General features: G+C 45.5%; 103 protein-coding genes, 6 tRNA genes and 6 pseudogenes (2 of these 115 only partly in view). 72 read left to right on the forward strand and 43 right to left on the reverse strand.

From position 1 onward, the window contains the following. Positions 1 to 2,678, reverse strand: the 5' portion of a protein-coding gene (locus WDV75_RS06180; protein ID WP_273570505.1) for an AMP-binding protein. It extends 424 nt beyond the left edge of the window; 2,678 of the gene's 3,102 nt are visible here — the first part of the coding sequence; it begins with the start codon at positions 2,676 to 2,678; its stop codon lies off the left edge, out of view. 164 nt (positions 2,679 to 2,842) lie between these two features. Here WDV75_RS06180 and WDV75_RS06185 point away from each other — a divergent pair. The 9 genes and pseudogenes from WDV75_RS06185 to WDV75_RS06225 form a co-directional block, all read left to right on the forward strand. Continuing rightward, positions 2,843 to 2,980 (forward strand): annotated as a pseudogene (locus WDV75_RS06185) (IS5/IS1182 family transposase); the annotation flags it as partial. A 19-nt stretch (positions 2,981 to 2,999) separates the two neighbouring features. Further along, positions 3,000 to 4,841 carry a non-ribosomal peptide synthetase gene (locus tag WDV75_RS06190; protein ID WP_273570506.1) on the forward strand — a complete coding sequence of 614 codons (1,842 nt, stop codon included), beginning with the start codon at positions 3,000 to 3,002 and terminating at the stop codon, positions 4,839 to 4,841. Next, complete coding sequence (locus WDV75_RS06195; RefSeq protein ID WP_273570507.1) at positions 4,834 to 10,269, forward strand: type I polyketide synthase; 5,436 nt, start codon at positions 4,834 to 4,836, stop codon at positions 10,267 to 10,269. Before WDV75_RS06190 ends, WDV75_RS06195 begins: the two co-directional genes overlap by 8 nt. Before the next feature lie 72 nt (positions 10,270 to 10,341). Further along, positions 10,342 to 14,409, forward strand: coding sequence for a non-ribosomal peptide synthetase (locus WDV75_RS06200; RefSeq protein WP_273570508.1), 4,068 nt, complete (start codon positions 10,342 to 10,344; stop codon positions 14,407 to 14,409). After that, entirely contained in the window at positions 14,406 to 16,013 is a 1,608-nt protein-coding gene (locus WDV75_RS06205; RefSeq protein WP_273570509.1) for a DHA2 family efflux MFS transporter permease subunit, read from the forward strand. The genes WDV75_RS06200 and WDV75_RS06205 overlap by 4 nt, the downstream gene beginning before the upstream one ends. 4 nt (positions 16,014 to 16,017) lie before the next feature. Beyond that, positions 16,018 to 16,641, forward strand: a complete 624-nt coding sequence (locus WDV75_RS06210) for a hypothetical protein (RefSeq protein WP_273570510.1) — start codon at positions 16,018 to 16,020, stop codon at positions 16,639 to 16,641. A 59-nt stretch (positions 16,642 to 16,700) separates the two neighbouring features. Next, positions 16,701 to 17,720: an NADP-dependent oxidoreductase gene (locus WDV75_RS06215; protein ID WP_273570511.1), complete on the forward strand. Its 1,020-nt coding sequence runs from the start codon at positions 16,701 to 16,703 to the stop codon at positions 17,718 to 17,720. 67 nt (positions 17,721 to 17,787) lie between these two features. After that, the gene (locus tag WDV75_RS06220) at positions 17,788 to 18,810 is read left to right on the forward strand and encodes an HlyD family secretion protein (protein ID WP_338803448.1); all 1,023 of its coding nucleotides are present in this window, start codon (positions 17,788 to 17,790) and stop codon (positions 18,808 to 18,810) included. A 105-nt stretch (positions 18,811 to 18,915) separates the two neighbouring features. Beyond that, a pseudogene (locus WDV75_RS06225) lies at positions 18,916 to 19,377 on the forward strand (transposase); the annotation flags it as partial. 109 nt (positions 19,378 to 19,486) lie between these two features. Here the strand turns inward: WDV75_RS06225 and WDV75_RS06230 are convergent. The 6 genes and pseudogenes from WDV75_RS06230 to WDV75_RS06255 form a co-directional block, all read right to left on the reverse strand. Next, positions 19,487 to 20,404 (reverse strand): integrase domain-containing protein, encoded by a 918-nt coding sequence (locus WDV75_RS06230; RefSeq protein ID WP_273570514.1) that lies wholly within the window; start codon positions 20,402 to 20,404, stop codon positions 19,487 to 19,489. Positions 20,405 to 21,276: 872 nt separating this feature from the next. Continuing rightward, on the reverse strand, positions 21,277 to 21,699 hold the full coding sequence (locus tag WDV75_RS06235; RefSeq protein WP_074021858.1) for a hypothetical protein: 423 nt from the start codon (positions 21,697 to 21,699) through the stop codon (positions 21,277 to 21,279). Positions 21,700 to 22,220: 521 nt separating this feature from the next. Then, positions 22,221 to 22,541: pseudogene (locus WDV75_RS06240) on the reverse strand (hemagglutinin repeat-containing protein); the annotation flags it as partial. A gap of 52 nt (positions 22,542 to 22,593) precedes the next feature. Beyond that, a complete protein-coding gene (locus WDV75_RS06245; protein ID WP_273572372.1) occupies positions 22,594 to 22,854 on the reverse strand; it encodes a hypothetical protein in 261 nt (86 codons plus the stop codon). Continuing rightward, entirely contained in the window at positions 22,851 to 23,003 is a 153-nt protein-coding gene (locus WDV75_RS06250) for a hypothetical protein (protein WP_273572373.1), read from the reverse strand. Before WDV75_RS06250 ends, WDV75_RS06245 begins: the two co-directional genes overlap by 4 nt. Positions 23,004 to 23,019: 16 nt before the next feature. Next, a complete protein-coding gene (locus WDV75_RS06255) occupies positions 23,020 to 23,205 on the reverse strand; it encodes a hypothetical protein (protein ID WP_338860903.1) in 186 nt (61 codons plus the stop codon). A 103-nt stretch (positions 23,206 to 23,308) separates the two neighbouring features. On the opposite strand from WDV75_RS06255, the gene WDV75_RS06260 reads away from it, so the two are divergent. From WDV75_RS06260 to WDV75_RS06290, 7 genes and pseudogenes are all read left to right on the forward strand, one after another. Continuing rightward, the gene (locus WDV75_RS06260; RefSeq protein WP_338802971.1) at positions 23,309 to 24,070 is read left to right on the forward strand and encodes an IS5 family transposase; all 762 of its coding nucleotides are present in this window, start codon (positions 23,309 to 23,311) and stop codon (positions 24,068 to 24,070) included. 77 nt (positions 24,071 to 24,147) lie between these two features. After that, a complete protein-coding gene (locus tag WDV75_RS06265; protein ID WP_422399057.1) occupies positions 24,148 to 24,567 on the forward strand; it encodes a TIGR03757 family integrating conjugative element protein in 420 nt (139 codons plus the stop codon). Then, positions 24,564 to 25,532, forward strand: coding sequence for a TIGR03756 family integrating conjugative element protein (locus tag WDV75_RS06270; protein ID WP_273572297.1), 969 nt, complete (start codon positions 24,564 to 24,566; stop codon positions 25,530 to 25,532). Before WDV75_RS06265 ends, WDV75_RS06270 begins: the two co-directional genes overlap by 4 nt. 15 nt (positions 25,533 to 25,547) lie before the next feature. Beyond that, positions 25,548 to 26,984 carry an integrating conjugative element protein gene (locus tag WDV75_RS06275; protein WP_273572299.1) on the forward strand — a complete coding sequence of 479 codons (1,437 nt, stop codon included), beginning with the start codon at positions 25,548 to 25,550 and terminating at the stop codon, positions 26,982 to 26,984. 8 nt (positions 26,985 to 26,992) lie between these two features. Continuing rightward, the gene (locus WDV75_RS06280) at positions 26,993 to 27,343 is read left to right on the forward strand and encodes a hypothetical protein (protein ID WP_273572301.1); all 351 of its coding nucleotides are present in this window, start codon (positions 26,993 to 26,995) and stop codon (positions 27,341 to 27,343) included. Then, positions 27,340 to 28,857, forward strand: a complete 1,518-nt coding sequence (locus tag WDV75_RS06285) for a conjugal transfer protein TraG N-terminal domain-containing protein (protein ID WP_338860906.1) — start codon at positions 27,340 to 27,342, stop codon at positions 28,855 to 28,857. Before WDV75_RS06280 ends, WDV75_RS06285 begins: the two co-directional genes overlap by 4 nt. Before the next feature lie 366 nt (positions 28,858 to 29,223). Beyond that, a pseudogene (locus WDV75_RS06290) lies at positions 29,224 to 30,084 on the forward strand (ShlB/FhaC/HecB family hemolysin secretion/activation protein); the annotation flags it as partial. Between the two features lie 116 nt (positions 30,085 to 30,200). Here the strand turns inward: WDV75_RS06290 and WDV75_RS06295 are convergent. The 13 genes and pseudogenes from WDV75_RS06295 to WDV75_RS06355 form a co-directional block, all read right to left on the reverse strand. Then, complete coding sequence (locus WDV75_RS06295; protein WP_273572015.1) at positions 30,201 to 30,332, reverse strand: hypothetical protein; 132 nt, start codon at positions 30,330 to 30,332, stop codon at positions 30,201 to 30,203. Between the two features lie 131 nt (positions 30,333 to 30,463). Next, positions 30,464 to 31,027 carry a TIGR00730 family Rossman fold protein gene (locus tag WDV75_RS06300; protein ID WP_273572013.1) on the reverse strand — a complete coding sequence of 188 codons (564 nt, stop codon included), beginning with the start codon at positions 31,025 to 31,027 and terminating at the stop codon, positions 30,464 to 30,466. 99 nt (positions 31,028 to 31,126) lie between these two features. Further along, positions 31,127 to 31,579 carry a DMT family transporter gene (locus WDV75_RS06305; protein ID WP_273572011.1) on the reverse strand — a complete coding sequence of 151 codons (453 nt, stop codon included), beginning with the start codon at positions 31,577 to 31,579 and terminating at the stop codon, positions 31,127 to 31,129. A 471-nt stretch (positions 31,580 to 32,050) separates the two neighbouring features. Beyond that, entirely contained in the window at positions 32,051 to 32,701 is a 651-nt protein-coding gene (gene pyrE, locus WDV75_RS06310) for an orotate phosphoribosyltransferase (protein ID WP_273572010.1), read from the reverse strand. Further along, entirely contained in the window at positions 32,682 to 33,713 is a 1,032-nt protein-coding gene (locus tag WDV75_RS06315; RefSeq protein ID WP_338860911.1) for a quinone-dependent dihydroorotate dehydrogenase, read from the reverse strand. Before WDV75_RS06315 ends, pyrE begins: the two co-directional genes overlap by 20 nt. 20 nt (positions 33,714 to 33,733) lie before the next feature. Beyond that, entirely contained in the window at positions 33,734 to 34,153 is a 420-nt protein-coding gene (locus tag WDV75_RS06320; RefSeq protein ID WP_273572005.1) for a hypothetical protein, read from the reverse strand. Continuing rightward, positions 34,092 to 34,763: a pyridoxal-phosphate dependent enzyme gene (locus WDV75_RS06325; protein WP_273572004.1), complete on the reverse strand. Its 672-nt coding sequence runs from the start codon at positions 34,761 to 34,763 to the stop codon at positions 34,092 to 34,094. Before WDV75_RS06325 ends, WDV75_RS06320 begins: the two co-directional genes overlap by 62 nt. A gap of 10 nt (positions 34,764 to 34,773) precedes the next feature. After that, a complete protein-coding gene (locus tag WDV75_RS06330) occupies positions 34,774 to 35,979 on the reverse strand; it encodes a M24 family metallopeptidase (RefSeq protein ID WP_273572003.1) in 1,206 nt (401 codons plus the stop codon). Continuing rightward, positions 35,963 to 36,346: an NUDIX hydrolase gene (locus WDV75_RS06335; RefSeq protein WP_273572002.1), complete on the reverse strand. Its 384-nt coding sequence runs from the start codon at positions 36,344 to 36,346 to the stop codon at positions 35,963 to 35,965. Before WDV75_RS06335 ends, WDV75_RS06330 begins: the two co-directional genes overlap by 17 nt. Further along, positions 36,315 to 37,766, reverse strand: coding sequence for a 4-hydroxyphenylacetate 3-hydroxylase family protein (locus WDV75_RS06340; protein ID WP_273572000.1), 1,452 nt, complete (start codon positions 37,764 to 37,766; stop codon positions 36,315 to 36,317). Before WDV75_RS06340 ends, WDV75_RS06335 begins: the two co-directional genes overlap by 32 nt. Before the next feature lie 19 nt (positions 37,767 to 37,785). Then, complete coding sequence (locus WDV75_RS06345; RefSeq protein ID WP_273571998.1) at positions 37,786 to 38,646, reverse strand: hypothetical protein; 861 nt, start codon at positions 38,644 to 38,646, stop codon at positions 37,786 to 37,788. Between the two features lie 51 nt (positions 38,647 to 38,697). Continuing rightward, complete coding sequence (locus tag WDV75_RS06350) at positions 38,698 to 38,871, reverse strand: IS1 family transposase (RefSeq protein WP_422399062.1); 174 nt, start codon at positions 38,869 to 38,871, stop codon at positions 38,698 to 38,700. A gap of 18 nt (positions 38,872 to 38,889) precedes the next feature. Then, positions 38,890 to 39,585 (reverse strand): annotated as a pseudogene (locus WDV75_RS06355) (IS1 family transposase). A gap of 184 nt (positions 39,586 to 39,769) precedes the next feature. Between WDV75_RS06355 and WDV75_RS06360 the strand changes: the two are divergent. The 11 genes from WDV75_RS06360 (at position 39,770) to WDV75_RS06410 (ending at position 48,060) form a co-directional block, all read left to right on the forward strand. After that, positions 39,770 to 40,000 (forward strand): hypothetical protein, encoded by a 231-nt coding sequence (locus WDV75_RS06360; RefSeq protein WP_273571994.1) that lies wholly within the window; start codon positions 39,770 to 39,772, stop codon positions 39,998 to 40,000. Further along, positions 39,994 to 40,140 (forward strand): hypothetical protein, encoded by a 147-nt coding sequence (locus tag WDV75_RS06365; RefSeq protein WP_273571435.1) that lies wholly within the window; start codon positions 39,994 to 39,996, stop codon positions 40,138 to 40,140. The genes WDV75_RS06360 and WDV75_RS06365 overlap by 7 nt, the downstream gene beginning before the upstream one ends. 310 nt (positions 40,141 to 40,450) lie before the next feature. After that, the gene (locus WDV75_RS06370) at positions 40,451 to 41,368 is read left to right on the forward strand and encodes an integrase domain-containing protein (RefSeq protein WP_273571992.1); all 918 of its coding nucleotides are present in this window, start codon (positions 40,451 to 40,453) and stop codon (positions 41,366 to 41,368) included. A 356-nt stretch (positions 41,369 to 41,724) separates the two neighbouring features. Then, positions 41,725 to 42,318, forward strand: coding sequence for an antirestriction protein (locus WDV75_RS06375; RefSeq protein WP_338860872.1), 594 nt, complete (start codon positions 41,725 to 41,727; stop codon positions 42,316 to 42,318). A gap of 96 nt (positions 42,319 to 42,414) precedes the next feature. Further along, positions 42,415 to 42,879 carry an antirestriction protein gene (locus WDV75_RS06380; protein ID WP_273572341.1) on the forward strand — a complete coding sequence of 155 codons (465 nt, stop codon included), beginning with the start codon at positions 42,415 to 42,417 and terminating at the stop codon, positions 42,877 to 42,879. Positions 42,880 to 43,003: 124 nt separating this feature from the next. Next, complete coding sequence (locus WDV75_RS06385) at positions 43,004 to 43,546, forward strand: hypothetical protein (protein ID WP_273572340.1); 543 nt, start codon at positions 43,004 to 43,006, stop codon at positions 43,544 to 43,546. A gap of 16 nt (positions 43,547 to 43,562) precedes the next feature. Then, positions 43,563 to 43,868, forward strand: coding sequence for a TA system toxin CbtA family protein (locus WDV75_RS06390; RefSeq protein ID WP_273572343.1), 306 nt, complete (start codon positions 43,563 to 43,565; stop codon positions 43,866 to 43,868). A 90-nt stretch (positions 43,869 to 43,958) separates the two neighbouring features. Beyond that, positions 43,959 to 44,882: a DUF1281 domain-containing protein gene (locus tag WDV75_RS06395; protein ID WP_338860919.1), complete on the forward strand. Its 924-nt coding sequence runs from the start codon at positions 43,959 to 43,961 to the stop codon at positions 44,880 to 44,882. A gap of 121 nt (positions 44,883 to 45,003) precedes the next feature. Further along, positions 45,004 to 45,693, forward strand: coding sequence for an N-6 DNA methylase (locus WDV75_RS06400; RefSeq protein WP_273572325.1), 690 nt, complete (start codon positions 45,004 to 45,006; stop codon positions 45,691 to 45,693). A 227-nt stretch (positions 45,694 to 45,920) separates the two neighbouring features. Then, complete coding sequence (locus WDV75_RS06405; protein ID WP_338860921.1) at positions 45,921 to 46,952, forward strand: TraI domain-containing protein; 1,032 nt, start codon at positions 45,921 to 45,923, stop codon at positions 46,950 to 46,952. A 79-nt stretch (positions 46,953 to 47,031) separates the two neighbouring features. Then, positions 47,032 to 48,060 carry a site-specific integrase gene (locus WDV75_RS06410; protein WP_338861199.1) on the forward strand — a complete coding sequence of 343 codons (1,029 nt, stop codon included), beginning with the start codon at positions 47,032 to 47,034 and terminating at the stop codon, positions 48,058 to 48,060. A 347-nt stretch (positions 48,061 to 48,407) separates the two neighbouring features. On the opposite strand, the gene WDV75_RS06415 is transcribed toward WDV75_RS06410, so the two are convergent. From WDV75_RS06415 to mutY, 4 genes are all read right to left on the reverse strand, one after another. Then, positions 48,408 to 48,483, reverse strand: a tRNA-Phe gene (locus WDV75_RS06415). A 165-nt stretch (positions 48,484 to 48,648) separates the two neighbouring features. Continuing rightward, on the reverse strand, positions 48,649 to 49,722 hold the full coding sequence (mltC, locus tag WDV75_RS06420; RefSeq protein ID WP_273558860.1) for a membrane-bound lytic murein transglycosylase MltC: 1,074 nt from the start codon (positions 49,720 to 49,722) through the stop codon (positions 48,649 to 48,651). 111 nt (positions 49,723 to 49,833) lie between these two features. Beyond that, positions 49,834 to 50,106 (reverse strand): oxidative damage protection protein, encoded by a 273-nt coding sequence (locus WDV75_RS06425; RefSeq protein WP_047770725.1) that lies wholly within the window; start codon positions 50,104 to 50,106, stop codon positions 49,834 to 49,836. A 26-nt stretch (positions 50,107 to 50,132) separates the two neighbouring features. Beyond that, complete coding sequence (gene mutY / locus WDV75_RS06430; protein WP_273558863.1) at positions 50,133 to 51,173, reverse strand: A/G-specific adenine glycosylase; 1,041 nt, start codon at positions 51,171 to 51,173, stop codon at positions 50,133 to 50,135. Positions 51,174 to 51,735: 562 nt separating this feature from the next. Between mutY and trmB the strand changes: the two genes are divergently transcribed. From trmB to WDV75_RS06465, 7 genes are all read left to right on the forward strand, one after another. Then, entirely contained in the window at positions 51,736 to 52,455 is a 720-nt protein-coding gene (trmB, locus tag WDV75_RS06435; RefSeq protein WP_193851004.1) for a tRNA (guanosine(46)-N7)-methyltransferase TrmB, read from the forward strand. Further along, positions 52,455 to 52,781 carry a YggL family protein gene (locus WDV75_RS06440; RefSeq protein WP_273558866.1) on the forward strand — a complete coding sequence of 109 codons (327 nt, stop codon included), beginning with the start codon at positions 52,455 to 52,457 and terminating at the stop codon, positions 52,779 to 52,781. The genes trmB and WDV75_RS06440 overlap by 1 nt, the downstream gene beginning before the upstream one ends. Positions 52,782 to 52,869: 88 nt before the next feature. Further along, positions 52,870 to 53,796 (forward strand): glutaminase B, encoded by a 927-nt coding sequence (gene glsB / locus WDV75_RS06445; protein ID WP_420497507.1) that lies wholly within the window; start codon positions 52,870 to 52,872, stop codon positions 53,794 to 53,796. 37 nt (positions 53,797 to 53,833) lie between these two features. Then, the gene (locus WDV75_RS06450) at positions 53,834 to 54,571 is read left to right on the forward strand and encodes a DUF2884 family protein (protein ID WP_273558870.1); all 738 of its coding nucleotides are present in this window, start codon (positions 53,834 to 53,836) and stop codon (positions 54,569 to 54,571) included. A gap of 127 nt (positions 54,572 to 54,698) precedes the next feature. Further along, positions 54,699 to 55,643: a siderophore ABC transporter substrate-binding protein gene (locus WDV75_RS06455; RefSeq protein ID WP_273558871.1), complete on the forward strand. Its 945-nt coding sequence runs from the start codon at positions 54,699 to 54,701 to the stop codon at positions 55,641 to 55,643. Positions 55,644 to 55,844: 201 nt separating this feature from the next. Beyond that, complete coding sequence (locus WDV75_RS06460; protein ID WP_273558873.1) at positions 55,845 to 56,333, forward strand: YbhB/YbcL family Raf kinase inhibitor-like protein; 489 nt, start codon at positions 55,845 to 55,847, stop codon at positions 56,331 to 56,333. Between the two features lie 40 nt (positions 56,334 to 56,373). Beyond that, positions 56,374 to 57,153 (forward strand): L-threonylcarbamoyladenylate synthase, encoded by a 780-nt coding sequence (locus WDV75_RS06465; RefSeq protein ID WP_189758021.1) that lies wholly within the window; start codon positions 56,374 to 56,376, stop codon positions 57,151 to 57,153. 62 nt (positions 57,154 to 57,215) lie between these two features. Here WDV75_RS06465 and WDV75_RS06470 read toward each other — a convergent pair whose 3' ends face one another. Further along, positions 57,216 to 58,133: a LysR family transcriptional regulator gene (locus WDV75_RS06470; RefSeq protein ID WP_273558875.1), complete on the reverse strand. Its 918-nt coding sequence runs from the start codon at positions 58,131 to 58,133 to the stop codon at positions 57,216 to 57,218. A 223-nt stretch (positions 58,134 to 58,356) separates the two neighbouring features. Between WDV75_RS06470 and WDV75_RS06475 the strand changes: the two genes are divergently transcribed. Both WDV75_RS06475 and WDV75_RS06480 read left to right on the forward strand, forming a co-directional pair. Further along, positions 58,357 to 59,655: a 3-isopropylmalate dehydratase large subunit gene (locus tag WDV75_RS06475; RefSeq protein WP_273558876.1), complete on the forward strand. Its 1,299-nt coding sequence runs from the start codon at positions 58,357 to 58,359 to the stop codon at positions 59,653 to 59,655. Continuing rightward, positions 59,652 to 60,203: a 3-isopropylmalate dehydratase gene (locus WDV75_RS06480; RefSeq protein ID WP_273558878.1), complete on the forward strand. Its 552-nt coding sequence runs from the start codon at positions 59,652 to 59,654 to the stop codon at positions 60,201 to 60,203. Before WDV75_RS06475 ends, WDV75_RS06480 begins: the two co-directional genes overlap by 4 nt. A 43-nt stretch (positions 60,204 to 60,246) precedes the next feature. On the opposite strand, the gene hemW is transcribed toward WDV75_RS06480, so the two are convergent. The 5 genes from hemW to WDV75_RS06505 all read right to left on the reverse strand — a co-directional run bounded on the left by hemW (position 60,247) and on the right by WDV75_RS06505 (position 64,181). Beyond that, positions 60,247 to 61,377, reverse strand: coding sequence for a radical SAM family heme chaperone HemW (gene hemW, locus WDV75_RS06485; protein ID WP_273558880.1), 1,131 nt, complete (start codon positions 61,375 to 61,377; stop codon positions 60,247 to 60,249). After that, positions 61,370 to 61,963: an XTP/dITP diphosphatase gene (locus WDV75_RS06490; RefSeq protein WP_273558982.1), complete on the reverse strand. Its 594-nt coding sequence runs from the start codon at positions 61,961 to 61,963 to the stop codon at positions 61,370 to 61,372. Before WDV75_RS06490 ends, hemW begins: the two co-directional genes overlap by 8 nt. A gap of 65 nt (positions 61,964 to 62,028) precedes the next feature. After that, a complete protein-coding gene (locus WDV75_RS06495) occupies positions 62,029 to 62,592 on the reverse strand; it encodes a YggT family protein (protein WP_273558882.1) in 564 nt (187 codons plus the stop codon). Between the two features lie 32 nt (positions 62,593 to 62,624). Then, complete coding sequence (gene proC, locus WDV75_RS06500) at positions 62,625 to 63,446, reverse strand: pyrroline-5-carboxylate reductase (RefSeq protein WP_273558884.1); 822 nt, start codon at positions 63,444 to 63,446, stop codon at positions 62,625 to 62,627. 39 nt (positions 63,447 to 63,485) lie between these two features. Beyond that, positions 63,486 to 64,181: a YggS family pyridoxal phosphate-dependent enzyme gene (locus WDV75_RS06505; RefSeq protein WP_273558886.1), complete on the reverse strand. Its 696-nt coding sequence runs from the start codon at positions 64,179 to 64,181 to the stop codon at positions 63,486 to 63,488. 22 nt (positions 64,182 to 64,203) lie between these two features. Here WDV75_RS06505 and WDV75_RS06510 point away from each other — a divergent pair, with 22 nt between their 5' ends. Next, positions 64,204 to 65,202, forward strand: coding sequence for a type IV pilus twitching motility protein PilT (locus WDV75_RS06510; protein WP_273558888.1), 999 nt, complete (start codon positions 64,204 to 64,206; stop codon positions 65,200 to 65,202). A 60-nt stretch (positions 65,203 to 65,262) separates the two neighbouring features. On the opposite strand, the gene ruvX is transcribed toward WDV75_RS06510, so the two are convergent. From ruvX to rsmE, 4 genes are all read right to left on the reverse strand, one after another. Then, positions 65,263 to 65,682, reverse strand: a complete 420-nt coding sequence (ruvX, locus tag WDV75_RS06515) for a Holliday junction resolvase RuvX (RefSeq protein WP_189758030.1) — start codon at positions 65,680 to 65,682, stop codon at positions 65,263 to 65,265. Continuing rightward, on the reverse strand, positions 65,682 to 66,245 hold the full coding sequence (locus tag WDV75_RS06520; protein WP_273558891.1) for a YqgE/AlgH family protein: 564 nt from the start codon (positions 66,243 to 66,245) through the stop codon (positions 65,682 to 65,684). The genes ruvX and WDV75_RS06520 overlap by 1 nt, the downstream gene beginning before the upstream one ends. A gap of 107 nt (positions 66,246 to 66,352) precedes the next feature. Continuing rightward, a complete protein-coding gene (gshB, locus tag WDV75_RS06525; RefSeq protein ID WP_273558893.1) occupies positions 66,353 to 67,312 on the reverse strand; it encodes a glutathione synthase in 960 nt (319 codons plus the stop codon). A gap of 9 nt (positions 67,313 to 67,321) precedes the next feature. Further along, positions 67,322 to 68,053, reverse strand: coding sequence for a 16S rRNA (uracil(1498)-N(3))-methyltransferase (rsmE, locus tag WDV75_RS06530; RefSeq protein ID WP_273558895.1), 732 nt, complete (start codon positions 68,051 to 68,053; stop codon positions 67,322 to 67,324). A gap of 450 nt (positions 68,054 to 68,503) precedes the next feature. Here rsmE and WDV75_RS06535 point away from each other — a divergent pair, with 450 nt between their 5' ends. Continuing rightward, positions 68,504 to 68,938, forward strand: coding sequence for a prepilin peptidase (locus WDV75_RS06535; RefSeq protein WP_273558897.1), 435 nt, complete (start codon positions 68,504 to 68,506; stop codon positions 68,936 to 68,938). 703 nt (positions 68,939 to 69,641) lie between these two features. On the opposite strand, the gene WDV75_RS06540 is transcribed toward WDV75_RS06535, so the two are convergent. Continuing rightward, positions 69,642 to 70,526: an MBL fold metallo-hydrolase gene (locus tag WDV75_RS06540; protein ID WP_273558899.1), complete on the reverse strand. Its 885-nt coding sequence runs from the start codon at positions 70,524 to 70,526 to the stop codon at positions 69,642 to 69,644. 140 nt (positions 70,527 to 70,666) lie between these two features. Between WDV75_RS06540 and WDV75_RS06545 the strand changes: the two genes are divergently transcribed. Beyond that, positions 70,667 to 71,581: a LysR family transcriptional regulator gene (locus WDV75_RS06545; RefSeq protein ID WP_273558901.1), complete on the forward strand. Its 915-nt coding sequence runs from the start codon at positions 70,667 to 70,669 to the stop codon at positions 71,579 to 71,581. On the opposite strand, the gene WDV75_RS06550 is transcribed toward WDV75_RS06545, so the two are convergent. Further along, entirely contained in the window at positions 71,564 to 72,493 is a 930-nt protein-coding gene (locus WDV75_RS06550; RefSeq protein ID WP_273558903.1) for a LysR family transcriptional regulator, read from the reverse strand. The genes WDV75_RS06545 and WDV75_RS06550 overlap by 18 nt on opposite strands. A gap of 135 nt (positions 72,494 to 72,628) precedes the next feature. Between WDV75_RS06550 and lysA the strand changes: the two genes are divergently transcribed. Beyond that, positions 72,629 to 73,891: a diaminopimelate decarboxylase gene (lysA, locus tag WDV75_RS06555; RefSeq protein WP_273558905.1), complete on the forward strand. Its 1,263-nt coding sequence runs from the start codon at positions 72,629 to 72,631 to the stop codon at positions 73,889 to 73,891. A 42-nt stretch (positions 73,892 to 73,933) separates the two neighbouring features. On the opposite strand, the gene fadE is transcribed toward lysA, so the two are convergent. Next, positions 73,934 to 76,381 (reverse strand): acyl-CoA dehydrogenase FadE, encoded by a 2,448-nt coding sequence (gene fadE, locus WDV75_RS06560; protein ID WP_273558907.1) that lies wholly within the window; start codon positions 76,379 to 76,381, stop codon positions 73,934 to 73,936. 253 nt (positions 76,382 to 76,634) lie between these two features. Between fadE and lpcA the strand changes: the two genes are divergently transcribed. The 10 genes from lpcA to nqrM all read left to right on the forward strand — a co-directional run bounded on the left by lpcA (position 76,635) and on the right by nqrM (position 85,806). Beyond that, positions 76,635 to 77,216: a D-sedoheptulose 7-phosphate isomerase gene (lpcA, locus tag WDV75_RS06565; RefSeq protein WP_074020173.1), complete on the forward strand. Its 582-nt coding sequence runs from the start codon at positions 76,635 to 76,637 to the stop codon at positions 77,214 to 77,216. Between the two features lie 36 nt (positions 77,217 to 77,252). Continuing rightward, positions 77,253 to 78,020, forward strand: coding sequence for a class II glutamine amidotransferase (locus tag WDV75_RS06570; RefSeq protein WP_273558909.1), 768 nt, complete (start codon positions 77,253 to 77,255; stop codon positions 78,018 to 78,020). Positions 78,021 to 78,581: 561 nt separating this feature from the next. After that, positions 78,582 to 79,925: a Na(+)-translocating NADH-quinone reductase subunit A gene (locus WDV75_RS06575; RefSeq protein ID WP_273558913.1), complete on the forward strand. Its 1,344-nt coding sequence runs from the start codon at positions 78,582 to 78,584 to the stop codon at positions 79,923 to 79,925. A 3-nt stretch (positions 79,926 to 79,928) separates the two neighbouring features. After that, complete coding sequence (locus WDV75_RS06580) at positions 79,929 to 81,167, forward strand: NADH:ubiquinone reductase (Na(+)-transporting) subunit B (protein ID WP_273558915.1); 1,239 nt, start codon at positions 79,929 to 79,931, stop codon at positions 81,165 to 81,167. After that, a complete protein-coding gene (locus tag WDV75_RS06585; RefSeq protein ID WP_273558917.1) occupies positions 81,160 to 81,954 on the forward strand; it encodes a Na(+)-translocating NADH-quinone reductase subunit C in 795 nt (264 codons plus the stop codon). The genes WDV75_RS06580 and WDV75_RS06585 overlap by 8 nt, the downstream gene beginning before the upstream one ends. Beyond that, complete coding sequence (locus WDV75_RS06590; RefSeq protein WP_047769693.1) at positions 81,947 to 82,576, forward strand: NADH:ubiquinone reductase (Na(+)-transporting) subunit D; 630 nt, start codon at positions 81,947 to 81,949, stop codon at positions 82,574 to 82,576. The genes WDV75_RS06585 and WDV75_RS06590 overlap by 8 nt, the downstream gene beginning before the upstream one ends. A gap of 8 nt (positions 82,577 to 82,584) precedes the next feature. Beyond that, complete coding sequence (nqrE, locus tag WDV75_RS06595) at positions 82,585 to 83,181, forward strand: NADH:ubiquinone reductase (Na(+)-transporting) subunit E (RefSeq protein WP_189758046.1); 597 nt, start codon at positions 82,585 to 82,587, stop codon at positions 83,179 to 83,181. 15 nt (positions 83,182 to 83,196) lie between these two features. Next, positions 83,197 to 84,423, forward strand: coding sequence for an NADH:ubiquinone reductase (Na(+)-transporting) subunit F (nqrF, locus tag WDV75_RS06600; protein ID WP_273558922.1), 1,227 nt, complete (start codon positions 83,197 to 83,199; stop codon positions 84,421 to 84,423). A gap of 157 nt (positions 84,424 to 84,580) precedes the next feature. Continuing rightward, positions 84,581 to 85,564 (forward strand): FAD:protein FMN transferase, encoded by a 984-nt coding sequence (locus tag WDV75_RS06605; protein ID WP_420497508.1) that lies wholly within the window; start codon positions 84,581 to 84,583, stop codon positions 85,562 to 85,564. A gap of 17 nt (positions 85,565 to 85,581) precedes the next feature. Next, positions 85,582 to 85,806 (forward strand): (Na+)-NQR maturation NqrM, encoded by a 225-nt coding sequence (gene nqrM / locus WDV75_RS06610; protein ID WP_273558925.1) that lies wholly within the window; start codon positions 85,582 to 85,584, stop codon positions 85,804 to 85,806. A 90-nt stretch (positions 85,807 to 85,896) separates the two neighbouring features. Here nqrM and WDV75_RS06615 read toward each other — a convergent pair whose 3' ends face one another. Further along, complete coding sequence (locus tag WDV75_RS06615) at positions 85,897 to 86,412, reverse strand: sigma-70 family RNA polymerase sigma factor (protein WP_273558926.1); 516 nt, start codon at positions 86,410 to 86,412, stop codon at positions 85,897 to 85,899. Between the two features lie 111 nt (positions 86,413 to 86,523). Beyond that, positions 86,524 to 88,830, reverse strand: a complete 2,307-nt coding sequence (locus WDV75_RS06620) for a TonB-dependent hemoglobin/transferrin/lactoferrin family receptor (protein WP_273558927.1) — start codon at positions 88,828 to 88,830, stop codon at positions 86,524 to 86,526. Between the two features lie 208 nt (positions 88,831 to 89,038). On the opposite strand from WDV75_RS06620, the gene WDV75_RS06625 reads away from it, so the two are divergent. Then, complete coding sequence (locus WDV75_RS06625) at positions 89,039 to 89,521, forward strand: YtxH domain-containing protein (protein ID WP_273558928.1); 483 nt, start codon at positions 89,039 to 89,041, stop codon at positions 89,519 to 89,521. Between the two features lie 327 nt (positions 89,522 to 89,848). Continuing rightward, entirely contained in the window at positions 89,849 to 90,289 is a 441-nt protein-coding gene (locus WDV75_RS06630; protein ID WP_273558929.1) for a GNAT family N-acetyltransferase, read from the forward strand. A gap of 109 nt (positions 90,290 to 90,398) precedes the next feature. Here WDV75_RS06630 and betA read toward each other — a convergent pair whose 3' ends face one another. From betA to betI, 3 genes are read right to left on the reverse strand one after another with little or no spacing between them, the layout of a single operon-like run. Further along, positions 90,399 to 92,078, reverse strand: a complete 1,680-nt coding sequence (betA, locus tag WDV75_RS06635; protein WP_189758053.1) for a choline dehydrogenase — start codon at positions 92,076 to 92,078, stop codon at positions 90,399 to 90,401. A 27-nt stretch (positions 92,079 to 92,105) separates the two neighbouring features. Then, positions 92,106 to 93,584 (reverse strand): betaine-aldehyde dehydrogenase, encoded by a 1,479-nt coding sequence (betB, locus tag WDV75_RS06640; RefSeq protein ID WP_273558930.1) that lies wholly within the window; start codon positions 93,582 to 93,584, stop codon positions 92,106 to 92,108. Positions 93,585 to 93,610: 26 nt separating this feature from the next. Further along, positions 93,611 to 94,207 (reverse strand): transcriptional regulator BetI, encoded by a 597-nt coding sequence (gene betI / locus WDV75_RS06645; RefSeq protein WP_273558931.1) that lies wholly within the window; start codon positions 94,205 to 94,207, stop codon positions 93,611 to 93,613. A 209-nt stretch (positions 94,208 to 94,416) separates the two neighbouring features. On the opposite strand from betI, the gene WDV75_RS06650 reads away from it, so the two are divergent. Both WDV75_RS06650 and dinB read left to right on the forward strand, forming a co-directional pair. Then, entirely contained in the window at positions 94,417 to 96,459 is a 2,043-nt protein-coding gene (locus WDV75_RS06650; protein ID WP_273558932.1) for a choline transporter, read from the forward strand. 232 nt (positions 96,460 to 96,691) lie between these two features. Continuing rightward, on the forward strand, positions 96,692 to 97,747 hold the full coding sequence (gene dinB / locus WDV75_RS06655; protein ID WP_273558933.1) for a DNA polymerase IV: 1,056 nt from the start codon (positions 96,692 to 96,694) through the stop codon (positions 97,745 to 97,747). Between the two features lie 63 nt (positions 97,748 to 97,810). Here the strand turns inward: dinB and pepD are convergent. Further along, positions 97,811 to 99,270, reverse strand: a pseudogene (gene pepD / locus WDV75_RS06660) (beta-Ala-His dipeptidase). A gap of 247 nt (positions 99,271 to 99,517) precedes the next feature. Between pepD and gpt the strand changes: the two are divergent. The 18 genes from gpt to gshA form a co-directional block, all read left to right on the forward strand. Next, positions 99,518 to 99,976 (forward strand): xanthine phosphoribosyltransferase, encoded by a 459-nt coding sequence (gene gpt, locus WDV75_RS06665; RefSeq protein ID WP_273558934.1) that lies wholly within the window; start codon positions 99,518 to 99,520, stop codon positions 99,974 to 99,976. A gap of 18 nt (positions 99,977 to 99,994) precedes the next feature. Further along, on the forward strand, positions 99,995 to 101,242 hold the full coding sequence (gene frsA, locus WDV75_RS06670; protein WP_273558935.1) for an esterase FrsA: 1,248 nt from the start codon (positions 99,995 to 99,997) through the stop codon (positions 101,240 to 101,242). A gap of 71 nt (positions 101,243 to 101,313) precedes the next feature. Beyond that, positions 101,314 to 101,715 carry a sigma factor-binding protein Crl gene (crl, locus tag WDV75_RS06675; protein WP_273558937.1) on the forward strand — a complete coding sequence of 134 codons (402 nt, stop codon included), beginning with the start codon at positions 101,314 to 101,316 and terminating at the stop codon, positions 101,713 to 101,715. 110 nt (positions 101,716 to 101,825) lie between these two features. Next, positions 101,826 to 102,932 (forward strand): glutamate 5-kinase, encoded by a 1,107-nt coding sequence (gene proB, locus WDV75_RS06680; protein ID WP_273558938.1) that lies wholly within the window; start codon positions 101,826 to 101,828, stop codon positions 102,930 to 102,932. Positions 102,933 to 102,961: 29 nt separating this feature from the next. After that, positions 102,962 to 104,215 carry a glutamate-5-semialdehyde dehydrogenase gene (gene proA, locus WDV75_RS06685; protein ID WP_273558940.1) on the forward strand — a complete coding sequence of 418 codons (1,254 nt, stop codon included), beginning with the start codon at positions 102,962 to 102,964 and terminating at the stop codon, positions 104,213 to 104,215. A gap of 165 nt (positions 104,216 to 104,380) precedes the next feature. Next, positions 104,381 to 104,911 carry a shikimate kinase AroL gene (aroL, locus tag WDV75_RS06690; RefSeq protein WP_273558942.1) on the forward strand — a complete coding sequence of 177 codons (531 nt, stop codon included), beginning with the start codon at positions 104,381 to 104,383 and terminating at the stop codon, positions 104,909 to 104,911. Positions 104,912 to 105,031: 120 nt separating this feature from the next. Beyond that, positions 105,032 to 107,182: a bifunctional acyl-ACP--phospholipid O-acyltransferase/long-chain-fatty-acid--ACP ligase gene (aas, locus tag WDV75_RS06695; RefSeq protein ID WP_273558944.1), complete on the forward strand. Its 2,151-nt coding sequence runs from the start codon at positions 105,032 to 105,034 to the stop codon at positions 107,180 to 107,182. 4 nt (positions 107,183 to 107,186) lie between these two features. Continuing rightward, positions 107,187 to 108,371 carry a lysophospholipid transporter LplT gene (gene lplT, locus WDV75_RS06700; RefSeq protein WP_273558946.1) on the forward strand — a complete coding sequence of 395 codons (1,185 nt, stop codon included), beginning with the start codon at positions 107,187 to 107,189 and terminating at the stop codon, positions 108,369 to 108,371. A 25-nt stretch (positions 108,372 to 108,396) separates the two neighbouring features. After that, on the forward strand, positions 108,397 to 108,900 hold the full coding sequence (pncC, locus tag WDV75_RS06705; RefSeq protein WP_273558948.1) for a nicotinamide-nucleotide amidase: 504 nt from the start codon (positions 108,397 to 108,399) through the stop codon (positions 108,898 to 108,900). A 103-nt stretch (positions 108,901 to 109,003) separates the two neighbouring features. Then, positions 109,004 to 110,080, forward strand: coding sequence for a recombinase RecA (recA, locus tag WDV75_RS06710; RefSeq protein ID WP_189758067.1), 1,077 nt, complete (start codon positions 109,004 to 109,006; stop codon positions 110,078 to 110,080). 341 nt (positions 110,081 to 110,421) lie between these two features. Then, a complete protein-coding gene (alaS, locus tag WDV75_RS06715; protein WP_273558951.1) occupies positions 110,422 to 113,049 on the forward strand; it encodes an alanine--tRNA ligase in 2,628 nt (875 codons plus the stop codon). Positions 113,050 to 113,296: 247 nt separating this feature from the next. Further along, the gene (csrA, locus tag WDV75_RS06720; RefSeq protein WP_010845367.1) at positions 113,297 to 113,482 is read left to right on the forward strand and encodes a carbon storage regulator CsrA; all 186 of its coding nucleotides are present in this window, start codon (positions 113,297 to 113,299) and stop codon (positions 113,480 to 113,482) included. Between the two features lie 452 nt (positions 113,483 to 113,934). After that, a tRNA-Ser gene (locus WDV75_RS06725) sits at positions 113,935 to 114,027 on the forward strand. Positions 114,028 to 114,034: 7 nt separating this feature from the next. Next, a tRNA-Arg gene (locus WDV75_RS06730) sits at positions 114,035 to 114,111 on the forward strand. A gap of 81 nt (positions 114,112 to 114,192) precedes the next feature. Beyond that, positions 114,193 to 114,269 (forward strand) — tRNA-Arg (locus WDV75_RS06735). Positions 114,270 to 114,355: 86 nt separating this feature from the next. Then, positions 114,356 to 114,432: transfer RNA gene (locus tag WDV75_RS06740), tRNA-Arg, on the forward strand. An 86-nt stretch (positions 114,433 to 114,518) separates the two neighbouring features. Next, positions 114,519 to 114,595, forward strand: a tRNA-Arg gene (locus WDV75_RS06745). A gap of 193 nt (positions 114,596 to 114,788) precedes the next feature. Further along, on the forward strand, positions 114,789 to 115,343 hold the 5' portion of the coding sequence (gshA, locus tag WDV75_RS06750) for a glutamate--cysteine ligase (protein ID WP_273558953.1). 1,005 nt of this gene lie beyond the right edge of the window; 555 of the gene's 1,560 nt are visible here — the first part of the coding sequence; the start codon lies at positions 114,789 to 114,791; its stop codon lies beyond the right edge, outside the window.

Genomic DNA, 115,343 nt, shown 5'->3' on the forward strand with positions numbered 1-115,343 from the left:
TTGACGAAACAGCCAATAGTATCCGCATCCTCTTGTGAGACGCGATCTGTAGTCGGAATACCAATCGGCTGATTACAGTAAGCTGTTTTTTGTAAAGCCAGACTGAATAATGTCAACAATGTAATAAATGGCGTAACATTATTTTGTTGAGAAAAATGTCGTAACTGAGCGCTCTGTTCAGCATTCAGCGTCACCAGATAGTTGTGGCCCTCCGATTGGGAAGATTGCAGGGCAGGTGATGATACCGCCCCCTGACGGCGATATCCCGCTAATGTTTGACGCCAAAATTCCGTTTCCTTAACGCATTGCTCAGAGGTATTAACTTTGCGTTGCTTGCGACAATAATCGGCATATTGCCAGTCCGCTTTAATGCGATACATGGTATCGCCAGCCAGGAATGCCTGATAATAGCTGACAAACTGCCGAAAGAAAGGTGTGATAGCATCATGATCGAAAAGGGTATGATGCACTCTGCACAAGAGAACATGGTGCTCCGGCGCGTTCTCAAGTAGCCAGAAATCTGCTAATGGCGATTGTTCAAAACCTGCTAACTCACGACACGCTATCTCAAGCAACACTCTGTCACGTAAAGGGCGTTCTTCAGGCAACACCACATTCAGAAGAGGAACATTCACTGCTGATACGGGTACGATTCGGCTACAAATCGGGTCGCTATTAAGATCAAATTGAGTGCGCAACACTGCGTTTTGCTCAAGGATGCGTGACACACTATGGTTAACAGCGCTTTTATTAATGCTGCCATGGATATCAATGGCACAATAGATTTGGTACAGCCCCAAATTTTCGTTCATCAACTCCAAGGTAAGGAAATAGCGTTGCTGGGAAGATAAGATCCCCTGCGATTCATCCTTATCGTCATGGCGGACAATATCGTTGTTGCTGTAATAAGGCACAACGCTCGCCAACATCCGTGGCGTCGGATTCGCAAAGAAACAGTCGAAATCAATATCAGCATACAATTGATGACGAATGCGATAGCGAACCTGCATTATTTTCAATGAATTACCACCCAGCTCAAAGAAATTGTCGTTTGCGCCCAGGTTAACGATGCCCAGCACATCCTGCCAGATATCAATGATTTCCTGTTCCAGTTCATTCGCCGCACTGACAAAGGGTATCGCAAGGGAAGGGCGCAACGGCGAAGGTTTCGGCAAACGGTGAGTGTCCAATTTACCATTCGGCAATTTAGGAATCGCATTCAAATAGATAAAGCAAGCTGGAACCATGACCGTAGGCAGTTTTGTCGACACGAAACGGCGTAATTCCGTTTCGGCGATACGCACATGCGTAGCAACAAGATAAGCAATGATTCTGGGCGTGGTCAAACTATCATCGCAGCGCACGATGGCTTTTGCGATCCCCGTATGGGAGATCAATGCATGTTCAATTTCTTCAGCTGCGATGCGCACCCCATTGATTTTAAATTGCTGATCACAACGGCCCAGATAAAGTACTTCGTTATTATTAAGCATTTTGCCTAAATCCCCCGTACGATGCACCCGCCAAGTGCGGCCCTGACGTTCAACCTTATAAAAACGTTGATGCGTCAGGTCTTCGCGATTTATATATCCCCGGGAGACTCCATCGCCCATAATACAAATTTCACCCACTTCGCCCGGCTCTACTTCCAGACATTGCTCGTCAACGATCAGTAATTCGCTGCCGCGTAACGCATTACCAATAGTGACAGAATTTTCTGGCCATAGCCGACTGAACGAACCGTTCGCTGTTGCTTCTGTTGGACCGTATAAATTAAATAAACAAATATCCGGCACCTCGCGGAAAGTGCGATTTTTGAGATTGTTTGATACCACCTCGCCTGATAAAAACACGGTTTTCGGCAGCAGTTGGGCATCGGTGTCACATTGCTGCCGAACATAATTTAGTAATTCTTCCCAAATGGTGGGAACGCAATAAAGTGCTCCGTCCGGATATTGTCGATACCAATTCAACAATACCGGATACTGTTGAAGAATGTTTTTGGGTAGAATATGCAGCGTATCGCCTCGTAACAGAGGAGCATAAAGTTGCGTGACTGCGGCCGCAAAGCTAAGCGATGCAGTTAATGGTAGCCTGGTGCGAGTCACTGGCCATAAATCTTCATTGAACCAATTCAGATAGTAATCCATGTTAGCATGTTCAATCAGCACGCCTTTCGGGGTGCCAGTTGAGCCAGAAGTATAGAGGATATAGGCGAGGTCATCAGCAGCAACGTCAGGCAATGCGCAAGGAGGCAAGCTTTCCGGCAATGCCATCAGATCTTCTATAAATTGAACGGTTTTGCTCAGGCTTGTCAGATTGTTACGCTGATTTATTTCTCGGGAAGTGATTACCAAGAAGGATGATGAGTCGTTAATAATAGTCGCTATTCTTTCCAACGGATGAAAGTCTGAAAGGGGAACATAGGTAAAACCAGCTTTCATGATTGCCAAAAAAATAGTGGGTAAATGAAGGCAGGGATCCAGATATACCGCTATTACGCCGCTTCGATTTTTTTGTCCAAATTCATTAAATAAATAATGTGCGATACGCGTCGAAGTTTGTTTAAGTTGCAAGTAAGTCTGAGACTGTTCCTCAAACATAACGGCGATTGAGTCAAATTTATCCTCTGCAATTCTATCTATCTTGTTAAAGATAGGGAGTAATGAATCATTCATTTCCCAAGTTCTCTCACACTGAAACAAATATATCAAACAAGCTACTGTTGATAGGATAAACACACAATCAACGATGTTGCTGTCTGAATCTACAGCCCGATTTTTTTCCTGTATTCTGATCGTCAACTCAAGCTCAAGAGCAATCTACTGAGTAGCAATCTGGAATGAGAAAAACTTACTTGAGTGACATCAGTTAAGAAGTATTTCATGAGATTTAACTTTTGTTGCTCATCAGCAAAAAAGAGCGTTCTCCCCTGACAGTAGATGTATACGAGGTATTCTGTGCATTATTGTATATCCTCTTAGAGAAGGAAGCCGGTTATGAAATCGGAAAAGACAATTCATGCGCAATTTATGGCGCAGAAAATGAAAACACCTCACGCCATAGCGTTGAGAATCGATAATTCATCAATAAATTATGAGGAGTTGGATAATCGCTCAACAGCTCTGGCTGGTTATTTAATTAAACAAGGTGTCAATCCGGGCGATAAAATTGGCGTATATCTCCATAAAGGTGTTTCACTAATTGTCAGTCTATTAGGAATATTAAAGGCGGGCGCTTGCTATGTCCCGCTTGATCCCTCCTATCCTCAAGAACGCCTGTTGTATATTGTGCGCCACGCGAACATTCTCTTTATTATGACTGACCCGGCATTGGCGGCCAGAATACTGGTCGATGATGATAAAAAAATAGATATTACCGCGCTGCATTTGAATGCATCCTGCCATTTCCCACTACCCGAGGTTGGTGACGATGCCCTGTGTTATGTTATGTATACCTCAGGATCTACAGGCCAGCCAAAAGGCGTCATGATCCGGCATCGCACTGTTGTGAATTATCTTTGGTGGATGCAGGATGCTTTCGAGATAGCACAGCGAGATGTAGTACTTAACCAAACCACTTTCAGCTTTGATATATCAGTGTGGGAGATTTTCTGGCCGCTAATTACCGGTGCGAGCTGCGCACTGATTTCTGATGATATTAAGTATGATCCCCATCAGGTAATCAATTTTATGCAGCAACACCGTGTCACCGTGGTTCAATTCGTTCCGACGGCGCTGCGCGCCATTGTTGCAGCACAAAAGCTGCAAGCCTGTAGTGAATTGCAACATATTTTTTCTGGCGGCGAAGCACTGGATCAGAAACTGGTAGACGATCTGGCCGCGCAATTTACCGGTCAGATTCACAACCTTTACGGCCCGACGGAGACCACTATCTATGCCTGCCATTGGTTGTGCCAACCCGGTGCGGATGCAACCATTGTGCCTATCGGTATTCCTATTCCTCATGCCAGAGCGTATGTTCTGGATGAACAACTCAATGTGCTTTCGTCTGGTAAAGCTGGTGAGCTGTATCTGGCAGGCGATATTCTGGCGCAAGGCTATATCAATGAGCCGGAAAAGACGCGTAACAGTTTCGTGACCGAACTATTTGTAACGGATGCGCCAGGCCTGATGTATAAGACCGGCGATATTGTTCGAGCACGGGAAGATGGCGTACTAGAATTTCTCGGGCGCGTAGACAATCAGGTTAAATTGCGTGGCTACCGGGTGGAATTAAATGAAATAGAAGTCACCCTTCGCAATTACAGCAAATTATCTGATGCTGTCGTGATTCTAGAAGAGAATGATGAACCCAAGCTATTGGAGATCGTTGCGTTTTATGTTGTGAAAGAAAACGAAACCGTGCAGGAACTGGAGCTAAAAGAATATCTCTACAATATCCTGCCGTTTTATATGATCCCTTCATATCTTATCGAACAGGCTCTTATACCCACGTTACCCAACGGCAAAGTGGATAAGATTTCTCTACATCATAATTTCAAAAAAAGCCTAAGACGCACGACAAAAAATATCGTACCTCCCGCATCAAATATTGAAACTGAAATCATCAAAATATGGGAACAGGTGCTCAACAATAAAAACTTATCTATCCATGAAAATTTTTTCGATGCGGGTGGCAACTCATTACTAATGTCAAAGGCACATAGAGAAATCAAAAAGAACCTTGATATTTCAGTATCTATTATGGATCTGTATCAGTATCCCACCGTTAAGGCATTGAGCGCTTATCTAGCTGAGAAAGGCCTTAAATCCGCTTCCAGTAATAAAAGTGATAAAGCAGACAATAAATCATCAAATGGAGTCACCGCTCATGAATAATTTCGCTAACGTACGCGATAAAGACATCGCCATTATCGGCATGGCGGGTCGTTTCCCTGGCGCGGAAGATATTACCACTTACTGGCGCAACCTGCTTGACGGTCTGGAAACGATTACCACCTTTACTGAAGCAGAATTACGCGCTTCCGGTGTGGATGAAGAACTTATCGCAGCGCCGAACTATATTCGCCGCCGCGGGATCCTAGGTGATGCACAGCATTTCGATGCCAGCTTCTTTGATATTACGCCCCGTGACGCGGAAATCATGGATCCACAACACCGAAACTTCCTAGAGTGCAGTTGGCTGGCTTTTGAAAATGCCGGCTACGTGCCCTCGACATATCCTGGGAAAGTCAGTGTGTTTGGCGGTACCGGCACAGCCTGGTACCTGCAACAGGCTAGCACCAACCAAGAAGTTCAGAAGTATACAAGCGGCGCTTCACTGGTCACCAACAACGACAAAGATTATGTGACGACGCGGGTTTCCTACAAGCTGAACCTTAAAGGCCCCAGTATTAACGTACAGACAGCCTGCTCCACGGCGCTGGTCGCGATTGTTATGGGCGTTAATAGCCTGCTGAACGGTGAAAGCGATATGGTAGTCGCAGGCGGGGTTTCAATTGATACGCCGGAACGCCGTGGATACCTGTATATGCAGGGGGGAATGGAATCGGCTGACGGTCATTGTTACGCCTTCGATGCCCGGGCGAACGGCACCGTATTTAGCCGTGGTGTCGGTGTCGTGCTTCTGAAACGACTGAGTGATGCTATACGCGATGGCGATCACATTTATGCGGTAATTAAAGGCGGTGCCATTAATAACGACGGTAATATCAAAGCGGGCTTTACTGCGCCAGGTATCGACGGTCAGGTTGCCGTTGCCAAAGAGGCATTGCACCGCGCCAACGTCGATCCAACTACCATTAACTTTGTGGAAGCGCACGGAACCGCTACGGCGCTGGGCGATCCCATCGAGTTTAGCTCTCTGTGCCAAACGTTTCAGGAATTCACTTCTGAAAATCAGTTTTGTCGCCTGGGATCGGTCAAAACTAATATCGGTCATACCGATACCGCATCCGGTGTTGCCAGTTTAATCAAAGCCTCGCTGTCGCTGAAAAACCGCGTTCTGCCTGCTTCGCTGCACTACAAAACACCAAACCCTAACATCGATTTTGAAAACAGCCCGTTCATCATGAACACAGAAACGCACCCGCTGAACGCTAACGGTAAACCGCTACGGGCATTGGTGAATTCTTTTGGTGTAGGAGGAACGAATGCCTGCGTTATTCTGGAAGAAGCACCTGAAGTACCTGCCAGCAGCTCAACGGAAGGTTATCTGCTATTCCCGTACTCGGCAAAAACCCTCTCTGCGCTTGAAAAGATACGTGAAAACCTCAGGCAGTATCTACAGCAAAATGTAGAGGTCAACCTGACGGATGTAGCTTATACCTTGCAGGTCGGACGTCAACGTATGGTGCACAGCAGAGTTGTTGTTGCGCGTGACCGTGAGGCGTTGCTCAATAAACTCGCGCAACCCACAGTGATCGCGCCGCAATCAGGAAAAAATCACAAATCTGTCGTGTTTATGTTTCCAGGCCAGGGCAACCAGTATGTCAACATGGCGCGCGAGTTATACGACAGTTATCCTACTTTCCGCGAACATATGGACAGATGTTGCGCTCACCTTGAAAGCATCCTCGAACATAATCTGCACGACATCATTTTTCAGGACACAGAAAGTACGAATAAAGATCTCATCAATGAAACTCAGTACACGCAACCTGCGCTCTTTGTCGTGGAATACGCGCTGGCACAGTTATGGCTGTCATGGAGTGTGAGACCAGACCTTATGATCGGCCACAGTGTGGGTGAATATGTCGTAGCCTGTCTCTCTGGCGTATTGTCTCTGGAGGATGCGCTGACGGCAGTTGCAATGCGAGGAAAACTGGTACAGCAGCTTCCGGCAGGCGCTATGCTTGCCGTGTTGATGGAAGAAGATGCTCTGCGCGAATATTTATCTAAAAGCCATCTTGAGATTGCAGCCGCAAACTATCCTGGATTGTGCGTGGTCTCAGGCGGGTTGGTTGAGATTGAAACCTTCCAGAACAAACTGGAAGACGACGGTATTTTTTACAAACTCCTCGACACCTCTCATGCATTCCATTCTTACATGATGGAGCCGATGCTTGATGATTTCCGTAAGGTGATCGAAAAAATCACCTTTAATCCCCCTACCATCCCCTTTGTGTCTACCGTGACTGGCAACTGGATCACTGATAGCCAAGCGCAGAGCCATGATTACTGGGTCAACCATGTTCGTCAGCCGGTTCTGTTCACGCATGCTTTCAAAACGTTAATTGCCCAGGGGCATAACCAATTTGTTTTCCTAGAAGTAGGCCCAGGCCGATCGCTGGAGTCTGCTGCAAAACAGCATATCAATACGGCAGAAAACCCGGCAATTTTCACATCCCTGCCTATGGCTAGAGATGTCGCGCTGACTGGCGAACAATTTCTAGCAGCATTAGGTAATTTATGGTGCAGCGGTGTAACTATTGATTGGTCTGGTTATTATAACGGTCAGCGCCGTCTGCGCCTGCCGCTGCCAAGCTATCCTTTTGAACGTAAAGAGTTCCGTCTTCCGATGGTGAATATGGAAGCGTTAAGCGGGCTGGATAATCGTTCCATTAATGCGCGTAAGAGAAAACAATCAAATATTAGTAACTGGTTTTATATGCCAGCCTGGCATCAGACGATCCCGGGGAAGTACATGAGTGGCAGGGTCGCTGCGGTAGCAACAGACTGTTGGGTGATTTTTACAGATAAACAGGGCGTCGCTGATGCGCTGCTCTCACAGCTTAGAGAGAACGGTTTTACTGTTATCACCGTTACGCAGGGTAAAACGTACCAGGAGAACGACAATGTTTTCGTGATCGATCCTGATAAAAGCGCGCATTACGTTAGCCTGTTCAGCAACATTAAGAAAAGAGAGTTAACGCCAACTCGTATCCTTCACTTATGGAGCCTCTCTAAGGAAAATGACAATGCCCGGTTGATTGATTCCTGTGAGATTTTACAGTGCGACGCATTTTACAGCCCAATGTACCTGCAACAGGCGCTGATTGCAGAAAACCTGTTAGACGGCTTGCGCTTGTTGCTTGTCACCAACAATATCTTCAGCGTTGCGGGTGAGCCTATCGGTTCGCCGCATAAAGCCCTGCTTACTGGACCTGCCAGGGTTTTTTACCATGAATATCATGAAGTGCGTTGCCACCTGGTAGATATTGATCTTGATGCCCCAGCTGCGGACATCGCCAACCTGCTGATCGATGAAAGCAATATCGATACCGATGGCAATTTGGTCGCCTACCGTCAGGGTTATCGCTGGGAAGAAGCCTATCGACAGGTGCCGCTCTCTTCTGAAGAAAGCAATAAAACCGTAGCTATTCGCGATGATGGTGTTTATCTAATCACCGGCGGTTTAGGAGGGATCGGTATGCTGGTTGCGAAGCAACTGGCGCAGAACAGCAATGCGACATTGATTCTGACGTACCGCTCACCATTGCCGGCACGTGAAGAGTGGCAATCCTGGCTTCAAGAACATGCAGTGGATGATGCCCTCAGCGAAAAACTCGCCTGTATCTTGCATCTGGAAGAACAAGGTAATCACGTGCATCTGTTGAATGTAGACGTTTGCGATTACGCCGGTATGAAAGCGGGTCTGGCTGAATTCTCTCATATTGATGGCGTATTCCACACGGCGGGTGTCGTCGGAGGTGGGATTATTCCCCTCAAAAACACATCTAACTGTACTGAAGTGCTAAATCCAAAAGTTCGCGGTACATTAATTTTGGATGAACTATTGGCTAACAGAGCGCCGGATTTCTTCCTCTTGTTCTCTTCCATTTCCGCCATTGTAGGCGATCCCGCTCGTATTGATTACTGCGCAGGTAACGCCTTTATGGACGTTTTCGCCCATTATCGTAATCAACATCGCCCGGGCTGTAGCATGTCCATTAACTGGGGCCAGTGGGGTGATATTGGTATGGCCGCGCGATGGAATAAGCAGCTCAATGAAAAAGGAAGAAACACGACATTTAAGAAAATTACCGGCGATCTTCTTACGAAAATTGAAAGTAAAGCCAGTGAAGAAGTGTTTCGCGTAAATCTTTCAGTCAATCAAGATTGGGTGATTGACGAGCACCGCTTATTAAAAACACCCACGTTAGTCGGGACCTCTATTTTGTCTCTGCTGAATGAATATCTGAATGTGTTTAAACTAGGCGAAGAGTTACAAGTTAAGAATCTGATGCTGAGCACACCAGTGCTTTACCATAACGCCTGGCCGCGAGAAATGAATCTGGTTGTTACCCAACAGGATAAAGGTTACAAATTCAGCCTGAAAAGTCGCGGAATTCTGAACTTTAACTGGCAAGAACACGCATTTGGTCAGATTGGCGAAGCTAAAGAAGTGGATGACGACTATGAGCAGCCGGATGTGATTCGCCGGCGTTGCTCTACTGTTATCAATGATTACGCGCTGAGCACCAATGAAGATTTCCTAGCGCTAAGTCATCGTTGGAATACTATCGCTGAACTGCGCAAAAATGAAACCGAATGGTTTATTAGTCAAGCTCTGGCAAAAGAGTTCGTGGGCGATCTGCAACGTTATGTCTTTCATCCGGCAATGATTGATTCGGTCGCTGTCGCGTGTTTGTCGAGTTTGACGAAAGATCATTTCCTGCCGATCAGTTATGGGCATATTGATTTCCATGCGCCATTAGAAAAAGAGTGTTTTGTTCATGCGAAATTAAATCAGCCCCATCGATCCCAGGATAATACCATTGTTATGAACATTGTATTTTTCTCGGCGCAGGGTAAGAGATTGATGACACTTGAGAATTATACGTTGATTAAAATCACGGATAATAATCAGGTGAGTGCCGGTGAAATAAATAAAATAACTGAGGTAAAAGTTAATTTACAGAATAAAGACATCCTCTATTTTGAAGGACAGGAGGCTGTAAAACATATTCTTAATCACCTGGAATTCCCACAGTTAGTGGTGGTTACATCCGATCTGGATCAATTAATTTTTGAAGCGATCCCAGAAAAAGAAAAGGAAGATAGTTTACAAATCGAAGCCAGTGTTTCGGATTCGCATGGCCGTCCGGCCTTGTCGGTGGAATATGTTGCGCCAGAAAATGATATTGAAAAAGAAATTGCAAATGTATGGCAATCCATACTTGGGATTTCTGGTATTGGCGTGCTGGACAATTTTACGGAGCTGGGGGGCAACTCTCTGCTGTCTGTACACGTTGTTTCTATTGTATCGAGTATTTTTGAAGTTGATATTCGCGTGGATCTTTTCTATCAGGATCAAACTATCAGAGGCATGGCTAATCTGCTGGTTGGCGCATTAATCGAGTAAATAAATATCGCGTTATAGCTGCCAGTGCACACTATCACTATGACCCGACATGCTACCTAGGAAGAAAAGAATATGACAAACAAAAGCGATGTTATTCGTTCATTAAGCTTGGATGAAATAAAAAAATTAGCCCGCCAGAAAAAAATACAAACCGCAGACAAGACACAAGACGAAATTCAGCGCTGCACCGATGTTAAGCGTAAACAATTTCCGCTGACCAGTTCGCAAAAAAGCATGTGGATGCTTGATCAATACCTTGAAGATAAAAGAGCCTATAACAATTCCTATGCTTTTGTTTGTCATATGGCGCTCGAATTCAATCAGGAGCAAGCACGTCACGCGTTAACGTTATTGACCCGTAAGCACACTATTTTACGCACAACATTTCAGATGGTTAATGGTGAAGTGATGCAATGTATCTCGGATGATATTATTTTTAATTTCGTCTATGAAGATATCGTAACCATGCCAGAAGAGGAGAAAAAGGATCGTATTGATAAGCAAGCGCTCAAAGAAGGACGCCGGATTTTTGATCTATCCCGTGGGCCACTTTCCTATTGGCGGGTGATTAAAACCCAACATAATGAGTATGTGATGATGCTAACGCTTCATCATATTATTTCTGACGGCTGGACAATGAATCTCTTTTTCAGGGAGTTAATGGGGATCTATTTCCAATTGGAAAATGGCATTATGCCAGCAGTTGATGATTTTTTGCAATTCTCTGACTATGCACTGGCAGAAAACCAGTGGCAAATTAACGGTCATTACAACCGAGGTCTGGCGTACTGGAAAAAACAACTGGATGGCGTACAGGGTATACTGAATATTCCCACCGACGCGCCACGTCCTGCACAAATGAATTCGCGGGGCAGCATCGTCAGCCAGACACTGGATCGTGATTTGCAAAAAACCTTAAGCGTGCTGTGTAGTCATCATAACAGCACTCTGTTTCATGCTATGTTAACCGCCTGGCAAGTCTTGCTGTACTTCTACAGTGGTCAGAACGAAATCATCGTCGGAATTCCTTTCGCAAACCGAAATCATGCAGCGAGTCGGGATTTGATGGGGCTTTTTATGAATCCCCTGCCGCTGCGTGGGGATATCCGTGCGGAATCTCGATTTGATGAAATATTGGCACAGGTGCGCGCGAACTGCGCTGAGGCGATGCTTTATCAGGACGTTCCTTTCAACATGATCCTAGACAACATCAGTTTTGTGCGCTCACCTCGGGTGAATCCCCTGTTCCAAGCCATGCTATGCTATCAGGTTTTTCCGCATTTCTATGAAGATAGCCAAACATCGATTAAACCTTTAAAAGTGGATTATGGCGTTTCAAAAACCGAACTTGACCTCTGGGTCGAAGAAGACAGCGATAAGCTGTTATTGACGCTCTATTACAACTCGACCCTTTACCGTGAAAGCACGGCTAGGCAGATGCTGGAACATTTCCAACTAATACTGCGCCAATTCGTGAACAATCCGCATATCACCCTCGCGCAGATCTCGTTGTTGAGTGACGAAAAGCGAAGTCAGTACCAGGCCTGGAGTCCTCAACCGCAAGCCGATTTTGTATCGGTACACCAACAATTGGTCCAAGTCGCTAATAATGCTCCGTACCAGATGGCGGTGCGTTGCGATGATCGGGTGCTGAATTATCAACAGGTAGAGGAGCAATCAGAAAATCTGGCTCAATGGCTGCTGGCAGAGGGCTTGCAACCTGGTAATGTGGTCGGTATTCATATGGAGAAGGGCATCGACTGCATGATAGCCATTATGGCTATTTTGCGAGCAGGCGGATGTTATCTCCCGTTGGATATCACCCTACCGCATGAACAGTTGGAGTATATGATATACGATGCAGCGGCACGCTGGATGCTCACCGAGAGCGATAATGTCACGTTTGACGGGGTGACTTCCCTGAATATTCATGTGACTCCCCTATCGATTGCCCGGCAGCCGCTGCCGAACGTTGTCCCGGACGCCCCTGCCTGTATTATTTATACCTCAGGCAGTACGGGTACACCGAAAGGAGTACAGGTCAATCACGCCCAACTTGCTTGCTGTTGCGATAACGCTCGCCAGATCTTACAACAACCTACAGGAGCGCATTATGGCATGTTCTCTAGTTTCACAACCGATCTGGCTCATACCATGATTTTTCCTGCCCTGACCAGCGGTGGCTGTTTAAACATTATCAGCAATAGCACATTACAAGATCCGCTCCGTCTGACAGCATTACTCACGCATCAGCCGCTCGATTGTATAAAAATAACGCCATCCCATTTTAGTGCATTATTAAATGGTGAAAACGTATCTGCTCTACTTCCATCCTCCGTGCTCGTGTTAGGGGGTGAGCGTGTGCCCTGGTCGCTGGTTGAACACTTGCGAGCGCTGAATGCCCGCTGCCGCATTTTGAACCACTATGGAACAACCGAGAGCACCGTAGAGATCACAACGTGGGAAGCTATGCCGGACACACAGTTGCCGGCAGGCAGCTATCTGCCCATTGGTAAACCTTTTCCCTGTGTGCAATTGCTGATTTTAGATAATCAGTTCCAGCCGCTGGCTGACGGTTTGCCTGGTGAAATCTGCATTGGTGGCGCACTCCTCAGTGCTGGCTACATTGGCAGTCATTCGCACAAAAACGCCAGTGCCTTTATTCCCCACCCACTGCTTAAAGATGAACGCCTTTACCGTACTGGCGACAAAGGACGCTACCTGCCGGATGGCAATATTGAGTACTTAGGGCGTTTCGATCGCCAGGTGAAAATCCGCGGTTTTCAGGTTGAACTTGCCGAAATCGAGAACGTTCTTCATCAGTGCTCCGGCGTAACTCAGGCCGCTGCGTTAGTAAAACCGATCAGTGACGATGAACAACAATTACTGGTCTTTTTTGCGACGGCACCCGGGTGGCAACAGGATGATATTAAAAATTATGCTCGTGCCCAGTTACCTCACTTTATGTTACCGGATAGATGGTTATGGCTTGAATCGATGCCACTCACCACCAGCGGTAAGATCAACTATACTTGGCTGAACACACTGACGTTGCCACACGATGATATCACGTGTCGACGCCCGCAAAGTGAAACGGAGCGCCTGCTGCATCGGCTTTATTGCAGTATGCTCAATCTTAGTGACGTCGGTATTGATGACAGTTTTTTCCAACTGGATGGCAATTCGATCAATGCACTAAAACTAGTGATGCAGGTTAACCAGCAATTCGGTATCTCTTTGTCTCTGGGACAGTTGATTGAACATAGCAGTATTTCGCAATTGGCACAGTTTGTGGAGAAGGTCATCACTTCACAGGCGTTAACTTCTCTGGTGACGCTGAACAAGGGTAATGAGAGCCAGCCTACCTTTCTGATGGTCCATCCAGCAGGCGGCAATGTACTCTGCTATTACCCCATGTTGAAACCTCTGGGGTCACGCTACCCGGTCTACGCTCTTCAGGTCGCTGATTTTAGCCAAATTAACGACTATGACCGCGAAATATCCTCCCTGGCTGCATTCTACCTGCGACAAACAGGGGATCTGATCTATCGCCAAAAACTGATTATTGGCGGCTGGTCGCTGGGTGCAACTATCGCTTTCGAAATGGGCCAACAGATCGCCAGCATCACAGGTTTGGCACCAACGCTTCTGGTGTTTGATCAGCCTGCGCCGCAAATGCGCGTCGATAACGCTGAAAATATGAGCGACAGCAAACGCCTAGTTTATTATGCCCACAAAGTTGCGATGTTTACAGGCACGCATTTCAATATTTCGGAAGAGAAATTGGCTGCGATGAGCCATGATGAACGCACCTATCTGTTTATGAGTGAATTTCAACGCGCAGGGTTAGTCCCTGCTTCACTGAGTTTTGAATATTTCCGTCATTTTCTGGTAATTTTCTGGGCGCACATCAATGCCAGCGATCGTTATATCGGTGCGCCTTATTCCGGAAACATTGTGGTGGCCGAAGCGCAGGAGGATTTGCCTGATAGGATACGGTTGCCTGTAGCTGGACTTGGCTGGCAGAGCTTGGCGGATAAAGCTGTCATCATTTTGCCAGCGCAAGGCAATCATGTCACCATGATGAAAGAACCTTTCATCACAGAACTTATTCAGCGTGTAAAACAGGTGCTGCCATGAGCGCAACCGGGCAGGCAAATACCTTGAGTATTGAGGGAAACCACAAAGAAAATTCAGAGATATCCTTCCGTAGTTGGTGCGCTGTTATTGGCGGCCTGCTCGGCGGCTTTATGGCCATTATGGATATCCAAATAACCAACTCGTCGATGAAGGTTATTCAGGGCGCTTTATCAGCCACGCTGGATGATAGTTCGTGGCTAATGACCTCTTACTTTACTGCTGAGATCATCGCCATCCCTCTGTGTGGTTGGTTAACGCAGGCGCTTGGCAGCAACCGCTATGCCCTGTGGTGTATCGTCAGTTTTCTTGCTGCGTCAATACTGTGTTCATTTTCATGGAACCTGAATTCCATGATTGTCTTTCGGGCATTACAGGGATTCAGCGGCGGCGCGCTAATCCCTCTCTCATTTCGCCTGATTATTGAGGTCTTACCGGGAGAAAAACGCCCCTTCGGGATGTCTTTATTCGGTATTGTGAGTACTTTTTCCCCAGCAATTGGCCCCTCGCTGGGCGGTTGGCTGACAGAGACGTTCTCTTGGCACGCTATTTTTTACATTAACGCCGTGCCTGCTGTTTTCGCTTGTAGCCTGATTAACTATGGGATGAAGCGCCCGCCCATTCGTTGGCAGGTTATTCTCGACGGTGATTTTATCGGCATCCTCACTGCGATGCTATGGTTAGGCTCATTGGAAGTCGTTCTGGAAGAAGGGCGCAGTTTGCACTGGCTGGATTCTAACCTTATCTGCTCGCTTATCGCGATATCTGTAGTGGCATTTTTAGGGTTCATTTATGATCAGCTTGTGCACCCTTCCCCATTAATTAACATCCGCATGTTCAGAAATGCGGCGTTCTCGCATGCCTGCATTATGTTCTTTATGCTGGGTATCGCTATTTATGGCACGCTGTTTATGGCGTCGTTTTATCTTACCACTGTGCATAACTATGACGCTCTACAGATTGGCAATGTTTTGATTTGGATGGGGTTACCGCAACTGGCAATCCTCCCATTTATCCCGAAGTTGCTTAAGATTTTCAATCTGAAGTATATGATTTTCATCGGCTTCACCTGTCTGGCCATTAGTTCATTCATGAATGGGCATATGGATAGCAATTTTGCCGGGCAGAAGATGAAATTCTCGTTACTGATTTGGGCGCTGGGGCAACCCTTTATCATGGTGCCGCTTTCCATGATTGCTACCCGTAATGTCCAGTCCAAAGATAGCGCCTCATCCGCTATTCTGATTAACATTACCCGCAGCGTTGGCGGCTCAATGGGTACGGCTATTCTTTCCACCCTCTACGTTAATCATGCGTGGATGCATGCCAAACAGATCCAATCGATGATAACTTCCGATAGCGATGCGTTTAATCGCTACGTGGATAGCGTCAAAGCGCTTTTGATCCATCACGGTGGCTCGCTAAATAACCTCAACGTTCAACAGACCGCCTATGCAATATTAATTAAAGACATTAAGTTGCAGGCTCAAATCATCGCGTTTAATGACATCTTTTATGTGATGGGCGGGATGATGCTGGCCACAGCGATCATGGCATTGCTCGCAACAAAGAATTTCCGGTTATTCCAGTCCTCACAGGAGAAATAATAAAATGAGCCAGAATACCCCTTTTACTTTTCTGCATTACCTGCGCTCGCGTACAGCGTTACTGAACATCATCATTCCGTTAGCACTTTATTATAGTGCGCTGTACTTATTTGGCATTGGTACGGCGTTGCTGGTCAGCGCGGTTTGGGCCGCATTTCTCGCGCTACAAAGCAAAAATCGTCAGGCGACGCTGGCCGTTGTGCTGATGATCCTGCTTTCCGGTCTATGCCACTATTTATTCCTGCGTCATCCCGCGTGGCTGCCCGTTCAACGGGAGGATGTTTTTCTGTCGCTAAGTGGCGCATTAACGGTTGCGGTGGTTTTCCTTTTTTATTCGCTGCGCGGTGAGTCCGTTATCCAGACCTTAGCCGAACAAGCAAGGCCACAACTTAGGACTCTGAACATATACGGCTCACCCGCCTATTTTCGCGTCTGGCGAGAAATATCGCTGACGTGGATAGTCGTTTATCTGTGCAAAGCAATCCTAGTATACCTGCTGTATCACTTACACAGCCCATTATTGAATACATTCCTGCTAGTGGTTGGCTGGCCGCTAACGTTGGCGATGATATTTTTTAGTGTTCGCTGGCCACGTTATCGCTGGCAGGCAAAAACGAAGCAGTCTTGAGCTTTTGCCTGACACCGAGAGAATCACCCATAACCTACTAGTTTAAAGGTAAGCAGATCATGACACATTACGAAAACAAAGCCATCGTACTGGCTAGGCACCCTGAAGGCCCCTTACAACTCAGTGAGTTCCGCATGGAGATAACGCCTGTCAGAGATCTGGAGCCGGGCGAATTCCTTATCGCCAATCAGTGGTTATCGCTGGATCCCTACATCCGTCTGCGCCTGAACCTCAGTACAGATTATGTCAACTCCATCCATTGCGGCGACGTTATCGCCGGAGAAACCGTCGGCGTTGTGGTAGCATCTCGCAACCCGAACTTTAACGAGGGCAGCAAAGTCTTCGTATATTCAGGCTGGCAGCAGTACTACATCAGCAACGAGCGTGATTTTATTGTTCACACCTTGCCGCAGGTCGAGCTGTCCGACACCATTTTTCTGAATACCGTGGGTACACCGGGACGTGCTGCCTATTTCGGCATGATACGTATCGCTAAACCGCGTGCAGGGGAAACGTTGGTGGTATCAGCGGCCTCTGGCGCGGTGGGATCAACCGTAGGGCAGATTGGCAAAATGGCGGGGTGTCGGGTAGTAGGTATCGCTGGTAGCGAAGAGAAATGCCGGTATGTCGTTCATGAGCTTGGGTTTGACTTCTGCGTTAACTATCGAGACAGCGATTTCAAACACCAACTGCGCCAGGCTTGCCCGAACGGCATCGATATTTACTTCGAAAATGTCGGTGGCCGAATTTCGGTGCTGGTCGCACAATTATTAAATGACGGCGCCCGCGTACCGGTTTGTGGCAATGCGGCTAATTACGATCAATCATCCAGTATTGCGGCTTCCAGCCCTGCTGATTTTTTCTCCTCTCTGCCAAATCCCCCTGTCAACCGTTTTTTTCTGGTAACGGAATGGTTTAAGGATTACCCGGAATCGGATGAGTGGCTATTGAATGCGCTTCATGAAGGAAAACTTAAATATCGGGAAACGTTAATTGATGGGTTGGAAAAAGCTCCGCAAGCTTTTATCGATCTCTTAAACGCCAGACATTTTGGAAAACAAATTGTCAAGATAAGCTGATCTGTATCGCCAGAAAATGTTATCTCCAGCTTTTCCGGCAGTTACACATCTTATGCGATAATTGCCAATGAAATACGTTAAAAAAATCTTTATTCCACTCATTGTGGTTTCGCTTATGGGTAGTTTCCTATACTGGTTATTATACTGGCGCTATATCCAGACTACCGATAATGCCTATACCCAAAGCGATATCACCAATGTTAGCGCCCGCATTAGCTCCCAGGTGATGACGTCTTATGTCACTGATAACCATGAAGTAAAACAAGGTCAGCTTTTAGCTGTTCTCGACGATCGTGCTTATAAAGTCGCGATCCTGAAAGCAGAAGCTGATGTCGCAAAAACGACGGCTGCGCTGAGTAATGCGCAAGCTAATGCAAAGATGCAAGAAAGCATCATCAACCAGTACAGCAGCCGTCTTACTTCAGCCAAAGCTAGAGAAAAATATGCCACTCAGGAATTGATTCGCATCAACCAGCTTAATACACGCCATTATGTCGCTCAAGGCGATATAGACAAAGCTGACAGCGCGCACAAAATCGCCGTTGCCGACGCAGAGGAAGCACAGGCAAGCCTAGAGACTCAGCAAACTAAACTGGCGGTGCTGAAGACCACCATTGAACAGGCTCAAGCGCAACTAAAACATGCGCAGGCCAGCTTGGCGGATGCACAGCTACAGTTAACTTATACTCGAATTATTGCGCCTGTTTCCGGCGTGATAGGAAACCGTAATCTTCAGGTTGGTATGTTTACCCAGGCCGGGCAAACTATCGCCAGTATTGTCCCCGAACAGCAGCCGTGGGTTGTAGCTAATTTTAAAGAAACGCAGCGAGGCAGGATGAAACCAGGACAACCTGTTGATATCACTATCGATAGCTATCCCGGTGAAATTTTTGAAGGCCATATTGAAAGCCTAGCTCCGGCGACCGGTTCTGTATTCGCGCTTTTGCCCGCCAATAACGCCACTGGGAACTTTACAAAAATTGTGCAACGTTTTCCGGTCAAAATTGTTTTCAATAAACCGATAACAATGGCGAGCGGGTTGTCTTGCGAAGTCACGATAGATACACGTCATATGGTTCTGTCGCACTAGCACGTCATGATTTGAGTAACGTCCGCAATTGGCTCAATATAGTCATTCATACTCTGATAGTTACACTGTGAGGTAATTTAGGGTATGCGCTTATTGGTTACGAATATCCGAATCTACAACAAACGAATCGAAGCGTTGTTCGATACCATGCCAGATGCAGACTTGTTTAAATCACTTCCCTGTATGGGCTCACGAATGCTTGCAGCATTGAGTGATAACCGTAACCGCTTTAACAATGCAAAAGAAATTCAAAATTACGCAGGCATCGCACCGGTAACCATGCGAAGTGGTCAGAAATCGTGGGTACACTGGCGGTGGCAATGTGCCAAGTTCGTCAGGCAGACATTTGTTGAATGGGCTGCCAAGACAATGCAATCATCATACTGGGCCAAACAGTATTATCAGGGGTAACGTGAGAAAGGAAAATCACATCAATCCGCGATCCGAGCACTGGCATTTAAATGGATCAGGATAATTTATCGCTGTTGGAAAACCAGAACCTGTTACAACGAAGCAAAATACTTACTGGCACTCAAAGATCGAAATTCTCCTTTGCTTAAAGAATAAAAAGATTGTCGAATGCCTCCGGGAGTGAAGCTGACGGTCAGACAAGGTAGCGATTAATCTAGACTAATACAGATAAACAGATAAATACCTTTTATCAGGGAAAATAGTGTTATTCCGTCTCACCTTTCTGGTAATACACCTGCCGGATATAGCGCCCACGTCCATCACCGTGCCCCAAATCCATTGATGCCAATGCCAGCGCTTCCCGCTCACTGAATCCCTGCGCTTTGTAATGTTCGCCGGATTGTTGGGCAAAGTGGTAGCGCATACTGTGTGGCGCTTTATTGCCCGTCAGTCCAGCACGTCGAACAACGTACCGGTAACGATCGATGGCCTGCGTGATCGTCGGTTTATCGATCAGTTTGCCGCTGCGTGGATTCATTTCGCGTTCAGCGTAGGCAATGGCGTGTTGCAGCGCGGCCCGATCCAGTATCACCGTTAGCCTCGGATGCCCGCCTTTGGTGCCAAACACCACTCGTACAGACTCATGACCCTTTGCCAGCGCTTTTTTCCAGGTGGCTAAAGATTTATAGGCTTCCACCGCTTCTTTGGTCCGTAACCCCAACACGTACGCCAACTGCATGACCGCCGCGACACTACGATCTTTTTGTTCGATCTGCTGAAAGATTTCTCTGAATTCTACCGGAGTCAGTGCTATTTTCGTTCCCTTACGGCTGCTACCCGCAATGCCCAGCGCCCGGTTGTTCAACCGCACATTGTCGGTGGAGGCCAGCTTGTGTTTTCCGGCCCGTGCCAAAATCATGCGCAGTGCCGACATCTCATTTTGCAAAGTCCGGTGACTGATATGGCTGTTTTTACGTTCAGCAATATAGCGCTCAATATGCTGAGTTTTCAGGCTGTCCATCTGCCGGAGTCTGATGCCATTGTCTTTCAGAAAGTTAAGAAACTGTCGGGCAATCCGCTCACGATCGGCCACCGTGGCAAAACTCCCGCCCGCTTTCCGGGCGTGGGTAATAAATTCTTTTCTGAACCGTTCAATTTTCGAACGTGCTGATTTCTGCGCCATGCCCGCCTCTCCTGCTAATTTGCCTGTTTTTCATATTTTTTAAAACAAATCCCTGCATGTCGGTTCAGGTTCACCGTTCCGTGGTGCGTCAGACAATGTGTAGCAGAGCGAGGGTGATGTTAAGTTTTTGCAGGAGTTCGCTACGTGCTCGGCACGGCGGTGGAATACTCCCCGTTCAGGGCCTGATCAATCAGGATGAACGCCTCATTATCGTGACGTGGTGTGATTTCTCCTTTTTTACGGCATCAGCCTGTTATCAGGCAGTGGGTTAAAAAACAAACGAAACAAATCGATTTCGGCAAGAAAATGTCGGTGAAAAGCAGTGACTTTGAGTAATGCGGGGTTCAAATCGTTCGTGAAGGCAGACCGGACGTGCTCTGGACGTTGGTCGCCTAGCGGCGTCACTTGGTTATCGCTGCGCTCAAACACAAGTGACGCCGCGTAATTTTCGTGACGTTTATCGTGATAGATACAAAACGTGGGTGAATGTTGTACCGGTTAAAACGGTCTCGTTTAACGTAAGACAGGGCCTATTTTGCCCTGTTGTGTGAATAGCCGGTGATGAATAACACCGGGAAACTTTCATCCTCAGACGATGGGTTAGGTGTCCGGGGATATCTGCTTCCAAAAGTGCGCAGATGTACCGCATGGTATGCACTCCCTTGCAGGCTACGGGAGTTTTCGTTTGCCGCTTAACGCTGATCCTTACAGGCAATGGATCATGGGTAACAGTTAAGTACCTTATCGATTAGGTTGAGCAAGGTCAAACTTTTGTTCGATATTAAGGTGAGAAATTCAGCGAAAAAGTCCCAACGTCAGGGTAAATACGGTCTTAAACTCATAATCCGTAACCTATCAGGAACACCATTCCCTTATACTTTAATCTCTAAAGGATGTTTATATTTAATGCCGGTTAATTCTGACAAATCGACCTCTTTTCCTGTCGTGAGAAAAAGGTTTCTGCGCCTCAGGTTGTACAGGTGAAGGCAATGCTCACACATATCAGCCACATTCGCCGGATTTTTGATTGCCTTGAGTGTCCTGACTGCGTATTTACCACATCGGCACCGCACGACATAGATGGCACTGTTTTTATGGTTACCCCGTTGCGATAAAGGACGAACCCCTAACACGGTAAAAAAGCCATATTCATAACCCTGGACCTGCATCAGTATGTTGATTAAATTGAGTTCTCTTTTATTTAAACGCAAATCATACGTCGTTTTGTAAGGAATAAAATGACTGGAGCGTTTTTGAATTTTCTTTCTCTTATCATTTTTATCGGTATCACTCATCACTTTTACTTATCCATTTGAGAATAGATTAAATTTTTTCAATTTAACTCTTTTTATTATTAATTCAATAGCGAAAAAACTAAATGTAATAGGTAGTTCACCGGAGCTGTGTATTCCCATCACCATAAACGGCGAAGCCTCAATGGCTTCGACCATTGAGGCTTCTATAAATTGTCTACTACCATAAACAAGAAAGTTTAATATAATAGAACATGACAAATATAGCGCTTTTAGTGTAAGTCACTTTGAGTGAAATGGCATTAAGTCATTTAGCTTTTTGTGATACACATCATGAACATTAAGCTAATGCAATTCCAACATGAAATATAAAAAGACAGAAAATAGATATACCCCCTGGATTAAGAAAAGTCATAAATCAATTCAATAATACATTTTCGTTAAATAACTGTAACCGTCCGGTGATCTCACCTTGCATTGCCAGATAAACACAAAGTGGGATTTAGCTAAACGGGTTTTCAGGCCAGGGCAGAAGTTCATTCAATCGGTTGTTCGGCCTGGTGGATATCGCTAAAGCCCAGCGTGCCCGTTTCTAGCCGGTTTTTATCCTTATCCGCGTGACTGGCAATCACCGCACCGTCAAGCTGGGTATGTTCCCCCACCTGGATATCAAACCCGCCCTTGCCGGCAAAGATGCCCGTTTGCTCGTTCACCGAATCAAACGTGCTGTGCAGCTTGTCACGGCTGGCATTGACACTGGCCGAACCGTTCATGGAACCATAGGTAAAGCTGGCCCCGGCGCAGGCATTTTCCTGCTTACTGTTGTAATGGTCCTTATCCTGTTCGCTGGCGAGATGTAAGTTGCGGCCCGCATCGGCCGTCACCATCACTGCACCCACTGCACAACCAATACCTGTACCACAAGATATTGTATAATTAACCTATATGATATTTATGGCAAATATCATTAGCAGTTATATTACCTTTGAGTAAGTTTTCGTATTCATCTTTTGTGATCTCGGCTTTGCATTCTTTCCCTTCTAAAGAACCAGATAAACAAGAAAACACATATTTTTCATTTTCTTCTTTAACAACCCTCCACCAACTAGGATCTGTTGAGAATTCGTTATCCTTTAAAGGTGTTGGTTCGGGGTATGAAAAAGGTTTCATTGTGTAATATTCATTCATATCTTTCATTCTTTTTTACCTTTGTTAAATGATTTGATATCAATCAATTGGACATTAGGTTTATGAGAAAAATCCATTACTGCCTCTGATACCCCACCTGATGTTTTACCACCAGGCAACCAATATTGATTAGCTCCATTTTCATTACCAGATGGCATATTCAAATTCTTAAATTCACTCCTGGGTATATAAAAAACTCCCTGTATCTGAATTGGATAAATATCCTTTAGTTAACCCTAATTTTTCTTCAACTATAGATAAGTTTCCTTTTGATTCAGCCATCAATTTATCAAACTCAGATTTGGGCATTACAAATCCTTTATCGGGGCCGATGGTTCCAAACCTTTTTACATCATTCATCGAAGTGAACCTAGGGCGTGTTGACGTTTCGTGGAGGGAAGTTTGAACAGCATGATGATCTGGTATCATTGTCTTCGCGAAAAAACCATTACCCCAGCTCATCATGCCAAGAACAATGTTATCAAAATCTTTATGGAATACGCTAGCTGTATTAATGCAACAACATGGATGTATTTACCACAAAGACGCGCATTACCTGACTTTCGAAGGGATCCTTTATCGAATGAGAACGGGATGTCCGTGGCGGGATTTACCCGATGAATTTGGCAAATGGAATACGCTTTTTAAGCGCTTTAACGCCTGGTCAAAGAAAGGTGTTTTTGAATTATTATTCAAATTGTTATCTGAAAATACAGACACCGAATGGTTATTCATTGATGGGAGTATTATCCGCGCTCATCAACATAGCTCAGGGGCAGCTTCAACAGAAGATGAAGCCATCGGTAAAAGTCGAGGTGGACGTTCGACTAAAATTCATTTGGCCGTAGACAGTTATGGTTTGCCTGTCCATTTTGAGCTGTCAGGGGGTCAAACGCACGACATTGTACATGCAGAAAGTTTGGTCACCCATTCACCCGCATCCGATTTTGTGATCGCGGATAAAGGTTACGATAGCGGTACTTTCAGAGATTTCGTTGAAAAACAAGGTTCAAAAACGGTCATTCCCTATCGAAAAAATAGCCGAAAACCCGATAAAAGTATTGATGAAGTTTTATACTGTTATCGGCATTTGGTCGAAAATGCGTTTGCCAGAATAAAACATTTTCGAGCTATTGCGACAAGATACGATAAATTGGCGCGAAATTACGCCAGTATGTTGGCACTGGCGTTTGTCATTATATGGTTACCGATGTGGGTTGAGTAAATGGTGAACTCAAAACGTCAACAGCCCCTAATTAATTACTGACATCAATAATACATTTCTTCAGGCTATCCCGGTGTTTGATAAAACGGGAAGTGGACTATGTGGAAGTCGGCTTTATTGCTTTGGGGGGATTGCTGGCCTCATTATCGGCTAATGCGAAAGTGGTTATTTATACTGACAGTCAGCATTCTCCCGTCAATCTTTCCCCGGAGACACAAATTGTCTGGCTGGATGTGGCTGAACAACAGCGGCAGAAAATCTTCGCTCACCTTTCTGCCGATCCGCAGCAAGCCGCTATTCAAGCACAAGCGATACTGCAATCACCCCAATGGCATCAGCAGGAACAGCAACTGATTCAGTCTTATCGTGCTGTTGTTAAAGCCTGGCAATCAGGCGTGCGTAAATACCCTGCGGTGGTATTTGATGACCGGGATGTGGTGTATGGCACGGTGGATGTGGCAAAAGCGAGTGCCCTCAGGGAGCAGCGCCAGCCATGAAGACACCCCGCCTTGCTTTTCCTGTTGTCATCACGCTGATAGCGGCGTTTGCTCCCTTTGCGCAGGCTTCCCTCAACACCGCCCAGATTGTGGCCAGCAGTCTCTCGCCATCCTGTATCCAGTGGCGGGTCAGCGGTATTTGTTACTGGCTGTTTTGTTCCTGGCATGGCTGTACGGTAAAAACGTCGGTGAAAGTCACTCACTACCTCCCCGAAGCGGTGGTGTCCACTTATCACGCCCCCGGTGGCAATCCGTGGGCAGACATGGCGCAAGTCAGCCGGTTATCCGGCGGACTGGAAAATGCTGTCACCGGGGCGTTATCCCACCTGACTGCGGGTGGTGGCCACCATAATAGCCAGATGGCAGGCCAGCGCCGGACCAGTCTGCGTTTTAAATATGCCGATGCCATCGGGCATCCCGCCACCAACCTGATAGGCGGGCACATTCCCGGTTATGCCTGCCGAAGCGCTGCCACCCCGTTGATGCCTTATTTTCTCAGCACGCTGGATACGATGGCATGGCGTACCGGTTTACCGGAAGCGTTCTACCCGGAAGCGCTTATTCCCGGCCAGCGGGAGCTGGGCAGCCAGATGGCCGCCAATCTGTGGGGCACTATTTACCCGCGCTCAGGCTTTGTCAATCAGACCGATGATGACAAAGCGTCTGCCGTGGTGGCGCAGCGGGTGGCGGATATTATCACCCGCGCCGGGCAACCCCATGTTTATCAGACATTAAAAGGTCAACGCGCTGACGGTTATTGGCCACCCGAACCAGTGACAGAAAATACCGGCACCCAAAATCACCAATGGCAGCGATTATCACCCCGGTTAAGTCCGTCCTGTGCGGTATTTCCTGACGGCGAACATGCGGCTGCGGTCAATGGCAATCAGGCCTATGCCCTGTGGCAACCCTACAGTTGTTGTCAGCGCCGGGGGCAGCGTTTTCTTGGCAGTACCGATATCTGAAATAAGGGAGGAATAATGACGAAAATAAACGGGTTATTGCTGGTATTGAGTGGGCTGGCAACCGCTTCTGTGCAGGGTAATACACCGGTTGTATCCCTCTCATTACCACAGGTAAATAACAGTGTGCTGGGTTATGGTGCCGATGTCTCCGGTGCGGTCTCTGATACGCTGTTTTATACCTTAGGGGGCGGCTCAGTGATTTCACAGCCGGCCACCCGCCGTTCCCTGACCACGCTGGGCGGACTGGAACTCGGCTGGAGTTCCGATTTGATGTGCGGCAATTTTGACTTAAAAACTACCGTCGGTAATCAGTTAAACGGTATTACAGCCGGGTTTAAAAACCTGATGAGTGAAGTGATCCAGGGGGCCACCGGCGCTGTTGCCAGCTTACCCGCCATGATCATTCAGCGTGCCAATCCGGGGCTGTATGACATGCTGACCAACGGTGTGTTGCAGGCCAATGTGGCGTACGACAAGGCCCAGTTTAATTGCCAGAACATGGCCCGACGGATGATGGATTTTGCACAAAACAGTAAATGGACGCAATCGGCTGCCCTACAGGAATATAAGACACAGGTGAACAGCGGGGATGCCGATGCGGTAAGAGTCAATAATGCCGGCAGCAAAGCCACAGGCACCAGCGGGCATCCGTGGATTGGCGGGAAGAAGCAGGGGGGCAAGGGACAAAATGCCATCCGGCCCACCCGTGATTTAGCCCGCGCGGGATTTAATATGATGAGTCACCTGCCGGTACTGAGCCAGGCTTCAATCAGCCATCAACAGTGTGATGGCGGTGCCTGTCGCCAATTCCAGAATGCCAGAGAAGCGGCGGAGGCGGTGGTAAAAGTGCTGGGCGACCGGGCTATCCGTACCTGTGCCAATGCCGCAGAATGCACCAGCGGAGGAGTATCCCAGCAACCGGGCGCGACGGTGGCCGGCACGGGCTTTGCGCCGATGCTGGAAGAGAACACCAAAGCCAATACTGAACAACTGGTGAAACTGGTCAATGGCACGGAAAAACCCACCGCCGCCAATCTGGCCAAACTGAAAACCGGCAGCCTGGCGGTCACCAAAGGTGTGATCCAGGCATTGCAGCGAGACCCGGACAGTGCCGCGTTGACCGCGCGTCTGGCGGGCGAACTGGCGATGGCCGAAACCACAGAGACGGCATTGTTAATGCGGCGAATGCTGATTACTGGCATGTCAGAGCCCAATGCGGCTGCCCAGCCGGAAGCCCTGGCCGAAGGGGAACGGCGGATTGAGGCACTGGATCGGGAAATCAATGCGCTGAAAAATGAAATGATGCTGAAACGGGAACTGTCCCGTAACGCCATCCTGACCATTATTGAGCGGGACACGCACCGTATTCAGGCCCATCCGCAAAAGCAGGTGCCGGACAGCACCGATGCCCGTTTTTATCAGCTGGAAATGCCTAACAGTGAACGGAGGTAAGGTAGATCATGGCAGAAACGGTCAAATTGCATTCTATTCTGAAAGTGAAAACAGGGTTCAGGGTATTACTGGTCATCATCGCAGTCATGGTCGTCACACTGCTGATGGGTTGGGCAGGCATGGAGTATCCCAAAAAAATGTCCGCGCTGAATCAGTGGATAATGAAGACAAAAGCGGTTTGGCTGGTTTGGCGGGGATGCCTTTATATCACGTTAGGTTGGGGCGGATGGAAAATCTGGCAACGGACAACATATCAGAAGACACACCGCGCCGCGTTAATACGGATGATAGTGGTCAACCTGTTGTTTATCCTGCTGGGTGAATATGCCCTGTCAGGCGCGATTGAGGTAACGCAATGACCACCAACAGCTATCTGGAATATTTTCTGACCCTGCTTGGCTGGGTGGTCAATAACGGATTATGGCAAATACTGATTGCCACCGGACTGTTCACAACCCCTTTAGTGATAAAGGTCATCGCGGTCTGGCTGAAAGTGCGGGAGGGTGACGAAGAGGACGGTCATGGCGGGTTGCAGTCGCTTGCCCATCTCGAAAATACGTTGTATGGCGCCTTTTTCGTCATGGTGGTGTGTTGTGTGCCGCTGGTCAATGTCAGCCTCAGTACCCTCCAGTATGATCAGTCCCGTGCCAAAAGTTGCGGCACCTGGACACCGCAAGCGCCGGATAAAAGTGGTTATGCGCCGGTGATCTCCAGCCTGAATAATCAGACGGCGGCGGTGCCCCTCTGGTGGGCCGTGGTGCATCGGTTGTCAAAGGGCTTGACACAAGCGGCGGTAGCGTCCATTCCCTGCCGGCCGGATTTAAGGCAGCTGCGTTTTGAGGTACAGCACACCCGTATCAATAGCCCGGCACTGGCGGCGGAATTGCAGGATTTCACTAATGACTGTTATGCCTTAGCGTTGTATCAGTGGAAACAACGGGATCAGGGACAAACCCCCGATCCGGCCACCCTGCATGATATTGACTGGCTGGGCAGTCGCACCTTCTTATCCGGCGATTACCGGACGCTGCAATCCCGAATGCCCAGGGTACTATTTCCGTGGAATGAAAGCCGGGACAATGGCCGGCCCAATACCGGGCAGGGCGGTTATCCCACCTGTCAGGCCTGGTGGTCAACCCCTAAAACCGGACTGAAGGCCAGGGTATTGGCCGAGGCTGATCCGGGATTGTGGTTGCGTTTATCGGCAGCCCTCAAAATGCTGGGCAAGGAAACCCGTGAATATCAAGAAGCGGTGATCCGCCGTTTAGTCAGTCCGGTTAACTTGACAATATCTCAGGACGGCTATGTGTATGCGGGGTATGGCGGCAATGCCGATTTTACGGTCTGGGACAGATCAAATCGGGTGGGTTCTTCTGCGGGGACTCTGCTGGGGGGATTCCTCAGCATGCCGGCGTTTGATGCGGTGCGTCAGGCTTTGCCGATGATACAGGCGGTGATCCTGATGGCGTTGTATATCCTGATCCCGTTGATCCTGCTGTTTGCCGCCTATGAATTTAAGACGGTACTCACACTGACATTCGCCCTGTTTGCGTTGAATTTCCTGACTTTCTGGTGGGAAACTGCCCGCTGGCTGGACAGTTATTTACTGGACGCCCTGTATGGCTCAGACACCCACAGCCTGTTGAATCTGGCGGGATTTCAGAACACCTCGGATGATTTGATTATGGGGCTGGTGATGGGCACGCTGTTTATTGTGCTGCCAATGGTCTGGCTGGGGGCACTGGCCTGGGCGGGGGTGCGGATGGGCGATATGGCGGGCATGATGAGCCAGGGCGTGGGGCAGGTGAAACAGTCGGCCGGCATGTTCGGGCAGATGGTGATGCAGAAAATCCTATCCGGCGGTAAGCGCTAAAGCGTTCAACGGGGTGATTACCTTAGGAATACTCTGAATATAACCTATTCATCATATTTTCTCATCATATCCATGATGTTTTTGTTTTGGCTGAACTTAAAACCCAGATGAATCTGCTTAATGTTGCACATAATATGTTGTTATTCTGTTGACTTATTGCCATTTTGTTGCATTTTTAGAGTTAAATCGTCCAAATAAGCACCTATATGATGAATATCTCATCTGCCAGCTTGATAATTAAACCCTGCTGACCATAATACCTCATCTTAAAACTCCCTTATTACTATTCAATAATAATTACGTATCCGATGGGTTTATATGGCAACGGTAACTTTCCGCAACATGATAGCCGGGCTGGCCGGATGGATTTTGCTGGTTAATAACAAGGTGCAAAATGCCATTCTGACCAAAGGTTATGTCACCACCCGTGTCATGGTGCAGGAGCAGGATCTGGCGGGTGGAGTGTTGACGCTGATGCTCCAGCCCGGCCGTATTGCTAATATCCGCTTTGATGAGCCGGTGTCCTGGCGTGGGCGGTTGTGGAATGCCATGCCCGCTACCGCCGGGGATATCCTGAATTTGCGCGATATCGAGCAGGCGCTGGAAAATTTCAAACGGGTGCCCAGTGTTGAGGCCGATATTAAAATCGAACCCGGTCAGCAGGAGGCAACCAGTGACCTGCGGATCAGCTGGAAAGAGGGGTGCCTGTTCCGGCTCAGTCTGGGACTCGATGACAGCGGTGCCCAAAGCACTGGCCGCTATCTGGGGTCGGTGACGCTGGCGATTGATGCGCCTTTTGCCCAGAACGATCTGTTCTATGCCAACATCGGTAAGGATTTGTTTGAGCCCGGCCCCTTTGGTAACCGCGCCCGTACCGTTAACTACGTCTTCCCGCTCGGTTACTGGGCGTTTTCTGCCAACTACAATGACTACACCTATCATCAGAATATCGCCAACGCGAACGAAATCCTGTCTTACAGCGGCAAAAGTGAGAATGCGCAATTCACGGTGTCCCGGTTGTTATTTCGCAATCAGTCGCACAAAACAACCCTTAATCTGCACGTCTTTCGTCGCCATTCCACCAATGCTGTGGGAAATATCGAAATAGCCCAACAACACCGCAGTACTGCGGGCTGGGAGTTAGGCTTAAGCCAGCGCAGTTACTTCGGTGATATCACGTTGGACGCCGGCATCAACTGGCGGCGGGGAACCGGCGCCTTCGGTGCAGGTGTGCATATATCCATCATGGCTCAGCAGAAAATAACCTGCAAACACAGAAGCCGAATGTACGAACGCAGTTATGACCGTCATTCAACGAACTTATCTTGCACATAAGCGGGAATTCATGTACGGATATAGAGCTGCAACCTACCGTCGATGCCAGAGTAATTTTTGTCTTGCAAACGGGATGCGTTCATATAGATGTAATGAACGGTGTGCCATTTGGTGTAGTCGCCGGCTTCTGAAAGTGACATCAGAAGCCGGCGGCACTGGTATTATTTGTCCAAAACCGAACTATTTAATACATGACCAGATTTTTATGTTCTTCAATGCCGGAGGGGAGCCCAGCATTGTATTGTTTTTGCCAGGAAAGGCAATGGCTGCGTCAGCTTATCCACTTTGGTGGGGGAGGAGAATATGACAATACTCTCGCAATAAGTTCGTCGGGATCATCTGACACAACAAGCATATCAGAATAGTTTTTTTTCATGAATCCATCATCGATCATGCGTTCAAAAAAGGCAAACAGAGGATTAAAGTACCCATTTACGTTGTAGAAGGCACAGGCCTTATTATGCAGACCAAGTTGAGCCCAGGTCCAAGCCTCAAATATCTCCTCCAGAGTGCCAGCACCACCGGGAATAGCAATAAAGAGATCTGCATTTTCAGCCATGACTGACTTGCGCTCATGCATATCCTTCACTATTTTCAGCTCATCAACACCGCTATGTGCCAGTTCATGACTGACCAGAGACTGTGGCATAACACCGATGACGTGAATACCTGATGAGATGGCTGCGTCGGCCAGCGTTCCCATCAGGCCGACACGACCACCTCCGTAAACCAGATTGACGTCCCTTTTTGCCATTGCCTGAACCAAGCGCTCAGTTTCTTTGATAAAAGAGGGATCAGTTCCGTGAGCCGATCCGCAGAAAACAGCTGCCCTCATAAGTAGTTTATCCTTTCATAAAAAGCAGAACAAAATTTAAATTTTCCGTGCCTTCAGTGACCACGTCGCTGCGCTGGATGTTCCCTGTAACAGTAAGGCTCATTTGCCGCCCAGACTAACACAGAGCGCCCCTGCCAGTACCAATACAACTCCTAACAGTTTCAAGGGGATTATATCTCGCGCAGGCAATCCCAATAGGCCGAATTTATCCATCAGTAATGACATCATTATCTGCCCAAAAATAACCAGCGAAATCATCGCGGCAACCCCCAGACGAGGCGCTAGTAACGTTGTGCCAAAAACGAAAAAGGCCCCCAGTGCCCCCCCTGATAATAGCCAGGGATTAACATGACGCAACTGAATTAACTGAGTAAAACGTTCACCTGACAGAGCACACAGGATAGATAGGCACAGCACGCCCACAATAAATGAAACTAGTGAGGCAAGAAGAGTGCTTCCACCCAATAGTGATTTAAGCTGATTATTTACGGCAGACTGAGTTGCGATGGCTACCCCTATGCTCACAGCTATAAAATAGTAAATTAAACTCATAAAAATCCCTAAATTAATAGAATATCATAATGAGTTAATCAGCGCTCCCGCAGTTTATCCAGAGACACCCGAACATCGGGCAGAAGAGGGTTAAACAGGTGCTTCGTTGTTTTAAAGGGTAGCAATAAGCTGCTCTGTATCTCGGATCTGAGCTGACTCACTGGGTAAGGTTTACCACTATCCCACCTAAGCACGCTTACCCGAGGGTCGTCATAACGTAGTCTGATCACGGGAAGATATCGTAATCCCAGATGGCGAGCTACGTTTAGCCTATGATTACCATCCATAATCCAACCTGACTCCCACTCAGCAGGAATAACCGTCGTCCATATTCCTTCAGAAAGAATATCCTCAGACAAGGAGCTGACCGTCTCGTTGTTGACCTCTTCTGATTGGCGGAGGGAGGAAATCTTCTCTAAACGTACAACGTAGTTTTCTAATGATCCTCTTACGTTCTGCACAGACATTTCATTACTCCACGCCAAATTTCTCGAGATAATTTTCTATTTCCACCACCTTATCCTGCGCAGCCGGAGAGCTTCTCAGGCACGAAATAATATGACCTACGGTCGTTATTGAATATATATCAATATCCAGCCGCGACGCAGCACTCTGCAGCGCTGAATGAGTGCCATCTGCTCCCCGCTCCTGCCGATCCAGAGCAACCAGATAGGCTACAGGGAGGCCACTTTCGGCACGAATCAGCTTAATGGTATCGTCAATGGTCATACCTGAAGTAATGACATCGTCAACAGTCAGTACCCTTTTTTGTTGTAAAGTTGCTCCGACCATTATTCCTCCGTCGCCATAGTTCTTTATCTCTTTGCGGTTAAATGAGTAATTAACCTCGGTATGGAAATCCCGCTGCAGGGAAAGAGCAATTGCTACTCCTAGAGGAATACCTTTATAAGCCGGCCCAAAAATTACGTCAGGGGATAAGTTATTTTCTGAAATAAACCGTGCATAAAACCAGGCCGCTTTGTTGAGAAGACGTGCATTGGATAGTTTTCCGAAGTTAAAAAAATATGGGCTGTGCCTGCCGGATTTTAGCCTGAAATTTCCGAACTCGACGACGTTGCTATCGATTAAGAAGCTCGCAAATTCATTCTGTGCGTCTGACATAATATGATCCTCTGGCCTGATCTATAGTGTTGAATCCATCCTGCTGCATGCAGGATTTTATTTGCTTAAGCATGGTCGGTAATATGGATGGTCCTTCGTATATGAAGGACGTATATATCTGGCAAAGCGTTGCCCCCATACAAATCCGCAGATATGCTTCCTCTCCACTGTTAATGCCTCCAGATGCTATAATAGGTTTACTGTGACCTACGATAGTAAACGCCCTTTTCAGCATTTCACGGGACTTTTGTTGCAGTGGCTTCCCGGATAAACCACCTGTTTCCATACGTGAAGGCAGGCGGGAGAGGTTATCCCTACCTGTTGTTGTGTTGCTGACGATAATCCCATCCACCAAAGAGTCTGCTAAATAGGACAGCAGTTCTGCTTCTGCACCCAACTCCATATCAGGGGACAGTTTGATTAAAATTGGACAACTAGGTTTCCTTTCCCGTCTTAAGGTATTCAGTCTTCTGAGCAACGGATCTACCGTGTCAATTTGCTGAAGATCTCTCAGTCCCGGAGTGTTGGGAGAAGAGAGATTAATGGTAAGATAATCAGCAAAGGAGATGAGTTTTTCGGCTCCGCTGATGAAATCATCCATATAATCCGTAGATGTCTTATTTTTTCCCAGATTAATCCCCAGCGTAATGTCACCTTTATTGCTGGCGAGGCGCTGCTTCACATAATCCATTCCTTTAGAGTTAAACCCATAGCGATTAATGATGGCTCCGTCATCTTTCAGGCGAAACAACCGTGGGCGAGAGTTTCCCGGCTGAGGCTCAGGCGTTACGGAACCGACCTCAACGAAGCTGAAGCCAAGGCGGCCAAGAGCATGATAAGCCTCGGCGTCTTTGTCAAATCCTGCTCCGATCCCCACGGGATGGGAAAAGCTTTTGCCCCATACCTTCTGGGAAAGTCCGTCAGGGACGCAAACTGCCTGAACTGGCGCAAACCAGCGCAGACCGAGGATTGCAAGATGATGTGCTGTTTCAGGATCGAGCTGCAGTAGCACTTTACGGCTAAACTCGGAAATCATTTTAACTCTACCAGGTTTTCTTGAAACGCCTTCAGACTGAAGGACAATTGCTGTCTTAATTGCTCGCGCGATAACAACTGCACCTTTTTCTCCGTCAGCCAGTCATCATCATAAAACTGTTCCAGATAGTTGATACCTGAGTCCGGTGCGATCGCCATAACGGACTGAATATCGTCGAGCTGCAGCGCCATTAATGCGCTGAAAATGACCACACCGGAGGAGCCTCCCAGCAGCAGACCGGTATCACGGGCAAGCAGGCGGCATAAAGAAATGGCATTCAGATCGGTGACACTGTTGAGAAAATCAAACGCCTCCAGATCCGTATTCTTCGCCCGCCAGCTCAGCCCCAGACCATTAAGCAGGTATGGGTGAAAAGGAGTGCCAAAAATAGCCGATCCCTCGACATCGCAGGCCATACATCTTATTTCTGGCCGTTCTGCCCTTATGTGCCCTTATGCCCTTGCTTATGCCTCCAAAATGGCCGCCTGTACTTACCGAGCCGATGATCATGTCAACTGGGAGATTGAGGAACTCTTTCGCTGTTATCGATTCGTGATAGCGGGGATTATCAGGGTTGTCATACTGATTGGTCCAGTACGCTCCCGGATACACTTTAAGAAGCTCCTTAACTCTTTCAATGCGTGCAGTCTGGTATCCACCGGACGCATCTGGGGTATCCACGACCTCCACTTCGGCGCCAAAAGCTTTAAACCAGTTAAGAGAATTTCTGCTGACTTTTGGATCCACCACGACTATAAGGTGAAAGCCCATGCTGGCGCTGAGCATAGCCAAAGACTTACCGAGGTTACCTGATGTTGACTCGATAACCGTTCCTCCCGGCCTCAGCTTTTTGCTTTCAAAGGCTTTCTGGATGAGCCCCAGCGCGGTGCGATCTTTGATACTGAAATTGGGATTAAACTGCTCAAGCTTTATAAACAGCTTCTTGTTATCAGGCACAAACGGGTGTTCAAGAGAATACACCGGCGTATTACCGATTAACTCGCTGACGGCAGAGACTATGTTCATATTCATTCCTTTACAGAATTTGTAATTCTGGGACGGGGTGAGCAGTTAAAAACCGGTTGCCAGAAGCCCCAACGAAGAGAGGGTCTTCGATGTGCAGCGCACCAATTCCAAACTCGTAATAGGGAGTTTCAACAGATAAAACCATGCCTTCTTCGATAATGTTTTCGTCTGAAGGGCTCAGTATAGGAAGTTCATAAGGTTCCAGGCCTATCGCGTGTCCTACGTGATGGCGGCGATACTCAGGAAAACCAGAACGGTGTACCGTATCCATGACATGAGCAAATACCTGCTTACCGGTAAGTCCAGGCCGGATAAAAGAGAATGCTTCCAGCATGCCATTTCGGAGCGCCTGATAGCGTTTCAGTATGGAAGGGCTAACTTTTTCAACGGCGTATACTCTTGCAATATCGGACCAGAATCCCTGATAAACAGCGTCAGAATCGAACCAAAGCATGTCGCCCGGCTCAAGGAGTATGCTGGCATCCTGCCGTCTCTGCCCACCTACCGCCGCACGACCGGCTTTAATCATGGTCAACACAGGATAAGCCCCCTGTCTGACCAACGCCTGGTTAAATCGACTGGAGATGTCCGCCTCGCTCGTTCCCGATATGACCCCTTTTATGGCCTCATGAATCGCGGCCTCGTTGATACGCGCAGACTGCATAAGCATATCCACTTCAGCGTCCGTTTTATAACGTCTGGAGTGACGGATAGCTGAAGAAGTGCTAACCCATACCGAATCAGGTAAAGCCTGCTGCAGATCACGCAGCGTTTGAGCAAGCATACCATCTTCATCGTATCCGATGCGTCGAATAGGGCTTTCCCGTCCAAGCTTTCTGATAAGTAATGCTAGTGCTTCTGATGGCGAACTTCTGGAGTACTCGATTCTGCTGTACTCTTGCAGCCTGAGTTCTTCCCGTGTCAGATCAGCGGTTCCGCCGTATTCACGATAAAATTTACCGTAAGTCTCAATATGCCGGACGGGGACATCCGCATCCAGAATCTGGTCAATTTCGCCTATGGGATGTACTACACTGACGGTACAGGGATCCTCGCGGTGCAGCAGAACATAAGATTGCCCATGATAGGGATTGAGCGTTTTCACAACAGGAGAGAATCCTGTAAAATACAGGCAATTCTCTCTGGTTGAACCGATTATTAAATCAAGATCTTCTCGCTCGAATAATAATTTAATCTGATTAATATTGTAAGCCATTTTCGATAGCCATGAGTGTTTTTATAACGGCAGGCGCCATATATTCTTTATCAGAAAGATTGAACCAACTTATCTCGCTGATTTCGTTTCCTGGTATGCAGGATGGCAACTTATCTAGGGTATGGATATAAAGGCGAACTTCATCACAACCGTCATGACTAGACCCCGTAACTTCCATCAGAAAATGAACATTCTCAGGATCAACTAGAATATTTATTTCTTCGGAGAGTTCACGCACTAGTGCCTCGATCGGGCTTTCATTCACCTCTATTTTCCCTCCGGGAAAATACCATAGTTTATTATCTCTTACTCGGACGAGTAATACTTTTCCATCCTCAATATATGCTAGGCTCGCACAATGAATCACGATAGATCCTTTTAATATTATTCAAATGCTGAAATATTCCGTCTTTTGGATAGGTTGCATAATGCATAGCTGCAATACGGATGGGATCACCGGCATGATACTTTTCATAAACCATCTGTCTTTGTCCGAAACCATCCCCACTCAAATCCCACGCTAGATTTAAAAGGAAACATCTGTCACTGGCATTCAGCGACGTTGTCCGGAGTGATTCCCTGATTACAGGGGCATTTTCATTACTAAAATCCCCCTGATGTGGTACTGCCAGCATCGATCCTGCAGAAAGCGATTGAATTATATTTACCATGCGCTGATACCATTTAGGAAAATGGTACCGGACAGCCTGAATTGCATGAATGCTGGGATTAAGAAGGTCATTCTCATAAATCGCGTCCTGCTCTGCCAAGAGTATGGCACCCCGGACTAGTTCAAGGCAGGAAGTCATCTCGCCCAGCTGTTCCCTGACGTTCAGGAAACCGGTGAGCCCCATTTTTTCGGCCAGCTCAATGGCTACTCCGGTAAGCAGCTCAGCTTTCGACAGCCCGCGGACGATCCCCTGATGCCCGTTGTGATTGCGAATGCGCGTCTTGTCATAAAAGGCATTGGATTTTTCAACATCCCGAAATACAAACACGTCACTCCAGGGAATAAATACGTCATCAAATACCATATAAGCATCTGATTCATCGAACAAGTTAGCAACAGGATGATCGAAAAGGCTGTAGTCGGCGTGCTGAAGCGATTTACGGCATATGAGTTTTACCCCCGCTGCCGTAACCGGTACCGCAAAGGCGATGGCATAGTCCTCATCGCCGGGCACTAAACCCGGCATATTGAAGACCAGCAGCTCATCTGCAATGGGTGCCAGTGTGACAATCATTTTGGCGCCGGAAACTATGATTCCTTTTTCATCTGATGAAACGACACGTACGCCACAGTAACTGTTTTCCTGTGAACCTAGTGAAATCCCCCGATCAATCTGAGGATTGACCGCACCATGGCCGATAAAAAGATGGTTACGGCGGCATTTTTCATAATACCTCACCGCATTATCTGAAAAATCAGCGAACTGACCCGAGCCCAGAACATGCGCATTTCTGGCCATTGCTGCAAGAGCACAGTTGATAAAGTCAGGTGTCCGTCCAAGCATGCCAAAGGACAGATCGGCTACAGCCTTGTAGCTTTCCCTTTTCCGTTTTAGATCCTCATGATTACTTGGTGCGAGGGTGCTTATGTGGTACGCCACACCATTTTCCTGGTAGGTAAAAATATCCGGCTGAGATTCCTGAAGATGGTAATATTGCGCAATACTATTAATTGCCCCTTGAAAAGAAGTTTCGTTAGAAACGTCCGTTACCAGCCTGGAGTCGATATAAACCTGTCGCGGTACTTTAAGTCTGCGAAGGTAATTTTCTTTCAACATATATCAGTCCTGTCAATGATTATCTGAGATTATTCTTTTTTTTATAAACGCCGTGACGACCAAGTTCATCTTTAAGCAGTTGAAAGAAGCTATTTCCACTGCCTATATAAAAGTTTGATTTGGAAAAATGTGATTTTTGAATATGCTGAAACATTCTATTAATAAAAGACATGTTACGACGGGAATAATCTTCTTCAAGAGATATAAAGCGAAACTCAGTGTTTGCTTGGCTCAACTTATTGATATATGGCATGTCAAAACATGTATGATCAGTCTCATTTATCCATATTAATAATGTTGGTTGCTCACTGTGATTATCCGCAATATATTCAGCAATACTCCTTACATAACTATAACTCGAATCGCAGGCAATAAGGACATTACCATAGTCCGACTGGCGCCAGTATGCCTGACCACAGGGCTGTGAAATGAATATCTCTTTGCCGGACAGGATATCCAGAATAATTCTGTGCGATGCTGATAAAAATTCGTTAAATTTGACTAGAAGCTCAACTATAGAGGGAGAATTGTGGAAAGCAGATCTGCTCCGGGATAAAATCGAAAAGTACCGTTCTAGTCCACTGCTGCTCCTTATCTTGACGTATTGCCCGGGTCGATGAGTAAAACCGAGAACGGTAATTCTTACAATATAAGTATGATTATTTATTTCTTTAGCTTCAGCACTTAGAGCCTTTGTCATGACGTACTGACCATTGCCAGTCACATTATTTGCTTTACATTCCATTAACCATAAATCCAAAATATCTACATAATCATTATCTTTTATATAATCATAAACATTATTAATCAGTTCAAGTAAACTTCTTAAAATTGTGATAATTATCACATTATAAAGGGATTGCAAGCCGGACAATGGCATTAGGTTAAATCCTGAGCGGAACATTAAAAGAATTAGTCATGATACCAATAGTTAGATGGCTTTGAGAAAGTAGTATGCCGTTTCAATGAATGTTCTTATCACTTTGTCGTGCATTTTTTCCGATTTGGAATAGCCTATCGTTTTTCTATTTAACCTTTTTAAACAGGTGAGAAGTGTCAGGTTGATTCTTTTTATGCATTGGGTACGATAATTTCGGTCACGTATTCAATCCGTTGATTTGTGTTAAACATAGTATTCACGTTCAATGAACGTCCCGATGACTTTATCATGCATTTCCGGTGACTTAGAATAACCCAACGTTTTACGATTGAGTCGCTTAAGTCGGTTGCGCAACGTCAAATTCTCCCGCTCAATACGTTGAGTGAAGGTTTTTCCGACAACATGCTGGTTTTTGGGTAATAAACTGTAAGCTTTGAAATTATCTGTACACCAGAAGACAACATTAAACGAAGCCAGTTTTTTGAGGAGTTTCTTGAGTGTTTTTTTGCTTCTTGCTCCGAATGTATGGGCAATGATACGTTTTAATCGAGGTTCCCAAAGCATACCATAACCAACGTTGGCACTTTTTATTCCCGACAAATGACCACACCTCATCAACTTCACAAATGAGCTGAACGTTGACATTATCCAGTGGGAGCGTTGTTACGCATCGTGGTTGGAGTTTTTTAAAGTGCGAACAACAGCATTGATACTGATATGTAATGCACGGGCCGTATTACGGATACCCGCATTATTCATGGCAAGGTCAACAACTTGTTCTTTTATACCCGCTTGGCACGCGCGATAGGCGTAATCCAGTTGGAAGGTTCGCTGGCAGGAAAAACAGCGATAGCGTTGGTGTCCTGCCTCACCTTTGCCATGCTTTTTGACGTATTCAGTTTGCTGACAAAATCGACATTTTACTTCAACAGTCGCCATGTGACTTCTCCGAAAAAATGACGATTATACACAACCATCAACAGGTTGAATACGTGACCCACAGTTTGACCGCGCCTGACACAATCGCTATTATCTTGCTGTTATCTCATGATCCCTCACGCCTGCAAGGATCAGCGTAAAGCGGCGAAACAAAACTCCCGTAGCCTGAGAGGGAGTGCATGCAATGCGGTACATCTGCGCACTTTTGGAAGCAGATATCCTCGGACACCTAACCCTCCGTCTGGGGATGAAAGTCTCCCGGTGGTATTCATCATCGGCTATTCACATACATAACCGAGCAGAACATACTCTGCCTTACGTTAATCGATACCGTTTTAACCGGTACAACATTCACCTGCATTTTGCATTTATCACGAAAAACGTCCCGAAAACGGCGCGGCGTCACTTGTGTTAAAGCGCAGCGTTTACCAAGTGACGCCGCAAAGCGGCCAACGTCCAGAGCACGTAGAGCCTGACTTTACGGCCGATTTGAACCCCGCATTACTCAGTGAAACCACGCAAAACAGACCATTAACCGCCATTTTGTTTGATTGATAAACGATCGCCTTATCGGATTTTCAACCCATTGCCTGATTGCAGGCTGATGCAGTAAAAATGAAGGAGAAATTCATCACGTCAAGATAATGAGGCGTTCATCCTGAGCTGATCAGGCCCTGAACGGGGAGCATGTCATCGCTGTGCTGAGCACGTCGCGAGCTCCTGCAATAACTCAACACAATCCCGCCCTGCTACACATTGTCTGACGCACCACGGAACGGTGAACCTGAACCGACACGCAGGGAATTGTTTTAAAAACGACTCAAAAAATGAATAAAACACAAGTAAAGCAGCAGGAGAGGCGAGAATGGCGCAGGGATCGACACGTTCAAAGGTTGAGCAGTTCAGAAAAGCCTTTATTACTCATGCCCGACAGGCGGGCGGAAGTTTTGTGACAGTGGCTGATCGTGAGCGGATTGCCCGGTATTTCCTTGATTATTTAAAAAACAATGGCATCAAACTCCGGCAAATGGATAGCCTGAAGGTGAAATATATTGAGCGCTACATCGCTGAACGAAAAGCTCACCATATTAATCACCGGACATTGCAAAATGAAATGCCGGTGCTGCGGGCCATTTTAGCGCGGGCGGGAAAGCACAAGCTGGCTGATCCCGATAATGCCCGCCTGAGTAACCGGGCATTGGGTATCGCTGAGACGAGCCGCAAGGGAACGAAAACGGCGTTGACACCGGCCGCGTTCCGGGAAATTTTTCAGCAGGTGGAACAAAAAGACCGGCGCGTGGCAGCGGTGATGCAACTGGCTTATGTACTGGGGCTGCGCACCAAAGAAGCGATTGAAGCCTATAAATCGTTAGCGACCTGGAAAAAAGCGCTGGAAAACGGGCATACCTCTGTGCGGGTGGTGTTCGGCACCAAAGGCGGACGTCCAAGACAAACTATCATACTGGATCGGGAAGCCCTGCAACACGCGATTGCTTATGCGGAACGCGAGCAGGCCGGGCGTAGCGGCAAATTGATTGATAAGCCTACTATCACCCAGGCCATAGATCGCTATCGGTATATTGTCAGAAGGGCAGGATTGAGCGGCAAGAAAGCCCCACACAGTATGCGCTACCATTTTGCCCAGCAATCTGGTGAACATTATACCGCGCAGGGTTTCAGCGAGCAGGAAGCACAGGCCCTGGTCTCGATGGATTTGGGGCATGGCGATGGGCGCGGGCGCTATATCCGGCAGGTGTATTACCGGAATATTGAGGGTGAATAAAAGTGTACTGATTTATACACGACCTGACTTTATGGTCGGTGCAATACAACTGAATCTTACATTTGGCTAACCATTCATCATCTATCTCTAACTTATTTTTGTCCAGAAGTGAGTTAGAGCAAGTTGCCTGATTTGGTCACACCATAAAATTAGAACGGGTAGATTGCATTCGAATCAATTCAAATAATGCCATCGTGCTTCTGACATTATTTTCTGTCCCGGAAAATGAATTACGCATTGACCTTATGACTTCCGTTTATTAGCGTGATAAGGCTTACATATGATCCGGTCGCTTGTGAGGATCACCTTCGGGCAGCGACACCCACACTCCCGTAGCCTGCAAGGGAGTACACACTGTGTGGTACATCTGCCCACCTTTGGAAGCAGATATCATCTTTGTTGATGATGAAGGTTATTTAATCCACGCTGGCAACCCAGCCAGTCAACCCGGACGGGGAACATGCTTCCCGTCGGGCAAGGTGTTCTCCGTTATTTTAAAGGAGTCCACCATGCAACAAAACGAAACCAGGACAACGGTGCCTGCTGTACCGGCGTCTGAATTGTCCCCTTTTGCGGACGTCTTTCCGCGAAGTAGCCCACTGGAATTGAGGCTGCTGGAACACTCGGTCATTAAAGCGGCGGTTACGCTGTGTGAGGATTACCGGTGTGATACCTGGCAGTGCCGGAAAGTGTCCGACAAAATTGCCTATGCCGTGCCGACCCGTGCTGACACGTATGGGGTCAAAATCGAGACCACTGACTTTAACAGCGAGGTGTCAGCAGATACGTTCGGGCTGATGGTCACCCTGACGGTACTGGGCTATCTGACGGCACTGGTAAAGCAGGATGAAATCGCTGAACGGTTGTGTGATTTGCGGGAATACGCGCTGCAACACCCCCAGGCCCCGTGTATCCGGGCGGCTTTAAGTTTAGCGGGGGCATGGCGATAATTTAATCTACCCTGGCACAATGCCAGTCACCCGACGGGGAATGCCTTTCCCATCGGGCAGGGTGTTCTCCGTCTTTTTTATTTACAGGAGAACATCATGCAAGAAGGTGACCTTATCATGCTGGACAGTCTCGCGCTGTCCGCGGCATTTCCCGGTAAAAAATCGCTGGAGCGGTTGTTTCTGGGGTTTCTGATTGTCAATACCGCTTCAACGTTATGCAAAAATGACCCGTATGAACAATGGACAGGCCGGCAGGTGTCTGAGTCGCTGGCCTATATGGTGCCGACCTCAGCGAAAAACTACCCGGTTTACCTGTCAGACACGCAGTTAACGGTGACACTCTCAGCCGATGCCTTCGGGCTGGCGGTGACGTCAATCGTGCTTGCCCGTATCGCCGCGCTGAATGAGCTGAATGCGGATGCCTGTCGGTTTCGCGAATTGCGGGAATATGCGAAGCAACATCCGGAAAATGGCCTGATAGAATCAGTCATGACATTGAGATTCCACGAGGACTTTATCAGCCCGTCATTAATCGAAAATCAAAATCATCATCATCATTGAGGTTATCGGCCTATGTCGCTGTTAACCCTGCTCTTTTCTTAAGCGCCTGACCAGGGAGCCGAAAACACCTTCCCGGCATCGGGCGGGTGTTTTCTTTATTTGACCTTCCATCAAGGAAATACCGATGAACCCGATTTTTTTACCCGTGCCGGCTGAAACTAACCCGGCCTTACGTGAAGATATTTTTACTGCCCAGGTCACCGGCCTGATGCAACCCCCACAAATGCCCCCGTCTCTGCGGTCGGAAACCCTGACGGTGTGCGAAGCTTCTTCAGTTACGGAAGCGGTACAGCGGCTGAAGGTTATCCATTTACTGGGGGACTGGCCGGTGCCGGAGACTCCATCCGGTCAGGCGGCGTGTGTGTTTTTTCCGCTGACCGTCATGATTTATGACGCCGGGGACAGAAAAGTGCTCGGTGGCCGGTTTTATGACGAGATTGTCTGGGCGCAGCCGGTGACGCTGGCCTCAGCGCGCCTGTCACTGGAAAAGCGACAGCAGCAGTTGTGCCAGTCGGCGGTACTTGAGCAGGGCTGGCAGAATATCCCGGCCGCCCGGGCATTGTGGCATGAGGCGCATTTACTGTCGCTGCATGGGGTTTCACCCCGTTATCACGCGTGCCGTGAAGTGCAGGATATTCTCCGGCACAGCACGACAGTCAGTATTTAACGTGGGAGATATTACTATGGCACCTTTACGTCTAACCGTCTGGCAGGTCATTGCCGGCACGCTGCTGAAACGGCATTTTGGCCTGAACCTGAATGATACGGCCCTGTGTGATGCTGACACGGTGGCTGAACTGATGGCCAGTGGCGTCCAGCCCTTTGAAGCCATCAACGCGTTGGTGGATAAATACGATTTAACCCGGCTGAATGCGCAGAGTATGAGCAGTACACCGTACCTGGGGATTCATGATGAGCTGAGGGCAATTTTCGACTGCGGGATTACCGAAACGCTGCTCAGTCAGGACACCGGGTCACAGCCCGAATAAATCCATTTTTCAATCACCCATCGGGGGAGCGGTGCCCTGATGGCGCGGTTCCTCCGGTTTATGCTGATTCATCCAATGAGGAACCTGACCATGGCAGAATGGTATACTAATCAACTGGACATCACCGGTAAGTCGGTGTGTATTGACGTAATGCAACAATGGGTCTGCGGGGAAGAAACTCCCCGTTACCGTCAGGCAGTGCAGCAAAGCCTGCGGCTGTTTCTGGCGGGTTGTGCGGGGATACTGAAACCGACTAAACCGCAAACCTATGCGCCTTACCCGGCACTGGTGTACGGCACGGCGGCGCCGACGGCACAGAACCTGGCTTTTGAACAATGGCTTAAGTTGTTGCAGGATAATGTGCCGTTAAACAGCGACAACATTAAACGGACAGATAACCTGTACCGCCAGTCCTGTCTCAGCCTGTTGCGTTGGGAAAGCGTACCGGCGCCGGCGCGTGACATTATCACCCGTCTCCTGACCCGCCAGTATACCGACTGGTTTGGCATGGTGGGCTGGTCTGAAACTATCGATATCGGCGCGTGCTGGGATAAACTGAGTGTTTATCCGGGATCGGCGCAGCCCTGCGATATGCTGATGATAATGCCGACCCGCCTTGCCACCGAGATTAACGGCAACAGTGGCTTGCTCAAAGGCATCGCGACTCCGGCGCAGTTTTACGACGCGCAATACGGTATGGAATGGCCGTTGGGGCACCATGTCCGCTGGGAGCGCCGGCATGTCAGCAGCCTGACCGTGCGCTTTGATTCTCCCTGGGCACCCCCGTCGGCCGAACTGATGGGCGAGCTGTCATCGGTGTTTGACTGTGAAATCCGCCACGGGTACAGCGAACCGTCAGGAAGCCTCAAAGGTTACGATTGCTATGACCAGGGCGAGCATGTGGACAGTGGCAACGGGCTGTCAGGACGGGAGAACCGGCCTACGCTTTATCTGGTCAACGATGACAAGCGGGCGGTGAACCTGCCTGTGCCGGCCATTGCCGTTGGGCAGTAACGCGTTATTTAACCCATCATTAATTTATTTTTTATCTTCACTTCAACCGAAAGGGGAAACATTTTCCTTTTTCGGGATGTGTTTTCCTTTTTCTCTTTTTGTTCTTCAGGGAAAACAGGTGATGACATCTCAACCCGATTATCAGAAAGCCTTTATTTCTTTGTTTAACCAGACGGCACGTGACCACCGTCGTTATCAGGTTTTTCAGGATTTTTGCAATTGTGCGATGGCCGCCATTCACAATAAATACCATTATTGTGAGGAGCTGGAGCAGTATTACCTGAAAACCATCAACAAGTACGAACGGGAGGATGTTGACCGGATTGTAGAACTCTTTTCCTGTACCGTGCTGGGGCTGGCGCAGGAACCCGGTGATTTTCTGGGCAGTGTGTTTATGCAGCTGGGATTGGGTGATAAAGACCTCAACCAGTTTTTTACCCCCTGGTGCGTGGCCAGAATGATGGCGGAGATACAGTTGCAGGATGTCGCTGCACGCTTGCAGGAGAAACCCTTTGTCACCCTGTACGAGCCGGCTTGTGGGGCGGGTTGTATGACGCTGGCCGCAGCCGACGTCCTGAGAGCGCAGGGGCATGATCCGTTATGCAGTCTGTGGGTCTCAGCGATTGATATTGATCCGCTGGCCGCGGTGATGGCCTACATCCAGTTTGCCCTGACCGACATTCCGGCCGCCGTCACTATTGGCAATGCCCTGCATGATGGCGGCAGTCAGCGAACCCGCTATACACCGGCACATTATCTGGGTAACTGGTCGAACCGTTTACGGGAGCATCAACAGCCACAGGCAGCCTGAATTTTTTCAGTATCTATTCTATTGTTCTCATGCGCCTTTCGGGGCGCTTTCTTACTTTTAAGTAATATTAATGTATTGATTTATAGTAAAAATTAAGGTGATCCGATAAGTGAATCCATGGATGAATCGGGTCAGTTTAATTTTCATTTCCGCAAAAAGAGTTTTCCCTTGTTTCCGATTGGGATCCACCGACACTGTGCCCAATTTGAACGGAAAGAGGAAAGACCATGTTTGCGCGTTTTAAATCGCATTTTGCCCGCCAGTCTGCCACACTGCAAAAATCCCCCGAGCAACAACCGGCCGCCATTCGTGACAGCCGGGGCTATTTCCGGCCGCAATCGGCTGATGAGTTACTGGCAACGCCCCTGCGCCGCCAGTGTCTTCAGCAATTATGGCAAAACAGTGCCTTGCCGGAAGGGCTGTATCAGCGTTTTTATCTTGCACCGGTGAAGCAATTGCTGGGCAGTGTCCAGCAAATACCCGCCACACCGGAAGGTGACTGGTCAGGGGCTGGGGGATTTGCCGACCTGACGCTGCAATTTACCACCTGTGCCGTGCGGCTGGCGAAGGGGCATCTGTTACCACCGGGGGCGGCACCGGAAACGCAGGCGGCCCAGAGCTTGCTATGGCAGGCGGTGGTGTTCTGGGCGGCGTTGTTTTACCACCTGCCCTTGTTGCGGCAGCTTGAGGGGGAACTGGAGGACGGGCATGTCTGGCAGCCGGGCATCGGTATCCCCGACAAACCGTTTCGTTTCCGTTTTCGCACACCGGAGAACATACCGTCGGTTCCACAAGAAGTGTTGCTGGCTGCCTGTTTGTTACCAGAAAAAGCCATGATGTGGCTGGTTTCCGTGCCAGAAGTCTGGCACTGTCTGATGCAGCACCTCAATGGGCGTCCCTCCACTGTTCCGCTGATTGATGCGTTGCTTCAGGACGCTGCCGGGCAGGTTCATTCCCCTTTGCGGGGGAAACAGGACGTTTCTCCATCTCCGGCGAAGGAGGCGGCGTGCTCTTCCGAATACAATCCGGTACCGGAAACGACACCCACGCCGCCTGTCAGTGAAATCACAACCCCACCGCCATCCGTGTCTGATGATACCCTGACATTATTATCCTTATTTCAGTCACCTGATGGGTCTTCGCCGCAAAATCAGGGAAAAAGTCACCCCCCCGCCTCGAAACTGACCAAACGGTCAAAACGGGAGAAAGAAAGTATTGCCCCTGACAGTCACCTGCATTCATCATTTAAAGATAAATAATTCAAACAGTTATTTTTATTTTATTGCCGCGAATTGTTTTTGGACAGGAAACGGCAGGATGAGCCGAGGAAAAAATAATATGTTGCACACAGCAGAAGCCCACAGTTGGGAAGCGCTATTAGAAGAGTACTTTTTTTCACATATCCTGAGACCGGATACCGAATGGAGTTATCGTAAGGTCACACGGGGTTTTATCCGGTTTATGGGGGAAGCGGCATCACCGGCGCAGATCACTCATCGGGATGTGTTGCGGTGGCGGCGCCATCTTCTGGTGGAAAAAAAGCAGTCGAGCCATACCTGGAACAATAAGGTAGCCCACCTGCGGGCGATTTTTAATTTTGGTATGGCGCAAAAATTGCTGCCCCACACCGACAACCCGTTTAACCACGCGGTGGTTAAAAAAGAGAAGAAAAAGAAGAAGATTTTGAGTCAGTCGCAGATAACCCGTATTAACCTGTTGATGGGGAAGTTTGCGGAAGAAGAAAGAACCGACGTGATGCCACGGGGAGGGCGGTGTGCCCTGTACCCAACCTGGTATTGGTCAACCGTGCTGGCGACATTGCGCTTTACGGGGATGCGCCAGAACCAGTTACTGCACCTGCGGCTGCGGGATATTAACCTGGAAAGCAATTATATTGAACTGGGACTGGAAGGCAGTAAAAACCACAGCGAATGGGAGATACCGATTATTCCGCAACTCAAACCCTGGCTGGCACAACTCGTGGCAAGGGCGATGGCTGCCGGTGCTGAAGGCCACGATCCGATTTTCGATCTCAGCCGGTTAAGCGTGCCGCACCCCAGCCGGCTTTCCCGTTACCAATATGATATCAATCGGGAAAAACAACAGCTCCGTTCTTTCTTTCGTCGGCTGTCCAGGGAGTGTGATTTTGCTGTCTCGCCTCACCGTTTTCGCCATACCGTGGCAACGACGCTGATGAAAGCGCCGGATCGGAACCTGCCGTTGGTGAAAAGATTACTGGGGCATCGTAATGTCGCGACCACGATGGAATACATTGATCTCGATATGGAAGTGACAGGGAAAACACTGGAGCGGGAACTGGGGCTGTATACCGATCGTTCTGATGAGCCTGCCGGTGAGAAGGAATAAAGCGGATTAAAAAAATCAGGGCAGATCGCAGGATGGATTAAGGAGGAGATAGCGTGAGCTGCCCTGCATCAACAGTGATGGGATGGAAAAAAGCGTTCATGCTGATCCGGTATCCCGTCGTGAAGTTTTCACCTGACTTGACATCAGAATCAATTACTGAAATCATTACCTTAAACAAGAAAAGGGCAACTGATAAAACAGCCACCCTGTCATCTTGTCTTAAATGTTCTTATCAACTAAACAGTACAAATTGAACTGATTAGGCTTTAACATTTAATTAACGATTGATTCTTTTTCGCGCTTTTGTCAGGAAATTTAACAACCTAGGACAAACCCGCATGGAAACTTGGTGCCCGGACTCGGAATCGAACCAAGGACACGGGGATTTTCAATCCCCTGCTCTACCGACTGAGCTATCCGGGCTAACGGGGCGCATTAAACCGTATTCAGCCTAATCCGTCAAACACTTTCTACATAAATTTATTTATATGCTTTTAATTCACACAATAAGCTATAAATCTAAACAAAATGGAGAAACAATCGCCTCTCCATTTGTTATTTCCCTACTATCCGCTCATTGATTATCAACTATCTGCGATAACTTTTCTGTGCATTGTTCACTTTCATCAAATAGCGACGTGATTCAGCAGAAGGGTGTTTATTGGTCAGGGTTGAATAAACTTCACCAGGTTCCATTGAGTTGATGATTTGAATCGCTTTCTTTTTATCGATGGCGAATACGCGCAATACACTGCCAGCACCGCCATTGTAAGCTGTGATAACGGAATATCGGCGTGAGGTCGCGTTTTTGATTTCTCCTAAATAGGTATTTTGCAATATCGATAAATAGGCGGTGCCGGCATCGATGTTGTTCTCAGGATCGAAGAGATAATTGCGGCTAGGCTGGCCTGATTTTCCTTGCATCTTGAAAACATCTCGTCCGGCAGTGTGTTGCATTACCTGCATAAGCCCCAAGGCATCAGAGCGGCTGACGGCATAAGGGTTAAAACTGGATTCAGTCTGCATGATGGCAAGGATGAGAGATTCATCAACGCCATATTTTATGGATGCTTTGCGAACGATAGGAAGGTATTTATGGGCACGTTTGTCCAAATGGTTAGGCACCAACTGTATGGTAACTGACCAAATGATGTGTAACCCCGATTGACGTTTTTGCAATTTATTTTGGATCAGATAATTGGCAAAATGACGTGCGCGCCACTCCCAGCGAATGGGTTCACCAGTGTTATCTAAAACCTGCCCATATAGAAAGGGTTCTTTGCTGATCTGAATATCGTTGGCGTCGGAATAAAGATCGATAGTTCCTGGATCATCTCCCATCAGCAAAGTTGTAACGATCGCTTTGCGTAAATGTTCAGCGGGTTCAATGGGGGAAATGGTTTCAATCGTAATGTTTCCCGTCTCAAAATTAATATGGCTGCGGGTCTTATAGTGATCTGTATATTTAACGTAATCTTTTGGGCCTGCGATTAAAACTTCCTGCAAACCCCAAATATTTTCAATATCGTGGGCAAATTGCCCCATCAAAATATCGAATCCATTGGTGTCTTTTATATATTCTTCGTTGTATTCAGCGTCTTTTTTGCTAGAACAGGAAATTAAAAGTGGAGCAAGGAGGATCAGGGCCAGCAGTCTTTTCATTTTACAATGCCGTTGGATATTAATACTGTTGGATATTGAGGTTTCAATCAATGTTTAGAGCCATACAAAATGGCTCTTATTTTGCCAATCTATACTAATCGAATAGTAATATTATTGTTCCGGAGGTGTATAACCGTCGATTTTAATATCATGCCCTTCAAACAGGAATTTCACCATCTCTTGTTCAAGCAGTTTGCGATCTTCTGGATTCATGGTATTGAGTTTTTTTTCATTAATCAGCATGGTTTGTTTACTCATCCACTGTTGCCATGCTTCTTTTGAAATCTCATTGAAAATACGTTTGCCCAATTCCCCTGGATAGAGCTGAAAATCTTGGCCTTCCGCTTCTCGTTGTAAAAAAGTACAAAAAATAGTTCTGCTCATAATTAATCCTCAAAATAGTGGGCAACTTAACCCAATTGTTGCAAAAGGTACTCAACGGGAGCTGCCAATCCAATGGTTGCTGGCTGACGTAAGTTATACCAAAGTCCCTTACTTTCATCCATGCAAGAATCAAAAGTTAAAATATCGATTTTAATAGGAACGATATCTAAATGAAAATGACTGAATGTGTGGCGAAATGCTGTCAGTTGTTCAAGTTTGCTGTGCGAGATACCTGAGTTTTTCAGCCATTGTTCCAGTGATACTTGATCAGCAAATTGGGGGAAAGCAAACAAACCACCCCAAATACCAGAAAGTGGGCGTTGCTCCAGCCAAACCATATCGCCATGTTGCATTAATAAAAAATAGGCTGTTTTTTCAGGAATGCTTTGTTTCGGTTTTTTCCCCGGATAGTTTGCCCAACTGTGATTGGCGTAAGCGATACAACCCGTATTAAGTGGACAAATTTCACATTTTGGTTTGCTGCGGGTACAGACTATCGCACCCAAATCCATCATCGCCTGATTGAAATATTCGACACCTTGCTTGGGAGTTACGCGCGTGCTGATATCCCATAACTGGTTTTCGACTTCTTTTTTCCCCGGCCAGCCATCAACCGCGTAGCAGCGGGCCAAAACACGTTTCACGTTACCATCAAGGATCGGGAAATGCTTGCCTTGGGACAATGAGAGAATGGCTCCGGCAGTTGAACGCCCTACACCAGGCAGTGCAACAACATCGTCAAAGGTGGTCGGAAATTTGCCATTGTGCAATGTCACAATCTGTTGTGCGGCTTTATGTAAATTGCGGGCACGGGCGTAATATCCCAGCCCAGTCCACAAATGGAGAACTTCGTCCAGAGGGGCTGCGGCCAAAGAGGCAACATTGGGAAAACGTGAAATAAATTTTTGGAAATAGGGAATGACCGTCGCAACTTGGGTTTGTTGCAGCATCACCTCTGAAAGCCAGACGTGATAGGATGTTTTTTCTAACTGCCATGGCAGAGTTTTGCGGCCGTAGCGGTGATACCACTCAAGTACCACTTGTGAAAATTGCTCAGCTTCCATCATTAGAATAATTGTCTTTATATTTGGTAATTGTTTCGTGAACGGGATTGCAACATAGTGTAACCTCAGTGTAAACCCGAACTTTGTTTCAAAGTAGTACGCAAACTGTCAACATACTTATCTCACCGTCTATAAAAACCCATTAATCACATTAAAATCAAGTGAATCACGCCATTGTATTCTCTAGCAGTCCAGTATTATCTTTCTAAATCCATGCAATTTATTGCATAGTTTTTTGTATAGAAACCGCCTATAAATTTTTTACACAATATTGGTAGAGAAGCTGACAGGGGATGCAATGTATGAAAAAGAAAATCTTTTTGTTAGCACAAAATAAGTTGTATAGGAGTTTGTGTAGAATCAAAAACAGTAGAAATATTTAATATCAATAGGTTAAGTAAGTAATTCTATATCTTACGCAAACATAGCATTAAAGTTGTGCTTATGGACACTGAACTTGATAAACTCAGCCATCTTTGCATAATTGCGCTCTCTTTGGGCGCTCCTGCGGTATATAAAGTCCCGGACGCCTGAAAAAATGTCTTTAAAACTGACAGAAAGTACCATGATAAATAACGTAATTTCACCGGAATATAATGAAAATGGCAGGGCGTTGCGCCGTGTCCGCAGTTTTGTGCGTCGGCAGGGGCGGTTAACGAGTCGCCAGCAGCAAGCGCTTGATAATGTGTGGCCAGAGATGGGCGTGGACTATCAGGCAGAATTGTCCAATATGGAAGAGATCTTTGGCCGTAAAGCCCCTGTTGTGCTGGAAATCGGTTTTGGTATGGGCGCATCATTGGTCACAATGGCAAGCGAAAATCCAGATAAAAACTTTTGGGGAATCGAAGTTCATGCGCCGGGAGTTGGAGCGTGTTTGGCATCCGCAGAAGATGAAAATCTCAGTAATCTGCGAGTGATGTGCCATGATGCTATCGAAGTATTGAACAACATGATCCCAGATCAGAGCCTGGCAATGGTTCAGCTTTTCTTCCCTGATCCGTGGCATAAAGCTCGTCATAACAAGCGTAGAATTGTGCAGCCTGAATTCGCTCAATTAGTGAGAAGTAAGCTGGAAATCGGTGGTGTTTTCCATATGGCGACCGACTGGCAGCCATATGCAGAGCATATGCTGGAGGTGATGAGCGCAGCAGAAGGGTATCGCAACTTATCGGAAAACGGTGATTATGTGCCACGTCCTGAGTCGCGCCCGGTCACAAAATTTGAGACGCGTGGTCAGCGGTTAGGTCATGGCGTATGGGATCTAATGTTTGAGAGGGTAAAATAATGGCTAAAAACCGTAGTCGTCGTCTGCGTAAAAAATTGCGTATTGATGAGTTTCAGGAATTGGGTTTTTCAATAAAGTGGAATTTTCCGGCTGATACCTCCGTTGAGGTTGTTGATAGCACGGTTGATGCTTTGATTGAAGAACTGATCGAGCCAAATGGCCTTGCTCTGGATGCCAGCGGTTATTTGCAATGGGAAGGTATTGTCTGTCTGCAAAAAATCGGCAAATGTACGGAAGAACATCGCCAGTTGGTTGAGAAGTGGCTGAAAGATAGCGGTATGGAAGACGTTATCACATCAGAACTGTTTGATGTGTGGTGGGATTGATTCGCTGTTGCATTAAGAAAAAGCGTATTACGTAAAGCGCTGTATGCAGGGGCTCTTTAGGGGCCCCTGTTTGTCTGGAGAAAACGTGGTGAAGGTAAGGTTCTCTAATTCGTTGTTGGCTGATATCTTAGAAGAAGTGCGCCCTTTGATTGGTCAAGGAAGAGTCGCGGATTATATTCCTGCTCTGGCAGAAGTTCCGGCAGACAATTTGGCAATGGCCATTTGTACGGTCGATGGGCAAATTTTTAAAGCGGGAGATGCAGAAAAACGCTTCTCCATCCAATCCATTTCTAAAGTGTTGAGCTTAACATTAGCAATGACACGTTATAAGGAAGAGGATATCTGGCAACGGGTGGGTACGGAACCTTCGGGGCAGCCGTTTAACTCATTGGTACAGTTGGAATTGGAAAAGGGTATTCCCCGTAACCCTTTTATTAATGCCGGAGCCTTGATTATTTGCGATATGCTGCAATCTCGCTTAAGTGCCCCTAAGCATAGAATGCTGGAGTTTGTCCGTAGCCTCACCGGTCAAAAAAGGATTTGCTATGACGATATCGTTGCCCGTTCAGAGATGGAGCATTCCAGTCGCAATGCCGCGATAGCTTACCTGATGAAATCATTCGGTAATTTTGAGAACGATGTTATTACCGTTTTGCAAACATATTTCCAATACTGTGCCTTAAAGATGAATTGTGTTGAATTGGCTCAATGTTTTATTTATTTAGCCAACCAGGGGCGAATGCTGGGTTCTGGCCAACAAATTTTGAGTCTTCGACAAACTCGCCAGATTAATGCGCTTATGTTGACATGTGGTATGTACGATGGTTCTGGCGAGTTTGCTTTCAGGATCGGTATACCAGGAAAATCGGGTGTGGGTGGCGGCATTATCTGTGTGGTGCCGGGAGAATTTACGGTTGCAGTATGGTCGCCTGAGCTGGATAAATCCGGTAACTCATTGGCAGGTTGTGCAGCACTGGAAAAATTAGCCGGGCGTATTGGACGCTCTATCTTTTAACCTGTCAGTGTTTTAACTTTAGAAATCAGGAGAAGGTATGTTACGCAGGATCACGATTGCTGCAACATTGATATTTGTGTCTCAAGCCATTGTTACTCAGGCACAGGCGAATTCTGAATGTCATGCGACGCTTAATGATGACATTATTGTCACGCCAAATTCTGTCCAGATCACAGGGGCGAGTGGAAACTTAAAGATATTGCCTGATGGTTCCATAACCAGAAATGGTAAGGTGTTATCGCTGGATACAGGACAACGTAGCAAAGCCCAACAATATCAACAGACGATCCGTCAGGATTTACCTTGGGTTAAGAAAGAAGCGCTAAGTCATTTGGCGAATGCACGACAGTCACTGGATAAAGTGGTGGTCGAAACAATGGGTAAGGAAAGTAATATCCGTAACCGTCTATCTCAATTGGAATCTGGCCTCAGTAAACAAGTTGATAAAGTGATTGAAACCCGTGCTAATGGCTTTGCTTTTAATGCTCAGGCAGTCAAGCAGGTAGAACCTGAAGGCAAAAAACTGATTGAACAGAGCCTTGGCGGTATCTTGCAAGATAGCATTAATGAAATGAGCCGGAAAAATAGCGAGCAAAATGGTGATGGCAAACAGATGCTAATGTCTCTTCTTGGCGGGTTAGGCGGTATGCAAAATGGTTTTGATGCAGAATGGAAAAAGCAGGAACAAGAATTAAAACGCTTAAAAGTGGAAGTATGTAGTAAAGCCAGTCAATTAGAACAACAGCGCATCAGTCTTATGAATGCGATTAAATGAAACAGGCTTTCACCCTACAGGAAAATAAGAATCAATATGAAATTGATTCTTATTTTGTTGACATGTTAACGTTGCCACCTAGAATGCAAGTCACCTTTTATTAATAGACTTAATTTAGGTGTCACTAATGAAAAAAATCCTGCCAATTGTTATTGCATCACTGCTTTCTGCTACCAGTTACTCTGCATTTAGCCAATCACCAGAATTACTTATGCCAAATTCAGTAACAGCCCAGTCTGGTGATTATGCCACGGTAAAACATCTTTCCGGTGAAACTCAGGTTAAAAAGAATCCAAAACGGGTGGTTTTGTTCGATTTCGGAACGTACGATTCGATGGTAAAATTGGAATTGTCTGATCGAGTGATTGCATTACCCATCAATAACTTACCTGAATATGTGCGTAATGGTGTGCCTGCAACTATGCACAATGCCGGTGGAATGAAAGAGCCGAATCTGGAAAAATTAGCGGAAATCAAACCTGATTTGATTGTCATTACTGGCCGTCAAGGTGCTTTCTATGAAAGCCTGTCACAAATAGCACCAACCATTAATTTAAGCACGGACAATAAAAATTATCTGTCATCCGTTGATAGTAATCTTAAATTGTTGGGTGAGTTATTTAATAAGCAGGATATCGTGAAAGCGCAATTTGCTGATTTGGAAAAAACGCTTGCAGCCGCTCAGGTAAAAGCGCAAGTAGCGAACAGCAAGGTATTGGTATTACTGCATAATGCAGGGGAATTATATCCCAATAATCAGGCTATTGTTTACAACGTGATTAAAGTACCTCGTGCTGTTTTGCCGGCTAAATCGGATAAAGACAAAAGCAGGAGCGTGACGGCGGATATGATTGCACAAGCGGATCCTGATGTGATTTTTATTATCGACCGTAGTGAAGCAATTGGTGCCGGTAAGTTAGAAAAAGCACAGTTTGAAAATGACCAAGTCAAATCAACTAATGCCTATAAAAACGGCAAGATAGTGTATTTACAGCCTGATCTTTGGTACTTGTCTGGTGGCGGTTTGGATAGCATGACGCGACAAATCAATGCCGTTGCTGATGCCTTGTAATTTCGTAAATTAAAATCCTTTTTCTCTGAATTTATCCTGAAATCTGAAGAGTGAGGTTTCAGGGTAAACTCGACTCACTTATTATTCCTAAACTGATATTGTTCCTAAATTGAAACAATCAAGCTAAATCATGACTTATCCTTGCGACACAGAAAATCTACGTTAGGATATTTCAAAAGGCATCCAATGGGGGATATAAACATGATTATTAGTTCAACTGAATTTAAGAATAATGATTTCTTGAAAAAAGGGCATGAATTTAATCAATTTGATGGCAATGGTGATAACCGTTCCCCCGAACTTTCCTGGGCGGACGCACCAGCCGGAACCCAAAGTTTTGCGATAACTGTCTATGATCCTGATGCACCAACGGGTAGTGGTTTCTGGCATTGGGTCGCTTTCAATATTCCCGTTGAAACACAATCCTTACCTGCAAATGCAGGGCAAAGTGATGGTAGTCAATTACCAACCGGTACAACTCAGAGCAGAAATGATTATGGTCTGTCTGGTTTCGGTGGTTGTTGCCCACCTGTGGGGGATAAAGCCCATCGCTATATTTTCACCGTACATGCTTTAGCGGTAGAGAAACTACCGGGCGTTGATGCTGAAACAACAAATGCCGTTGCGCGTTTTATGATCCAGGCCAATACCCTGGCAACAGCATCTATTACCGGCTACTACCAGCGTTAACTGATTAATCATTCTTCCGTTTCCAGTAAGGGGTATCAATATGAGCAGCAAAAAAATTCAATGGAACTATGGATTACAGCCGGAAGCGGTAGAGATCCTTTCTAATAATGGAGGCATGATCGTCTGCCCAACCAAAGTTGGCTACATTATCATGACATCCGATGCGCAAGGTCTGGAACGTAAATTTGAGGCTAAACAGCGTAATCGTAACAAGCCGGGTGTTGTATTATGTGGTTCTTTGGAACAGTTGAAAGAGCTGGCCCAACTTAACGCGGAAATTGAAGAACTTTATCAAAGACATTGGGATGAAGACGTCCTGTTAGGTTGTATTTTGCCGTGGAAAGAAGAAGCGATAGCCCGTATCCCAGATGATGGTTCTAAAGAACTGATGATGGATCAGCGTGGTACGAGCTGTTTCGTGATTAAATTTGGCAAGCCTGGCGAAATCCTGGCAAAAGAATTGTGGGAAAAATATGGCAAGTTCTCTTTTGCCAGCTCAGCTAATCCATCAGGTAAGGGAAATCGCGGTTTGGTTGAATGTATCGGTGAGAGGATAGAAGAGCGGGCCGATCTGATTATTTGCGCCAATGACTATGTTAAATCTATTCAGCCAAATGAAACTGAGCAAACTCGTTATGAACAAGGTGTTATGGTTTCAATGGTCGATGAAAATGGTCAATTAGTTCCACTGCAACAAGGGCAACGTGATATTACCCCGTGTCCGGTATTAATCCGCAAGGGATTGGATGTACATAAAATCATGGCGATGATGTCCGATATTTTCACTACCTGGGATTACCGCCACGGCAATTACTATTGATTAATACCTCTTACAGATAATATCTTTGGCGGGTGCTGTTGTGCCCGCATTGATATCTGTCGTTACGCGTTTTTTCCTCTCTCCAAATCTTGCCTGAGCTTGCGTTGTAAAGAGTTTGCAAACTGTTGTACACGCGAAGATAGCGTATCCTCTGATTTAAACAGTATCCATGCTTGATAAATATCCATGTCCCATTCTGGGAGAAGCCGTACTAATTTCCCTTCTGCCACAGCTTCATGGGTAACATAGTCGGGTAGATAGGCAATGCCAGCCCCAGCCAGAGCGGAATTCATTAGCGCCACACTGTTGTTGATGCGAAATCGGCTACGTACTTCAATATCCAGCTTATTTCTTTCCTTACGGAATGGCAGGGAAATAGTATGCGCAGGACCACGAAATAACAGGTAATCGTAACGAGGAAGATCTTCGGGTTTCTCTATTGGCGAAAATTGGTTGATATAGTCTGGGGTTGCATAAAGTCCCCAAGTGATATCAATTAAAGGCATGACAAGTGGATATTGTGGCGTCTCACGCCCTATGATGATGGCAATATCACATTGATCTTCTTCCATATTAATGGTTCTGTCGGTCAGTTCCAGATCAACGCTGATATGAATATTTCCGGCGACAAAGTGATTCAGTGCGGGGACAATACATTGGCTGCCAAAAGATACTGGAGCAATCAAGCGTAAACTTCCCATCGGTTGTTCATGGAAATTACGTATAAAATGTTCAGCGTTTTGGGCTTCGGTAAGGAGCCGCTGGCAGTGTTGGTAATAACTCATCCCAACTTCGGTGACTTGAATTTTACGTGTAGTGCGGTTGAGTAATTGGGTACCTAATCTTACTTCTAATTGTGCAATCTCGCGGCTGACGGAAGATTTGGATAGCCTTAATGATTTTGCTGCTTCGGTAAAACTCAGCGTCTCAACCACACGGGCAAAGATCACCATAGAGGTAAGATTTTCAATATTATTCATGCAATAACCTGATGATTTACGCGTGGGAACTGCCCTATAACATATCACATATCCTGTAGTGATAGGTCAGATTCAATGGGTAAGAATTTCCCATTTTGTGAACAACTGTCCCATACTGGAAACAGTGAACCATACGATGGTATTTCCCTACGTTAAGGCATCGTAATCTTGTTAGGATGACAATCTATTGAGTCTGTTTTTATCTTTCAGAGGGCAATGTGAGATGAGCCAAACTATTACACAAAAAATTCTTGCACGGGCAAGTGGGCGTGCACAAGTCACTCCGGGTGAAGTGGTTTGGGCGAAAGTGGATATTCTGATGTCTCACGATCCCTGCACACCGGGTGTAGCCAGTGTATTTAAAAAGGAGTTCGGGCAAGATGCGAAGATATGGGATCCTGAACGCTTTATTTTAATTCCAGACCATTTTGTCTATTCAGCCGATCCACAGGCTAACCAAAATATTCGGGTCATGCGTGAATTTGCCGCTGAGCAGAACATAAAATATTTTTATGATGTCGGGACACCTAATTATAAGGGTGTGTGCCATATAGGACTCGCAGAAGGGGGGCATATTCGCCCTGGCGAGGTATTACTGGGCACAGATTCTCATACTGTGACCGCGGGTGCTTTTGGGGCATTTGCCATTGGCTTAGGTATTACTGACGCCGCTTATGCGTTAGGTACGGGAGAAATTCCTCTTAAGGTGCCAACAACCATTCGGGTCAATTTTACCGGAACCAAGCCAGCCCATGTTTTGGCGAAAGACATGATTTTATCCGTATTGTCAGAGTTGACGGTTGATGGTGCGACCTATCAGGCCATCGAGTTTGGTGGTAACGTCATTGATGAGTTATCAGTAGAAGAACGCATGACGATTTGCAATATGGTCGTTGAGTGCGGCGCTAAAAACGGCATTATGGTTCCTAATCAGGCGACGTTGGATTATTTGGCAGAACGCAATAATCTCCCGTTTGAAATTGTCTACCCTGACGAAGATGCACAATATAGCCGCGTGTTAAATATAGATGTTTCCACGATGCAACCAAAGATTGCCAAACCCCATTCGCCAGATAATGTCGTTTCCATTGACCAGGTAGCCAATGTCGCCATTTCTCAGGCATATATTGGTTCTTGTACGGGGGGCAAGCTGGAGGATTTTGTTGCGGCAGCGCGGGTTATCAAAGGGCATAAGGTAACCATTCCGACTTATGCCGTGCCTGCAACAAAAGAAGTTTTCCATAGGACGATTACCACCCAAATCGATGGTGTTTCTGTCTACCAAATTTTAAGCGATGCAGGCGTAACACTTTCTTCTGAATCAGGGTGTGCAGCTTGTTGTGGTGGCCCGCCAGACACGTTTGGCCGTGTCAATGATCCAATATCAGTGATATCCACCACCAATCGTAATTTTGTCGGCAGAATGGGGCATAAACGTGCCAACATTTATCTGGCTTCCCCTTATTCTGTTGCCGCGGCAGCGATTACTGGTCAAATAACAAATCCTGAGGAGTTTTTATGAGTGAGTTAAAGGAAAATATCATTCGGGGTGAGGTGTATGTCTTGACCGATAATATTGATACTGACCAAATCCTCTCAGCCGAGTATCTCAAGGTCAACCCTTCCACTCCTGAAGGGTATGCTCAACTGGCTTCGCTGGCGATGTGTGGACTGCCGGAAGGTTCGCTGCCTTTTATTGATGAAAGTAAAGGAAAAGCGAAATATCCGATCATTGTGGCAGGGCAGAATTTTGGTTGTGGATCTTCGCGTGAACATGCGGTTGCCGCATTAGGTGCTTCAGGTGTGAAAGCGGTTCTTGCTCAATCTTATGCCCGTATATTCTTCCGAAATTGTGTATCAACCGGAGAGTTATTGCCTGTTGCAGCCCAGGAGCGCTTGTGTGAAAAATTAGTTACAGGTGACAGTATTGAGATTGATATTGAAAACCAGACCGTTACTTTGTTGAAAGAGGGTGAAAAATATCAAACCGATCCTATTGGTGAACTTGCTAATATTGTCTCTGCCGGAGGGCTATTTTCTTACGCTCGTGCGTCGGGAAGAATTAAATAGTATGAAAAAACTGCACCCTGAATTTTAAGGTGCAGTTTTTTTCCTAAAGAAACAGCTCCAGTAAGGAATTCAGGAACAGTTTTCCGTGCTTAGTGATTTGCCAGTGAGTATCGCTTTCAGTGATATAGCCTTTCGACAAGGCTTCGTCGATTTGTGGGCGAATGACACTTTCTGGTAACCCAGTGAAATCACTGAAATCCTGACGTGGCATCGATTCCAGCAGGCGGAAACGGTTCATAAAAAATTCAAATGGACGATCTGCATTATCCACCTGATTTTGTTGATCCAGATAACGCCCCTGCATATAACCGCGTGGATGTTTGGTTTTCACGGTACGGAGAATACGGCCATCCGCAAACGAAATCTTGCCATGTGCACCACAACCAATCCCCAAATAATCACCGAAACGCCAGTAATTGAGATTATGCTGGCATTGATAACCTGGCTTGGCATAGGCCGAAGTTTCATATTGTTGATAACCCGCTTCTGTCAGTAATTGATGGCCTTGGGAAAAAATATCCCATAGTGCATCATCATCCGGTAAAACCGGAGGGCGGGAGCTAAAACTGGTATTGGGTTCAATCGTCAGTTGATACCAGGATAGATGGGGGGGAGATAACTCGATAGCCTGACGCAAATCATTCTGTGCTTCCTTGAGTGTCTGGTTGGGTAAGCCATGCATCAAATCCAGATTAAAACTGCGTAATCCAAGGCCGTTAGCTAATTTTGCCGCTCGTTTAGCCTCTTCTGGACCGTGAATACGTCCCAAACGGATAAGTTTATCTGACCCGAAACTTTGTACACCGATGGAGATGCGATTAATTCCCGCCTGCTGATAAGCACTGAAACGATCGGCTTCAACAGTTCCCGGATTGGCTTCCATGGTAATCTCTGCTTGCGGCGAGAGTGGCAGTGCAGCCCTGACGCCATCAAGCAATCGCTGCATACCTTCGGCACTTAACAGGCTCGGCGTGCCTCCACCGATAAAAATCGTTGATACCTCACGATCACCAATCATTGGCAGATCTACATGCAAATCCGCCAATAGATGATCAACATATTCTTGATGCGGCACATCCCCTTTTAAAGCATGTGAATTAAAGTCACAGTAAGGACATTTTTGCACGCACCACGGAATATGGATATAAAGACTCAGGGGAGGCAACTTAAGCATTACGCATGGCTTCCAACAACATTGCTAATGCTTTCCCGCGGTGTGAAACGGTATTTTTCTGCTCACGAGTTAGCTCGGCAGCTGTACAGTTAAATTCAGGGGCATAAAAAATAGGATCATAACCAAAACCGCCTTTTCCAGCCGGTTCACGGGTAATCATGCCTGACCAGCGACCATGAAATACCAGAGGGGTAGGATCTTCTGCGTGGCGTAAGAAGATCAGCACACAATTGAATTGAGCCTGACGTTGTTCATCAGGAACATCGTGCATGGCTTGCAATAATTTTTCCAGATTCTCCTGATCGGAAGCCTCACTGCCTGCGTAGCGAGCGGAATAAATGCCTGGCGCGCCACCTAATGCGTCAACAGATAACCCTGAATCGTCAGCAATTGCAGGTAACCCCGTTACTGCTGCGGCATGGCGGGCTTTGATGATGGCGTTTTCAATAAAAGTAAGGCCTGTTTCATCGGCTGGCTCCACACCTAATTCGGTTTGGGCCACGATATCTAAGCCAAAATCAGCTAATAAATCAGCCAATTCACGTACTTTACCTGCATTTCCCGTGGCGAGAACAACTTTTTGCATTGCCATTTATTTAATTAACCTGTATGTCCAATTAATTTACGTATCTTATTGATCTGTCTATCTCATTAGCCTGCAAACATGGCAGCCAGCCACCCCATTACATCGTAGCGCAGGGCATTTAGTGCGTAGAGAATAAGAATGACAATCATGGCAGAGAAATCAAGACCGCCCATCGAAGGGATAATGCGGCGGATAGGTGCCATGAGTGGTTCAGTTAATTGAATCAGGACATAATCTACAGGGTTGCGTCCCTGGCTGATCCAGCTTAATAACGCGCGAGCAATCACTAACCAAAATATGAGTTTTCCGGCAGCGGTCAGTAATTCAATCACACCAAACAAGAATATGGCGCCAGAAGGAACGAGAAATTGCCCTGTGGCTAACCATATAGGCAACAAGATCTTGATGAGAATCAGCAGATAGGAGAAAAGCACAGACGCGGTATCAATGGGACCAATGGCAGGAATGAATCTGCGTAATGGGCGCACCACAGGTTGGGTGATTTTAACAATAAATTGTGAGAATGGATTATAAAAATCGCAACGTGCCCACTGCATCCAGACACGCAGCAGTAAAACGGCAATATATAAATCCAGAACGGTGAAAAAGACGAAATTTAAGAATTGCATGTAGCAGCCCTGATTGAATTAAACCAATTGAATTAAAATAATTTTTCCATTTCCTGTGCTCGGCGGATGGCTCCTTGCATGGCATTGGACACCATTTCAGGCAGCTTGCCTTCATAAAAAATGCGCAATGCTTCAGCCGTTGTACCGCCTTTAGATGTTACCTGCTCTCGCAGGATAGCAAAAGGAAGATCTTTTTGCGTTTCAGCAAGTTTAGCTGAACCTGTGGCTGCTTGCAGAACAAGTTCCCTGGCTGTTTCACTGTCAAATCCCAGACGTTCCGCTTCTTGTTGCATCGATTCCATGAACAGGAAGAAATAAGCAGGAGCACTGCCTGCGATGGCGATAATATCGTTGATACCGTTTTCATCATTTACCCAGCAGACTTTCCCGACACTGCGCATTAGCGATGCTGCAAAGTCGCGATCAGCTTGCCCGACATACTCAGGTGCGAACAATCCACTCATCCCTTGTCCTACAAGCGAAGGGGTATTTGGCATGATGCGGATAATATTAAGATTATCCTGCAAAAAGGTATAAAAACGGGACACTGGAATACCAGCAGCAATAGAAATAACCAGTTTTCCACTGAAATCGACGTATGAATGCAGTGATCCACAAACTTCGGCCATCATTTGCGGTTTAACCGCCAAGACGATGACATCGGCTTCTTGGGCGTAACGAATATTATCGCCTTGACTATTAATGCCATATTCTTTTGCCAGTACATCACGGCGGGTGGTTGTTGGAGAACAGACAGTGATGAGTTCGGCAGGATAATCTTTTCTGACTAACCCGGCAATGATGGCGTGAGCCATATTACCTGCGCCAATAAAGGTGATTTTACGATTTTCCACTAGATAATCTCGTCTATTAATCAGTTAATTTCAGGTATGTTAAGACTTGTACTGACGGGCACCGAATATTGCCGTTCCAATCCGAACCAGTGTAGAACCACAAGTAATAGCGGCTTCCATATCATCCGTCATGCCCATTGATAGTGTATCAACTTGGGAATATTGCGCTTTTAGTTCAATCAAGGCTTTTTCCATTTGGCGAAAAATGGCTATTTGGCGTTCAAAGTTGCTTTCCGGTGCCGGTATTGCCATCAAGCCGCGCAATACCAAATTAGGTAACCCATCAATAGTTGCAGCCAATTCGGTTAACTCTTCCAGTAAAATGCCTGACTTGCTCTCTTCTCTACTAATATTAATCTGGATCAGGACATTAAGAGGCGACCTATTTTCAGGACGTTGTTCGTTTAAACGTTGAGCGATTTTTACCCTGTCAACGGTATGACACCAATCAAAATTTTCTGCAACCAGACGGCTCTTGTTAGATTGTAATGGGCCAATAAAGTGCCACACTAAATCGTCATGGTTATTAAAGTATTGGATCTTTTCAACCCCTTCCTGCACGTAATTCTCACCAAATTCCCGCTGACCATTGGCGATGGCTTCTGCGATGGCATCCACAGGTTTGGTTTTACTGACTGCAAGCAAGGTAATTTCTTCTGGAGAACGTCCGCATTTTTGCGCTGCAAGTGTCATGCGGTTCCTGACATCGTGAAGATTTTGTTCGATATTGTTCATAGTTGACTCAGGAGATAAAAAAATGAATATGGAAAAATGGGTGTCCCTTAGTGTAAAGCATAATGCTTCCGATCTGCATCTTTGTGTCGGGCAAGTGCCGGTTTTGCGTATCAATGGTGTGTTATACCCACAGAGACAATGTGAGGAAATTCAACCTAATACTCTTATCACGTGGAGTGAAGAAATATTATCGGATACGCAGAAACAGCAGTTACATCAGCACGGTCATGTCGATTTTGTGGTGACTATGCCAGATAAACGGCGACTCAGGGGAAATCTATTCTATCAACAATCTCATTTATCATTAGTATTGCGACTGATTGAGAATAAGTGCCCGACATTGGAACAACTTTATGCGCCTGACATCATCCAGCACCTTACCTTGCAGGAGATGAGTGGATTGATATTAGTGACAGGTGCGACGGGAAGCGGTAAATCAACGACGTTGTCAGCTATGATTAATGCGTTGAATAGCCATGTTTGTAAGCACATCATCACACTGGAAGATCCCATAGAATTTGTTCACCAAAGCCGGAATTGTTTGATACAGCAAAGGCAGATTGGTAAGGATGCCACGGATTATCAAACCGCACTGAAAGGAGCATTACGCCAAGATCCTGATGTGATCCTGCTAGGAGAATTACGGGATAAGGAGACGATCAGGTTGGCTCTGACTGCGGCTGAAACGGGGCATTTGGTGTTGTCGACGCTGCATACTCGTGGCGCCATTCAGGCGATAGATCGCCTGGTTGATGTTTTTTCCGCAGAAGAAAAAGGGTGGATTTGTAGTCAGTTGGCTGGAAGTTTAAAGGCCGTTATTTCTCAGCAGCTGCTTCCTGCTAAAGGGGGAGGCAGGGTGGCTATTTACGAAGTTTTGGTCATCAATCAGGCGGTTAGTCATTTGATAAGAGAAGGCAAAAATCATCAAATAACATCATTAATGCAGACAGGCGCTGCTTGTGGTATGCAGACTTACGCGCAAAGCCAACAACAACGTAAGTCGTTGGGGTTGCTGGAATAAACCGCTTGCGGTAACAGCCATGCCTAATGATGAGTATGGCTATTACGAATAGTGCTATTACTAATACTGCTGTTCAAACCAGCTTTCCAGAATAATAACAGCGGAAGTGGCATCAACCTTACTTTTATTCAGAGCCTTGTAGCCACCGTGATCAAAAAGGTGAGAGCGTGCTTCCACGGTGGTTAATCGCTCATCATGCAGTTCAACTTGTACCCCAAAACGGCCATGTATGCGATTGGCAAACTTACGGGCTTGTGCGGTGACGGGTTGTTCTGTGCCATCCATATTGAGTGGCAAACCAACAATAACCAGATCGGGTTGCCACTCTTTAAGTAGTTTCTCAATCAGTTCCCAATTAGGGGAACCTTCGTTAGCTTTAAAAGAGGTCAATGCCCTGGCTGTACCTGTGATCTCTTGCCCGATGGCAGCGCCAATACTGCGAGTTCCAAAATCAAAAGCGATGATTGTACGGTTTTTCATCAGGCATGTCCTGCTTGTGAGGAGAGATTGTAAATATTAACTCCCAGTAAAGAAGCTGCCTCATGCCAGCGGGTAGCGATAGGGGTATCAAAAATAATGGAAGGTTTAGCGCTGACAGTAAGCCAACTGTTTTCCATAATTTCCCTTTCTAACTGACCGGCTTCCCAGCTTGAGTATCCAAGTGTCATTAAAACATTTTGCGGTTGGCGTGATGTACCCAGCGCTTCCAGCATATCTTTGGATGTTGTGATCATGGTGTGTTCAGAGATCTGAATACTGGAACTGAAACCTGATTGCGGCGTATGCAAAATAAAACCGTGCTCTTCAGACAGAGGACCACCCGCCATCACTGGCTGGTTGAGATTGATCGTACTGTCTCTATCCTTAGGGGAGATATCTAATTTTTGTAAGATACTTTGGATAGAAACTTTGGCTATTGGCTTATTGATAACTAAGCCCATCGCTCCGTTTTGATCATGTTCGCAGATATAAACTACAGAACGATTGAAATAAGGATCAGAGAGCGAAGGCATGGCAATAAGAAAATGATGCTGTAGATTCATGTGTTTTCTGATAATTATTTTGGCAATGTAAGAATGACTGGCCCACAGTATGTGGGCTCTTATTATAAATGGCAAATATTGTCAGGAAACGAACGTTGTTTAGCCTGTTATGCTATCTGTTTTGCCAATCGTTTTTCGATAGCATCCATCAACATGCCAGTAATGGTGATATCTGGGAATGCCGCTTCTATTTCACGTACACAGGTTGGGCTGGTTACGTTGATTTCAGTTAAACGATCGCCAATGATATCTAACCCAACAAAAATTAATCCTTTCTCCTTTAACACTGGTGCAACTGCACGGGCAATTGCCCAATCGCTTTCTGACAATGGGCGTGCTTCTCCACGACCACCTGCCGCCAGATTACCACGGGTTTCCCCTTGAGCAGGGATACGGGCAAGACAGTAAGGTACAGGTTCACCATCAACAACCAGTACGCGTTTATCTCCATCTTTAATGGCTGGCAGAAAATTTTGTGCCATGCAATAACGATTGCCATGTTCAGTCAGCGTTTCAATAATAACGCCGACATTGGCGTCATCTTGTTTCAGACGGAAAATGGAAGCGCCTCCCATACCATCTAAAGGCTTAAAGATAACATCGCCATGTTTTTGGTGGAATTCGCGTAGTTTTTTGGCACTGCGGGTGACGAGTGTATCGGGTGTCCATTCAGGGAACCAGGCAGTAAATAGTTTTTCATTACAGTCGCGCAGGCTTTGAGGCTTATTAACGATCAGGCTGCCTTTGGCTTCAGCCCTTTCCAGAATATAGGTCGCATAGATGTACTCAGTATCAAAAGGAGGATCTTTGCGCATCAAGATAACGTGCAAAGTATCGAGAGCGATTTCTTGCTCACTGCCAAACTGATACCACTGTTGTGGATTTTCTTCTACTGTGAGCAAACGTGTGCGGGCGCGAGCCTCCCCTTGATGCAGGTAGAGATCATGCATTTCCATATAATGGATTTCCCACCCGCGTTTTTGTGCTTCCAACAGCATGGCAAAACTAGTGTCTTTCTTGATGTTGATGGATGAAATAGGATCCATCACAATACCGAGCTTGATCATTTTTTCTCCTTAACCCAGATCACCAAAACGTACTTGCAATGCGGTAATTGCGGTAAGTGCCGTCGTTTCTGTCCTCAAGACGCGAGGCCCTAACAGGATATCAGTAAATTGATATTTTGCTGTCATTTCTATTTCTTCGGCAGACAATCCCCCTTCAGGGCCAATCAGCAGACGCACTTTTTCCACAGGAAGTGGGAGGGTATTAATGCTATGGCTGGCACGGGGATGCAGATTCAATTTTAAGCTGCCATCGTTTTCTGCACACCAGGTTTCCAGTGGCATAACAGGGCGGATTTCAGGGATTCGGTTACGTCCGCACTGTTCACAGGCAGAAATGGCAATTTTTTTCCATTGTTGTAATTTCTTCTCCAGCCTTTCTATATCCAGTTTGACGCCACAACGTTCAGACAAGAGGGGTGTAATCGTATTGACACCCAATTCAACCGATTTTTGGATTGTAAATTCCATTTTTTCACCACGGGACATGACCTGCCCCAGATGTAGGTTTAATGGGGATTCATGATCAGATAATTTGCCATCAAGGATAGACACTTTAACCGTTTTTTTACTGGCTTCCGTGATGATTGCATCAAAAACCTGATTGCTGCCATCAAAGAGTTGCAACGCTTGCCCGTTACTCATTCTAAGCACGCGACCAACGTGATTGGCAGCATCGTCACTCAAATAAATTTCCACTCCTGTTGAGAGCAGTTCAGGGTGATAGATGCGGGGAATTCGCATATTCTTCTTTCCTTCTTTTTCCGGGTTCTTCCGGTATGGCGCAAACAACCATATGACAAAATTGATTCATCGTCATGATAAATGAGCGTTGTTTGCGTGATCAAGTTATCTCTTGGTTTAAGGAATACAAGATATTTCCTTGCGAGCGGGTTCGCATATTTATTTTATAATGGCTTTTTCGGCTAAATTTTTATTGCCAATATCTGGGGTGAAAAATTAATATTCATCTTGTTCTGATTGTAGTCAGGAAATAAGGAAAGAAGGCAATAACAGGGATGTTATTTATATACGCATTAAACTTCAAGTTGCAATTTACAACACGATTTCTCCCCGCGAAGCGGGGAGAGATTACACGCATCTTGAAGTGAGATGGGTATAAATGGATTTTAATTTTTCATCGGTGATAAAAGGAAGGGTGCTATTTTAATTAATGTGGATTATATAATAATTATGTTTTTCTGTAGTACCTTGTTGTTATTGGCTGTTATCGATATAAAAACATATTGCTTGCCAGATATTATTACTCTTCCTTTATTATGGTTGGGTCTTTTGGTTAATATTGATGGTAACTTGGTTTCGATAAAGAGTGCAATATACGGCGCCATATCAGGGTATCTTTTTTTATGGTTTTTGTATTGGTTGTGTCGATATACCTTAAATAAGGAAGGAATTGGTTATGGTGATCTTAAATTAACCGCAGCAATCGGTGCCTGGTTGGGTGTGGAAATGATACCAATATTGATGCTAATGGCTTCATTATTGGGGATATTTGGATTTGTAATAATTGGCATGAAAAGAAAATCTTTTCCTGAGTTTATCGCATTTGGGCCTTATTTATGTTTATCTGCGATAGTATTACTGGGGTATGGTATTGGCAGAGTATAGTATCCATTTGCAAAGTGGGGAAAATAGATAAAAAGTGGCGGAGAGAACCGGAACCTAACCTACGATACACATTCTGTACAGGCTAGATGTTAAAAGCATCTAGTTGGTTTAAGCTGCTTTTCTGCATATGCCAGACGTTGGAAGCATCTGTTAGCTTGAGCAGCGCATCCTGTGTACTTAGATGTTAAAAGCATCTAGTTGGTTTAGGCTGTTTATCCTGTATGCGCTAGACGTTAGAAGCATCTAGTTGGCTTTAAGCTGCTTGCCCTTGCATGTTCTAGATGTTGGAAGCATCTGGTTAGCTCTAGGCTGCTGGCTTATCTCTCCGCTGACTGCAAATTTAAAAAAAGTGAGATTTTTATTCAAGCTGATTTATTGGATTATGGATTATTGATCACAACTTAAGTTTATTGGTTATTTCAAATTTTAAAAAAGTGCTAAATATCACATCAATTCAAAAAGAATTGTGTTTATTTAATAAGTTTTTTCATTTTAAAATTTAATGTGTTATCGGTTTTAATATGGGATAAATATAACGTATTAAAATGGATTTTGATACTGGTTTTATTAATAATTGGTACTGGCGTTTTATTTTTTATCTGGAATTTTTTATTCATTGAAATTAAAGCGGGGGAATTAAGGTAATATTTCAAATATTGTTATACGGGCGCTACTATCCGCAACGCCCATGATGATTTTTAACTTACTGAGGCCACTTCATTTCGCCTTTTAATACCTTAGCACTGAGTTCAAGGCTGGATTCATCAGCCAAATCTGGATAGTGTTTTTTCATGGCTGCAATCAGTGCATTGGAATCTTTTGCTTTCGGTAACTCTTTTTCCAGTGTGGTCAGATAATTCTGGGTAAAAGTCACTGAGTCCAATGTCATTGATGAATTCCCTAAATAGTGGCCTGGTACAACAGTTTTAGGTTGCAGGCTCTTGATGCGATCCAATGTTTGTTGCCAATGCTGGCGTGATGCTTTGGTCTGGGTATCTGCAATCCATACATGGATATTGTCAGAAACAGTCACACCACCCACAACGGCTTTTAATTTAGGAACCCAGACAAAAGTACGATCTGCGGCTGGGCCATCTAAACCTTCAACAATCAGTTTTTCACCATCGACAGTGAAGGTGTTTCCTTCCAGTGGTTCTGGTACGACGATCTTTTTGGGAGCCTGATCTGCAAGAATTCCACCCCAATAAGCCAGCTTACCATCTTTGGTTTCATTGATCGCTTTGATGGTTTCTGGTGATGCGATAACTTTGGCATCAGGGAATGCTTCGGTGATCACATCAAGGCCAAAATAAAAATCAGGATCGGATTGGCTGATATAGATCGTTGTCAATTTTTTGCCTGTTTGCTGGATCATTTTTACCAGCTCTTGTGCATCATTTTTCTTAAATTGGGCATCAATCAGGACAACTTCATGATCACCACTGATAATTTCGGAAGAAACAGGAAAGACGCCTCTTTCACCTGGGTTGTAGATATCCAATTTTAGATCGGTTGCTTGAGCCAGTGATGCCATCCCCAAGGAGAGTGTCGCTGCCAGAGCGATGTTGAATGTTGTTTTGCGAGCCATCGTCGAATTCCTATAGCAAAAAGTTTATATGCTTGAATGGCGTGTATAATAAGTTGCATATTTCGATTTAAAAACCCCATAACTAGCAACTATTTGTTGCATAAATCGAGCTAATTAGGGCAAAAAACAGGTTGACCGAAATGGATAGGATCACCGCAACACAAGTGTTTATTGCGATTGTTGAACAGGGTAGCCTGATTGCAGCAGCGGAACGGTTGGATATGTCGAGGGCAATGGTATCGCGATATTTGGCTGAAATGGAAAAGTGGGCAGGAGTTCGCTTATTACATCGTACAACACGTAAAATTGGCCTGACTTCGGCAGGTGAGAGTGTTTATCAACGTAGCCTTAAATTAATGGAATTGACGGAAGGAATACCTGTACAGCAATCTTTGGAAACACAAACCTTGAAGGGATTGTTGCGAGTGAGTTGTTCCCAGTCATTGGGCGTTAGTGCGCTGGCAGTTGCTATTCCTGAATTTATGCGGGTATATCCGCACATTGCCGTCAATCTGCAAATGGATAATAAAGCCGTCAATTTAATAGAAGAACGCATTGATTTGGCGATCCGTATTACCAATAATTTGGAGCCAAATCTGATCGCTCGCCCATTATCGACTTGCCATTCCATTGTTTGTGCTGCGCCGTCTTATTTAGCAGGAAAATCTATTCCCAACAATCCTATGGATTTAACAGCACATAACTGCCTGAACTATAACTTTTTCGGCAAGAGTTTATGGGTATTTGAAAAACAGCATGAACACTATTCAGTCCCTGTCAGTGGTACGCTAAGTGCCAATGAATCTACTGTATTAATGGAAGCTGCTTTGCAGGGAGCTGGAATTACAATGCAGCCTTACTATTCTGTTTCTTCTTATTTGGTGTCAGGGCAATTAGTTGAGTTGCTACCTGATTACCAACCCCAGGCTATGGGGATCTATGGCATTTATACCAGCCGCCAGAATATGCCAGCGACTTTGCGTGCACTGTTAGATTTTCTGGTGGATTGGTTTGCTACATCACCCCATTGGCAGCAATTAATGTTGAAACGCTAATGCCAGTTTTTCGGCAAATAGAGCAGCCTGTTGTTTTAGATGTGTAATGAAAGCCTCTACAGGCTCTGAGGAGGGGCGATGTATGGGTTTGATTAAACTGACTGTAAATGGAATGTCGATACTGAATGGCCGAATGCAAATGGTTGTACTGTTCTCTAAATAATCCAATGCAGTGAGCGGGTTTACGATAGACAGGCCAATACCTTCGTTAATCATGGCACAAATTGAAGCTGCGCTATGGGTTTCCATTACTATCTTGCGATTGATTTGATGCTCCGTAAAGATTGTATCAATCAGTTGCCTGTAACTGTCTGTGATCGAGAGGCTGATAAATTTTTGATTGTGAAAATCTGCTGGCGTTAGTTGTGATTTTTGACTGAGCGGATGATTAATGGGTAAGACACAAACTTCATTTAAGGTGATCAACGTTTCTCGTTCAGTACCTGCCGGCGCCTGCAAATGTTCGGTTAAGCCAATATCATGACGCTGTGCTGAAAGCCATTCTTCCAAAAGGGGAGATTCTTGTGGAACGATGATCAATCTGGCTTCAGGATAGTGTTCGATAAAACTGCAACAGGCTTTTGGCAGCAGAGATTGGGAGAACATTGGCAGGCAAGCGATGGATAACTGCGCCTGTTCAAATTGTCGGATACTGTCAGCCGCATTAATTATTCTTTCCAGTCCATAATAAGAGCGTTGCACCTCTTCGAATAGACGTAATCCTTGCGCGGTGGGAAACAGACGCCCTTTGATGCGATCAAACAATTTCAGTTTCAGTAATTGTTCAAGGCGTGCAAGTTCACGGCTGACGGTGGGTTGGGAGGTTTTCAGTAGTAATGCTGCATCAGTCAGGTTGTTAGTGGTCATTACAGCATGAAAAATTTCAATATGTCGCCATGAACAGGAATGCATAGATTTGTCTCTTTGGGTGAAAAGTAGTCATTACCATATCACAAATGAATAGATTATGGCTAAATGGATATTTTTCTTCCTGCCTGATTATTGCCAATAATGAAGGATCTGCTGATTTTATGAGACGACACTGCAATGACTATATCGACTTTTACTTATGGCTCAGAGGGACATTTTACCCCTGATAATTTACTCCGTTTACCTATGCAGTATGGAACACCATTGTGGGTTTATGATGGCGATAACATCATCAAGCAAATCAAAAAATTAAAACCGTTTGATGTTATTCGGTTCGCACAGAAAGCGTGTTCCAATACCCATATTTTACGCTTGATAAGAGAGCAGGGCGTGAAAGTTGATGCAGTGTCATTGGGAGAAATCGAGCGGGCGCTCTATGCCGGTTTTCAGCCTGGTCGCGATAAATCAGAAATTGTATTCACTGCGGATGTGATCGATGAGGCAACCTTGTCGCGTGTTATTGAACTGGATATTCCGGTCAATGCCGGTTCTATTGATATGCTGGCACAGATAGGTGAACGTCAGTCTGGACATCCGGTTTGGTTACGCATTAATCCCGGATTTGGGCATGGGCATAGCCAAAAGACCAATACTGGCGGCGAAAATAGCAAACATGGGATCTGGTTTCAGGATCTTCCTCTGGCAATTGTAAAAATTCATCAATATGGTTTGAAATTAGTGGGACTGCATATGCACATTGGTTCAGGGGTGGATTATCAGCATCTTGCCAATGTCTGTAATGCTATGGTAGAGCAGGTCATGCTATGCGGGGAGGATATTCAAGCCATTTCCGCAGGCGGTGGCTTATCCATTCCTTATCAGGAGGGTGAAGAATCAGTCGATACCGAACACTATTACAGCTTGTGGCATGAGGCTCGCCAGCGTATTGAACAGCATTTGGGGCATCATGTTGAGCTGGAAATCGAACCTGGCCGTTTTCTGGTGGCGGAATCTGGGATCTTGATGGCGGAAGTACGGGCAGTTAAATCTATGGGCAATCGGCGTTATGTGCTGGTAGATGCGGGTTTCAATGACTTAATGCGTCCGGCAATGTATGGCAGTTATCACCCTATTTCTGTATTGTCGGTAAACGCGCTGCCGGAAACCACATCGTTAGAAACTATCGTCGCGGGACCGTTATGTGAATCAGGCGATGTGTTTACACAGTTGGAAGGTGGAGAGGTTGTATCACGCATGTTGCCCCCTGTTAGTGTTGGGGATTATCTAATTTTTCACCATACCGGCGCTTATGGTGCTTCTATGTCTTCAAATTATAATAGTCGCCCTTTGATCCCTGAAATTTTGTTTACTCAGGGAGAGGCGCGTTTGATCCGCCGTCGCCAGACAATCGAAGAGTTGTTATCGCTTGAGTCCATTTAAATAAAAAACGGGGCGTTGTTGCCCCGTTTCTTCTGGTCAGCATCAGGCGGCTTTATCTTGACGCTGACTTTCAGGCTTTTTTGCTGCATGGGGTACAGCAAATGCATCCGGCTCAAATTCATCGACATTGATTGAACGCAATCGGCTGATTTCGGCACGTTTCAGGATCTCTGCTTCTTCCTGAGTGATTTTGTTTTCAGCCAGAGCCTGTTCAGCTAATTTATCCAGACGGGTGAAGCTCAGTGTCTTACCTGCTTCGCGGCTCAAGCGAACATGGATTGGCTCTGCGGCGATGATATCGTGCAATGCTTCTTCCAGTAACCCGTGAGGGTTATGTTTGCTTGGTGTCAGATATTGCCCACGTCCAATCCGGCTACGAGTTGCGGAAGGAGTCTGTAATATCTGAGCCAGTTTGTGATCCAATTTATCGGATGGTGCAGTATGTACACGTCCCAATGGGAAAATAATCAATCGCATCAAACCTGCAACCAAACGATTAGGGAAATTGCGTAGCAAGTCATTCATAGCATGTTCAGCCTGATTCAGGCTATCTTCTACTGCCCATTGCACCAATGGGAAATCTTCTTTCTGGCGTCCTTCGTCTTCATAGCGTTTCAACGTGGCAGAAGCCAGGAAGATTTGACTCAGAATGTCCCCCAGACGCGCTGAAATGCGTTCACGGCGTTTCAGGCTGCCTCCCAATACGCCCATTGAAACATCAGAGAGCAGGGCAAGGTTGGCGCTTAAGCGGTTGATTTGTTGGTAGTAACGGCGAGTTGCATCATTGACTGGTGAACGGCTGGTTCTGCCTTTGGTGATACCAAGCCACAGGCTGCGCAGCGTGTTACTGGCAACATGGCCTAAGTGACCAAACAGCGCCTTGTCAAAGTGTTTCACATTGTTGCTTTCTGCGGCGGCAATTTCAGCCAGTACATAAGGATGGCAACGGATTGCACCCTGACCAAAGATGATCATGCTGCGGGTCAGGATATTCGCACCTTCAACGGTGATAGCAATGGGTGCCCCTTGATAACCGCGAGCAAGGAAGTTAGAGGGTCCAAGACAGATACCTTTGCCGCCAGCGATATCCATCGCATCAATAATGGAACGTTGGCCTCTGTGCGTACAATGGTATTTCACGATAGCAGACAGAACTGAAGGTTTTTCGCCCAACATGATACCACTGGTGATCATGGTTGCAGCCGCATCCATCACGTAAGCATTACCCGCGATACGTGCCAATGGTTCTTCGATACCTTCCATTTTACCGATAGGCAACTTGAATTGACGGCGAATATAGGAATAAGCACCGATTGCCATAGCTGCGCTTTTTAATCCCCCTGTTGCGTTGGATGGCAAGGTAATGCCACGACCAACAGACAGACATTCAACCAGCATACGCCAGCCTTGGCCTGCCATTTTAGGTCCACCAATGATGTAGTCGATAGGAACAAAAATATCTTTACCCCGCGTTGGGCCATTCTGGAATGGGATATTCAGAGGGAAATGGCGGTGACCAATTTCAACGCCCGGTGTATTGGTTGGGATTAAGGCACAGGTAATGCCCAATGATTCGGTATCACCCAGCAGATGATCAGGATCATACAGTTTAAATGCTAATCCCAGCACGGTGGCAATAGGAGCAAGGGTGATGTAACGCTTATTCCAGTTCAGGCGCATACCAAGCACTTGCTCGCCTTGCCATTCTCCCATACAGACAACACCCGTATCAGGAATAGCTCCTGCATCTGAACCGGCTTCTGGGCTGGTCAAAGCAAAGCAGGGGATCTCTTCACCACGGGCCAGACCAGGCAAATAACGTTTTTTCTGTTCGTCTGTGCCATAGTGTTGCAGCAATTCCCCCGGCCCCAGAGAGTTAGGTACGCCAACAGTAATTGCCAGAATACCCGATACACCAGCCAGTTTTTGCAATACCTGAGATTGAGCATAAGCGGAAAATTCCAGACCACCATATTCTTTCTTGATGATCATGGCAAAGAAACGATGTTCTTTCAGGTAGGCCCAAAGCTCAGGTGGTAAGTCAGCCAGTTCGTGGGTGATTTGGAAATCATTTGCCATGCGGCAGGCTTCTTCTACCGGACCATCAATAAATGCTTGTTCCTCAGCAGTTAACTGTGGCTTTGGATAGTTATGCAGTTTTTGCCAGTCAGGGTTACCACGGAATAGATCGCCTTCCCACCATGTCGTTCCTGCATCAATGGCTTCTTTCTCTGTTTTGGACATGCTTGGCATAACCCTACGGAAGGCTTTTAGGCCAGGTGCAGAGAATAAAGATATACGTACAGGTGTAAAGACAAGAGGGAACAGGACGATGACCAGTGGTAACAACAACCAATAACTCCAAAGGCCAGTTATACTCATAACGAACGTATAGGCAACAAGCAGCAAGCTGCTAAGCGTCAAGCTGACTTTGTGGTAACAAAGCCCGCCAATCAAGACTAAAAATAAGATAATGCTGAAAGCGGTCATAGTAAAACTCCTGTAAATCTCAGGTTGAGTTGTCAGAGGTCTGACCTGTTGTGATGTCCTTCTTTTTTAGATGAGGAAAACGCATTTATCAATATATTTACATCTTAATTACAATCTAGCTCACAAAGTTGTGTTGGTTTTGCAAACGATAATTCTTTCAAGATGTGATGATATCTTCTTTCAGATAGGGGAATCCGTTACACTTGTTGGCTGACATTATTAATCCCGAAGACTTTTCAGGAGTATGAGTTCCATGTATCAAGAACTGATCCGCAGTGAATTATCCGAAGCCGCAGATACGTTGGCTAACTTCCTTAATGATGATGCAAATATCGACGCCATTCAAAAAGCGGCGGTTTTGCTGGCTGATTCATTCAAGGCTGGAGGAAAAGTGCTTTCCTGTGGTAATGGTGGCTCACATTGTGATGCCATGCATTTTGCGGAAGAATTGACAGGCCGCTACCGTGAAAATCGTCCGGGATATCCGGCCATTGCGATTTCTGATCCTAGCCACTTATCTTGCGTAAGCAATGACTTTGGTTATGACTATGTATTTTCCCGTTATGTTGAAGCGGTCGGTCAGAAAGGCGATGTCCTGCTGGGTATTTCAACTTCTGGAAACTCTGGCAACATCATTAAAGCCGTTGAAGCCGCCCGTGCCAAAGGTATGAAAGTCATTACACTGACTGGCAAGGATGGTGGAAAAATGGCAGGAACAGCAGATGTTGAAATTCGAGTACCACATTTTGGTTATGCCGATCGTATTCAGGAGATCCACATTAAAGTCATTCATATCTTGATTCAATTGATTGAAAAAGAAATGGTAAAAGCCTGATTGCTTTTCGTTAGGAATCGGCGTTAGGGGTAGGCAATGTGTGAATTACTTGGCATGAGTGCCAACGTGCCAACAGATATCGTATTCAGTTTGAGTGGACTCATTCAGCGTGGCGGACATACCGGTCCACATAAGGATGGTTGGGGAGTTACTTTCTATGAGGGATTGGGATACCGGACGTTTAAAGATCACCAATCCAGTTGCTATTCACCTGTAGCTCGATTTGTACAAGGCTATCCGATCAAATCAGAAGTGATTGTCGCCCATATTCGTCAGGCAAACAGTGGTAATGTTTCCTTGGTTAATACCCATCCCTTTACCCGTGAACTGTGGGGAAGGTATTGGACTTACGCCCACAATGGCCAACTTAAAGGATACAGTAAGTTGAAAACGGGTAATTACCGGCCGGTGGGTGAGACAGACAGTGAATGGGCATTTTGCTGGATATTGCATCAACTATCGTTGAAATATCCCAAGCGACCTTCCAATTGGTCTGCGGTGTTTAAATTTATTGCTTCTCTGGCGGATCAACTGAGAAAGAAAGGTGTTTTCAATATGCTGTTGTCAGACGGGCAGTTCGTTATGGCTTACTGTTCGACGCAATTGCATTGGATTACTCGTCGTGCCCCTTTCGGCAGGGCTAAATTACTCGATCAGGATGTTGAAATCGATTTCCAGCAGCACACCCAGCCAGGGGATGTCGTATCCGTGATTGCTACCCAACCTTTAACCGAAAATGAAGTTTGGCACCGTATTGAATCAGGTGACTATGCGCTATTTCATCTTGGAGAGAGAATAATTTGATTTGCGGTTCCAAAAGGGTGATTGGTTTTCTGTTTTTACATTAATAACATATGGCCCGCCTATTACGTTAACTGTGGCAGGAATGCTATTTTGAGCAAATTACGCATATAGGCGGGCTGTTATTGTTGCCAAAACAAGCCATCGTCGTTCTTTGATGGTGCCGCTTTCATCAATTCCTGCCCGCATATCCTTTTGATTTATCGAACTCGTTGGAAAAACTCAAATTAATGGCGCGGTAATTAATTTTTGATTGAAAACCGCCCTGACGTAGAGAAAAGTGATAGAAACATTCGTCTTTATCGAATGGTTGACGGTTTAGCAGAGAAATTATTTTTATTTGCTTGAACTGTGTCACTTGATTAATCAGACAGTCAGTGGGGGAGGTGTTAGAATTACCCCGGCGAAAATTCAGAGAAACTTTGTAACGATTATCGGAGTGAATAACTTGAGACATATATTGCTCAAGGTTTTTTGTATTATTAGAGTCGCTGCATTACCTAACGGCAATACCGCAAGGTAATCTGTAGTATATGATTTAACTGATAAACTTGTGCAAATCTTATGATTAAAATTAAAAAAGGACTCGACCTCCCAATAGCAGGAGCGCCTGCCCAAGTTATAGAAGATGGTCCGGCAATTCGCCATGTTGCTTTACTCGGTGAAGAATATGTTGGAATGCGTCCTTCTATGCTGGTTAAGGAAGGTGAGCATGTCAAAAAAGGGCAAATTCTTTTTGAAGATAAGAAGAATCCAGGGGTTGTTTTCACTAGTCCCGCAAGCGGGAGAGTTGTCACTATTGGACGTGGTGAACGTCGTGTTTTGCAATCCGTTGTTATTGAAGTGAATGGCGATGAGAAAGTCACATTTGATCGCTATGAACGTGCTGAACTTACTGGCTTAAGCCGTGAACAAGTAGAGAAAAATCTGCTGGCGTCAGGATTATGGACAGCGTTGCGTACACGTCCTTTCAGCCGTACCCCTGTTCCCGGTTCCACACCAAAGGCAATCTTTATTACGGCAATGGACACCCAGCCACTGGCTGCTGATCCACTCGTCGTTATCGCAACTCAGGAAGAGGCTTTTGTTGATGGTCTGAATGTTCTGTCAAGATTGACAGAGGGGAAAATCCACGTTTGCCACGGCGCTGGAAATATTCCAACAGTGGGAAATAACGCTCAAATCACCTATAACCAGTTTTCTGGCCCCCATCCAGCGGGTTTGGCAGGTACGCATATTCATTTTATTGAACCTGTTAGTGCTCAAAAAACGGTTTGGCATCTGGGTTATCAGGATGTCATTGCTATCGGCAAATTGTTTACCACGGGTGAGCTTTATACTGATCGTGTGGTATCCCTGGCAGGGCCACAGGTTAAATCACCGCGCTTGATACGTACTCGGTTGGGGGCTGATTTGCTGGAATTGACGCAAAATCAGTTGCAAGAGGGCGAAAACCGTATTGTTTCTGGTTCCGTACTCTATGGTACAAAATCCGATGACGTTCGCCATTATCTTGGCCGCTTCCATACGTTAGTTTCTGTACTTGCTGAAGGGCGGGAAAAGGAGCTGTTTGGTTGGATTGCGCCGGGCGCGAATAAGTTCTCGATTACCCGTACCACAATCGGCCACTTCCTGAAAAAGAAACGTTTTGCTTTCTCAACCACAACAAACGGTGGAGAACGTTCTATGGTGCCCATTGGCAACTATGAGCGTGTCATGCCACTGGATATCATGGCAACTCATCTGCTGCGTGATTTGCTTGCAGGTGATACTGATAGCGCTCAGGCGCTGGGTTGTCTGGAGCTGGATGAAGAAGATTTGGCATTGTGTACCTATGTTTGTCCAGGCAAATATGAGTACGGTCCAGTACTGCGTGAAGTGCTGACTAAGATTGAGCTGGAAGGGTAATTCATGGGCCTGAAAAATTTATTTGAAAAAGTAGAGCACCACTTTGAGGCCGGTGGCAAACTGGAGAAGTATTATCCTCTCTATGAGGCAGTAAGCACCGTTTTCTATACGCCGGGCACCGTGACAAAAGGGAATGCCCATGTCCGTGATGCCATCGATCTCAAACGCATGATGATCCTGGTGTGGCTGTCAGTTTTCCCTGCGATGTTTTGGGGCATGTATAACGTCGGAAATCAGGCAATACCTGCTCTGACTCATTTATATAACGGAGATGCCTTACAGCAGGTTTTGGCTTCTGATTGGCATTACATGCTGGCTCAGTATCTTGGTGCGTCATTAACACCAGATGCAGGATGGGGCAGTAAAATGCTATTGGGAGCGGCTTACTTCCTGCCAATTTATGCGGTTGTGTTCGTCGTAGGGGGTTTCTGGGAAGTTTTGTTTGCCATTATCCGCAAACATGAAATCAATGAAGGTTTCTTTGTTAGCTCCATTCTGTTCGCATTGATTGTTCCACCAACACTACCATTGTGGCAGGCGGCTTTGGGGATTACTTTCGGTGTGGTGATTGCGAAAGAGATCTTTGGTGGTACGGGGCGTAACTTCCTGAACCCAGCCTTGGCGGGACGTGCTTTCCTGTTCTTTGCTTATCCGGCACAGATTTCAGGTGATTTGGTTTGGACTGCGGCTGATGGTTTTTCTGGCGCAACGCCGTTATCCCAATGGGCTACTGCGGGTAGTCACGGCCTGATCAATACCATTACTGGACAGCCAATCACCTGGATGGATGCTTTCCTGGGCAACATTCCTGGTTCAATCGGTGAAGTATCCACTTTGATGATTTTTATTGGTGGTGCCATCATCCTGTTTGCTCGTATTGCTTCATGGCGCATTGTTGCTGGTGTGATGCTCGGTATGATCGCGACGTCTTATCTGTTTAATGCAATTGGTTCTGGCACTAACCCCATGTTCGCTATGCCGTGGTACTGGCATATGGTTCTGGGAGGCTTCGCTTTCGGTATGATCTTTATGGCGACTGATCCTGTCTCCGCAGCGTTTACGGATAAAGGAAAATGGGCCTATGGCATTCTGATCGGGGCTATGTGTATTTTGATCAGGGTGGTAAACCCAGCGTACCCAGAAGGAATGATGTTGGCGATTTTGTTCGCTAACCTGTTCGCGCCACTGTTCGATTATCTGGTCGTACAGGCCAATATTAAGCGGAGAAAAGCCCGTGGCTAATGATAAACCAAAAAATAATGATAGCATCGGCAGAACATTCCTCGTTGTTTTTGTGCTGTGCCTTGTCTGTTCGATTGTGGTTGCCGGTTCAGCTGTAGGGTTGAAAGCGCAGCAGCAGGAGCAAAAGCTGCTGGATAAGCAGCGTAATATTCTGGATGTCGCGGGCTTGCTAAAACCGGACATGACAGCGGCGGAAATCAAAGCAATCTATAACAGCCGCATTCAGCCTGAATTGCTCGATTTGAAAACAGCAACGTTGCAAGAAAGCGCGGGTAATTTTGACCTGAATAATGCTTTGCGCAGTGACGAAACCAGTGTTGCTTTGTTACCAGAGCAAGATCTGGCGAAGATCCGCCGCCGCGCCAATATGGCGGAAATCTATCTGGTTAAGGATGAGAGCGGTAAAACGACGGAGCTGGTTTTGCCAATATACGGCTCTGGCCTGTGGTCAATGATGTATGCCTTTATTTCCATTGATATCGATGGTGTCACATCTCACGGCATCACTTACTACTCTCATGGTGAAACCCCTGGTTTGGGTGGTGAAGTTGATAACCCACAGTGGCGCAAGCAGTGGGTAGGTAAAAAACTCTATAACCCGCAAGGTATGCCGGCACTTAAGATCGTCCGTGGTGGTGCCGGTGATAACCCTTACGGTGTAGATGGGCTGTCCGGAGCAACCCTGACTTCTAACGGTGTTCAGCATATGTTTGATTTCTGGCTGGGTGATAACGGTTTTGGCCCGTTCCTGAAAAAAGTACGTGAGGGAGCCTTGAAAGATGGCTGATAGTAAAGAAATAAAACGAGTCCTGCTTGGGCCGTTGTTTGATAATAACCCCATTGCATTGCAGGTTTTAGGGGTGTGTTCAGCGCTGGCTGTGACTACCAAATTGGAAACGGCGTTAGTCATGACCATTGCAGTTACCCTGGTAACCGCGTTTTCTAGCTTTTTTATTTCATTAATTCGTAACTATATTCCTGGCAGTGTGCGAATTATCGTACAGATGGCGATCATTGCATCTTTGGTTATCGTCGTAGACCAGATCTTGCGGGCTTATGCCTACGAAATTTCCAAACAGCTATCGGTGTTTGTGGGCCTTATCATCACGAACTGTATTGTTATGGGACGTGCTGAAGCCTATGCTATGAAAGCACCACCGGTTGAAAGTTTTATGGATGGTATCGGCAATGGTTTGGGCTATGGCGTCATTCTGTTGCTGGTTGGTTTCTTGCGTGAACTGTTTGGTTCAGGAAAATTGTTCGGTGTTACGGTGCTGGAATCTGTCAAGAATGGTGGTTGGTATCAACCCAATGGCTTGTTCCTGCTGGCACCGAGCGCATTCTTCATTATTGGTATGCTGATTTGGGGTTTACGGACTCTGAAGCCTGCGCAGGTTGAGAAGGAGTAACAAACAAAATGGAGCATTATATTAGTTTGTTTGTCCGCGCAGTCTTTATCGAGAACATGGCGTTATCTTTCTTTCTCGGTATGTGTACGTTTTTGGCGGTATCAAAGAACGTTAAGACGGCCTTTGGCCTCGGTGTGGCTGTAACCGTCGTATTGGGAATTTCCGTTCCTGCCAATAACCTCGTTTACAATCTGGTTCTCCGTGATGGAGCGCTGATGGATGGGGTGGATTTGAGCTTCCTGAACTTCATTACCTTTATTGGTGTCATTGCTGCACTGGTACAGATCTTGGAAATGATCTTAGACCGTTATGTGCCGACACTCTACAACGCGTTGGGAATTTTCCTGCCGTTGATTACGGTGAACTGTGCGATTTTCGGTGGCGTTTCATTTATGGCACAGCGTGACTATAACTTCAGTGAGTCCATCGTATATGGTTTTGGTTCAGGTATGGGCTGGATGCTGGCAATTGTTCTGATGGCTGCTATCCGTGAAAAAATGAAATATGCGGATGTTCCAGCAGGTCTGAAAGGATTGGGGATCACCTTTGTCACCACCGGCTTGATGGCATTGGGCTTCATGTCCTTTTCCGGTGTGCAGCTCTAAAGGCGAGAAGAATTCATGGATATAATTATTCTAGGCGTAGTCATGTTTACCCTGATTGTGTTGGTACTAACGGCCATGATTTTGTTCGCAAAATCTAAGTTAGTGAACACAGGGGATATAAAAGTTGAAATCAATGGCGATGAGGATAAAAGTTTCTCTGCTCCTGCCGGCGATAAATTATTGGGTATGCTTTCCAATCAGGGGATTTTCGTTTCTTCTGCGTGTGGTGGCGGTGGTTCTTGTGGCCAGTGCCGGGTGAAAATTAAGGAAGGCGGTGGTGATATCCTGCCAACGGAACTTTCCCACATCAACAAGCGCGAAGCAAAAGAGGGCTGCCGATTGGCATGTCAGGTTAATGTTAAACAGGACCTGAAAATCGAACTGCCAGAGGAAATTTTCGGTGTTAAGAAGTGGGAATGTGAAGTTATCTCCAACGATAACAAGGCGACTTTCATTAAAGAATTGAAGCTGAAAATTCCAGATGGGGAAGTGGTGCCATTCCGTGCTGGTGGCTACATTCAGATTGAATGTCCGCCCCACGTTGCCCGTTATGCGGATTATGATGTTCCACAAGAATATCGTGAAGATTGGGATAAATTTAATCTGTTCCGTTATGTCTCTGAAGTCAAAGAGCCGACGGTTCGTGCATATTCAATGGCGAACTATCCAGAAGAGCATGGCATTATCATGCTGAACGTCCGTATTGCAACGCCTCCACCAAGAAATCCAGATGTTGCTCCGGGTATCATGTCTTCTTATATTTGGTCACTGAAACCAGGCGATAAGGTGACGATCTCTGGCCCGTTTGGTGAATTCTTTGCAAAAGATACTGATGCAGAAATGATCTTCATCGGCGGGGGTGCAGGTATGGCACCAATGCGTTCTCACATCTTCGACCAACTTAACCGTTTAAACTCCAAACGTAAAATCTCCTTCTGGTATGGTGCGCGTTCTAAGCGTGAAATGTTCTATACCGAAGATTTTGATAAGCTGGCAGCGGAGAATGAGAACTTCACATGGCACGTGGCATTGTCAGATGCTCTGCCGGAAGATAATTGGGATGGCTATACGGGTTTTATCCACAATGTTCTGTATGAGAACTACCTGAAAGATCATCCAGCGCCCGAAGACTGTGAATTCTATATGTGTGGACCTCCAGTCATGAACGCTGCGGTCATTAAGATGTTGAAAGATCTTGGCGTAGAAGATGAAAACATCATGTTGGATGATTTCGGCGGCTGATGGTATACCCAATAAATTTTGGGTTGCAGCTAACATGATTTAACGACAAGCGCCCACATTTTGTGGGCGCTGTGATTTAGAAACAGCCAAAATAAGCCAGAAAGAGTAAGTTATGCTGAGTAAAAAAATGATCAACTGGGGAGCATTGCTGTTTGCAATGATGATGCTGGCGGCATGTGGTGGCCCTAAACAGCAAAACCTGAATGGGCAGACGATGGGGACTTATTACTCCGTCAAATATGTTGCTGATTCATCGACACCTGCCCCAGAAAACCTGCAAAAAGAGATCGATCGCCTGCTGGAAGAAGTGAACGATCAGATGTCTACTTATCGGCCAAATTCTGAATTGAGTCGTTTTAATCAAAGCCGTGAAGTGAATAAACCATTTCCGGTATCTGCCGCTACAGCAAAAGTTGTCAAGGAAGCTATTCGTATCAATAAACTGACAGAAGGTGCACTGGATGTGACTGTTGGTCCACTGGTAAATCTGTGGGGATTTGGGCCGGAAGGGCGCATTACCAAGGCACCGACGGATGAAGAATTAGCGATGCGCCGTACCTGGACGGGGATCGATAATTTGTCTGTTGAAGGCAATAATTTGGTTAAATCCATCCCTGAGCTTTATGTTGATCTCTCTTCCATCGCCAAAGGTTATGGCGTTGATGTTGTTGCTGAGTATCTGGAATCCCAAAATATCAAAAATTACATGGTTGATATTGGTGGTGAAGTTCGCACATCGGGCAACAATGGCAAAGGAAATCCATGGCGGATAGCGATTGAAAAACCATCGGATAGTGGCATGGCACAGAGCGCTCAGGAGATTATTGAGCCGGGCAATATGTCTGTGGCAACATCGGGTGATTACCGCAACTATTTTGAACAGAATGGCGTGCGTTATTCTCACACCATTAATCCGAAAACCGGCAAGCCAATAACGCATAATTTGGTTTCAATTACCGTGATAGCACCAACTTGTATGAGCGCTGATGGTTTTTCTACTGGCCTGGATGTATTGGGACCAGAGAAAGGCATGGAAGTGGCTGAGAAGCTGAATATTCCGGTCTTTATGATCGTCAAAACCAAAGACGGTTTTGAAGAGCGTTATAATACCGCCTTTAAGGCATACTTACAGAAGAAATAAGAAAGGGGGAAAAGGCGATGGAAATCTTTATTGCTACTTTTATCTTTTTCTTGCTGGCTTTTGCTGGCATGGCGCTGGGTTATATTTTTAAGCGCAAAAGCATTCAGGGAAGCTGTGGTGGTTTGGGAAGCATCGGCGTAGAAAAAGTGTGTGATTGTCCTGAACCTTGCGATGCCCGTAAAAAACGCATGGCGAGGGAAACCGCCCGTCAGGCACAGTTAGAGAAGAATCGTATTCTTTGACACTGTTTTTCCGTCAAGTAAATTTGTAGTTAAAACAAGTGCCCTGCTGCCAGATAAACAGCGGGGTTGTTTGTTTAGAGATATGACTGCTCAATGTGTATTAAAAAAATGACATTTCCTGTGGGCTTGGTGTAAATAGTTTTTCACCGAGCTTATTGAGATACCCAAATTTTCCGCAACTTCTTGATAACGTAAGCCCTGGAGTTGGATAAGCAGAAATGTTTGTCGGACTTTTGCCGGAAGTTCATCCAATGTTTCATCTATTTTTTCTAGCTGTTCTAACAGCATAAGTTGATTCTCAGAAGAGTTTGCTGAGATTTCAGGTTGTTCACTGACATATTCCAGATAATGGTCTTCCAGTTTTTTCCTGCGCCAGTAATTGGAGAGGGTTCTGCGCGCTATCGTCATTAAAAAGGCTCTTGGCTGGTGGATATTTTCAAGATCCGAAGATTGCATCAATTTGATGAAAACCTCATGGACGAGATCTTCAGCCTGATAGGGACAAGCACTGTTTTGTCTGATCCAGTTGCGTAACCAGTGATGATAATCGGTATAGAGTTTCTGGGTGATTTGATTGTGCTTAAATGTGCTTTTTTGCACCGCCATAATGATATTGCCTGATGGGATATAACTGATAATAGTTATTATTTGTATTTGCTGGGCGGAAGTCAATGTAGTCTAACCCTCTTTAGGTTAAGAGGGTTAGGAACGTGTCAGTTAGAATTGCTGTGAGATACTGAATTTGTAATTCCGGCCGATACCTGAAATCGTCTCTCCTGGCGCTCCCAGGTACGGATAGTAATCACGGTTGAACAGATTATCGACAGTGACCCGTGCTTCAAATCCTTTTATAAAAGAAGGACGCCAGCTTGCAAACAGGCCGTGCAGGGCGTAGCCCTTACTTTTAGGTAGTGACCAAGAATCTGCATTTGGATCTCCATCTATAGGGGAGCGATCTTGTTTGCGGATAAAATCACCTTTCCATCCCATTGCCATCTGCCATTGCGGAATTTTAAACCCTAACATGGCATGGGCAGAAGTTGGCGGTATTTCCGCAATCCAGGTTTTATGCCCTAACCACGGATCACGTGGAGAAGCGTCACGTTGCCCACGCATAGTAGAGAACGATAATTTTCCAAACAGTGTGGAGCTGTCGTAGAACGTTTCTATTTCTAAGCCTTCAATCGTATATCCCGGCAAGTTGCGGTAATTTCCCAATGATGTTCTACATGAATTACTTGATCCACTATCAAGTTGGGCTTTACAGTAAATACCGCGTCTTCTAAAGATCTCATCTTTACCACGGTTACGGAATAAGGTGGTACGGATTTGCAGGCTATCATCTTCAAGTATCAAGTTATCGAAATCGAGAATTGCACCAAGACGTATTCCTGCCATTCTTTCGACGGCAAGATCGCGGCTGGAACCTCTAAGGCTACTAATGTTCCCTTGTACCTCATATTGTTCATCAACTATTGGTGCACGCCATGTACGGCTGATATCTGCAAACAATGAAAGGTTTTTATTTGTTTGCCACAGAATGCCTAAATGGGGTGACCAGCCGGTATAGGTTACACTGCTATAGTCATGATTAGATTCTGGCGATGTATCGTTATACAGTGGCGCGTTATTTTTTTTACCCCTATTTTTGACATGATCATAACGAACACTCGGTGTGACGGTGACGCTGCCTATCTTCAGGGAATCTTGCAGATAGAAGCTGTAAGCGAATTGATCGCCAGCAGGCATATAGCCTGGTTGATAATAACCATAGTTATAGTTTTTGTTTTTTATTTTGTCCTTATTGAACATCAGCACATTGCGTTCATTTTTATGCCAACGGGTTCCCACCAGTAATTCGTGTTTAATCATACCGGTTGAGAATACGCTTTTGTTGTTGATATCAATCAGATTATCGGTGTAATCAACCCAGCTTTTATTACCCATTGAGCTACTAAAATAAGGGGAAGCATTTTCTGGGCGAGTATCGTCTTGCTTGGTTTTGGAATAGGCATAGAGCATCGTCAGGTTTAACCACGGGTTATTTTCTGGTGCGATATTCCATTTGGCAGTGTAGTTCTGATCAAGTTGATCACGAAAGACCAATTTTCTCTTCCAGGCGCCATCCCAACCGTATTTTTCTACATCTTTGGGTGATGGAGCGGTCATCTTATCACGGTTAGCCGCCCAGGGTTGCCAGCCATCCGATTCAGATCGCATGGCAGATAGGCTAATCGTATGAGCGTCACTGGGATAAAAGTTGGTTTTCAATAAATAAGATATTTGGTTATTTTGTGAATACTCAAAATGTGTGCCATCAGGGCGTTTAATATTGTGCCCATCTCGCTTGCTCACATAGAGCAACCCATCGGCAAAGCCATCGGGATCCCTGCCGTATAGTGCGCCACTATTGATCCACTGTCTGTCATTTGTGTGGTAGCTTTGTTTGACAAAACCCCCCCAATCTTCATCGGGGCGCAGTAAATCGTTCGCTTCTTTTGTCACCAGTTTGACCGAACCACCAAATCCACCATTGCCGTTAAGTAAATTGTGTGGCCCTTTATCAACCTCGACTCGTTTGATTAATTCAGGCTCAATAAAGACGGAACCCTGCATATATTTTTCAAATCCTTTTGGCGCATCGTCCAACGTGATTTTGATATCTTCCTGGTCGCCCATTCCCCAGATATTCAGTGTTTGCCCACCAGGGCGTGGAGAGCCTGACATTGAAACACCAGGAAGCTGGTCGAGTAACTGGGCAATATTATCGGCTTGGGTACGGTCAATATCCGCTTTTTTGAGCACAGAACTTCCCGCACTGGTGCTGTTGCGCAAACTTTCAACAACGGAAAGTGTGGGTAATTTTATCACCTCATTTTTCTTTTCTGACTTTTGTTCTTTGGGATCTTCAGTTGCGTAAACAGCGCTGGAGAATGCCGCTCCCAATACTAATGTACCGGTTAAAATTTTCTGAACTGTGGTAGCGATTGGGCGTTTTTCTAATTTTTGACTATTATTTGCCATAAATTTCCTGAAATGTGATCAAGTGAAATATTTTCAAAGTAATAAGTCACCTGAGAAATTAAAAAAGGTAAATAAAAATGAGAATTATTTTTGTTTGTGTGTGATCTTGGGAAGCATACCATACGATAATGAGATTTATCCCATGGATTGGGTGATTTTTGGCATTGAAATTTAAGTTCAATTTCCTTACGTACAAAGGGGTTCGTCAATGAAAAAAAAGATCCTTGGTTCTCTGATCTTGGCTGCTATCGTAGCCTTGATCGCTGGCTGTGATGACGCATCTAAAAAAGCGGAAGATCCGGTTCAGAAAACTGAAGAAAGCGCAGCACAAAAGACAACTGATGCTGAAAAAACGGCCACGGGCATAATGGATAATGCGAAAAAAAGTGCACAGGAGATAAAGGAAAATGCTTCGCGCGAAGGCCATAGTTTGATTGATAAGTCAAAGGAAGCTGCGACGGATATACAGAGTCAAGCGACTAAAACAGCGAATGATGTGATGGAGGTGATGAAAGCGAAAACGGATGATATCCGGCATCAGGCTAATGATAAACTCGATCAGCTTTCAGATACGATGAAATCGAAGACGGAAGAAATAAAGTCTGAGGCTGATAAAAAGGCAGATGACTTAATCAATCGTCTTAAAGGTCATGATGTTAAAGATGACAGTGATAAAAAAGAGGAAAAGTAATTTATCTTCTTACTTCAATCTATTGTTAGTATAAAGTGGATTGCATCATAAGGGTGATCTAACAACGGTCGCCCTTATTATTTTCAATTTAAACCAAGTCTTGGTTTATTATTCTGGCTTGACTTACTTCAAGATGCGGGTGATTTCTCCTCGCGAAGCGGAGAGAAATCAGGTTTCATGGTGTGTTGTAAATTGAAGTTTAATGCGTATATACCCATCTCACTTCAATATGCATATTTTTCTCCCCGCGAAGCGGGGAGAAACAATGAGTTATGTTGTCTTATAATGAGCAACGTGAAAGGTAACGTGTATAAACAGGATATAATAATGAAAATAAAGTACAGCATAGGAAGACAGAACCCCGAATTAATTCAGCAAGCATTTGCCATTCGCAAACAAGTATTTACGGATGAACAGGGATTTGATGCAGAGATTGATATTGATGAATATGATGATATCGCTTTGCATGTGGTGGTATTTGATAGTGAAAAGCCAATAGGCGTATTACGGGCAATTCAGAAAGATAATAACATGCTCAAAGTTGGGCGGGTTGCAGTATTGAGACATTATCGTGGTCAAGGAATAGGTCGTAAGGTTATGGAATTTATTAAAGATTACGGCAGAAAAAATAACATTGAGACTATCATTCTATCTGCACAATGCCATGCTCAACCATTTTATGAAAGCCTTGGTTATCAAGCTCAGGGTGAGATTTATTTGGAAGAAGGTGCAGAACATATCTTTATGACTTTGAATTTAATATCGTAATAAGATAATAATCACTATGAGTAATATAAATACGGGAAAAATGAGTATTCCTTGAATATCTCAATTTCCCGTATTAGTGATTTATCTACTTTTTGTGAGAATGAATTGATTAACTATTTTTGACCGATTGGCGGACAGGGGAATTATTGGCAACATAATATTTTGCCTGACTGCGTGGCAGAGGAGAGATTCCCCTGATGTTATCAGCTATTTTCTCAGCCATCATGATTGTTGTGGCATTTAAATTACCGGTAATAATGGTTGGCATAATAGAAGCATCAATAACACGTAGGTTTTCAATGCCATGTACTCTTCCTTGACCATCCACAACTGCCATTTCGTCTGTCCCCATTTTGCAACTGCATGAGGGGTGAAATGCGGTTTCAGCATGTTGACGAATAAAGGCATCCAACTGTTCATCTGACTGATTTTCAACACCTGGACTGATTTCACGTCCACAATAAGGCGCCAGCGCAGGTTGTGCCATGATTTCCCGCGTAATGCGAATAGCCGCGCGGAACTCTTGCCAGTCCTGTTCTGTTGACATGTAGTTAAATAAAATACTGGGATGCTGACGTGGGTTTCGCGACTTAATTTTCACCCGACCACGGCTTGGGGAACGCATAGAGCCAACATGAGCCTGAAAACCATGTTGGTTGATGGCATTACTGCCATTGTAATTAATAGCAACAGGCAGGAAATGAAACTGAATATTTGGCCAGGCAAATTTTTCATCGGTGCGAATAAAGCCACCGGCTTCAAATTGATTGCTGGCACCAATACCTGTTCCTTTGAATAGCCATTCAGCGCCAATTTGAGGTTGGTTGTACCATTTCAATGCGGGATAAAGGGAAATGGGTTTGAGGCATTCATACTGCAAGTACATTTCAAGGTGATCTTGCAGGTTTTGTCCAACACCAGGCAAGACATGCACAGCAGAAATACCAAGCTCGTTCAATACTTCTTCGGGACCAATACCTGAACGTTGCAAAATCTGTGGCGATGCAATGGCACCAGCGCAGAGTAAAACTTCTTTACGTGCTTTTGCCTGGGTTAACGTTGAGCTATGGCCTTGATAAAAATTGACGCCAACAGCTGTCTTGCCTTCAAAGACGAGGGTATCCGTTAACGCATGAGTCATGATGGTGAGATTGGCGCGTGAACGAGCTTGATCCAGATAGCCACGGGCTGTGCTGGAGCGGCGTCCTTGAGGGGTAACGGTACGATCCATAGGGCCAAAACCTTCTTGCTGGTAGCCATTCAGATCGTCAGTAACGGGATAACCCGCCTGAACACCTGCTTCTACCATTGCATGAAAGAGTTCATTATTTCCTGCTTTGGGTGTCGTGACACTGACAGGCCCGTCTGCACCATGATAGTCATTTGCGCCAATATCCCTTGATTCCGCTTTGCGAAAATAGGGAAGGCAATCAAGGTAAGTCCAGTCTTCCAGCCCTGCCTGGGTTGCCCAATGATCAAAATCCAGTGCATTGCCACGGATGTAACACATGCCATTGATAAGTGAAGATCCCCCCAACCCTTTACCGCGCCCACATTCCATGCGTCGGTTATTCATATGGGGTTCGGGATCGGTTTCATAAGCCCAGTTATAACGGGTTCCCTGCAAGGGGTATGCCAGCGCCGCTGGCATTTGAGTACGAAAGTCGAACCGGTAATCAGGTCCACCGGCTTCCAGCAGCAGGACCGTCACATTGGTATCTTCCGTTAAACGAGTTGCAAGCACGTTACCCGCTGAACCAGCACCGATAATAATGTAATCAAAAACCATTGTTATCTCCTCTGTTTCAGGCGTGGATTAAAATAGGGATTCAAAATTGCCTAATTCCACCTGTATTGATTTGGTTTGTGTGTAATTTTGTAGTGTAGCCAGTCCATTTTCCCGGCCAACACCAGAATGTTTATAGCCACCGACAGGCATGGCTGCCGGGGATTCTCCCCAGGTATTGATCCAGCAGATCCCAGCTTCTAGCCGGTGGATCACACGATGTGCGCGGGAGAGATCTTTGGTGACTAATCCTGCACCCAGGCCATAATGGGTATTATTGGCTCGGGTAATGACTTCATCTTCCGTTTCATAGGTCAGGATAGACATCACAGGCCCAAAGATTTCCTCCTGTGTGATCAACATATCATCGGTACAGTCACTGAATACTGTCGGTGCAACAAATGCCCCTTTTGCTAATTCGCCTTCCAGCAGACGCTCACCACCACACAGCAGGCGGGCATGGCTGTTTTTACCGTTTTCGATATAGCGTAAAACGGACTCCATGTGTGGAAAACTTACCAGCGGACCAAAGTTAGTGTTGGGATCAAGAGGTGAGCCAATTCGAATGCGCTTAACACGCTCAAGAATTTTTGCTTCAAACGGTGGAAGCAGTGCCTTGGGGACAAAGACCCGTGTCCCATTCGTACAAACCTGACCTGAACTGAAAAAGTTGGCTATCATGGCAATATCAGCAGCGCGATCCAGATCGGCATCATCAAAAATGATTAGTGGAGATTTACCACCCAATTCCATCGTGACTTCTTTTAGGGTAGAAGCGGAAGCATTTGCCATCACCTTTTTGCCGGTCACAATACCGCCGGTGAAAGACATTTTGGCGATTTTAGGGTGAACAGTCAGATAATGTCCGACTTCATGGCCGGCTCCGGTCAACACATTGAAAACACCATCAGGCAAACCGGCTTCGGTGTAGATTTCAGCCAACTTCAAAGCGGTAAGAGAGGTGACTTCACTTGGTTTAAAAATCATGGCATTACCGGCAGCCAGTGCGGGTGCTGATTTCCACAGGGCAATTTGGATAGGGTAGTTCCATGCGCCGATGCCTGCTACGATACCCAATGGTTCACGGCGTGTATACACAAAAGAAGATTCACGTAATGGGATCTGCTGGCCTTCAAGGGCTGGAATTAATCCCGCATAGTATTCCAGTACATCGGCACCTGTGACGATATCAACCTGCCGGGTTTCAGCAAGGGGTTTACCGGTATCCAGTGTTTCCAATTCAGCCAGTTCATCATTGCGTTCACGCAAGATATTCACCGCCTTGTGTAAGATCCGTGAACGTTCCACCGCGGTCATGGCTGCCCAGATTTGCTGTCCTTTATGGGCGCTTTCGACTGCTAAATCAACATCTTGTTTTGTTGCAGACTGAAATTGAGCAATAACGTCACCATTAGCTGGGTTAATTGCGTCAAAAATTGTATTATTAGGATTGGTACTATCAACATAAGCACCGTGGATATAAAGTTTTTGTAATCCAAAATAGGTCATAGATTCTCCTTAAGCGTCTATCCAAGTCAGAACTTATCAGATGCTCCGAGTTTCTGTTCGATGTAATCGATAGTAATTTTGAATGTCCCTGCTATATCAAAAGGCTTCTTGCTTAATGCACTTCGCAGCCAAATGCCGTCAATCAATGCAGCAAGACCTTGTGCAGCTAGCCGCGCTTCTGCTTTTGGCATGGCACGTTTAAATTCAACACAAAGATTGGAATGCAAACGGCGCTCATTGATTTGTTGTAACCGATACAGCTTTGGTTGATGCATGCTACTTGCCCAGAATGCCAACCAGGTTTTCATTGCTGCACTGTTGATCTGGCTGGTATCAAAATTCCCTTCGACAATGGCTTTCAACCTTTGCGTGGGCGTTGCGTTATCTAGCAAGCGTAATCGGCGTGCGACAGCTATTTTTAACTGATGCAATAGATAACGCATGGTCGCTTCTAATAGGCCGTTCTTGTCCTTGAAATAGTGGCTGATAATTCCGTTGGAAACCCCCGCTTTTCGGGCTATTTGTGCAATAGTTGCTTCCTGCATTCCCACTTCATTCACAACGATTAATGTTGCATCAATGAGTTGTTGTTTTCTTATCGACTGCATTCCAATTTTTGGCATGATTTTATGCTCAGAAAATCAATTATTCGGGCAGTATTAAACTTTTTTTTAATTGAATGTTCAATCAAAATTAAATATGTTTTATCACAATAATTTTACAATGAGGGAGTGAATTTGTTTAAGGTATCTTAAATTTTATATTTAATTCAAACTGTTATATGAATTATGTTTTTCATCTGTTTTAATGCTATTAATTTCAGGAACTGCCTATGAATACACAAGACAGTCCAAAAAACACCCAGAAGGACACCCTGAATTCTGTCGTTTTTTTTACCTCTGCCGGACTGATTATTGCATTTTCTCTGTTCACTATTTTTTTCACAGATGCAACCAGTATTTGGATAAAAAATACACTGAATTGGGTGTCTAAAACTTTCGGTTGGTATTATTTACTGGCTGCGACGCTTTACATTGTGTTTGTTGTTTTTATCGCGGCTTCCCGTTTTGGTTCAATCAAATTGGGACCGGAACAATCTAAGCCGGAATTCAGTTTGCTGAGTTGGGCGGCGATGCTGTTTGCCGCTGGGATCGGCATTGATTTGATGTTTTTCTCGGTGGCTGAACCTGTCACGCAATATATGCAGCCACCAACGGGTCAAGGGGAAACTATTGAAGCAGCTCGTCAGGCGATGGTGTGGACGCTGTTCCATTATGGCCTGACGGGCTGGTCTATGTACGCCTTGATGGGAATTGCACTGGGATATTTTAGTTATCGTTATAATTTGCCTTTGACTATCCGCTCGGCACTTTATCCTATTTTTGGTGATCGCATTAAAGGATTAATCGGTCATACGGTGGATATTGCGGCAGTAATAGGGACCATTTTTGGTATTGCAACGACGCTGGGAATTGGGGTTGTGCAGTTGAATTATGGTCTGAAAGTTCTTTTCGACTTACCGCAAGGATTGGGGATCCAGGGAGGATTGATACTATTATCTGTGGTGATAGCCATTATCTCCGTAACTTCCGGCGTAAACAAAGGCATTCGGTTTTTGTCTGAATTGAATGTCCTGCTGGCTCTTGGCTTGGTTTTATTCATTTTGTTTATGGGCGATACCGAATTCCTGCTTAACGGATTAGTGCAGAACGTCGGGGATTATATCAGCCGTTTTATGAGTATGACGCTGAACAGTTTTGCCTTTGAACGCCCCACTGAATGGATGAATAACTGGACTCTGTTTTTCTGGGCATGGTGGGTGGCCTGGTCGCCGTTTGTAGGGCTGTTTCTGGCGCGCATTTCCCGTGGCAGAACGATTCGCCAGTTTGTTATGGGAACATTAGTCATTCCATTTGTTTTTACACTGCTGTGGCTATCGATTTTTGGTAACAGTGTGTTGTATGAAATTCTGCATGGTAATCGCCAGTTGGCGGAAACCGTGTTACAACACCCAGAACAAGGTTTTTATCGTTTGCTGGCACTTTATCCGGCATTCACGTTCAGTGCTTCTGTGGGCACCATTACCGGATTGCTGTTTTATGTCACGTCGGCGGATTCTGGTTCGTTAGTGCTGGGAAATTTCACCTCTAATCTAAGTGATATCAATAATGATGCACCAAATTGGTTGCGTATCTTTTGGTCGGTGGCAATCGGTGTATTAACGCTGGGTATCCTCATGACGGATGGTATTCCTGCTTTGCAAAATACCACGGTTATCATGGGACTACCTTTTAGTTTTGTGATCTTCTTTGTCATGGCGGGGCTATATAAGTCTTTGCGGGTAGAGGATTTTCGTAAAGCCAGCTCGCTGCAAAATACCTCCCCCACTCTTATGCATGACAATGGCTCATTGAATTGGAAACAGCGTTTGAGCCGTATGATGCACTTTCCTGGTACGAAAAATACTCAGCGAATGCTGGATATGGTGTGCCGTCCCGCGATGTTAGAAGTGGCTAAAGAGTTAGTTGTACGTGGTGCGAAAGTGCAGTTTAATGCACTGCCAGCTAAGGAGAACAAGTGGCTGAATCCACTAGAATTAATTGTTGATTTAGGGGATGAACAGAATTTTATCTATCAAATCTGGCCGCAACGCTATTCTGTACCTGGATTTACCTATCGGGCGAGAGCGGGTAAGTCTCACTATTATCGGTTGGAGACTTTTCTGATGGAAGGAACACAGGGTAATGATTTGATGGACTATACCAAAGAGCAAATCATTAGCGATATTCTTGACCACTATGAAAAACATCTGAATTTTATTCACTTAAACCGAGAAGCACCGGGACAGACATTGATTTTTCCTAGTGGAGGTTAATTGGCAGGAAGATAAGCGAAATAGAGTAAAGGATAAAAAAATCGCCTGTGTTATCTGAAATGACAGGCGATTTTTTATTAAAACAGAGAATGATTTTATTTCATCCTGGCGGGAGTCGAATGCCTGTTTACATTCGAAGAAATCCGTTCGTTGAAGTTTTGCTGAAAAATTGACTAGAGTTTCATGATCTCTTTCTGTATATTTATACAGTATTTTGATGTGAGGAGATCAGATGCGCAAAATTATTCATATTGATATGGATTGCTTTTTTGCTGCCGTTGAAATGCGGGATAATCCATCACTCCGTAATATTCCCATTGCTGTCGGGGGAAGCGCTGATCGAAGGGGCGTCATTAGTACGGCAAATTATCCTGCCCGCCGTTTTGGGGTGCATAGTGCGATGTCTACGGCTACGGCATTAAGACTTTGTCCTCAATTGAAAGTCATCCCTGGCAGAATGGCGCATTATAAAGAAGTGTCTCAACATATTCGTCGAATTTTTTCCCATTATACTGAGTTGATCGAACCACTTTCTTTAGATGAGGCCTATCTGGATGTGACGGATTGCCATTATTGTCACGGTTCCGCCACGTTGATTGCTCAAGAAATCCGTCAGGTCATTTTTGATGAATTGCAGTTAACGGCCTCGGCTGGTGTAGCACCAGTGAGGTTTTTAGCCAAGATAGCGTCTGATATCAATAAACCCAATGGGCAGTATGTTATCTCTCCTGAACAAGTTGAAACTTTTATTAAGTCGCTGGCATTATGCAAAATTCCCGGTGTTGGAAAGGTCACCGCTAAACGGTTGTCAGACATGGGGTTAGCGACCTGTTCTGACGTGCAGCGTTATGACAAGCTGGCACTAATAAAAAGTTTAGGTAAGTTTGGTTTGACGCTTTGGCAGCGTTGTCATGGTATTGATGAACGACAGATCACGCCAGAACGTTTGCGTAAGTCCGTTGGGGTGGAGGAAACTTTGGCACAGGATATCCATGAATGGCATGAATGTGTTGAACTCATTGAAAAACTTTATCCTGAACTGAAAAAACGATTGGAAAAGGTAAAACCCGATCTCCGCATAGCTCGTCAAGGTATCAAATTAAAGTTTGACGATTTTCAATTGACAACACAGGAACATGTCCATCCTATATTGGATAAACGCGATCTGATCCAAATAGCAAAGCAGGCTTGGGAAACACGCAGGGAAGGGCGGGGAGTCAGGCTGGTTGGGTTGCAGGTGACGTTACAAAACCCACAACTGGAGCGGCAGCTTTTATTGGAATGGTAAGGTGTAAAGGACGCAATCTCCCCCACAAACAAGATGGCAGGGGAGCGGCAATATAATTTTCTATTATTCTTTAGCCGGAATAGCCTTGAGAATTGCGGTGAGTAGCTGCCAATATTGACCGACACTCTTAATGTGTACTTTCTCATCAGGGGAGTGAGCACCCCGAATAGTTGGTCCAATAGAAACCATGTCCATATCAGGATACGGTTTTTTGAACAGGCCACACTCCAAACCCGCGTGGATCACCATGATATTCGGTGTCTTATCGAAGAGTTGGTGATAAGTTTCACGCACCAAATGCATGATGGGCGAATTGGCGTCAGGTTGCCAGCCCGGATAGCTGCCACTTGCTACGGTTTCTGCTCCAGACAGTTTTGCCAGAGAATGCAGCATTTCAACAACATAAACCTTGCCACTTTCGATAAGTGAACGGATCAGGCAAATAACCTCGGCTTTCTCTTCGTCCATGGTTATAACGCCTACGTTTAGCGAAGTTTCTACCACACCTTTGGCAACATCGCTCATACGAATAACACCATTCGGCATACTATTGAGCATGGATATGAAGCGTGTCTGGCAATCCGTGGTTAATGCGTGTGATGATGCTTTGGTTTCATCCAACAAGAAAGTGAGATTGTTTTCAACGACGAATATTCGTTTTTCAATGTCTCCAGATAGTTATCTTTCAATTGATGGAGTTTTTCAACTTTGTCAGCAGGAACCGCAATCACGGTAGAACCTTCACGAGGAATAGCATTACGCAGGGTTCCACCTTGCAGATGAATTAATTTCAGTTCCAACTCGTCGGAATACGTGGCCAGGAAACGAGCCAGTAATTTGTTGGCGTTACCTAACCCCAGATGAATATCACCGCCAGAGTGACCGCCTTTTAATCCCTTAATCGTCAATTGTAGTGTCTTATAGTTAGCTGGCAGCGCTTCACGGGACAGGTGTAAGGTTGTGAAAAAATCAATGCCGCCTGCACAACCCATGTAGATTTCGCCTTCTTCTTCTGAATCTGTATTGATCAGAACGTCAGCTTGCAGCCAGCCAGATTTCATGCCGAATGCACCATCCATGCCGGCCTCTTCGGTCATGGTCAGCAAAACTTCCAATGGTCCATGTTTAACGGATTCGTCCGCCAAAACGGCCAGAGCAGAAGCCATACCAATACCGTTATCTGCGCCTAAAGTTGTACCATCAGCCGTAACCCAGTCACCATCGATATAAGGGCGAATAGGATCTTTTGTGAAATCGTGTTGAGTATCGTTATTTTTCTGTGGAACCATATCAAGGTGTGCTTGAAGGACAACCGCCTTGCGATTTTCCATACCTTTTGACGCTGGCTTTCTGATCAAAATATTACCCACTTCATCCCGCTCTACATGGAATCTTTTGCTTTTTGCCCACGCAATAATATGGGATGCGAGAGCTTCTTCATGATAAGAGGGATGAGGAATGGAACAGATCTGGGCAAAAATATCCCATAAGGGTTGTGGGGATAGCGTTGATAATTCGGACACGGCGAATCTCCTATAACTGAATCTTGGTGAGAAAAATGGTAATGTTTGGTGCATCAGGGAGTTTTTATCATCTGCATTGACCCTAGGCTTGAGAATATCATTTTATTGTCAGCAATGGGCTGTGAGAATGAGGGCTTCCCCTGTTTTTACTGGTTTTTGTTGGTTCAAATCACTATAATCTCGCGCAACCTTTTTTCCGCAAAAAACGCTTTTCTGAAATATTCTTTAGTTTCCAGGATCTAATTTTATGAGTGAAAAATATGTTGTAACGTGGGATATGTTGCAAATGCATGCCCGTCAATTGGCGCAACGTTTACTTCCCGTAGAACAGTGGAAAGGCATTATTGCCGTTAGCCGTGGTGGTCTGGTTCCGGGAGCGTTACTGGCTCGTGAGTTGGGAATTCGCCATGTCGATACGGTTTGTATTTCCAGCTATGATCACGATAACCAGCGCGAGTTGAAAGTATTAAAAAAAGCGGAAGGTGACGGTGAAGGGTTCATTGTTGTTGATGATCTGGTTGATACTGGGGGTACAGCCCAGGCAATCCGTGACATGTATCCGAAAGCGCATTTTGTAACGATTTTTGCCAAACCCGCCGGGCGCCCTCTTGTGGATGATTATGTTATTGACATTCCCCAAAACACATGGATTGAGCAGCCTTGGGATATGGGAGTCGTGTTCGTTCCACCCGTTTGTGAAAAGTAGTAAGATTTTTCTTTTGCCATGACGAAACAAAACCTTTCAGAATCGCTGTTTAAGCCTCGGTTTAAACATCGGGAGACCTCTACACTGGTAAAATATACTCGCCCACAGTCCGTAACTACCAGTGATAGTATGCTTGGTGGGGAGCGCCGCGAGCGGTGGTATCGCATGATTAATTGGCTCGCTTGGATCTGGAGGGGGGTAAATCCGCTAGAAATTCAAGATGTCCTCAGCCGGATTGCCGTGACGGATGCCGAACGCAGTACTGAACATTTGTTGGATACTGTGGTCGGCTATCGTAAAGGAAACTGGGCATTTGAGTGGTCTCAGCAGGCAATGTACTGGCAACAGGAAGCGTTGCATACTGAAGATACGGAAAAAGCCGGGTCATGTTGGTTAAAGGCTGCAACGCTATATAGTATTGCAGCTTATCCTCATTTGCGCGGTGATGAACTGGCCGATCAGGCCATTGTGTTGGCTAATAAAGCCTATGAAAACGCGGCGCGTTTTTCTGACTACGAATTAAAAAAGCTGGAATTCCAGTTGGAAGGGGGCAAAAGCGTTACCGGGTTATTACACCTGCCTTCCCATGTACCAGGACCTTGTCCGACGATATTAGTTTGTGCCAGCCTTGATAATGTCCAGAGTGATTGCTGGCGGTTGTTTCGTGAATACTTATCGCCTCTTGGCTTTGCCATGTTAACACTGGATATGCCTTCTGTTGGTTATTCCGCTAAATTTACGTTAACGCAGGATACCTGCGTACTTCATCAACAAGTTTTACAACAACTAGATAGCGTGCCATGGATTGATCATACCCGTGTAGGCGTATTTGGTTTTCGTTTTGGGGCGAATATCGCTGTTCGGCTTGCTTATCTGGAACCGAAACTGATTAAAGGCGTATCGGTGGTAGGCCCGATTGTGCATGAATTACTGCATGATGAAAAATTACAGCAGAAAATCCCGTCAATGTATATTGACGTCTTGGCCAGTCGTTTAGGTATTTATCACGTTGATGAAAAGAGATTACGTTCAGAATTAGCGTGTTATTCGTTGAAGAATCAAGGGCTATTGGGCCGTCGTTGTACTGTGCCCATGTTTTCAGTGTATTGGGAAGATGATATTTTCAGCCCAAGGAAAGACTCAACGTTGATTGCGATGTCATCAATGGAAGGTTTAGTACGAGCTATTCCTGCAACCTCAGTTTATAGTGGTTTCAATAAGGCATTACACGAGATAAGTGTATGGTTGAAAGATAAAGTTTTATAAAATTAAATTTATCACTTGATATTTTTTAATCGTTTGATACAAAGGTATTCTGTATATAAGGAGACCTTTGTATGACTTTACCTGTCAGTTATTCTAAAAATAGGTTGTTAAAGCGCTTTTCTGCATTAGGGCCGTATGTACGTGAATTAAAGTGCCAAAATGGTTATTTTTTCTTTGACTGTTTAGCTGTTTGTGTCAGTGCCAAAGTAGCGCCAGAAAAACGCGAATTTTGGGGATGGTGGTTGGAGTTAGAAGAGCAGGATCAAGGTTTTGTTTATAACTATCAGATAGGCTTATTCGATAAACAGGGTGAATGGCGTGTCATGAAGATCAAAAAAAAAGCCGATCTTGAGTACCTTGAATCAATGCTACAGGCATTTCACAAACGTTTGGTTGATTCTTGTGAAACGCTCAAACTCACATTGATCCCATCTGAAAACACCGTCACCCTGCAGACGCAATTGATAGCGTAATTTGTTTTTAACCTGCTTTTGCTAAATTTTGCGTTATGTCAGTTGGCATAACGCCTCTCTCCTGTTAAAACTGAGCACTGTTTTTTCAAATTAACTGTAATGGCAGAAATATGATGAATGGCAGCCAAACATTGGTTGTGAAACTGGGGACGAGTGTATTGACCGGTGGCTCTCGTCGTTTGAATCGTGCCCATATTGTGGAACTGGTTCGTCAATGTGCTAAACAGCATGAAAAAGGTCACCGCATTATCATTGTGACTTCTGGTGCGATTGCCGCTGGACGTGAACATTTAGGATATCCTGATCTTCCAGCAACTATTGCTTCAAAACAATTGCTGGCAGCTGTTGGGCAAAGTCGCCTGATCCAATTGTGGGAACAGCTTTTCTCTATTTATGGTATTCACGTCGGGCAAATGCTCTTGACCCGTGCAGATTTGGAAGATCGTGAGCGCTTCTTAAACGCAAGGGATACCCTTCAGGCTTTGCTTGATAATCACATCGTTCCCATTATTAATGAAAATGATGCTGTTGCGACAGCAGAGATTAAAGTGGGTGACAATGATAACCTTTCTGCACTGGCTGCTATTTTGGGAAGTGCAGATAAGCTGTTGCTTCTGACAGATATAGCAGGGCTTTATACCGCAGATCCTCGTAGTAACCCTGATGCAACCTTGATCCCTGAAGTGTATGACATTAGTGATGAACTGAAAATGATGGCAGGGGACAGCGTTTCGGGGTTAGGCACGGGGGGAATGGCAACAAAACTTCAGGCGGCAGGTGTAGCTGGACGTGCTGGCATTGATGTCATTATTGCCGCGGGTAATAGGCCGGATGTGATTGCTGATGTAATCTCAGGGAAATCGGTTGGAACACGTTTTCATGGCCTGGCTAGCCCAATGGAAAACCGTAAACGTTGGATTTTTGGGGCACCTCCGGCAGGGGAAATTATTGTCGATCATGGTGCAGAAGCGGCGATTATAGGGAAAGGTAGTTCGTTGCTACCAAAAGGGATCAAAAACGTTAAAGGTGATTTTTCCCGCGGTGAGGTTATTTGCATCCGTAGCTTATCGGGTAAAGATTTGGCTCATGGTGTTTGCCGTTACAACAGTGATGCACTACGCCTGATAGCAGGCCATCATTCACAGCAAATTAGCCAGATATTAGGTTATGAATATGGCGCAGTTGCGGTTCACCGTGATGATTTGATCGTAATTTAATGAATTGATCGTGAATTAAGGATTTCACCATGCTAGAGCAGATGGGAAAAGCAGCCAAAGCCGCATCGTGGCAATTGGCACAATTGAGTACCAGTCAGAAAAACCAAGCGTTGAATCACATTGCTGATTTGTTGGAGACGGAGATTGAAGTGATTCTTGCTGCTAACCAGCAAGATGTGAAGCAAGCCCACGAACAGGGAATGAGTGCAGCACTACTCGATCGGTTATTACTGACACCTGAACGGCTGAATGCCATTGCCAATGATGTGCGCCAAGTCTGCCGTTTGGCTGATCCTGTCGGGCAAGTTATTGACGGGCAATTATTGGATAATGGATTGCAATTGAGCCGTCGCCGAGTTCCGTTGGGCGTGATTGGCGTGATATATGAAGCCCGGCCCAATGTCACTATTGATGTGGCATCGTTATGTCTGAAAACCGGTAATGCAGTGATATTGCGTGGGGGTAAAGAGACTCACCACACTAATCAAGCGATGGTTAAGGTTATCCAGCAGGCATTGGAACAAAGTGGATTGCCGGCCGCCGCGGTTCAGGCTATCAATAAACCTGATCGTGAGTTGGTGGCTGAATTGCTGAAAATGGATCGTTATGTCGATATGCTGATCCCAAGAGGCGGTGCGGGGTTACATAAATTGTGCCGGGAGCAATCGACAATCCCTGTAATTACTGGCGGTATTGGTGTTTGTCATACATTTGTGGATGAAACCATCAATATCGAAAAAGCGTTGGAAATCATTACTAATGCGAAAGTCCAGCGTCCAAGCGCTTGTAATTCACTGGAAACATTATTGGTGCATGAAAAAATAGCAGCCGATTTCTTGCCAGTTTTGAGTATCAAAATGAAAGAGCAGGGCGTGACATTACACGCTAGCAAATCAGCGATGACATTGCTGAAAGATGGCCCTGCAACTGTCGTTGAAGTGGCAGAGGAAGATTACTGTGATGAATGGTTATCTTTAGATATGAATGTGGACATTGTCAGTGATATCGATCTGGCTATTGAGCATATTCGTACTTATGGTACAGCCCATTCTGATGCGATATTGACGGAATCTTTGCAACAGGCTGAGTACTTTGTGCGCCATGTGGATTCAGCTGCGGTATATGTGAATGCCAGCACGCGTTTTACTGATGGTGGACAATTTGGTTTGGGAGCGGAAGTGGCTGTCAGTACCCAGAAATTACACTCCCGTGGCCCAATGGGGCTTGATGCACTGACAACATATAAGTGGATTGGTTATGGTGATTATTTACCGCGGAGTTGACCATCTCTTATTTTGATTAGACTTTATTGAACTATGTTGGGTCACACTTAATTCTAAGTGTGACTTTTTGAACCATTAAAAATGCTTTTTTACATAGTGTAATCGTTTGGTTTCTAAACGTTATGTTTAGGTTTAATTTTATAGACTCTTCGGGGAAACAATGAAATGAAAAAAACGCTATTCATCGTAGGTGCACGGGGTGCAGGAAAGACAACAATAGGTAAGTTACTGTCTGATGCGCTGTCGTATAAATTTATTGACACCGATGAAAGTATTCAGACCATGAATAAAATGACGATAGCCGATCTTGTTGAACAATATGGCTGGGAACATTTTAGAAAATTAGAAAGCCAAACGTTGAAAACGGTTAGCCAGAATGAACATGTCATTTCAACAGGTGGCGGAATGGTGTTGTCGCTTGAGAATCGCCAATATATGCAACACAATGGTATTGTTATTTATTTACAGGCAACGGCAAGCGTTTTGAGTAATCGATTATCTCTCAATCCAGAAAATACGCAACGTCCTAGTCTAACAGGGAAATCTATCATAGAAGAAATGGAAGGAATATTGGTTGAAAGAGAGCCATTATACCAGGAGTGTGCCCATTTTATTGTCGATGCCAATCTTGCAACAGAAGAGATCGTATCTCACATTAAGTCTTACATTCTAAACCAGAAAAATAAATTAATTTGATGGATAAAGGCATTTAAGTGTATTTTTTAGGGAAGCTTTATATAACAAATTGCCCGTATAACTTATAGTATCACCCTATTTACTCACTTTAATTTTATTAATTATATTTGAGATATGGACATGCTCTTAAATTTTATTCGGTTACTTGTTCGTGTACTCTTTAGGATTACAATCGAAGGTGATACCAAACAGTTACAACAATACCCTAAATGCATTATTACTCCCAACCATATTTCGTTTCTGGATGGTCTGTTAATTGGGTTATTCCTGCCAATAAAGCCTGTATTTGCTATTTATTCTAATATTGCAACCCGCAGTTTTTTCAAATTTATCAAGCCTTATGCAGATATTGTACCTTTAGATCCTACTAACTCAATGGCAGTTAGGACATTGGTTAAAGAAGTGGACAAAGGGCGTCCGATTGTGATTTTTCCTGAAGGAAGGATCACTGTAACAGGCTCCCTTATGAAAATTTATGATGGTGCCGCTTTTATTGCCGCAAAATCAGGTGCGAAAGAAATACCAATCCGAATTGATGGTGCAGAGCAAACGGTTTTTGGTCGGTTAAAAGGAATTATGAAATTGCATTGGTTCCCGAAAATCACTCTCAAGATTTTACCTGCCATTGACCTGCCAATGCCTGATGCACCCGATTCAGCAACATGTCGTCGTTTGGTAGGAGAACACCTCCATGCCATTATGATGGAAGTGAGAATGCAGACGCGCCCAAAGGAGACGTTATTCAATGCTTACCTTACTGCGCAAAAACGTTTTGGCCGTTTTAAGCCCTGCATTGAAGATGTGAACTTTAAAGAAGATAGCTATCATTCATTACTGAAAAAAATATTGAGTATCAGTCGGAGCTTAGAACACTTTACACAAGAAGGTGAGCGAATTGGTCTGCTGTTTCCAAATGCAACTGTGATGGCAGCTGCCGTATATGGTGCTTCGTTAAAAGGACGGGTGCCAGCCCTTTTGAATTATATGGCAGGAAGCCGTGGCATTAAACTTGCTATGCAAGCGGCATCCATTAAAACTATTGTAACCTCCCGCCAATTCCTGGAAAACGAGCAGTTAGCTCATCTACCAGAACAAGTAACCGAAGCTAATTGGGTATATCTCGAAGATTTAAAGGGCATGCTCACGCCGGAAGATAAATTTTGGATATTGTGGTATTTGATTTTCCCTTCCAAAGCTATTTTTGCTGCGCAAAAACCGGATGATGATGCATTGATCCTGTTTACGTCAGGCTCAGAAGGTGTACCCAAAGGCGTTGTTCATAGCCATACCAGTTTGTTGGCAAACGTTGAGCAGATAAAAACAATCGCTGATTTTACTCCACTAGATCGTTTTATGTCTTCTTTACCTCTATTCCATGCTTTTGGTCTAACAATGGGTCTATTTACTCCATTAATGACAGGTAGTCGGGTATTCCTTTATCCAAACCCTTTGCACTATCGTGTTGTGCCTGAATTGGTCTATGATCAAAATTGTACTGTGTTGTTCGCAACGTCAACTTTCTTGGGGAATTATGCTCGTTTTGCCCACCCTTATGATTTTGCCCGTCTGCGTTATGTCGTGGCTGGGGGTGAGAAACTGTCAGAAAACACGAAGCGAATTTGGCAAGATAAATTTGGTATCCGTATCTTAGAAGGTTATGGGATAACGGAATGTGCATCGATAGTTGCAATCAACGTACCGATGGCGGCAAAAGCAGGAACAGTTGGGCGGATTTTACCAGGTATGGAAGCGCGCTTGCTGCCTATACAGGGTATTGAGAGAGGGGGGCGGTTACAGCTACGCGGGCCAAATGTTATGAAAGGATATCTGCGAGTTGAAGCGCCTGATCGTTTAGAGCCACCCGCTGCGAAAGACTCAGAAGGAAATAATCAAATTGGTTGGTATGATACCGGAGATATTGTTTCTATTGATGAAGAGGGTTTCTGTACGATCAAAGGACGTGTGAAACGATTTGCCAAACTTGCAGGGGAAATGGTTTCTCTCGACGCGGTAGAACAAATCGCTTCTCATGTTTCTACTGATGGGCTACATGCGGCTATAACCAGAAGTGATCGAAGCAAAGGTGAAGCACTGGTATTGTTCACTACAGATGCGAATCTAAATAGAAACAGAATGCTAGGAGTGGCACGTGAAATGGGTATGCCTGAGTTGTCGGTTCCACGAGATATTCGTTATGTGAAGCAACTTCCTTTGCTCGGCTGTGGCAAACCGGATTTTGTCACCCTAAGAGAAATGGCCGAACAGGAGTAAGGAAATGGAGACACAACCGCTACTGAACCGTGGAATGAAAGCAGTATTGCTGTCACAATTTCTTTCTGCTTTTGCTGATAATGCGCTGTTCTTTGCCATCTTAGCCCAATTAAAGGCAGAATCTTACCCTGAATGGAGTTGGCCAGCACTACAAATTGTTTTTGTTCTGGCTTATATCATACTTGCCCCTTTTGTCGGGCAAATTGCTGATCGGTTTTCAAAAGGGCGTGTCATGCTCTTTTCTAATGGCGTCAAATTGCTTGGGGCTATCAGCATCTGTATCGATATAAATCCTTTTCTGGGATATACCTTAGTGGGAATTGGGGCAGCGGCCTATTCTCCTGCTAAATATGGGATCTTGGGGGAACTAACAGATGGTGGGCGTTTGGTAAAAGCCAATGGCATGATGGAGGCTTCTACTATTGCAGCTATTTTGATTGGCTCAGTTGCTGGCGGTTTCCTCTCTGATATTAGCCTGGTGCTGGCATTAGGACTTTGTGCCTTATTGTATGGTGCCGCAGTCGTATCGAATTTCTTTATACCTCGTCTGGCGGCGGCTCGTGAAGGCAAGGGTTGGAATCCCCCAAAAATGTTGGTGGATTTCATGACGGTTTGTGTGACACTTTGGCGTCATCAGGAAACGCGCTTCTCACTGGTAGGGACTAGCCTATTTTGGGGAGCGGGTATCACGCTACGCTTCCTGTTAGTCGCATGGGTGCCTGCTGTGCTGGGGATTGATGGCAATACAACCCCTACATTGATGAATGCAATAGTTGCGATTGGTATCATTGTTGGAGCAGGTTTAGCTGCGCGGTTTATTACATTGAAAACCGTGCGTCGTTGTATGCCTGCAGGGATATTAATTGGATTCATGGTCATTCTTTTTGCGACTCAGCAATCAATAGTATTTTCCTACTTAATTTTGACCGTCCTTGGCGTATTTGGTGGCCTTTTTGTTGTTCCATTAAATGCGTTATTGCAAGAACATGGCAAGCATTCGATGGGGGCAGGCAAAGCCGTTGCTGTGCAAAACCTGGGCGAAAATAGTGCTATGCTGATAATGTTAGGACTGTATTCGGTTTCCGTTATGGCGGGCGTTTCGGTCGTTGCTGTTGGCATTGGTTTTGGTATCTTACTTTCTTTGGCAATTGGGGGGCTGTGGATTTGGGATCTGCTTCGGAAAAATTAATTTCTTATAAAATTGAAGGTCTGTTATGGATGAAAAAATCCTGAATCAGCTTAGTATTGAACTTGGAAAGAGATTAAAACGAAAAGAATTATCTGTGACCTGTGCAGAATCTTGCACAGGGGGTTGGATAGCTAAAGTGATCACAGATATTGCGGGAAGTTCAGCCTACTTTAATCGTGGTTTTGTGACTTACAGCAACGATGCTAAGCATGAAATGCTGGGCGTTTTACCAGAATCATTGGCGCAATTTGGAGCGGTCAGTGAGCAGATCGTAAAAGAGATGGCTAAAGGGGCATTAATCGTCGCTAAGGCAGACGTTTCTGTTGCAGTTAGCGGCATTGCTGGGCCAGAAGGAGGGAGTGAGGAAAAACCGACTGGCACAGTTTGGTTTGGGTTTGCCTTTTACGTTGATGAAAACATCCAGACTGTAACATATCGCCAGCATTTTTCAGGTGATCGCAATGCTGTGCGTCTACAAGCCGTCATTTTTTCTTTGAAAACTTTATTGGATGAAATCATAAAAAATTAGCTTGATGCTGTATGATTATACAGTATAATCATACGGCACTTTGGTATCAGAAACAGTTTATCAGCAGTGAGGCAGCCCCTTCATTGCTTGCGAAGGAGTCAACATGGCTAACGATGAAAACAAACAAAAAGCACTAGCAGCAGCGCTGGGCCAAATTGAGAAACAATTTGGTAAAGGTTCCATCATGCGTTTGGGTGAAAATCGCTCAATGGATGTTGAAACCATCTCTACCGGTTCCCTGTCACTGGATATTGCATTGGGTGCGGGTGGTTTGCCAATGGGCCGGATTGTGGAAATATACGGACCAGAATCTTCCGGTAAAACAACGCTGACCTTGCAAGTTATTGCCGCTGCCCAGCGCGAAGGCAGAACTTGTGCTTTTATTGATGCCGAACATGCTCTTGATCCGGTTTATGCGAAAAAACTGGGTGTAGATATTGATAATCTGTTGTGTTCTCAGCCTGATACTGGCGAACAGGCATTGGAAATCTGTGATGCCCTATCACGTTCTGGTGCTGTTGATGTGATTATTGTTGACTCTGTTGCAGCATTAACACCAAAAGCAGAAATTGAAGGTGAAATCGGCGACTCTCATATGGGCCTGGCTGCACGTATGATGAGCCAAGCGATGCGTAAATTAGCGGGAAATTTGAAAAACTCGAATACCCTGTTGATTTTTATCAACCAGATCCGCATGAAAATTGGTGTGATGTTTGGTAACCCAGAAACGACCACAGGTGGTAATGCACTGAAGTTCTACGCATCTGTCCGTTTGGATATTCGCCGCACTGGTTCGGTGAAAAATGGCGACGAAGTGGTTGGTAGCGAAACACGTGTGAAAGTAGTCAAGAACAAGGTTGCTGCACCATTTAAACAGGCCGAATTCCAAATTCTCTATGGTGAAGGTATCAACACTTTTGGTGAGTTGGTCGATCTGGGTGTTAAACACAAAATGGTAGAAAAAGCAGGTGCATGGTATAGCTACAATGGCGAAAAAATTGGACAAGGTAAAGCCAATGCTACTATGTATCTGAAAGAACACCCAGAAATTGCATCCGAGTTGGATAAAAAACTGCGCGATTTACTGTTGAATAATACAGGTGAGTTCAGTAGTGCAGCGACGGATTACGTGACAGATTATGAAGACAACGGCGAAGAAGTGAATCACGAAGAGTTTTAATACGTATTTGTCTTCCAATTCAGTCATAATAAAGAGCTAATCTGGCTTTTAAAAACCACATCCATATCGGGTGTGGTTTTTTATTTTTACGCCCGTTTCTCTGGCGGAAATAAACATCCTTGAAATAGGCGTATTGAAACAGGTGTAATGAACAGACTTTCAGAAAATCTTTAGACGAATTACAATGCTGGAAGGCGAATGGATTTATATGGGATTTTACTTCTTATGGAAGACTCTCTATCTTAACCCCACTTTAATTTATTCGTGAGTTGAAATGGTGACGCGATATACCACCTCAACCATTCATAGATCTGTTTTTTCAGCTTGATTTCGGGACAATTATGAGCAAAAGCACCGCTGAGATCCGTCAAGCGTTTCTTGACTTTTTTCATACTAAAGGGCACCAGATAGTACCAAGCAGCTCGTTGGTGCCAACCAATGATCCAACATTGTTGTTCACCAACGCAGGGATGAACCAGTTTAAAGATGTCTTTTTAGGATTGGATAATAGACCTTATTCTAGAGCAACAACGGCTCAGCGCTGCGTTCGTGCTGGCGGTAAACATAACGATTTAGAAAATGTGGGTTATACAGCCCGTCACCACACTTTCTTCGAAATGTTGGGTAACTTCAGTTTTGGCGATTATTTTAAACAAGATGCAATTAAATATGCATGGGAGTTACTGACCAGCGAAGAGTGGTTTAACCTGCCGAAAGAAAAACTGTGGGTTACTGTCTATGAGACAGACGATGAAGCTTATGACATTTGGCATAAAGAAGTCGGAGTTCCAGCAGAAAGAATCATTCGTATAGGTGATAACAAAGGTGCTCCATATGCGTCAGATAATTTCTGGCAAATGGGGGATACTGGCCCATGCGGTCCTTGTACGGAAATTTTCTACGACCACGGCGAACATATTTGGGGTGGTCCTCCAGGCAGCCCAGAAGAAGACGGTGACCGATATATTGAAATTTGGAACATCGTTTTCATGCAATTCAACCGTCATGCCGATGGCACTATGGAGCCGTTGCCAAAACCGTCCGTTGATACCGGCATGGGGCTGGAGCGTATCACAGCTGTCTTGCAACACGTCAACTCCAACTACGAGATTGACCTATTCCAAAGCTTAATTGCTTCGGTTGCAGAAGTGACCGGAGCGACAGATCTTACCAATAAATCTCTGCGTGTTGTCGCAGACCATATCCGTGCATGTGCGTTCCTGATCTGTGATGGGGTTATTCCATCCAATGAAAACCGTGGCTATGTACTTCGCCGTATCATTCGCCGTGCTGTTCGTCATGGCAACATGCTGGGGGCAAGAGAAGCCTTCTTCTACAAGCTCGTTGCACCATTGATTAAATTCATGGGGGCGGCTGGTGAAGAGCTGAAACAACAGCAAACTTTGGTTGAACAGGTATTAAAAACCGAAGAAGAACAGTTTGCTCGTACTTTAGAGCGTGGTTTACAGTTGCTGGATGAAGAGCTGGCTAAATTATCGGGTGATACGCTCGATGGTGAAACCGCTTTCCGTTTGTATGATACCTATGGTTTCCCTGTTGATCTGACTGCGGATGTTTGCCGCGAACGTAATATCAAAGTAGATGAAGCTGGTTTTGATGCAGCGATGGAAAACCAGCGTCGTCGTGCTCGTGAATCCAGTGGCTTTGGTACTGATTACAATGAGCTGATCAAAGTTGATGGACGCAGTGATTTTTGTGGTTATGAACATAATTCACAGCAAGCTGCTGTTATCGCTATCTTCCGCAATGGTCAAGCCGTTGAGCAAATTCACGCTGGTGAAGAAGCGATCATTATACTTGATAAAACTGCATTCTACGCTGAATCTGGTGGACAGGTTGGTGATACGGGTAAATTGTCGAACGGCAATGGTGTATTCGACGTTGTCGATACACAAAAATATGCTCAGGCAATCGGTCACATTGGTAAGTTGATAAGTGGTAGTTTGAGCGTTAATCAGACAGTTAATGCTGAAATTGATGTGGTACACAGAGATGCGATTCGTTTGAATCACTCAGCGACCCATTTATTACATGCGGCATTACGGCAAATTTTGGGAGAACACGTTGCCCAAAAAGGTTCTTTGGTAAATGATAAGTATCTGCGCTTTGACTTTTCTCACTTTGAGGCCATGAAGCCAGAACAGATCCGTCAAGTCGAAAACTTGGTGAATGAAGAGATTCGCAAAAATTCACCAATTGTTACAGAATTAATGGAGCTGGAAGAAGCAAAAGCTAAAGGTGCTATGGCATTGTTTGGCGAGAAGTATGACGAAAAAGTACGTGTACTCAGTATGGGTGGCTTTTCTACCGAATTATGTGGTGGTACTCATGCGAGTCGCACAGGTGATATAGGGTTGTTCCGTATATCTAGTGAATCGGGTACAGCAGCAGGAATTCGCCGTATTGAAGCTATTACGGGGCAAACTGCACTAAACGCTATCTATCAGCAGGCTGATTTACTGCAAGACATCGCTCATCTGGTGAAAGGTGATATCAGTAGCCTGAATGAGAAAGTGAAAACGACACTGGACAGAACGAAACAGTTGGAAAAAGAGTTGCAACAGTTGAAATCTCAGCAAGCCGCTCAGGAAAGTTCTTCCCTGGCAAACCAAGCCAAGGAAATCCAAGGTGTTCGTCTGCTGGTGACACAATTAGGTGATATAGAGCCCAAAATGCTTAGGACGATGGTTGATGATCTAAAAAATCAGTTAGGATCAGCAATTATTGTGCTTTCTACAGTGACTGGTGATAAAGTCAGTCTAATTGTTGGTATAACGAAGGATTTGACTGCTAGAATAAAAGCAGGTGATTTAATCTCTTTTGTCGCCCAACAAGTTGGAGGTAAAGGAGGAGGTCGTCCTGATCTGGCTCAGGCTGGTGGGACCGATGTAACCGCTCTTCCTTCCGCATTAGCTAGTGTAGAAGAGTGGGTAACATTGCGGTTATAGTTGGTATTGCCGTGACAGCAGTGGCACCATGAAAGCATTTTTTTATGGTGCCGAATGTTTTTTGTTGTGAAATTGTTGAAATGTTGGGCACATACTTATATTTTAGCTATCCTATAGATATAGGAAATGTGTTCAAAACTGCTTATACTTTAAGTAGATATCATTGCTTTACGTTTTCACGGTGTTTGATGGATAATAGCGGGGAAACCTAGAGACCCGACTCTTTTAAATTTTCAAGGAGCAAAGAATGCTTATTCTGACTCGTCGAGTTGGTGAAACGCTCATGATAGGCGATGAGGTAACAGTCACAGTACTGGGAGTTAAAGGCAACCAAGTTCGCATTGGTGTAAATGCGCCCAAGGAAGTTTCTGTTCACCGTGAAGAAATTTATCAACGGATTCAGGCGGAGAAATCTCAGCCTACAACTTTTTAATTCAAGAATGGCGTCCACGCTTTTATAAGACTTGGGCGCTACTCTACTCTTTTCTCTGCTTCTTTCTACTTCCCTGTTTTGTCACTCCTACTATGTTTATCTCTTTTTGATACCTTGTTTCTATTCTCTCATGTCTTCTTATTTTCTATCTGTTGAAAAAGCCTCGTTCATGAGGCTATAGAGATGAATAATCATTTTCATAAATTTTAACAGCTTTTAGATAATTTCATTGTTGGTAAAACAATCTTTTAGATGCTAAACCAAGCATTTTGCGTGCTAAGTGTTCAAACGAAAAAAAGTTTCGAAAAATTGTTTGACTTATCAGGCAGGGAAAGTAATATGTGCGCCATCGCAGCGACGAAGAGCTTGAAGGAAAGCTTCGGGGTAAATACCAGAAGTAAAGATTTTAAAAGCTACGGAGTGAAAACTTCTAAGTCGCAGGTTTTGAAAATGGTGAGGTGGCCGAGAGGCTGAAGGCGCTCCCCTGCTAAGGGAGTATGTGGTTAAGAGCTGCATCGAGGGTTCGAATCCCTCCCTCACCGCCATTAATATGCATCCATAGCTCAGCTGGATAGAGTACTCGGCTACGAACCGAGCGGTCGGAGGTTCGAATCCTCTTGGATGCACCATTTAAATACCGCGATTTTTTAGGTATCTCAATTCTAGTCAGGCAATCAATAGCGCCTGAGCAGAAATAGAAAACCGACAACGCATCCATAGCTCAGCTGGATAGAGTACTCGGCTACGAACCGAGCGGTCGGAGGTTCGAATCCTCCTGGATGCACCATTTTAGATGATCCCGATTCTGGGAGATCACAATTCTATCAGATCAGGAAATCAATAGCGCCTGAACAGAAATAGAAAACCGACAACGCATCCATAGCTCAGCTGGATAGAGTACTCGGCTACGAACCGAGCGGTCGGAGGTTCGAATCCTCCTGGATGCACCATTTTTAGATGTCCCGATTTTGGGAGATCAAGATTGTATCGATTCAGGCAATAAATAGTGCCTGAAAAGAAATAGAAAACTGACAATGCATCCATAGCTCAGCTGGATAGAGTACTCGGCTACGAACCGAGCGGTCGGAGGTTCGAATCCTCCTGGATGCGCCAGCTTGAACCCCCTGCCTTATCAAGGCAGGGGTTTTTCTTTTATTTCCGTTTAAATATAACATTTGTTTTATTAATTCTGTTTATAATTTGGGCGGAAGTGCATTGCTACCTCTATGTAAGCAGCGACAACTTGAGTTGTTTCATATAAAGTAAACTTTTAGTAATAATCTTTTAAACTCCACGGGAGGACAAATTGATCCCGGACGTATCAAAAGCATTGTCATGGTTAGAGGCAAACCCAACCATATTAAACGGCATTTGTCGTGGCATTGAACGTGAAACATTGCGTGTTACTCCAGACGGTCATTTAGCTAAGACGGGGCATCCAAAATCACTTGGTGCTTCTTTAACGCATAAATGGATTACAACTGATTTTGCTGAATCTCTACTAGAGTTTATTACCCCTGTTGATAGTAATATAGATAGAACCATTGCTTTCCTTAAAGATTTGCATATCTATACTGCCCGGAATCTGCACAATGAGAAAATGTGGCCTTTAAGTATGCCATGTTTTATCGATAAAGAAGAAAATATCACTTTGGCTCAATATGGTACGTCTAACTTGGGCCGCTTTAAGACTTTGTACCGTGAAGGATTAAAGAACCGTTATAGCGCACTCATGCAAACAATTTCTGGTGTGCATTATAATTTTTCTCTGCCGATGAGTTTTTGGCAGGCATGGTTAGGTATTAAAGACGCTGAAACAGGAAAAGAGCAGATTTCAGATGGCTACCTTCGTTTGATCCGC

Origin of the sequence: Xenorhabdus griffiniae, from assembly GCF_037265215.1 — a bacterium.
Lineage (GTDB): Bacteria > Pseudomonadota > Gammaproteobacteria > Enterobacterales > Enterobacteriaceae > Xenorhabdus > Xenorhabdus griffiniae.

What these genes read in the sequence shown, in the direction of transcription:
- gpt (WP_273558934.1), top strand. Translation starts at nt 99,518, where the DNA reads ATGAGTGAAAAATATGTTGTAACGTGGGATATGTTGCAAATGCATGCC.
- WDV75_RS06360 (WP_273571994.1), top strand. Translation starts at nt 39,770, where the DNA reads ATGCGGTACATCTGCGCACTTTTGGAAGCAGATATCCTCGGACACCTA.
- lysA (WP_273558905.1), top strand. Translation starts at nt 72,629, where the DNA reads ATGACTATATCGACTTTTACTTATGGCTCAGAGGGACATTTTACCCCT.
- WDV75_RS06275 (WP_273572299.1), top strand. Translation starts at nt 25,548, where the DNA reads ATGACGAAAATAAACGGGTTATTGCTGGTATTGAGTGGGCTGGCAACC.
- WDV75_RS06255 (WP_338860903.1), bottom strand. Translation starts at nt 23,205, where the DNA reads ATGAATGATGTAAAAAGGTTTGGAACCATCGGCCCCGATAAAGGATTT.
- WDV75_RS06235 (WP_074021858.1), bottom strand. Translation starts at nt 21,699, where the DNA reads ATGAGTGATACCGATAAAAATGATAAGAGAAAGAAAATTCAAAAACGC.
- WDV75_RS06520 (WP_273558891.1), bottom strand. Translation starts at nt 66,245, where the DNA reads ATGAATCTACAGCATCATTTTCTTATTGCCATGCCTTCGCTCTCTGAT.
- WDV75_RS06190 (WP_273570506.1), top strand. Translation starts at nt 3,000, where the DNA reads ATGAAATCGGAAAAGACAATTCATGCGCAATTTATGGCGCAGAAAATG.
- WDV75_RS06580 (WP_273558915.1), top strand. Translation starts at nt 79,929, where the DNA reads ATGGGCCTGAAAAATTTATTTGAAAAAGTAGAGCACCACTTTGAGGCC.
- fadE (WP_273558907.1), bottom strand. Translation starts at nt 76,381, where the DNA reads ATGACCGCTTTCAGCATTATCTTATTTTTAGTCTTGATTGGCGGGCTT.
- WDV75_RS06250 (WP_273572373.1), bottom strand. Translation starts at nt 23,003, where the DNA reads ATGCCATCTGGTAATGAAAATGGAGCTAATCAATATTGGTTGCCTGGT.
- WDV75_RS06340 (WP_273572000.1), bottom strand. Translation starts at nt 37,766, where the DNA reads ATGTTGAAAGAAAATTACCTTCGCAGACTTAAAGTACCGCGACAGGTT.
- frsA (WP_273558935.1), top strand. Translation starts at nt 99,995, where the DNA reads ATGACGAAACAAAACCTTTCAGAATCGCTGTTTAAGCCTCGGTTTAAA.
- WDV75_RS06295 (WP_273572015.1), bottom strand. Translation starts at nt 30,332, where the DNA reads ATGTCACTTTCAGAAGCCGGCGACTACACCAAATGGCACACCGTTCAT.
- dinB (WP_273558933.1), top strand. Translation starts at nt 96,692, where the DNA reads ATGCGCAAAATTATTCATATTGATATGGATTGCTTTTTTGCTGCCGTT.
- nqrE (WP_189758046.1), top strand. Translation starts at nt 82,585, where the DNA reads ATGGAGCATTATATTAGTTTGTTTGTCCGCGCAGTCTTTATCGAGAAC.
- WDV75_RS06385 (WP_273572340.1), top strand. Translation starts at nt 43,004, where the DNA reads ATGAACCCGATTTTTTTACCCGTGCCGGCTGAAACTAACCCGGCCTTA.
- aas (WP_273558944.1), top strand. Translation starts at nt 105,032, where the DNA reads ATGCTCTTAAATTTTATTCGGTTACTTGTTCGTGTACTCTTTAGGATT.
- aroL (WP_273558942.1), top strand. Translation starts at nt 104,381, where the DNA reads ATGAAAAAAACGCTATTCATCGTAGGTGCACGGGGTGCAGGAAAGACA.
- lplT (WP_273558946.1), top strand. Translation starts at nt 107,187, where the DNA reads ATGGAGACACAACCGCTACTGAACCGTGGAATGAAAGCAGTATTGCTG.
- gshB (WP_273558893.1), bottom strand. Translation starts at nt 67,312, where the DNA reads ATGATCAAGCTCGGTATTGTGATGGATCCTATTTCATCCATCAACATC.
- trmB (WP_193851004.1), top strand. Translation starts at nt 51,736, where the DNA reads ATGATAAATAACGTAATTTCACCGGAATATAATGAAAATGGCAGGGCG.
- WDV75_RS06325 (WP_273572004.1), bottom strand. Translation starts at nt 34,763, where the DNA reads ATGAACATAGTCTCTGCCGTCAGCGAGTTAATCGGTAATACGCCGGTG.
- WDV75_RS06390 (WP_273572343.1), top strand. Translation starts at nt 43,563, where the DNA reads ATGGCACCTTTACGTCTAACCGTCTGGCAGGTCATTGCCGGCACGCTG.
- WDV75_RS06425 (WP_047770725.1), bottom strand. Translation starts at nt 50,106, where the DNA reads ATGAGCAGAACTATTTTTTGTACTTTTTTACAACGAGAAGCGGAAGGC.
- WDV75_RS06410 (WP_338861199.1), top strand. Translation starts at nt 47,032, where the DNA reads ATGTTGCACACAGCAGAAGCCCACAGTTGGGAAGCGCTATTAGAAGAG.
- pncC (WP_273558948.1), top strand. Translation starts at nt 108,397, where the DNA reads ATGGATGAAAAAATCCTGAATCAGCTTAGTATTGAACTTGGAAAGAGA.
- WDV75_RS06575 (WP_273558913.1), top strand. Translation starts at nt 78,582, where the DNA reads ATGATTAAAATTAAAAAAGGACTCGACCTCCCAATAGCAGGAGCGCCT.
- csrA (WP_010845367.1), top strand. Translation starts at nt 113,297, where the DNA reads ATGCTTATTCTGACTCGTCGAGTTGGTGAAACGCTCATGATAGGCGAT.
- WDV75_RS06230 (WP_273570514.1), bottom strand. Translation starts at nt 20,404, where the DNA reads ATGGCGCAGAAATCAGCACGTTCGAAAATTGAACGGTTCAGAAAAGAA.
- recA (WP_189758067.1), top strand. Translation starts at nt 109,004, where the DNA reads ATGGCTAACGATGAAAACAAACAAAAAGCACTAGCAGCAGCGCTGGGC.
- proA (WP_273558940.1), top strand. Translation starts at nt 102,962, where the DNA reads ATGCTAGAGCAGATGGGAAAAGCAGCCAAAGCCGCATCGTGGCAATTG.
- WDV75_RS06535 (WP_273558897.1), top strand. Translation starts at nt 68,504, where the DNA reads ATGTTTTTCTGTAGTACCTTGTTGTTATTGGCTGTTATCGATATAAAA.
- WDV75_RS06620 (WP_273558927.1), bottom strand. Translation starts at nt 88,830, where the DNA reads ATGGCAAATAATAGTCAAAAATTAGAAAAACGCCCAATCGCTACCACA.
- WDV75_RS06570 (WP_273558909.1), top strand. Translation starts at nt 77,253, where the DNA reads ATGTGTGAATTACTTGGCATGAGTGCCAACGTGCCAACAGATATCGTA.
- WDV75_RS06380 (WP_273572341.1), top strand. Translation starts at nt 42,415, where the DNA reads ATGCAAGAAGGTGACCTTATCATGCTGGACAGTCTCGCGCTGTCCGCG.
- WDV75_RS06200 (WP_273570508.1), top strand. Translation starts at nt 10,342, where the DNA reads ATGACAAACAAAAGCGATGTTATTCGTTCATTAAGCTTGGATGAAATA.
- WDV75_RS06625 (WP_273558928.1), top strand. Translation starts at nt 89,039, where the DNA reads ATGAAAAAAAAGATCCTTGGTTCTCTGATCTTGGCTGCTATCGTAGCC.
- mltC (WP_273558860.1), bottom strand. Translation starts at nt 49,722, where the DNA reads ATGAAAAGACTGCTGGCCCTGATCCTCCTTGCTCCACTTTTAATTTCC.
- WDV75_RS06470 (WP_273558875.1), bottom strand. Translation starts at nt 58,133, where the DNA reads ATGAATAATATTGAAAATCTTACCTCTATGGTGATCTTTGCCCGTGTG.
- WDV75_RS06215 (WP_273570511.1), top strand. Translation starts at nt 16,701, where the DNA reads ATGACACATTACGAAAACAAAGCCATCGTACTGGCTAGGCACCCTGAA.
- ruvX (WP_189758030.1), bottom strand. Translation starts at nt 65,682, where the DNA reads ATGAAAAACCGTACAATCATCGCTTTTGATTTTGGAACTCGCAGTATT.
- nqrF (WP_273558922.1), top strand. Translation starts at nt 83,197, where the DNA reads ATGGATATAATTATTCTAGGCGTAGTCATGTTTACCCTGATTGTGTTG.
- WDV75_RS06245 (WP_273572372.1), bottom strand. Translation starts at nt 22,854, where the DNA reads ATGAAAGATATGAATGAATATTACACAATGAAACCTTTTTCATACCCC.
- proB (WP_273558938.1), top strand. Translation starts at nt 101,826, where the DNA reads ATGATGAATGGCAGCCAAACATTGGTTGTGAAACTGGGGACGAGTGTA.
- mutY (WP_273558863.1), bottom strand. Translation starts at nt 51,173, where the DNA reads ATGATGGAAGCTGAGCAATTTTCACAAGTGGTACTTGAGTGGTATCAC.
- WDV75_RS06395 (WP_338860919.1), top strand. Translation starts at nt 43,959, where the DNA reads ATGGCAGAATGGTATACTAATCAACTGGACATCACCGGTAAGTCGGTG.
- WDV75_RS06270 (WP_273572297.1), top strand. Translation starts at nt 24,564, where the DNA reads ATGAAGACACCCCGCCTTGCTTTTCCTGTTGTCATCACGCTGATAGCG.
- WDV75_RS06650 (WP_273558932.1), top strand. Translation starts at nt 94,417, where the DNA reads ATGAATACACAAGACAGTCCAAAAAACACCCAGAAGGACACCCTGAAT.
- WDV75_RS06400 (WP_273572325.1), top strand. Translation starts at nt 45,004, where the DNA reads ATGACATCTCAACCCGATTATCAGAAAGCCTTTATTTCTTTGTTTAAC.
- lpcA (WP_074020173.1), top strand. Translation starts at nt 76,635, where the DNA reads ATGTATCAAGAACTGATCCGCAGTGAATTATCCGAAGCCGCAGATACG.
- betA (WP_189758053.1), bottom strand. Translation starts at nt 92,078, where the DNA reads ATGGTTTTTGATTACATTATTATCGGTGCTGGTTCAGCGGGTAACGTG.
- hemW (WP_273558880.1), bottom strand. Translation starts at nt 61,377, where the DNA reads ATGCTTAAGTTGCCTCCCCTGAGTCTTTATATCCATATTCCGTGGTGC.
- WDV75_RS06505 (WP_273558886.1), bottom strand. Translation starts at nt 64,181, where the DNA reads ATGAACAATATCGAACAAAATCTTCACGATGTCAGGAACCGCATGACA.
- WDV75_RS06205 (WP_273570509.1), top strand. Translation starts at nt 14,406, where the DNA reads ATGAGCGCAACCGGGCAGGCAAATACCTTGAGTATTGAGGGAAACCAC.
- betI (WP_273558931.1), bottom strand. Translation starts at nt 94,207, where the DNA reads ATGCCAAAAATTGGAATGCAGTCGATAAGAAAACAACAACTCATTGAT.
- WDV75_RS06450 (WP_273558870.1), top strand. Translation starts at nt 53,834, where the DNA reads ATGTTACGCAGGATCACGATTGCTGCAACATTGATATTTGTGTCTCAA.
- WDV75_RS06545 (WP_273558901.1), top strand. Translation starts at nt 70,667, where the DNA reads ATGGATAGGATCACCGCAACACAAGTGTTTATTGCGATTGTTGAACAG.
- WDV75_RS06440 (WP_273558866.1), top strand. Translation starts at nt 52,455, where the DNA reads ATGGCTAAAAACCGTAGTCGTCGTCTGCGTAAAAAATTGCGTATTGAT.
- WDV75_RS06345 (WP_273571998.1), bottom strand. Translation starts at nt 38,646, where the DNA reads ATGCCATTGTCCGGCTTGCAATCCCTTTATAATGTGATAATTATCACA.
- WDV75_RS06455 (WP_273558871.1), top strand. Translation starts at nt 54,699, where the DNA reads ATGAAAAAAATCCTGCCAATTGTTATTGCATCACTGCTTTCTGCTACC.
- WDV75_RS06405 (WP_338860921.1), top strand. Translation starts at nt 45,921, where the DNA reads ATGTTTGCGCGTTTTAAATCGCATTTTGCCCGCCAGTCTGCCACACTG.
- WDV75_RS06510 (WP_273558888.1), top strand. Translation starts at nt 64,204, where the DNA reads ATGAATATGGAAAAATGGGTGTCCCTTAGTGTAAAGCATAATGCTTCC.
- WDV75_RS06210 (WP_273570510.1), top strand. Translation starts at nt 16,018, where the DNA reads ATGAGCCAGAATACCCCTTTTACTTTTCTGCATTACCTGCGCTCGCGT.
- WDV75_RS06460 (WP_273558873.1), top strand. Translation starts at nt 55,845, where the DNA reads ATGATTATTAGTTCAACTGAATTTAAGAATAATGATTTCTTGAAAAAA.
- nqrM (WP_273558925.1), top strand. Translation starts at nt 85,582, where the DNA reads ATGGAAATCTTTATTGCTACTTTTATCTTTTTCTTGCTGGCTTTTGCT.
- pyrE (WP_273572010.1), bottom strand. Translation starts at nt 32,701, where the DNA reads ATGTCAGACGCACAGAATGAATTTGCGAGCTTCTTAATCGATAGCAAC.
- crl (WP_273558937.1), top strand. Translation starts at nt 101,314, where the DNA reads ATGACTTTACCTGTCAGTTATTCTAAAAATAGGTTGTTAAAGCGCTTT.
- WDV75_RS06495 (WP_273558882.1), bottom strand. Translation starts at nt 62,592, where the DNA reads ATGCAATTCTTAAATTTCGTCTTTTTCACCGTTCTGGATTTATATATT.
- WDV75_RS06550 (WP_273558903.1), bottom strand. Translation starts at nt 72,493, where the DNA reads ATGCATTCCTGTTCATGGCGACATATTGAAATTTTTCATGCTGTAATG.
- WDV75_RS06605 (WP_420497508.1), top strand. Translation starts at nt 84,581, where the DNA reads ATGATGATGCTGGCGGCATGTGGTGGCCCTAAACAGCAAAACCTGAAT.
- WDV75_RS06480 (WP_273558878.1), top strand. Translation starts at nt 59,652, where the DNA reads ATGAGTGAGTTAAAGGAAAATATCATTCGGGGTGAGGTGTATGTCTTG.
- WDV75_RS06195 (WP_273570507.1), top strand. Translation starts at nt 4,834, where the DNA reads ATGAATAATTTCGCTAACGTACGCGATAAAGACATCGCCATTATCGGC.
- WDV75_RS06490 (WP_273558982.1), bottom strand. Translation starts at nt 61,963, where the DNA reads ATGCAAAAAGTTGTTCTCGCCACGGGAAATGCAGGTAAAGTACGTGAA.
- WDV75_RS06260 (WP_338802971.1), top strand. Translation starts at nt 23,309, where the DNA reads ATGCCAAGAACAATGTTATCAAAATCTTTATGGAATACGCTAGCTGTA.
- WDV75_RS06540 (WP_273558899.1), bottom strand. Translation starts at nt 70,526, where the DNA reads ATGGCTCGCAAAACAACATTCAACATCGCTCTGGCAGCGACACTCTCC.
- WDV75_RS06285 (WP_338860906.1), top strand. Translation starts at nt 27,340, where the DNA reads ATGACCACCAACAGCTATCTGGAATATTTTCTGACCCTGCTTGGCTGG.
- WDV75_RS06280 (WP_273572301.1), top strand. Translation starts at nt 26,993, where the DNA reads ATGGCAGAAACGGTCAAATTGCATTCTATTCTGAAAGTGAAAACAGGG.
- rsmE (WP_273558895.1), bottom strand. Translation starts at nt 68,053, where the DNA reads ATGCGAATTCCCCGCATCTATCACCCTGAACTGCTCTCAACAGGAGTG.
- alaS (WP_273558951.1), top strand. Translation starts at nt 110,422, where the DNA reads ATGAGCAAAAGCACCGCTGAGATCCGTCAAGCGTTTCTTGACTTTTTT.
- betB (WP_273558930.1), bottom strand. Translation starts at nt 93,584, where the DNA reads ATGACCTATTTTGGATTACAAAAACTTTATATCCACGGTGCTTATGTT.
- WDV75_RS06330 (WP_273572003.1), bottom strand. Translation starts at nt 35,979, where the DNA reads ATGGCTTACAATATTAATCAGATTAAATTATTATTCGAGCGAGAAGAT.
- WDV75_RS06475 (WP_273558876.1), top strand. Translation starts at nt 58,357, where the DNA reads ATGAGCCAAACTATTACACAAAAAATTCTTGCACGGGCAAGTGGGCGT.
- WDV75_RS06370 (WP_273571992.1), top strand. Translation starts at nt 40,451, where the DNA reads ATGGCGCAGGGATCGACACGTTCAAAGGTTGAGCAGTTCAGAAAAGCC.
- WDV75_RS06320 (WP_273572005.1), bottom strand. Translation starts at nt 34,153, where the DNA reads ATGGCCTGCGATGTCGAGGGATCGGCTATTTTTGGCACTCCTTTTCAC.
- WDV75_RS06220 (WP_338803448.1), top strand. Translation starts at nt 17,788, where the DNA reads ATGAAATACGTTAAAAAAATCTTTATTCCACTCATTGTGGTTTCGCTT.
- WDV75_RS06465 (WP_189758021.1), top strand. Translation starts at nt 56,374, where the DNA reads ATGAGCAGCAAAAAAATTCAATGGAACTATGGATTACAGCCGGAAGCG.
- WDV75_RS06590 (WP_047769693.1), top strand. Translation starts at nt 81,947, where the DNA reads ATGGCTGATAGTAAAGAAATAAAACGAGTCCTGCTTGGGCCGTTGTTT.
- WDV75_RS06630 (WP_273558929.1), top strand. Translation starts at nt 89,849, where the DNA reads ATGAAAATAAAGTACAGCATAGGAAGACAGAACCCCGAATTAATTCAG.
- WDV75_RS06615 (WP_273558926.1), bottom strand. Translation starts at nt 86,412, where the DNA reads ATGGCGGTGCAAAAAAGCACATTTAAGCACAATCAAATCACCCAGAAA.
- WDV75_RS06305 (WP_273572011.1), bottom strand. Translation starts at nt 31,579, where the DNA reads ATGAGTTTAATTTACTATTTTATAGCTGTGAGCATAGGGGTAGCCATC.
- WDV75_RS06300 (WP_273572013.1), bottom strand. Translation starts at nt 31,027, where the DNA reads ATGAGGGCAGCTGTTTTCTGCGGATCGGCTCACGGAACTGATCCCTCT.